The 115,343-nt window shown below is 63.9% G+C and carries 102 protein-coding genes, 1 tRNA gene and 1 pseudogene (2 of these 104 only partly in view); 54 read left to right on the top strand and 50 right to left on the bottom strand.

Annotated features, from left to right (window positions below; genetic code table 11):
- Both NXI30_16010 and NXI30_16005 read right to left on the bottom strand, forming a co-directional pair.
- A protein-coding gene (locus NXI30_16010) for a hypothetical protein (protein MCR9095726.1) crosses the window boundary here: on the bottom strand, positions 1-99 show its start. Its footprint begins 966 nt before the window's first position; only the first 99 of its 1,065 coding nucleotides appear in the window; it begins with the start codon at positions 97-99; its stop codon lies off the left edge, out of view.
- A 15-nt stretch (positions 100-114) separates the two neighbouring features.
- Complete coding sequence (locus tag NXI30_16005) at positions 115-543, bottom strand: VOC family protein (protein MCR9095725.1); 429 nt, start codon at positions 541-543, stop codon at positions 115-117.
- Between the two features lie 158 nt (positions 544-701).
- Between NXI30_16005 and NXI30_16000 the strand changes: the two genes are divergently transcribed.
- From NXI30_16000 to NXI30_15985, 4 genes are all read left to right on the top strand, one after another.
- Positions 702-1,418, top strand: coding sequence for a TetR/AcrR family transcriptional regulator (locus tag NXI30_16000; protein ID MCR9095724.1), 717 nt, complete (start codon positions 702-704; stop codon positions 1,416-1,418).
- A complete protein-coding gene (locus tag NXI30_15995; protein MCR9095723.1) occupies positions 1,402-1,530 on the top strand; it encodes a hypothetical protein in 129 nt (42 codons plus the stop codon). The genes NXI30_16000 and NXI30_15995 overlap by 17 nt, the downstream gene beginning before the upstream one ends.
- 49 nt (positions 1,531-1,579) lie before the next feature.
- Positions 1,580-2,350: an SDR family oxidoreductase gene (locus tag NXI30_15990; GenBank protein MCR9095722.1), complete on the top strand. Its 771-nt coding sequence runs from the start codon at positions 1,580-1,582 to the stop codon at positions 2,348-2,350.
- Positions 2,351-3,886: 1,536 nt separating this feature from the next.
- Positions 3,887-5,074: a nucleotidyl transferase AbiEii/AbiGii toxin family protein gene (locus NXI30_15985; protein ID MCR9095721.1), complete on the top strand. Its 1,188-nt coding sequence runs from the start codon at positions 3,887-3,889 to the stop codon at positions 5,072-5,074.
- 1,290 nt (positions 5,075-6,364) lie between these two features.
- On the opposite strand, the gene NXI30_15980 is transcribed toward NXI30_15985, so the two are convergent.
- From NXI30_15980 to NXI30_15965, 4 genes are all read right to left on the bottom strand, one after another.
- Complete coding sequence (locus NXI30_15980; GenBank protein MCR9095720.1) at positions 6,365-6,871, bottom strand: nuclear transport factor 2 family protein; 507 nt, start codon at positions 6,869-6,871, stop codon at positions 6,365-6,367.
- A gap of 33 nt (positions 6,872-6,904) precedes the next feature.
- Positions 6,905-7,462 carry a VOC family protein gene (locus NXI30_15975; protein MCR9095719.1) on the bottom strand — a complete coding sequence of 186 codons (558 nt, stop codon included), beginning with the start codon at positions 7,460-7,462 and terminating at the stop codon, positions 6,905-6,907.
- A 469-nt stretch (positions 7,463-7,931) separates the two neighbouring features.
- A complete protein-coding gene (locus NXI30_15970; protein MCR9095718.1) occupies positions 7,932-8,336 on the bottom strand; it encodes a type II toxin-antitoxin system death-on-curing family toxin in 405 nt (134 codons plus the stop codon).
- The gene (locus tag NXI30_15965) at positions 8,333-8,527 is read right to left on the bottom strand and encodes a DNA-binding protein (GenBank protein MCR9095717.1); all 195 of its coding nucleotides are present in this window, start codon (positions 8,525-8,527) and stop codon (positions 8,333-8,335) included. The genes NXI30_15970 and NXI30_15965 overlap by 4 nt, the downstream gene beginning before the upstream one ends.
- 210 nt (positions 8,528-8,737) lie before the next feature.
- Here NXI30_15965 and NXI30_15960 point away from each other — a divergent pair, with 210 nt between their 5' ends.
- Complete coding sequence (locus NXI30_15960; GenBank protein ID MCR9095716.1) at positions 8,738-10,543, top strand: transposase; 1,806 nt, start codon at positions 8,738-8,740, stop codon at positions 10,541-10,543.
- Positions 10,544-10,890: 347 nt separating this feature from the next.
- A complete protein-coding gene (locus NXI30_15955) occupies positions 10,891-11,019 on the top strand; it encodes a hypothetical protein (GenBank protein MCR9095715.1) in 129 nt (42 codons plus the stop codon).
- A gap of 501 nt (positions 11,020-11,520) precedes the next feature.
- On the opposite strand, the pseudogene NXI30_15950 reads toward NXI30_15955, so the two are convergent.
- From NXI30_15950 to NXI30_15915, 8 genes and pseudogenes are all read right to left on the bottom strand, one after another.
- Positions 11,521-11,931, bottom strand: a pseudogene (locus tag NXI30_15950) (hypothetical protein).
- An 84-nt stretch (positions 11,932-12,015) separates the two neighbouring features.
- The gene (locus NXI30_15945) at positions 12,016-12,279 is read right to left on the bottom strand and encodes a hypothetical protein (GenBank protein ID MCR9095714.1); all 264 of its coding nucleotides are present in this window, start codon (positions 12,277-12,279) and stop codon (positions 12,016-12,018) included.
- Between the two features lie 26 nt (positions 12,280-12,305).
- Complete coding sequence (locus tag NXI30_15940; GenBank protein ID MCR9095713.1) at positions 12,306-12,554, bottom strand: hypothetical protein; 249 nt, start codon at positions 12,552-12,554, stop codon at positions 12,306-12,308.
- A gap of 19 nt (positions 12,555-12,573) precedes the next feature.
- Positions 12,574-15,699 (bottom strand): CusA/CzcA family heavy metal efflux RND transporter, encoded by a 3,126-nt coding sequence (locus tag NXI30_15935; GenBank protein ID MCR9095712.1) that lies wholly within the window; start codon positions 15,697-15,699, stop codon positions 12,574-12,576.
- Between the two features lie 5 nt (positions 15,700-15,704).
- Positions 15,705-17,225, bottom strand: a complete 1,521-nt coding sequence (locus tag NXI30_15930; protein ID MCR9095711.1) for an efflux RND transporter periplasmic adaptor subunit — start codon at positions 17,223-17,225, stop codon at positions 15,705-15,707.
- Positions 17,222-18,502, bottom strand: coding sequence for a TolC family protein (locus tag NXI30_15925; protein MCR9095710.1), 1,281 nt, complete (start codon positions 18,500-18,502; stop codon positions 17,222-17,224). The genes NXI30_15930 and NXI30_15925 overlap by 4 nt, the downstream gene beginning before the upstream one ends.
- Before the next feature lie 5 nt (positions 18,503-18,507).
- Complete coding sequence (locus tag NXI30_15920; GenBank protein ID MCR9095709.1) at positions 18,508-19,161, bottom strand: hypothetical protein; 654 nt, start codon at positions 19,159-19,161, stop codon at positions 18,508-18,510.
- Positions 19,162-19,298: 137 nt separating this feature from the next.
- Entirely contained in the window at positions 19,299-19,700 is a 402-nt protein-coding gene (locus NXI30_15915; protein MCR9095708.1) for a hypothetical protein, read from the bottom strand.
- Positions 19,701-19,842: 142 nt separating this feature from the next.
- Between NXI30_15915 and NXI30_15910 the strand changes: the two genes are divergently transcribed.
- From NXI30_15910 to NXI30_15890, 5 genes are all read left to right on the top strand, one after another.
- Positions 19,843-20,127: a metal-sensitive transcriptional regulator gene (locus NXI30_15910; protein MCR9095707.1), complete on the top strand. Its 285-nt coding sequence runs from the start codon at positions 19,843-19,845 to the stop codon at positions 20,125-20,127.
- 53 nt (positions 20,128-20,180) lie between these two features.
- Positions 20,181-21,056: a sterol desaturase family protein gene (locus NXI30_15905; protein ID MCR9095706.1), complete on the top strand. Its 876-nt coding sequence runs from the start codon at positions 20,181-20,183 to the stop codon at positions 21,054-21,056.
- Between the two features lie 11 nt (positions 21,057-21,067).
- Positions 21,068-21,658 (top strand): potassium channel family protein, encoded by a 591-nt coding sequence (locus NXI30_15900; GenBank protein ID MCR9095705.1) that lies wholly within the window; start codon positions 21,068-21,070, stop codon positions 21,656-21,658.
- A 4-nt stretch (positions 21,659-21,662) separates the two neighbouring features.
- Positions 21,663-22,601 (top strand): CDF family Co(II)/Ni(II) efflux transporter DmeF, encoded by a 939-nt coding sequence (gene dmeF / locus NXI30_15895; protein MCR9095704.1) that lies wholly within the window; start codon positions 21,663-21,665, stop codon positions 22,599-22,601.
- Positions 22,602-22,697: 96 nt separating this feature from the next.
- On the top strand, positions 22,698-22,991 hold the full coding sequence (locus NXI30_15890) for a DUF2703 domain-containing protein (protein ID MCR9095703.1): 294 nt from the start codon (positions 22,698-22,700) through the stop codon (positions 22,989-22,991).
- A gap of 149 nt (positions 22,992-23,140) precedes the next feature.
- On the opposite strand, the gene NXI30_15885 is transcribed toward NXI30_15890, so the two are convergent.
- The 6 genes from NXI30_15885 to NXI30_15860 form a co-directional block, all read right to left on the bottom strand.
- Complete coding sequence (locus NXI30_15885; protein ID MCR9095702.1) at positions 23,141-26,230, bottom strand: CusA/CzcA family heavy metal efflux RND transporter; 3,090 nt, start codon at positions 26,228-26,230, stop codon at positions 23,141-23,143.
- Positions 26,231-26,232: 2 nt separating this feature from the next.
- Positions 26,233-27,183, bottom strand: a complete 951-nt coding sequence (locus NXI30_15880) for an efflux RND transporter periplasmic adaptor subunit (protein MCR9095701.1) — start codon at positions 27,181-27,183, stop codon at positions 26,233-26,235.
- A 1-nt stretch (position 27,184) separates the two neighbouring features.
- Positions 27,185-28,567: a TolC family protein gene (locus tag NXI30_15875; protein ID MCR9095700.1), complete on the bottom strand. Its 1,383-nt coding sequence runs from the start codon at positions 28,565-28,567 to the stop codon at positions 27,185-27,187.
- 638 nt (positions 28,568-29,205) lie between these two features.
- Positions 29,206-29,850, bottom strand: a complete 645-nt coding sequence (locus tag NXI30_15870; GenBank protein ID MCR9095699.1) for a cation transporter — start codon at positions 29,848-29,850, stop codon at positions 29,206-29,208.
- The gene (locus NXI30_15865) at positions 29,828-31,273 is read right to left on the bottom strand and encodes a carboxypeptidase-like regulatory domain-containing protein (protein ID MCR9095698.1); all 1,446 of its coding nucleotides are present in this window, start codon (positions 31,271-31,273) and stop codon (positions 29,828-29,830) included. Before NXI30_15865 ends, NXI30_15870 begins: the two co-directional genes overlap by 23 nt.
- Positions 31,274-31,275: 2 nt before the next feature.
- Positions 31,276-31,659 (bottom strand): metalloregulator ArsR/SmtB family transcription factor, encoded by a 384-nt coding sequence (locus NXI30_15860; GenBank protein ID MCR9095697.1) that lies wholly within the window; start codon positions 31,657-31,659, stop codon positions 31,276-31,278.
- A gap of 290 nt (positions 31,660-31,949) precedes the next feature.
- On the opposite strand from NXI30_15860, the gene NXI30_15855 reads away from it, so the two are divergent.
- Together NXI30_15855 and NXI30_15850 are read left to right on the top strand one after the other, a co-directional pair.
- A complete protein-coding gene (locus tag NXI30_15855; GenBank protein ID MCR9095696.1) occupies positions 31,950-35,441 on the top strand; it encodes a TM0106 family RecB-like putative nuclease in 3,492 nt (1,163 codons plus the stop codon).
- Between the two features lie 712 nt (positions 35,442-36,153).
- Positions 36,154-37,509 (top strand): NYN domain-containing protein, encoded by a 1,356-nt coding sequence (locus NXI30_15850; GenBank protein ID MCR9095695.1) that lies wholly within the window; start codon positions 36,154-36,156, stop codon positions 37,507-37,509.
- A 90-nt stretch (positions 37,510-37,599) separates the two neighbouring features.
- Here NXI30_15850 and NXI30_15845 read toward each other — a convergent pair whose 3' ends face one another.
- Both NXI30_15845 and NXI30_15840 read right to left on the bottom strand, forming a co-directional pair.
- Positions 37,600-38,304 carry a hypothetical protein gene (locus NXI30_15845; protein ID MCR9095694.1) on the bottom strand — a complete coding sequence of 235 codons (705 nt, stop codon included), beginning with the start codon at positions 38,302-38,304 and terminating at the stop codon, positions 37,600-37,602.
- The gene (locus NXI30_15840; protein ID MCR9095693.1) at positions 38,301-38,609 is read right to left on the bottom strand and encodes an S-adenosylmethionine-binding domain-containing protein; all 309 of its coding nucleotides are present in this window, start codon (positions 38,607-38,609) and stop codon (positions 38,301-38,303) included. The genes NXI30_15845 and NXI30_15840 overlap by 4 nt, the downstream gene beginning before the upstream one ends.
- Before the next feature lie 158 nt (positions 38,610-38,767).
- Here NXI30_15840 and istA point away from each other — a divergent pair, with 158 nt between their 5' ends.
- Entirely contained in the window at positions 38,768-40,384 is a 1,617-nt protein-coding gene (gene istA, locus NXI30_15835) for an IS21 family transposase (GenBank protein ID MCR9095692.1), read from the top strand.
- Positions 40,374-41,114: an IS21-like element helper ATPase IstB gene (gene istB / locus NXI30_15830; GenBank protein MCR9095691.1), complete on the top strand. Its 741-nt coding sequence runs from the start codon at positions 40,374-40,376 to the stop codon at positions 41,112-41,114. Before istA ends, istB begins: the two co-directional genes overlap by 11 nt.
- A gap of 49 nt (positions 41,115-41,163) precedes the next feature.
- On the opposite strand, the gene NXI30_15825 is transcribed toward istB, so the two are convergent.
- The gene (locus NXI30_15825) at positions 41,164-42,093 is read right to left on the bottom strand and encodes an MT-A70 family methyltransferase (protein MCR9095690.1); all 930 of its coding nucleotides are present in this window, start codon (positions 42,091-42,093) and stop codon (positions 41,164-41,166) included.
- Positions 42,094-42,364: 271 nt separating this feature from the next.
- On the opposite strand from NXI30_15825, the gene traF reads away from it, so the two are divergent.
- From traF to NXI30_15810, 3 genes are all read left to right on the top strand, one after another.
- A complete protein-coding gene (gene traF / locus NXI30_15820; protein MCR9095689.1) occupies positions 42,365-42,922 on the top strand; it encodes a conjugative transfer signal peptidase TraF in 558 nt (185 codons plus the stop codon).
- Complete coding sequence (locus tag NXI30_15815) at positions 42,919-44,598, top strand: DUF3363 domain-containing protein (GenBank protein ID MCR9095688.1); 1,680 nt, start codon at positions 42,919-42,921, stop codon at positions 44,596-44,598. The genes traF and NXI30_15815 overlap by 4 nt, the downstream gene beginning before the upstream one ends.
- A gap of 74 nt (positions 44,599-44,672) precedes the next feature.
- Entirely contained in the window at positions 44,673-46,439 is a 1,767-nt protein-coding gene (locus NXI30_15810) for a type IV secretory system conjugative DNA transfer family protein (protein MCR9095687.1), read from the top strand.
- Here NXI30_15810 and NXI30_15805 read toward each other — a convergent pair.
- Positions 46,436-47,701, bottom strand: coding sequence for a hypothetical protein (locus NXI30_15805; GenBank protein MCR9095686.1), 1,266 nt, complete (start codon positions 47,699-47,701; stop codon positions 46,436-46,438). The genes NXI30_15810 and NXI30_15805 overlap by 4 nt on opposite strands.
- 266 nt (positions 47,702-47,967) lie before the next feature.
- On the opposite strand from NXI30_15805, the gene NXI30_15800 reads away from it, so the two are divergent.
- The 13 genes from NXI30_15800 to NXI30_15740 all read left to right on the top strand — a co-directional run bounded on the left by NXI30_15800 (position 47,968) and on the right by NXI30_15740 (position 57,609).
- Positions 47,968-48,198, top strand: a complete 231-nt coding sequence (locus tag NXI30_15800; GenBank protein ID MCR9095685.1) for a hypothetical protein — start codon at positions 47,968-47,970, stop codon at positions 48,196-48,198.
- A 24-nt stretch (positions 48,199-48,222) separates the two neighbouring features.
- Complete coding sequence (locus NXI30_15795) at positions 48,223-49,209, top strand: ATPase, T2SS/T4P/T4SS family (protein MCR9095684.1); 987 nt, start codon at positions 48,223-48,225, stop codon at positions 49,207-49,209.
- A gap of 3 nt (positions 49,210-49,212) precedes the next feature.
- A complete protein-coding gene (locus tag NXI30_15790; protein MCR9095683.1) occupies positions 49,213-49,521 on the top strand; it encodes a TrbC/VirB2 family protein in 309 nt (102 codons plus the stop codon).
- Positions 49,521-49,868: a VirB3 family type IV secretion system protein gene (locus NXI30_15785; protein MCR9095682.1), complete on the top strand. Its 348-nt coding sequence runs from the start codon at positions 49,521-49,523 to the stop codon at positions 49,866-49,868. Before NXI30_15790 ends, NXI30_15785 begins: the two co-directional genes overlap by 1 nt.
- Positions 49,869-49,880: 12 nt before the next feature.
- On the top strand, positions 49,881-51,119 hold the full coding sequence (locus NXI30_15780; protein ID MCR9095681.1) for a hypothetical protein: 1,239 nt from the start codon (positions 49,881-49,883) through the stop codon (positions 51,117-51,119).
- The gene (locus NXI30_15775) at positions 51,116-52,306 is read left to right on the top strand and encodes a hypothetical protein (GenBank protein ID MCR9095680.1); all 1,191 of its coding nucleotides are present in this window, start codon (positions 51,116-51,118) and stop codon (positions 52,304-52,306) included. Before NXI30_15780 ends, NXI30_15775 begins: the two co-directional genes overlap by 4 nt.
- Positions 52,303-53,076 carry a P-type conjugative transfer protein TrbJ gene (gene trbJ, locus NXI30_15770; protein MCR9095679.1) on the top strand — a complete coding sequence of 258 codons (774 nt, stop codon included), beginning with the start codon at positions 52,303-52,305 and terminating at the stop codon, positions 53,074-53,076. The genes NXI30_15775 and trbJ overlap by 4 nt, the downstream gene beginning before the upstream one ends.
- On the top strand, positions 53,069-54,163 hold the full coding sequence (gene trbL, locus NXI30_15765; protein MCR9095678.1) for a P-type conjugative transfer protein TrbL: 1,095 nt from the start codon (positions 53,069-53,071) through the stop codon (positions 54,161-54,163). The genes trbJ and trbL overlap by 8 nt, the downstream gene beginning before the upstream one ends.
- Positions 54,160-54,819 (top strand): VirB8/TrbF family protein, encoded by a 660-nt coding sequence (locus NXI30_15760; protein MCR9095677.1) that lies wholly within the window; start codon positions 54,160-54,162, stop codon positions 54,817-54,819. Before trbL ends, NXI30_15760 begins: the two co-directional genes overlap by 4 nt.
- Complete coding sequence (gene trbG, locus NXI30_15755) at positions 54,816-55,805, top strand: P-type conjugative transfer protein TrbG (GenBank protein ID MCR9095676.1); 990 nt, start codon at positions 54,816-54,818, stop codon at positions 55,803-55,805. Before NXI30_15760 ends, trbG begins: the two co-directional genes overlap by 4 nt.
- Positions 55,805-56,821: a TrbI/VirB10 family protein gene (locus NXI30_15750; protein ID MCR9095675.1), complete on the top strand. Its 1,017-nt coding sequence runs from the start codon at positions 55,805-55,807 to the stop codon at positions 56,819-56,821. Before trbG ends, NXI30_15750 begins: the two co-directional genes overlap by 1 nt.
- A 50-nt stretch (positions 56,822-56,871) precedes the next feature.
- Positions 56,872-57,096, top strand: coding sequence for a DUF2274 domain-containing protein (locus NXI30_15745; GenBank protein ID MCR9095674.1), 225 nt, complete (start codon positions 56,872-56,874; stop codon positions 57,094-57,096).
- 102 nt (positions 57,097-57,198) lie between these two features.
- On the top strand, positions 57,199-57,609 hold the full coding sequence (locus NXI30_15740) for a hypothetical protein (GenBank protein ID MCR9095673.1): 411 nt from the start codon (positions 57,199-57,201) through the stop codon (positions 57,607-57,609).
- 387 nt (positions 57,610-57,996) lie between these two features.
- Here the strand turns inward: NXI30_15740 and NXI30_15735 are convergent, their stop codons facing one another.
- Positions 57,997-58,437, bottom strand: a complete 441-nt coding sequence (locus NXI30_15735) for a hypothetical protein (GenBank protein MCR9095672.1) — start codon at positions 58,435-58,437, stop codon at positions 57,997-57,999.
- 320 nt (positions 58,438-58,757) lie between these two features.
- Between NXI30_15735 and NXI30_15730 the strand changes: the two genes are divergently transcribed.
- Positions 58,758-59,819 carry a hypothetical protein gene (locus tag NXI30_15730; protein ID MCR9095671.1) on the top strand — a complete coding sequence of 354 codons (1,062 nt, stop codon included), beginning with the start codon at positions 58,758-58,760 and terminating at the stop codon, positions 59,817-59,819.
- Between the two features lie 7 nt (positions 59,820-59,826).
- Positions 59,827-62,076, top strand: coding sequence for a Mov34/MPN/PAD-1 family protein (locus tag NXI30_15725; GenBank protein MCR9095670.1), 2,250 nt, complete (start codon positions 59,827-59,829; stop codon positions 62,074-62,076).
- A 45-nt stretch (positions 62,077-62,121) separates the two neighbouring features.
- On the opposite strand, the gene NXI30_15720 is transcribed toward NXI30_15725, so the two are convergent.
- The 5 genes from NXI30_15720 to NXI30_15700 form a co-directional block, all read right to left on the bottom strand.
- Positions 62,122-62,850, bottom strand: a complete 729-nt coding sequence (locus NXI30_15720; protein ID MCR9095669.1) for a hypothetical protein — start codon at positions 62,848-62,850, stop codon at positions 62,122-62,124.
- 10 nt (positions 62,851-62,860) lie between these two features.
- Complete coding sequence (locus tag NXI30_15715) at positions 62,861-63,940, bottom strand: MBL fold metallo-hydrolase (GenBank protein MCR9095668.1); 1,080 nt, start codon at positions 63,938-63,940, stop codon at positions 62,861-62,863.
- A 297-nt stretch (positions 63,941-64,237) separates the two neighbouring features.
- On the bottom strand, positions 64,238-67,468 hold the full coding sequence (locus tag NXI30_15710) for a type I restriction endonuclease subunit R (GenBank protein ID MCR9095667.1): 3,231 nt from the start codon (positions 67,466-67,468) through the stop codon (positions 64,238-64,240).
- The gene (locus NXI30_15705) at positions 67,465-68,688 is read right to left on the bottom strand and encodes a restriction endonuclease subunit S (GenBank protein MCR9095666.1); all 1,224 of its coding nucleotides are present in this window, start codon (positions 68,686-68,688) and stop codon (positions 67,465-67,467) included. Before NXI30_15705 ends, NXI30_15710 begins: the two co-directional genes overlap by 4 nt.
- Positions 68,685-70,796 (bottom strand): type I restriction-modification system subunit M, encoded by a 2,112-nt coding sequence (locus tag NXI30_15700; GenBank protein MCR9095665.1) that lies wholly within the window; start codon positions 70,794-70,796, stop codon positions 68,685-68,687. Before NXI30_15700 ends, NXI30_15705 begins: the two co-directional genes overlap by 4 nt.
- A gap of 1,091 nt (positions 70,797-71,887) precedes the next feature.
- Here NXI30_15700 and NXI30_15695 point away from each other — a divergent pair.
- Positions 71,888-72,307: a hypothetical protein gene (locus tag NXI30_15695; protein ID MCR9095664.1), complete on the top strand. Its 420-nt coding sequence runs from the start codon at positions 71,888-71,890 to the stop codon at positions 72,305-72,307.
- Positions 72,308-72,452: 145 nt separating this feature from the next.
- Here the strand turns inward: NXI30_15695 and NXI30_15690 are convergent, their stop codons facing one another.
- Entirely contained in the window at positions 72,453-73,235 is a 783-nt protein-coding gene (locus NXI30_15690) for a hypothetical protein (GenBank protein MCR9095663.1), read from the bottom strand.
- A 324-nt stretch (positions 73,236-73,559) separates the two neighbouring features.
- On the opposite strand from NXI30_15690, the gene NXI30_15685 reads away from it, so the two are divergent.
- The 3 genes from NXI30_15685 (at position 73,560) to NXI30_15675 (ending at position 78,155) form a co-directional block, all read left to right on the top strand.
- Positions 73,560-74,198 carry an NYN domain-containing protein gene (locus NXI30_15685; GenBank protein MCR9095662.1) on the top strand — a complete coding sequence of 213 codons (639 nt, stop codon included), beginning with the start codon at positions 73,560-73,562 and terminating at the stop codon, positions 74,196-74,198.
- Between the two features lie 1,602 nt (positions 74,199-75,800).
- On the top strand, positions 75,801-76,622 hold the full coding sequence (locus NXI30_15680; GenBank protein ID MCR9095661.1) for a ParA family protein: 822 nt from the start codon (positions 75,801-75,803) through the stop codon (positions 76,620-76,622).
- A 402-nt stretch (positions 76,623-77,024) separates the two neighbouring features.
- Positions 77,025-78,155, top strand: coding sequence for a helix-turn-helix domain-containing protein (locus NXI30_15675; protein ID MCR9095660.1), 1,131 nt, complete (start codon positions 77,025-77,027; stop codon positions 78,153-78,155).
- 448 nt (positions 78,156-78,603) lie between these two features.
- Here the strand turns inward: NXI30_15675 and NXI30_15670 are convergent, their stop codons facing one another.
- The 3 genes from NXI30_15670 to NXI30_15660 all read right to left on the bottom strand — a co-directional run bounded on the left by NXI30_15670 (position 78,604) and on the right by NXI30_15660 (position 80,888).
- Positions 78,604-79,365: a hypothetical protein gene (locus tag NXI30_15670; protein ID MCR9095659.1), complete on the bottom strand. Its 762-nt coding sequence runs from the start codon at positions 79,363-79,365 to the stop codon at positions 78,604-78,606.
- Between the two features lie 522 nt (positions 79,366-79,887).
- Positions 79,888-79,964, bottom strand: a tRNA-Arg gene (locus NXI30_15665).
- An 84-nt stretch (positions 79,965-80,048) separates the two neighbouring features.
- Positions 80,049-80,888: an MOSC domain-containing protein gene (locus NXI30_15660; protein ID MCR9095658.1), complete on the bottom strand. Its 840-nt coding sequence runs from the start codon at positions 80,886-80,888 to the stop codon at positions 80,049-80,051.
- 86 nt (positions 80,889-80,974) lie between these two features.
- On the opposite strand from NXI30_15660, the gene NXI30_15655 reads away from it, so the two are divergent.
- On the top strand, positions 80,975-81,778 hold the full coding sequence (locus NXI30_15655; protein MCR9095657.1) for a helix-turn-helix transcriptional regulator: 804 nt from the start codon (positions 80,975-80,977) through the stop codon (positions 81,776-81,778).
- Here NXI30_15655 and NXI30_15650 read toward each other — a convergent pair.
- From NXI30_15650 to NXI30_15640, 3 genes are all read right to left on the bottom strand, one after another.
- Positions 81,744-83,000 (bottom strand): sterol desaturase family protein, encoded by a 1,257-nt coding sequence (locus tag NXI30_15650; protein ID MCR9095656.1) that lies wholly within the window; start codon positions 82,998-83,000, stop codon positions 81,744-81,746. The two genes, NXI30_15655 and NXI30_15650, sit on opposite strands and share 35 nt — an antisense overlap.
- Positions 83,001-83,002: 2 nt before the next feature.
- A complete protein-coding gene (locus NXI30_15645) occupies positions 83,003-84,286 on the bottom strand; it encodes a beta-lactamase family protein (protein MCR9095655.1) in 1,284 nt (427 codons plus the stop codon).
- 123 nt (positions 84,287-84,409) lie between these two features.
- Positions 84,410-86,968, bottom strand: coding sequence for a hypothetical protein (locus NXI30_15640; protein MCR9095654.1), 2,559 nt, complete (start codon positions 86,966-86,968; stop codon positions 84,410-84,412).
- Positions 86,969-87,180: 212 nt separating this feature from the next.
- Between NXI30_15640 and NXI30_15635 the strand changes: the two genes are divergently transcribed.
- Positions 87,181-88,107 (top strand): SDR family oxidoreductase, encoded by a 927-nt coding sequence (locus NXI30_15635; GenBank protein MCR9095653.1) that lies wholly within the window; start codon positions 87,181-87,183, stop codon positions 88,105-88,107.
- Here NXI30_15635 and NXI30_15630 read toward each other — a convergent pair.
- The 5 genes from NXI30_15630 to NXI30_15610 form a co-directional block, all read right to left on the bottom strand.
- Positions 88,104-88,883, bottom strand: a complete 780-nt coding sequence (locus NXI30_15630) for a sterol desaturase family protein (protein MCR9095652.1) — start codon at positions 88,881-88,883, stop codon at positions 88,104-88,106. The genes NXI30_15635 and NXI30_15630 overlap by 4 nt on opposite strands.
- 94 nt (positions 88,884-88,977) lie before the next feature.
- The gene (locus NXI30_15625) at positions 88,978-89,733 is read right to left on the bottom strand and encodes a ChbG/HpnK family deacetylase (protein MCR9095651.1); all 756 of its coding nucleotides are present in this window, start codon (positions 89,731-89,733) and stop codon (positions 88,978-88,980) included.
- On the bottom strand, positions 89,730-90,575 hold the full coding sequence (locus tag NXI30_15620) for a TauD/TfdA family dioxygenase (GenBank protein MCR9095650.1): 846 nt from the start codon (positions 90,573-90,575) through the stop codon (positions 89,730-89,732). The genes NXI30_15625 and NXI30_15620 overlap by 4 nt, the downstream gene beginning before the upstream one ends.
- Positions 90,572-91,276 carry a nitroreductase family protein gene (locus NXI30_15615; protein MCR9095649.1) on the bottom strand — a complete coding sequence of 235 codons (705 nt, stop codon included), beginning with the start codon at positions 91,274-91,276 and terminating at the stop codon, positions 90,572-90,574. The genes NXI30_15620 and NXI30_15615 overlap by 4 nt, the downstream gene beginning before the upstream one ends.
- Before the next feature lie 56 nt (positions 91,277-91,332).
- A complete protein-coding gene (locus tag NXI30_15610; GenBank protein ID MCR9095648.1) occupies positions 91,333-92,439 on the bottom strand; it encodes an amidohydrolase in 1,107 nt (368 codons plus the stop codon).
- A gap of 89 nt (positions 92,440-92,528) precedes the next feature.
- Here NXI30_15610 and NXI30_15605 point away from each other — a divergent pair, with 89 nt between their 5' ends.
- Genes NXI30_15605 through NXI30_15595 form a run of 3 tightly spaced genes read left to right on the top strand, consistent with a single transcriptional unit; the run spans position 92,529 to position 94,730 of the window.
- Positions 92,529-93,044 carry a MarR family winged helix-turn-helix transcriptional regulator gene (locus NXI30_15605; protein MCR9095647.1) on the top strand — a complete coding sequence of 172 codons (516 nt, stop codon included), beginning with the start codon at positions 92,529-92,531 and terminating at the stop codon, positions 93,042-93,044.
- 52 nt (positions 93,045-93,096) lie between these two features.
- Positions 93,097-93,489, top strand: coding sequence for a hypothetical protein (locus tag NXI30_15600; GenBank protein ID MCR9095646.1), 393 nt, complete (start codon positions 93,097-93,099; stop codon positions 93,487-93,489).
- Between the two features lie 5 nt (positions 93,490-93,494).
- Positions 93,495-94,730: a sulfotransferase gene (locus NXI30_15595; GenBank protein ID MCR9095645.1), complete on the top strand. Its 1,236-nt coding sequence runs from the start codon at positions 93,495-93,497 to the stop codon at positions 94,728-94,730.
- On the opposite strand, the gene NXI30_15590 is transcribed toward NXI30_15595, so the two are convergent.
- A complete protein-coding gene (locus tag NXI30_15590) occupies positions 94,727-96,220 on the bottom strand; it encodes an amidohydrolase family protein (protein MCR9095644.1) in 1,494 nt (497 codons plus the stop codon). The genes NXI30_15595 and NXI30_15590 overlap by 4 nt on opposite strands.
- A 122-nt stretch (positions 96,221-96,342) precedes the next feature.
- Between NXI30_15590 and NXI30_15585 the strand changes: the two genes are divergently transcribed.
- Both NXI30_15585 and NXI30_15580 read left to right on the top strand, forming a co-directional pair.
- Positions 96,343-97,446 carry an ecdysteroid 22-kinase family protein gene (locus NXI30_15585; protein MCR9095643.1) on the top strand — a complete coding sequence of 368 codons (1,104 nt, stop codon included), beginning with the start codon at positions 96,343-96,345 and terminating at the stop codon, positions 97,444-97,446.
- A 45-nt stretch (positions 97,447-97,491) separates the two neighbouring features.
- Positions 97,492-98,259, top strand: a complete 768-nt coding sequence (locus NXI30_15580) for an enoyl-CoA hydratase-related protein (GenBank protein ID MCR9095642.1) — start codon at positions 97,492-97,494, stop codon at positions 98,257-98,259.
- Here NXI30_15580 and NXI30_15575 read toward each other — a convergent pair.
- From NXI30_15575 to NXI30_15565, 3 genes are all read right to left on the bottom strand, one after another.
- Positions 98,213-99,475: a hypothetical protein gene (locus NXI30_15575; protein MCR9095641.1), complete on the bottom strand. Its 1,263-nt coding sequence runs from the start codon at positions 99,473-99,475 to the stop codon at positions 98,213-98,215. The genes NXI30_15580 and NXI30_15575 overlap by 47 nt on opposite strands.
- A gap of 56 nt (positions 99,476-99,531) precedes the next feature.
- Complete coding sequence (locus NXI30_15570; GenBank protein MCR9095640.1) at positions 99,532-100,434, bottom strand: hypothetical protein; 903 nt, start codon at positions 100,432-100,434, stop codon at positions 99,532-99,534.
- 230 nt (positions 100,435-100,664) lie between these two features.
- Positions 100,665-101,342: a carboxypeptidase-like regulatory domain-containing protein gene (locus NXI30_15565; GenBank protein ID MCR9095639.1), complete on the bottom strand. Its 678-nt coding sequence runs from the start codon at positions 101,340-101,342 to the stop codon at positions 100,665-100,667.
- Positions 101,343-101,421: 79 nt separating this feature from the next.
- On the opposite strand from NXI30_15565, the gene NXI30_15560 reads away from it, so the two are divergent.
- Complete coding sequence (locus NXI30_15560; protein MCR9095638.1) at positions 101,422-102,288, top strand: alpha/beta hydrolase; 867 nt, start codon at positions 101,422-101,424, stop codon at positions 102,286-102,288.
- A gap of 120 nt (positions 102,289-102,408) precedes the next feature.
- A complete protein-coding gene (locus NXI30_15555) occupies positions 102,409-102,873 on the top strand; it encodes a nuclear transport factor 2 family protein (protein ID MCR9095637.1) in 465 nt (154 codons plus the stop codon).
- 24 nt (positions 102,874-102,897) lie between these two features.
- On the opposite strand, the gene NXI30_15550 is transcribed toward NXI30_15555, so the two are convergent.
- Positions 102,898-103,812, bottom strand: a complete 915-nt coding sequence (locus tag NXI30_15550; GenBank protein MCR9095636.1) for a LysR family transcriptional regulator — start codon at positions 103,810-103,812, stop codon at positions 102,898-102,900.
- A 90-nt stretch (positions 103,813-103,902) separates the two neighbouring features.
- Between NXI30_15550 and NXI30_15545 the strand changes: the two genes are divergently transcribed.
- The 7 genes from NXI30_15545 to NXI30_15515 all read left to right on the top strand — a co-directional run bounded on the left by NXI30_15545 (position 103,903) and on the right by NXI30_15515 (position 112,480).
- Entirely contained in the window at positions 103,903-104,904 is a 1,002-nt protein-coding gene (locus NXI30_15545) for an MBL fold metallo-hydrolase (protein MCR9095635.1), read from the top strand.
- 114 nt (positions 104,905-105,018) lie between these two features.
- Positions 105,019-106,725 (top strand): amidohydrolase family protein, encoded by a 1,707-nt coding sequence (locus tag NXI30_15540; GenBank protein MCR9095634.1) that lies wholly within the window; start codon positions 105,019-105,021, stop codon positions 106,723-106,725.
- Positions 106,726-107,643, top strand: coding sequence for a 3-keto-5-aminohexanoate cleavage protein (locus NXI30_15535; GenBank protein MCR9095633.1), 918 nt, complete (start codon positions 106,726-106,728; stop codon positions 107,641-107,643).
- Complete coding sequence (locus NXI30_15530; protein MCR9095632.1) at positions 107,640-108,530, top strand: TauD/TfdA family dioxygenase; 891 nt, start codon at positions 107,640-107,642, stop codon at positions 108,528-108,530. Before NXI30_15535 ends, NXI30_15530 begins: the two co-directional genes overlap by 4 nt.
- Before the next feature lie 41 nt (positions 108,531-108,571).
- Positions 108,572-108,973, top strand: a complete 402-nt coding sequence (locus NXI30_15525; protein MCR9095631.1) for a nuclear transport factor 2 family protein — start codon at positions 108,572-108,574, stop codon at positions 108,971-108,973.
- Positions 108,974-109,007: 34 nt separating this feature from the next.
- Positions 109,008-109,826: a hypothetical protein gene (locus NXI30_15520; protein ID MCR9095630.1), complete on the top strand. Its 819-nt coding sequence runs from the start codon at positions 109,008-109,010 to the stop codon at positions 109,824-109,826.
- A 173-nt stretch (positions 109,827-109,999) separates the two neighbouring features.
- Positions 110,000-112,480: a carbohydrate binding family 9 domain-containing protein gene (locus NXI30_15515; GenBank protein ID MCR9095629.1), complete on the top strand. Its 2,481-nt coding sequence runs from the start codon at positions 110,000-110,002 to the stop codon at positions 112,478-112,480.
- 36 nt (positions 112,481-112,516) lie between these two features.
- Here NXI30_15515 and NXI30_15510 read toward each other — a convergent pair whose 3' ends face one another.
- From NXI30_15510 to NXI30_15500, 3 genes are all read right to left on the bottom strand, one after another.
- On the bottom strand, positions 112,517-113,254 hold the full coding sequence (locus tag NXI30_15510; protein MCR9095628.1) for an outer membrane beta-barrel protein: 738 nt from the start codon (positions 113,252-113,254) through the stop codon (positions 112,517-112,519).
- Between the two features lie 131 nt (positions 113,255-113,385).
- Positions 113,386-114,174, bottom strand: a complete 789-nt coding sequence (locus NXI30_15505) for an SDR family oxidoreductase (protein ID MCR9095627.1) — start codon at positions 114,172-114,174, stop codon at positions 113,386-113,388.
- Between the two features lie 9 nt (positions 114,175-114,183).
- Positions 114,184-115,014, bottom strand: a complete 831-nt coding sequence (locus NXI30_15500; GenBank protein MCR9095626.1) for an SDR family NAD(P)-dependent oxidoreductase — start codon at positions 115,012-115,014, stop codon at positions 114,184-114,186.
- 146 nt (positions 115,015-115,160) lie between these two features.
- Between NXI30_15500 and NXI30_15495 the strand changes: the two genes are divergently transcribed.
- Positions 115,161-115,343, top strand: partial view of a C69 family dipeptidase gene (locus NXI30_15495; GenBank protein MCR9095625.1) — the beginning only. The gene runs 1,113 nt beyond the window's last position; 183 of the gene's 1,296 nt are visible here — the first part of the coding sequence; the start codon lies at positions 115,161-115,163; its stop codon lies off the right edge, out of view.

Here is a 115,343-nt window from a genome sequence, read left to right as displayed (position 1 = left end):
CAGGTCGAGGAGCCTCGCGTGCTGATCTTCGGTGTAGGCGTCTTCGATGATTCGCGGCGGGGCGACGGGACGAAGGACTTTCGCTTGCTCGATGTTCATGGGTTACTTCCTTTTCTACTCGGTGTTCTCGGTGGGGATGAGCTCGACGTTCTCGCTCAGGTGCCCCTCCGGATCGGTGGCGAAGAGCACGCGGACGCCGTGCTCGGGCATCGATTGGATCGGCCCGTTGAGGCTCCCTCCGTTGTCGGTGATGCGATTTGCGAGGGCGTCGAGGTCTTCGCTGATGAAACCGAGGATGGACTCCTGATCGCGGGGCGTCGCTCGGTCGACGAACTTGAACAGGACGAGCGACTCGTTCGGGGTCAGCTCTCCGTTCCGCCCGAGCATGATCTCGCGGAAGGGCTCGCCGAGTCCGCCCGCCTCGCCCTCGACGCGGTTCACCACGCCGAGTCCGTAGACCTCTTCGTAGTAGGTCGCGAGCTTCTCCTCGTCGTCGACGATGAGCTTCGCGAAGCCGAAGCGGGTGTCGTTGGTCGTTGTCATTCGATGACCTCCAAGGTGAGTTCGGCGTATCCGACCTGATCCATCTCGCTTCGCGCTCACTTGCGGCATGCGGAGCGGGCCGCGATGAAGAGCGGCGTTCGCGTAGCGCGTCGGGGTTGAACTCCGATGATAAGTAAGTGTACACTTATAAAACTGTCATGCCTACCCAACGACTGAAACACGCGGATCGGCGCCGCTCCATCCTCGAAGCAGCAACGGCGGCCTTCGCGGCGAAAGGATTCGACGGCGCCCGCACTCGTGAGATCGCCGAGTCGGCCGGAATTTCGGAAGCGCTCCTCTACCAGCACTTCCCGTCCAAGCGGGCTTTGCACGAGGCGGTGCTCGAACGCGTCGCGCGGGAGCAAGACCACAACTTCTCCGTTCTGCAGCTGCCCGAGCCCTCGACGCAGGGACTGGTCGAGATGCTCTGGCGATACTTCGACGCCTGCGTTCATCTCGTACCCGACTCGCCCCCCGCCGTCGGACAGCGGATGTTGCTCCTCTCCCTCGCCGGCGACGGTCAGCACGCGAAAACGATCTACGGGCGCGGTCAGGAGATCGGGGCAGATGCCTTTTCCGCAGCACTTCGTGCGGCGGCGAGTGAGGGAAGCCTCGACCGGGTCGCAGTCGACCCCAAGAACGCCTGGAACTTCCTGGAGCACGTTGGCTCGATGATCAGCTCGGGGTCGCTATCGGGCGCCTCGGCGATTCCCTACGCCGGATCCAAGCGCAAGCTGGTCCGCGAAGCGGTTCTCTTCTGTGGTCGAGGGCTCGGGTTGAAGGAGTCTGCGATCGACGCCTATGCGCCGAGGCCACGATCCCTTCGAAACGCCCGAACACGAGGCGGACGAGCAAGCGATGCCCGAAGGGACTGAAGACGACACGCGAGAGGAGGGCACGATGGCCATCTCGGTCGGAGTCGACGTCTTCATGGGGCATCCTCGCGCGAACCTTCGCGTTCGTCTGTGTAACGGGAACGTGGCCTGAGATCGCATAGCGGTCGCCTCGCAATCGGACGCCAAAGGAGAGCAGAGAGATGGACCGGGAAAAGTTGCAGGGACTCTTCGACATGACGGATCGCGTCGTCCTCGTCACCGGAGGCACGCGCGGAATCGGCCGCTCCCTCGCCGAGGGCTACGTCGCCGCAGGTGCGAAGGTCGTCGTCGCGAGTCGGAAGCCCGAGGCGTGCAAGGAGACCGAGGAGCACCTCCGCGCGATGGGCGGCGAGGCGCTCGGCGTCCCGACCCACATGGGCGAACTCGGCGACCTCGCCAGCCTCGTCGAGCAGGCCGTAGACACCTTCGGCGGAATCGACGTCGTCGTGAACAACGCCGCAACCGCACTTGCGCAGAACGCTGGGAGCTACACGACGGAAGCCTGGAACAAGTCGCTCGAGGTCAACCTGCGCGGTCCCGTCTTCCTGATCCAAGAGGCGCTGCCGCATCTTAAGAAGAGCGAGCACGCATGCGTTCTCAATGTCCTGACAGGGGCGGCATTTCTCTTCTCGTCGACGATCTCTCTCTACGGCATGGGGAAGGCCGCGCTGATGTCCGCGACCCGATCGATGGCCGCCGAATTCGAGCCCTTCGGCATCCGGGTCAATGCACTCAGCCCGGGGACGGTCGACACCGACATGGTCCGTGCGAACTCCAGTGAGGCGCAAGACGTCATGACCTCGATCCAGATCCAGAAGCGCAAGGCCCATCCCGACGAGATGGTCGGGCCGGCGCTCATGTTGACATCGGATGCCGGCAGCTTCATCACGGGGCACGTCGTGTTCGCCGACGGTGGTATGGTGCCCCGCTGAACACCGCGTCGGCGAAATTCTGCGCCCGCAAGTCTACGACGCCACACGGGATGATCATAGGTATCTCGACCTGGAGGAGGCTGCCGAGGTCCGTCTTTCCGCGGGTCTCGTCGACCTAGGAAGAAGAGTGTCTTCCAGGCGGGACGCACGCGTAGAAAACGCGGGTATCGGCAGTACCGAGAACGCGCCTCGCATATCTCACTCGCCGTCCGCGTTTTCGCGCAATGGGACATGTGCCCCAATCGTGACCGATCGTGTCTAAGCTCAGGCAACGAGTGCGAACGAGGACGGTACGCAAGTCCCCCGTATCGAAGCGAAAATCGCTCGGCCGTTCGGGTCGGATCCCAAAGAGCATCAGGCCACCCGAAACAGGGGCCTAACAGCGTGGTTCCAAGTACTTGATATATATGGTACGCCGGGAGGGATTCGAACCCCCGACCCTCAGGTTCGAAGCCTTATACGAGGTCTAGGAAAAACAACGACTTAGACGATTTCGAGACGGAATAGGGCGGAATGAGCGGGAATACGGGGTATGAATTGGTCACAGTCTGCGGCGGAAGTCGGCAGGAAAACCCGTGTGCTCCCACGCTCCTGTCACCCAAGCTTTTCGCTGCGAATTCGACATTCTCTCGAATCATCGGTGTATGGCGCTGGTCTTCGATTTCCCCCGGGTGTGTTTAAAGTATATGAGGCGTATCCTAATTCTCATTTTATGAGATATACGATACGATCAATATACTATGAATCGGCCACTGCGTACCTCAAGGTCTCGAGAAGATCTCTCCCGTCTGCTGCGTGCTCATGACGGTTGGATCACCGTCGAAGGCGCAGCGAGAACGCTGGGCCTCGGGCGCCAAGCAGCCGCGAAGCGTCTGGCGCGTTGGGCGGAGCAAGGTTGGCTGAGGCGCGTCCAGCGTGGCCACTACGCGCCGATTCCGCTCGACCGGGTGCACGCGGATACCCCGATCGAGGAGCCCTGGATAGTCGTGCCGCATCTGCTGCCTGGGGGATACGTCGGGGGTTGGACAGCCGCGCATCATTGGGACCTAACAGAGCAGATCTTTCGCGACGTCTGTGTCTTCGCGCCCGGTCGAAGTCGAAAGCTCGCGAGAGGCGGTGCCACCTACGCAGTCTTTCCATCATCGAGCGATGAGACAAGTGGGATTCGCACGCATTGGGTGGGCTCAACCCGCGTCCCGATTTCCGATGCCGAGCGAACGCTGATTGACATGCTCGCTCAACCGCGTGCGGGTCCTGGAATCCAGCACGTTTCAGATTGTCTTGAAGAATACGCGGCCTCGCCGCGCGCGGATCTCGATCGCCTGATTGAAGTTGCGGAGGAGGTTGGGAATGGCGCCGTCTTCAAACGTTTGGGTTTCCTACTCGAGCGCGCGGCGATAGCGAGTCCTTTGCAGCTCGATTCGTGCCGCGATGCCCTCACTCAGGGTATTGCGAAACTCGATTCGTCCATTCCCTGTCCTCGAATCGTAACGCGTTGGCGACTTCGTGTCCCTGAGTCATGGATGTTCAGCACGCATGATTGACAAGGAAGAGATCCTCGAACGGGCCGGCATCCTTTCGCTCGAACCCACGGTTGTCGAGAAGGACTATGTGCTCGGTTGGCTTCTTCACGCGATAGGGAACCACCGCGAGCTGGCCGAACAATGGGTATTCAAAGGGGGCACGTGCCTCAAGAAGATTCACTTCGAGACGTACCGATTCTCGGAAGATCTCGATTTCACGCTTCGAGACGAAGCGCAGCTCGACTCGGGCTACCTCACTGGTGTCTTCCGAGAGATCGCGGCGTCGCTTTACGACGAAGTCGGCCTCGAGATCCCAGAAGAACGGTTGCGCTTCGATGTGCGAACGAATCCGAGGGGCCACGCTTCGGTTGAAGGTCGGGTGTACTACCGCGGACCGTTGCGCCTTCCAGCGAGTGCGATGCCACGCGTCAAATTCGATCTCACCGCAGACGAACTGCTGGTGGAAACCCCCGAACGGCTTCCGATCAGTCATGAGTACAGCGACCGTCCAGCGAGTGGGATGGCCGTGCTTGCTTATCCCTACGTCGAGGTGTTCGCCGAAAAGACGCGCGCGCTCGGGGATCGGGGCCGTGCGCGCGACCTCTATGATGTCGTTCACTTGTTCCGTCGTCCGGAGGCGCGCGAGCGGGCAGGGGATGTGTTGCGCGTGCTTTCCGAGAAGTGTGAGTTCAAGGGCCTTCAGGTGCCGACGCTCGAATCGGTAGGAGGTGCGCGGGAGGCAATTGTTGCACAATGGGAGGCGATGCTCGCGCATCAGCTCCCCGAGCTCCCTCCGTTCGAATCGTTCTGGTCGACCCTTTCGGACTTCTTCGAATGGCTCCACACGCCAGAGCGTGTGCCACTTCCGGAGCCGTACTCCCTGGCGGATGGCGATGTCGTGTTGCGCCCCGCCATTGGGGCGACTGTCGGAGGTCTCGGCTCGCATCCTCTGCAGGCCATTCGATTTGCCGCGGCGAATCATCTCTGCGTGGATTTGACCTATCAGGGAAGCGTGCGCCGCATCGAGCCGTACAGTTTGCGACGGACCCGATCCGGAAACGTCCTGTTGCATGCCGAGCGCGCGGATACGGGAGCGCATCGAAGCTATCGGGTTGATCGGATTCAGGGTGCGGTCGCGACCAATCAACCGTTTGTTCCGCGCTGGATCATCGAACTCTCCCCGAGTGGCTCGTCCAGCTGAGGCGATCTTTCCCGTCGAGGTTACTTGTCCGGTGGCGGCCTAACGCTTGTCAAGACGGGAACCGCCGCCTGTTCTGCTTCGCGAGGGGCAGCACTTCGGGCCGATGGCGGTGGCGCCGGCGAAACTGGTGATACTGCGCGACCGGCGTTGCGACGCGATTGTGACCATCTGTGACCAAGAGGCGCCGTGCGACTCGCGCCTATGTGGCAGCAAGTGCGCGATTTGGTTGGGCAACTTCGAGGCAGCACGCTTGCAGTTCGCTTGAGCACCAGGCTACCTGGAACGGGGGCCTAACAGGAAGCGACCTAAGTACTTGAAATCATATGGTACGCCGGGAGGGATTCGAACCCCCGACCCTCAGGTTCGAAGAATCACCCGAGGATGACGGAAATCAATGAGTTACGTCGTGGGCGCGGCACAGAGCGGCGTACAGCGGCATGGAGCGGTCGGATAGACGGCCCTGACGGCCGTAGACGGTCCCTGGAATTCGAAAATCTCTCGGTAAAATTGGGCGCCCATCGCGGATGAATAGCCCGTGAAACGGCTTTGCCTCAAGACCGCGAATTGCGAATTGGCGGCGCGCGCCACGTTCCTGGCAACTGATTCAATTAGGGATGTAGAACTGCAAATCATGGGGTGACGTGCCCCGGGCTCAACGAACCGCCTTCGCAAAGTTCGCGGTGTAGTTCCATCCCGGACCCCACGTCTGCAGTAACTCGAAACCGTGGGATTCAACAAGCTCGCGCAACGTGCCTCGCCGCATCAGGTCGGGGTCCGGAATCGATTCGTGAATCGCCAAGGTTCCTGTCGCGGGAAGGACTCGGTGGAGCTCGTGGATGCAGCGCTCCTTATCGGGAACTTCACCCAGAACACTCGAAATGAAGACCACATCGAAATGGGAATCGGGGAAAGGAAGTGCGTCGCCAGCGTTTCCGGTCGCGTAGCCGACGTTCTCAAAGCCCCGCCTCTGAAGTTCAAATTTTCTGTCGCAAACATCTCGGGCTGAAGGTCAAGGAGTTCGAGGCGACCCGTTGGGATACGAGCGGCGAGAACCGGGCTGAAGTAGCCGGAACCGGGCCCAAGCTCAAGAATTCGGCTTCAGCCCAACAGAGGCAGCCGGTCCGCAAGCGTCTCGGGACGCAACACTAGACGGCGGACAGGATTGTCGATGAGCCGAGAGAACTGGTGCGGGAAAAGTCCGCGCGCCCAGGCCGCTCTCTCGTTTGACTGTCACGATCTCCGCCTCCAAGTTCTTAGAATTGGCGTCAAACCGAGGCCAAGAACGCGATTCTATAGACGTCGATACAACGAATGTTCAGCGCTGGGCATCAGCATGTTCATCCCGGGAAGGGCTTCGGTCGCAGAATCCCTGCTTATTGTCTGGTGCCAATCAACGACGTACACGCGCTTCGCAATCCCCCACGCTCCATCACGGCGTTCCAACCGGTCCAGGTAACGCCCGCCCAGGAGACTAGTCACCGTCTGGCCATCTATCTCGACGATTGTTGCTCCCGTGCCGTGTGTTTCCGCCTGCGCCTCATCCCCAGAGATTCGGAGAAGCGGAGTGCCGTTATTGTGCCATGTCCTTAGGCAGCCCCGAATTTGCGCCATCATCGCGGGAACAAACTCGTCTCCTCGACCCTTGAAAAATCCGTAGTCGACATCCGCGTCCGCAAAGAAGACGGCCCTGAGCGCCTCTTCGTCTATCCACTCCAGCGCACATGCATAGCGAGCAAGCAGCTCCTCGCAGGCTTTCTTGTCCAACAACTCTTGAATTGCTGCATTGTTTTCCGGCATTGCATTCTCCCGATGTGCTCGGCCTTGGTCGTTCTACTTGGGGTCGATCTGGGCCAACGTGATTGCAAAGCCGCACTTCGCGGCCGAGTTCAGGTTGTGCTCTTCGTACTTTCGGAACAAACCGTCTAGATGGGCGTCGATTTCATCCTGTGTGTAGTCGAGAGAGTGGAATGCTTCGACGCCCGCCGCTTCAGCTCGTGCCTTTGCTGCGCTTGCGTCACCGACGCCAATAAAGACGTTCATCACGCCTTCGCCGTTCGTATCTAAAAACTGCGAAACCACGCTGTCCTTCTCTCGACCTACCATTGGCGCGCAGAGCTCGATTCCAGCATCCCAGCTGATCGCAACATCAATACCGAACGCGGTACCTGTCCAATTCGCCTCGTGAAACGTGGCGCCAAGGAGTTCTGAGTAGAATTTCTTGGACTCTTCCAGGTCGCGCACCGCAACCATGATTCGATTGATTCCTCTGAGCTTCATCTTTCCTCCGTGGGTCGTATCTGATGCAAAAATGAGCGGGCCGGCTCCGAGGACGAATGCGGCCCCGGCCCCAGCTTCTAGCAAGCGGCGGCGTGTCATTCTTGTGGTCAAGTCAATTTCTCCTGCAAGCGCGCGAGACTAGGTCCAGGACGAAAGCCAGGTCTCGACTGCCGGACCTGGAGGGCCGCGTTTCCTGCCTTGTCCAAAATGTCCGCTAATGGCGGAGGACCGTCTAGGGCCGTCCGCAACGTCGCGATTGATCTCGCGCGCCTCGAAGCGGCCGCAGCGTAAGTTGACGGAATTGTTGAAGAATTCGGGGGGGGAGCTCTTTCGCTCGTCACCGAGCCTCAGTCATGAGAACCTGAGGCTCACCCACCTAACATCTCTAAGTACTTGATTTATATGGTACGCCGGGAGGGATTCGAACCCCCGACCCTCAGGTTCGAAGCCTTATACGGGGTCTAGGAAAGACAGGCACTTACGAGATCGCGAACGGGAATGAGCGGGAATGCACGGGAATACGGGGTGCGAAATGGTCACAGTGGAACGAGGTCGAAGAGTGTCTGCCGACGCGTGATGACTACGTCTCGCCGTCGGATGTCATCTCCACGACATGGCGCTCGGCCCACGCCGAAAAGTCGTCTCGACTCATCTCACCGGCTGCGACCGCAAGAATGATTCGTTCCTGCTCATCGACCGATGCCTCGAGTTCGTGCCCATTCAGAACCAGGAAGACCTCGAGCGCCGCATGGCCCACACGCTTGTTGCCGTCGACGAAGGGATGATTCGAGACCAGCGAGAATCCCAACGCGACGGCCTTGTCGAGTATCGAAGGGTAGAGGTCCTGGCCGTCGAAGCTCTGCCGAGGCTGCGCGATCGCAGACTCGAGCAGCCCGAGATCGCGCACGCCGATGCCCCCTCCGGAGCCGGCCGCGATCCGTTCGTGCAGGGTCAGAATCTCACGAAGCGAGAGGTATCTCGTCACGCAAGGCGCCGGTAGAGCTCCCGGTTCTTCTCGAGTACCCGCGTCGCCGCGGAATCGAAATCGGGTCCCTCGGAGGCGATCAGATCCATCACGGCCGCGAGCGCGAGCTGCTCGGGCTCGATCCCGAGGCGGTCTGCGCCTTCACGCAGTCGGTTCGCCTGCTCGTCGGAGAGTTCGATGGCGAGTTTCATGTGCACTCCGGCTTCGCGGTCGGAGGGTCCGACCTGGACATTCTGACCGCGCTGACCGCAGAGGGTAGCAGGCGGGAAGAGGGCGCCTGGCGCCGACCCGGGTTCACGGGCAACGGGTGAACTCGAGGCCTCGTCTGCCCCGGGCGGCTCGTCTCGACGTGAGGACTGGACGGGTCGATGCGTTGCGACACGGCATACCGCTCGCCCTGCTTGGGCACACGGCTTGCGTATGGAAATGGCTTCCGTCCCGGTCTCGCGGGCGCCGTCCTCATCGAATACGAACGCCACGAGCCCGAGAAGACGCTCCTCCACCGCGTCGTGCGCGAAGACCTCGAGTCGTTCCTCCAACGCTCCCGGTCGGCGGGTGCGCCCGTCGCGCGCTTCGTCGAGCGGGAGATCCGGGCGTATCTCGAGTGCGGCGTGCTCACCCGCGGCTTCTTGCGCGTCCACTGCGACGCCTGCGGCCACGATCGGCTCGTCGCCTTCTCATGCAAGAGGCGTGGCTTCTGTCCGTCCTGCGGCGGGCGCAGGATGGCGGATACGGCCGCCCATCTCGTCGATCGGGTCCTTCCCGAAGTGCCCGTCCGCCAGTGGGTGCTCACACTTCCCTATCCGCTCCGGTATCGCTGTGCCTGGAACGCGCGGCTCACGAGCGAGGTGCTGCGCGGCTTCCTGCGCGCCATGTTCGCAGACTACCGACGGCGCGCGAAGCGGGACTTCGGGGTGCGGGGCGGGGCGTGCGGTTCGGTCACGTTCATCCAGCGCTTCGGCTCGGCCCTCAACCTGACGCCGCACTTCCATGCGCTCGTGCTCGACGGGGTGTACGAGGGGGGCGCGAGAACGCCCGGCCGCTTCCGCGCGCTCGACCCGCCCGAGACTGACGACGTGGCCCGCGTCCTGGCGGGGACGGCCCGGCGGATCCGCCGACAGCTCGAGGCTCTGGGGATCGAGGAAGGCGAGGATCGCCTGGCCGAGGACGAGCCGCTGCTGGCGATGCTCACTGCGGCGTCGATCCGTTCCCGGATCGCGACAGGGCCGGAGGCCGGTGAACCGTGGCGGCGGCTCGGGGATCGGGTCGATCCCGGCTTCGACGATCAAGAAGAGGACGGCGTCGAGCCCGGGGCCGGGATCCCGCCGCGCTGTGTCCGCCACGGCGGGATGAGCCTGCACGCCGACGTGGCGGTCCCGGCAAGGGATCGTCGTCGGCTCGAGCGTCTGTGTCGCTACGTGGCACGTCCGCCGCTGGCCCTCGAGCGGCTCGAGGAGATGCATGACGGACGGCTCGCCTATCGACTCAAGACGCCGTGGAGGGACGGGACGACGCACGTCGTGATGGAGCGGACGGAGCTGCTCGAGCGCCTGGCACCGCTGGTTCCGCCTCCGCGAGCGCATCAGGTTCGATACCACGGGGTGCTGGCCCCGTGCGCGAGTGGACGGGATCGGGTGGTGCCGGGGCCTGTAGAGGAAGGGCGAGATCAGGTCGTCGTCGCCGGGCGATCGATGGTGGGCGGCGTCGATCCGACCCTCGAACTGGGCGTCGGAGCGAGACGAAGTTCGAGCTCTGGGGAGCCGGGGGCGCTTTCGACAGGGACGCAGGTCTGGTCGGGCCCGGGTGGAGTCGACGATGGGTCTCTACCTGTGGTTCTTCCGACCGAGTCGCCCATGCCGGATGTGCGCGCCACCGAGGGTGAGCGGTCGTCGGCGGCGACGCGGGCGCCTACGGACAGACGTGGGGACTCGCGTCGAACGGCCTGGGCCGATCTTCTCCAGCGCGTCTTCGAGGTCGACGCGCTGTGCTGCCCCGGCTGCGGCGCTCGGATGCGGGTCCTCTCGGCGATCACGGATCCGGACGTGGCCCGTCGCATCCTGGACTGCCTGAAGATGCCGTCACGAGCCCCGCCGCTGGCTGCCTCGAAGCCTCGAGCTGAGGGACGCTTCGACGAGCCCTCCTCCGAGCTCGACTGGGGCGACGACCCGGGCTTCGACTTCGATCAGTCGGGCCCGGAGTCTGAATAGGACGGTGGCTTTCAAGGCTCCCCGCGCCTGCCCGATCTGCTCGACTCGCGTCGCGGCCAGGGACCTGTTCGCCCCGACGGCACCGCGCCCGCGGGCGAACGCCGATCGCCCGCAGCCCGCCCGCGCGCAACCTTGAAATCGCCCCGGTAAGGGCCGTTTCCTCCCCGCCGGGACGCCAGTTGTCAGAAGCGTAGATATCGGTGGTGGCGAAAACGCGCCTTGAATGCCTTATCCGCCACCACCTGCACGAGGGCCAGCGCCCGAGCCCGCTGTAGATGCGCGCACAGATCGCCGTGCAGCTGGTGCGCGTGATGCAGTTCGTGAATCCGCGCGTCGCGAAGTAAATCGTGCTCGGCGCCGACGACGACACGGCGCTCTTCGACGTGATCGACTGCGTCGGCGTCTCCGCCGAGATCCCCGGCCTGCTCCACTACGACATGACCCGGGACGATCCCGCGATAGACACAGCGCGTTGAATGCCTTACCGGCCTTTCGGGGTTCGGCCGACGCGGTATGTGCCCCGCGCGTGACCGATCGTGTCCAAACGCAGGCAACGAACGCGAGCGAGGTCGGTTCGCAAGTACTTCGAACTGAAGCGAAATCCGCTCGGCCGTTCGGGCCGGATCCCGTAGAGCATCAGGCTACCCAAGACAGGGGCCTAACAAGAGCCGACCTAAGTGCTTGAAAAAGAATGGTACGCCGGGAGGGATTCGAACCCCCGACCCTCAGGTTCGAAGCCTTATACGGGGTCTAGGAAAAACAAGGGGTTAGGAGATTCCGAGACGGAATAGGGCGGAATGAGTGGGAATACGGGGGATGAAATGGTCACAGTATGGCTGCCGAAACGCACTCCTCGTAAGCCGCGACAGAGTCGCTTTGACTCCTGACGCCGGCCCGCTCCACCGCACATCGCGAGACCCACGAGTCAATCGTAACCACTGTTAGGACACTCGAGAGCACGGATTTCAGTCGAATCACTATACTTCTGTATCGATAAGTTTGGGTGCGAGATTCGGGGAAGGGCGCTGGGTGATTGCGAGTCGCAGCCCCATCACGAGCATCATCAGGTTCTCGGTCAGCGAGATGAAACCGAGTGGCACGTTGCTGTTGCCACCAACGCAGGCGCATCGGAGCTCGCGCCTGTCGATGTAGACCGCCTTGATCACCGACACGGCGCCGACGCCACCGATGAAGAGCGCCGTGGCGCTTACAAGTGGGGTGAGAATTTCCGCGAGCATACCGACGCCGACAAAGGCCTCTGCGAATGGGTAGAGGTGGGCGTAGCGGACAACGCGTCGGGCGAGCAGGTCACAGCCGAGGAACTGGTTCGCGAAACTCTTGAGGTCGCAAAGCTTGAGGATTGCGAGCACGCACATGCTGAGCGCGAGGGGACTCTCGCCAGCCACGACGGTCGCGCTGACAGCAGTGTCTCCGAGAAGCTGGCTACAATGGGTCGTGTTCGAGAGCTTCGCTCATGTCCTGTCCTCCACAACGCGGTCAAGGACCGCTGGCAGCCGGTGCTTGATGACAATGAGAACGAAAAAGAGCAGGAGCTCTTCGATGACAAAGAAGAGTCCATCGATGGCGCCCGCTGAGAGCAGCCCCACCTGCACGAACGACACCCAAAGGAAGTCGTTCGATTGCTCGAGGCAAATGGCGCAGAGCGGCACCCGGAGGAGGCGGCGGCGTGTGCGCATCCTGCAAAACGGGCAGGTCCACGGTTTGTTCTCAGTCATCCGGCGCCTCCTTCTGAGTGGAGTGGCTACTTCTTGGTGTCCTCAGCCTTCGGCTTCTTCCCGTGGTCATGATGGTCGCCGTGGCCTTGTTGTCCCTTGTGGTCGTCGCCCTTGGCGTGTTCCGGCTCCATCTCGTGACCCTCGTGCTTGCCGTGGTTGTGGTGCTCCTTCTTCGGCGGTTTCTCGACCTCGTGGTGCCCGGCGCTGGCAACGCCTGCAGAGAGGCAGAGGGCTAGGAGGCTCGTGAGTACAAGGGCGGTGAGTCTTTCAATCATGGTTAGGTGTCCTTTCGGGCTAGTCGGCATCGGCTTTGGCCGAGGGGAGTCCGCGGCCGTGAACGATGACGAAGAGAACGGGGATGACGATCAGGGTGACGAGCGTTGCCGTCAGCACGCCGCCGACCATGGGGGCGGCAATTCGCCGCATGGTTTCTGATCCCGTGCCGGCTCCCCACATGATGGGAAGGAGGCCAATGACGTCAGAGGCCACGGTCATCAGCAGCGGTCGCGCGCGATAGGTGGCTCCTTCGACCGTCGCTTGCCAGAGGTCCTGAACCGTTCGGAGCGTGCCAGCCTCGAGCGCCCGGTCGCGGGCCTGGTTGAGGAAGAGCAGCATGATGACGCCGGTCTCGGCTGTGAGACCTGCGAGCGCGAGGAACCCCGCGCCCACGGCGACGCTGAAGTCGTAGTCCAGCCACCAGAGTAGGTAGAGCCCGCCGACGAGCGCGAACGGAATCGCGCCGACGACAAGCAGCGTGTCTGATAGCTTTCGGAAGTTCAGGTAGAGCAGCAGGAATATGATGCTCAGCGTGAGCGGTACGATGAGGGCGAGGCGCTTCTGCGCCCGTTCGAGATACTCAAACTGCCCACTCCAGATGAGTGTGTATCCGGGCGGAAGGTCGAGCTCGGCGTCGAGTGCTCGCTTCGCGTTTTTTACGTAGGTGCCAACGTCGATGCCTTCGAGGTCGACGTAGACCCACGCATTCGGCCGCGCATTTTCCGTCTTGATGGCCGGGGGGCCCTTGGCGAAGCGAAGCGTGGCCAGCTGCTCGAGGGGAACCTGTCCTCCGCCTGGCGTTTGGACGAGGACCCGGCGAAGTGACGAGATGTCATCGCGAAGCTCCCGGCTGTAGCGGAGGTTGATTGGATAGCGCTCGAGGCCCTCGACGGTCTGGCTGATGTTCATGCCGCCAATGGCGGTCTGAATCACGTCTTGCACGTCGCCCACGGTCAGGCCGTATCGAGCAATCTTGGTGCGGTCGATATCAATGTCGAGGTAGTTACCGCCCACGACTCGCTCAGCGTAGACGCTGAGAGTGCCCGGCGCTTCGCGGAGCGTGGCTTCGATTTGTTCTCCGATGCCTTCGAGGACGGAGAGATCCGGACCAGAGACCTTGATTCCCACAGGCGTCTTGATGCCGGTCGAGAGCATGTCGATGCGGGTCTTAATCGGCATCGTCCAGGCGTTGGTGAGTCCGGGGAATCGAATCATACCGTCGAGCTCGGCGATCAGCTTTTGTGGGGTCATGCCCGGGCGCCATTCGCTTCGCGGCTTCAGCGTGATGGTGGTTTCAATCATCGAAAGCGGAGCCGGGTCCGTAGCCGTCTCCGCACGTCCGATTTTCCCGAAGACGCGCTCCACTTCAGGAACGGTGGCGATGATGCGGTCCGTTTGCTGGAGGAGTTCTCGCGCCTTGGTAATCGAGAGGCCGGGCAGGGTGGTCGGCATATAGAGCAGGTCGCCTTCGTTTAGAGGCGGCATGAACTCAGAACCAATTTGTCTCAGCGGGTAGAGGCTCGAGGCGAGCAGGAGCAGGGCCAGAGCGAGCACCGTGAAGCGGTGCTTGAGGGCAGAGCCGAGTGCCGGCCGGTAGGCCCAGAGCACGGCTCTGTTCAGCGGGTTCCTTTCTTCGGCAAGAATCTTCCCCCGCACGAGCCAGACCATCAGTGCCGGAACGACGGTGATGGAAAGCAGCGCAGCACCCGCCATTGCATAGGTCTTCGTGAACGCGAGCGGCTTGAAAAGCCTGCCTTCCTGGGCTTCGAGGGCGAAAATGGGGAGGAAGGACACGGTGACGATGAGCAACGAGAAGAAGAGCGATGGGCCCACTTCCACGGCGGCATCGATGAGGATTTCGGTCCGCGGCTTTTTGCCCTTGTCCCGCTCGAGGTGCTTGTGAGCGTTCTCGACCATGACGATGCCGGCGTCAATCATGGTGCCGATGGCAATTGCAATGCCGCCGAGCGACATGATGTTGGCGTTTATGCCCTGGTGGTACATCACGATGAAGGAGAAGAGAATTCCGAAGGGCAGGAGCAAAATGGCGACGATGGCACTGCGCAAATGCACGAGGAAGACGAAGCAAATCAGAGCGACGATGAGACCTTGCTGAAGGAGTTTTTCGCGCAGGTTGTCGATGGCGCGCTCAATCAAGGGCCCTCGGTCGTAGACGGTCACAATCTCGACGCCGGGCGGAAGGTTCTCGGCGAGTTCGGCGAGCTTCTCTTTGACGTTTCGAATTGTCTCAAGCGCATTCTCTCCAAAGCGCATGATGACGACGCCGGCCGCGACGTCGCCTTCGCCATCGAGGTCCGTCAGGCCGCGCCGAAGCTCTGGCCCGAGCGAAACGGTGGCGATGTTCTTGAGCAGAATCGGGGTGCCGGACTCGCTTGCGCCGACGGCTACGCTCTCAAGGTCGGCGACGGACTCGACGTAGCCTCGGCCGCGCACCATGAATTCTGTTTCGGCTTGCTCGAGGAGTTTTCCGCCGATGTCGGCGTTACTTCGTTTGATGGCGTGTCGAACGTGCGCGAGCGATAGCCCGTATGCGGTCATCTGGTTCGGGTCGACTTCGACCTGGTATTGGCGCACCTGACCGCCGACGCTGGCGACCTCGGCCACGCCGGGCACGGTCTGTAGTTCGTAGCGGAGGTGCCAGTCCTGAATGGAACGAAGCTCTGCGAGGTCGTGCTGTCCGGTCCTGTCGACGAGCGCGTACTCATAGACCCAGCCGACGCCGGTGGCATCTGGGCCGAGCGTCGGCGTGACGCCACCCGGATGACGGCCCGAGACGAAGTTCAGCGACTCGAGTACGCGGCTTCTTGCCCAGTAGAGGTCGGTGCCGTCTTCGAAGATGATGTAGACGAACGAAAAGCCGAAGAACGAGTAGCCGCGAACGACCTTGGCGAAGGGCACGGCGAGCATTGCGGTCGAAAGCGGGTAGGTGACCTGGTCTTCGACGACCTGAGGCGCCTGACCGGGATACTCGGTGAAGACGATGACCTGGACGTCTGAAAGGTCCGGGATCGCGTCGAGCGGCGTGTTGACGACCGCGTAGGTTCCCCACGCGAGGAGCCCGGCGATGCCTAGAGCGACGAGGAACGGATTTCTTGCGGAGCCTTCTACGATATTTCTAAGCATCTCGACTACTCCTCAGCCATCTTGGAGCGGTCGTGCTCGGTGGCCGGTGCCTGGTGACCACTGTGCATCGAATGGTCGTCGGGCATCGAGTGCTCCATTGGCATCGAGTGACCTTCGTGGTTCATGGGCGCTTCGTTCGGCGGAACCCGGTTCGAAGGCATGTCGTGTCCGGAATGGTCCATCGTCTCGTCCCCCGGCATTTCGTGCCCCGAGTGGTCCTCGCTTACCTCGGCTGCATCGCCGGCTCTGGCGGCGAGCAGTTTCTGAACTGCTTCCTGCAGGTTGCTCTCGCTGTCGATGAGGAATTGGCTGGAGACCACGACATCTTCTCCTTCGTCGAGGCCGGAGAGGACCTCGAGCCATCCGTCGCCACTATCGAGACCTAGCTGGATATCGCGCGGCGCGAATTGCCCATCGCCGAGTGCGACGATGGCCACCGTGCGAGTGCCCGAGCGAATCACGGCATCAGTCGGAATGGCGAGCGCTCCCGGGCGGGGCGCGCCGGCGATGACGGCGTTTCCGAACATCTCCGGTTTGAGCTTTCCGTCGGCGTTGTCGAGCTCGAGGCGAACTTCTGCTGTTCGGGTCTTGGGGTCGAGGAAGGGTGCGATGTAGGTGAGCTCGCCTTGCATGGGAACGCCGGGCAAGTAGCTGAGCTCAACGTGGGCCATCTGGCCGAGCTCGAGCCAGGGCAGCTCGAATTCGTAGACGTCCGCAAGCACCCAGACGCGCGAAAGGTCGGCGATGGTGTAGAGGTTAGAGTTCGGCTGCACCTCCATGCCTGAGCGGACGCCGAGGCGAGTGATGTATCCAGAAGCAGGGGCGTAGAGCGTGAGGGTTCGCTTTACCTCGCCAGTTTCGAGCAGGCGCTTCACGTCACGGTCCGCGATATCCCACAGCGCGAGCCGCCGTTTCGTTGCTTCGAAGAGGGAGGCACCTCCGCCACGAACGTCTTCAAACGGGCTGTCTTCTGTGGATTCCCGATAGCGGGCTGCAAGCAGGAGCTCCTCTTGAGTGGCGACGAGTTCCGGAGAGTAGATTTCGAGCAGCGGTTGTCCGCGCTTCACCTCCTGGCCAACGAAGTCCACGAAGAGATTCTCAATCCAACCTTGAACCTTCGTGTGCACGTGCGCAACGCGTCGTTCGTCGTAGGCGACGCGTCCGACGGCCCTGACCTCGCGTGCCAGGTCTCGTCGCTCGACCGGCGCGGTGCGAACACCGATGTTCTGCATCGTGGCCGAATCGATAATGACAGCACCTTCGGGTGCGGCGTTCGCGACGCCTGGACACTCAGGCACAAGGTCCATACCCATGGGCGACTTTCCGGGCGATTCACGCACGTAGCTCGGGTCCATGGGAGCTTTCCAGTAGAGGGGCTCTGCACCACCGGGGCAGGGGCCATCGGCCGAAGCCGTTGCGCTCGGCGAGCTCATGTCGTGTTCGGTTGACATCAGTCCGCGGCCCCACCAGCCGGCAGCGATGGCGACGAGGGCGACGAGAATGGTGAGTAGGGTGGTTTTGTTCATCGCAGTTTCTCCCCGGCAGCGGTTTCTAGTGCGGCGAAGGCTCTGCGTTTGTCTGCGCGTGCGCGGACGAGCCGGAGCTCGGCACCTAGCAGTCGAACCTGGCTGTCGAGAAGGCTTAGGAACTCGATGCGGCCAACCTTGTAGGCGGAGCGACTCGCTTCGAGCGATTGACGGGCTTGGGGAACAAGCCCGGTTTCAAGCAGCGCTTCTTCGGAAGAGGCTCGAACGAGCCCTGCGTGTGCGCTTCGGGTCTCTGCACCGAGTTCCGCACGCACTCGGCGAAACTCGGCTTCTGCGCGTCGTAGCAGTGCCCTTCGTTCTGATACTTTCGAGCGCCATTTCGAGCGGTCGAGCGGAAGGCGCACAGTGAAACCGGCCGAGACGAAATCATCTCCATCAACCGGGTCGCCCGGGACGCTCTTCCTGGCGCGGTAGCCGATGCCGAGATCTATGTCGGGCAGGCCTTCGAGCTCGGTGACGCGAATGCGAAGGCGCGCCTCTTCGACCTTCTTTTCGGCGGAGCGGAGGCGAGCATTCTGTTTCTCAAGTTGAGTGAGGAGGGGTGACAGCGGCGGAACGGCGGTGTCCGATTCGAGCCCGCTGGTGCGGGGAAGCTCCGTCTCAGGGGGTAAGTCGAGTAGTGCGACGAGATGCGCGCTTGTGCGCGCAATGGCTTCCACGCGGCGAAGCCGCTCTTCAAGCAGGGCGGTGAGTTCGACCTGGGCGCGAAGGACGTCTTGCTGGAGGCCGCTTCCGACGCGATACCGGGATTCGGCGGTGGCCGCGAGCTGGCGAAGGAGGTCGATGTTTCGGTCTGTGATGTCGAGCGCTTGTTGCGCGAAGGCGACTTCGGACCAGGCTGTTTCGACCGCGCCATCTGTGAGGAGCCGACGGTCTTCGACGAGCAGCTTTGATGCCTCGTAGCCCCTCCTTGCGGCCTTCTTCCTGCTGGAAAGAAGCCCGGGAAAGGGCAGCTTCTGCCGAAGCCCGAATTGATGCCCGGATAGCGGCGTTGAGTCGAAGTTGAAATCGCCGGTCGGAATGTTGCTCGCGTCGTAGGCGATCCTCGGGTCATCGAGCGCACCCGCCGGTCGAACGCGATGTTCGGCGGCGGAGGTGATAGCGGCAGCTTCGGCGAGAGCCGGGTTGGCTTCGCTCGCGCGCTCGAGGCACCACTCGAGAGTGAGCACTGTGGGGAGGGGTTCTTCTGCCAGGCCGGTCGTCGGTGTCGTCAGAAGAAGCGCGAAGAGAACGATGTTGGCGGTTTGTTTCGTCATTGCACCTACCATGCGTAGTGGTCCAGTCCGTAAAGGAGCGCGCCACCCAGGAATCCAGTTGCCCCGACGAGTCCTGCAGCCGTAAACAGCACGGCGCGAAATCGGAACTCTGCGGTCGCTGTGGCATCGCCTTTCAGGCGCTCAGTCAGCAAGAGCAACCCGAGCGAGAAGAGGGCGACCGAAGTGCCCGCCCATCGGTGTGCGGTCATCACCCACTCTTCGTCTACGAGACGGAAGCCGGCGAAAAACCAGCCGAGTAGGGCGGCGAGAACGGCGGCCGCTGCCCCTATTCGCACGCAGAAATGCAGTGCGTGGCGATAGGCGGGCGAGCCGGTTCTCAGAAAGAGCAGCTCCGCCAGGGCGGCGGCCGTGAGCAACGCAATCGGAAAATGCGTGACGGGCGGGTGGAACTTCCCGAGCCAGCGAAGCGGCTTCGGCACGTTGTGGTCGGTCGCGTCGTCGCGCGCCGAATCGCTTAGAGAATTCTCGTCGAGACCATGGTTGCCATGGTCATGCGCCGATTCCTCTTCAACGCGAGGAATTGCCGAAGGAAGGGCGTTTCGCTCTTCGACCGGTATCTGCTCGCTCGGCACCTGTTGCGCCTGCTTGTGGCCCTCTTGCGCGGTCGCTTGGGCGGTCGCACAGAAGAGCAGGGTCAAGGCGAGAGCAAATGCTCCGCCTCGACTCGATATGGGGTTCATCCGAAGTTCTCCCGAATTCTCGTCATCGCCACGAAGAACGCAGCGCGAATCCACTCAGCGCAAGGCGAGTGGGGCGACAGAAAGAAGTCGGGAAATCAGATGAGTAGTGTGGATTTCAGGAGAAGGATGTTCGGCGGTGGGAGGTCGGTCTTGTTTGCCCAAACGGTCGAGGTCCGCGTAGAGAGCTGGGCGAGCGGCGTTGCAAGAACGCGCGGCGGAAGTGCGACGATGTTCTGCGCGTTCGAGAGCGTCTGGTCGGGACTCACGAGAACGGCGCTGTAGGAACTCTCACAACCGCATTCGTCGTGGGATTCCGCCGGCTGATTCGGAGTGTCGCTTGCTGCGGGCGCCTGCTCGTGGCAGGAGGGCATCTCGTGCTCGCCTGCGGCCATCTCGGCGTCGGAACCAGAGCCGGGAATACACGCGAAGACGCAAAGCGGTGCCTGCAGTACGAATACTGCCGCGACGGTCGCGATGAGCCAATTGCGTCGCTTCACCAATCCCACCTTTGCTCGAGATTCCATCTTCACTGCATCTATCGGTCGACCGAGTAGGTATCTTGATACCCTACCAGGGTATATGTATCCTACCTCGACGAGGCGGGGGGCCGCAAGGGCCTGGCCGCCGGGGAGACGCAGTTTGAAGGAAGAGGCACGGAAGAAGGTTCAGGCTCGGCTAAAGAAGATCGCTGGCCAGGTGGCGGGAATTCAACGCATGGTCGAGGAAGACCGGTATTGCGTGGATGTACTGCATCAGGTGGCGGCCGTAGAAGGGGCGCTCGATAGGGTGGGGCACCTGGTGCTCGCCCAGCACGTTGAGACGTGCGTCACGAGCGCCATCGAAAGCGGGAAGCCGAAGGAGCGCAAACAAAAGCTCGACGAATTGATGGACGTGTTTTCTCGCTTCGGTCGCGTGCGGCCATAGCCATCCGAATACGGTTGCTGCTGGGGCGGCGCCGACTCACGAGGGAGTAGTTGATGGCCAGCGCTATTCGATACGGGTTCTGTCCGCTGATACTGATTGGGTTCAATGGCGTGGGGCTTACTGTCATCGCAAACGGTGCAGCCCTTTGGTGGCTTCCGGTGATTCTGGGATGTGCGATTGCGCTGTCGTTCGGGGCAGAGCGTTTACTTCCCTATGAAGAGGACTGGAATCGGTCCCACGACGACGCTGACAGGGACATCCTTCACGCGCTCGTAAACGAGGTGGCGAACTTCGGCACCCTTCTTCTTCTACCTGTCTTTACGTCGCTGCTCGCGATTGGGGGAATCTGGCCTGAGGGTTGGCCCTTCGTTCTGCAGGTTCTTCTCGCCGTGCTCGTCGCCGACGCCGGCATTGCGCTCGCGCACTATGCGAGTCATCGGCTCGACGTGCTTTGGCGATTTCACGCAGTACACCACAGCGTGAAGCGGATGTACGGCTTCAACGGGCTGATGAAGCACCCCGTGCACCAGGCGATAGAGACCGTCGTCGGCACCACACCGCTGGTGCTGATGGGCTTGCCGCCATCGGTCGCGACGGCGCTCGTATTCTGTGTCGCTGTCCAACTACTCTTGCAGCACTCGAACGTGGACTACAGCGTTGGCCCGCTTCGCTACGTGCTTGCGGTGAGCGAAGTTCACCGATTCCATCACCAGAAGGATGCGAATCTGGGCGACGTAAACTTTGGGCTGTTCACAACGCTCGTCGACCATGCCCTCGGCACGTTTCACTACGAGCAACGAGAGACGCGGTTCACGTCTGAAGAGCTTGGAATCGGCGCGGAGCCCGACTACCCGAGCGCGTACCTGTCGCAGCTCGCCGAGCCCTTTCGCGCTCGACCTCGAGACGCGTCGGCGGGTTCACCAGCGTAGAGAGGGGGGAAATGGTTACTGCCTTCGAAGCACTCGAGAAACGACCGTTCCTTCTCGCGCTCACGCTGGCCGCAGTTCCATATCTGGGGCTCAGGCTCTACCTGAGTAGCGTCATGCATGCGGAAGCGACGATGGCGATTGCGCCGAATGCCGAGTTCCTACTCGTGCTGTTTGCCGCTGGGGCCGTTGTGCCGGCCATTTTCCTCGCTGTCGTGCTTCGCCGCCTCGTGCGAGAGAGCGAGTCGTTTGAGCTCAGAGCGCTGCTCGAGGTCTACTTCTCGCTCGTGGTGGTCTTTGCCGTGACGTATGCGGTTCTGCAAGCGAGCGGCATGGACCCTTCGTTTTCCGGGATGCAACCCATCTGGGGTGAGAGAGGTGCTTCCGGGTCGGAACATACGGCTCGACTTCACGCGGTTTTCGGAGACTCGCTTTACCTGAGCGTGGTTACTATGACCACCGTGGGTTATGGCGACATCGTGCCCGTTGGCTTGCTCGCGAAGACGATGACGGCTGTCCAAGGTCTGCTCGGAATCGGCTTCGTTGGGTTGGTACTCGGGCAGTACTTTTCTTCTTGTATTGCGTGTTCGCCGCGCGGAGGTTGACGAAATGCATGGAACCAATCGCGAGGCTTGGGAGCACAGCCACGACTATCTGTCGGCGAGCCATGACCGAAACGAGCGTCAGACACGATTCGTCATCGGGCTCACGCTGGTGATGATGGTTGCAGAAATCTCGGCGGGAAGCGTCTTCAACTCGATGGCGCTGCTCGCAGACGGCTGGCACATGGCTAGCCACGCATCTGCTCTGAGCATTACGGCATTCGCCTATTGGTTTGCTCGGCGACATCGAAGCAACTCACAATTCTCGTTCGGGACGGGCAAGGTAGGCGTCCTGGGAGGCTTCACGAGCGCGGTAGTGCTGGCTGTTGTGGCGCTTCTCATTGCCTGGGAGTCCGGACAGCGGTTCTTCAATCCGCTTGAGATTTCATTCGACCAGGCGATTGCTGTAGCTGCCGTCGGACTTGCGGTGAATCTCGTATCGGCATGGTTGCTTCGGGACGGACATCATCATCACGGCGCTGGCGACCATCACGGTCATCACCACGACCACAACTTGCGAGCCGCCTATCTTCACGTGTTGGCTGACGCATTGACTTCGTTGACGGCAATATTCGCGCTCCTCTGCGGAAAGCTCTTCGGTTGGGGATGGATGGACCCGGCGATGGGAATCGTGGGGTCGGTCGTCATCGCCCGATGGTCCTACGGGTTGCTGCGCGAGACATCGGCTGTGCTCCTGGACGGCTCTATCACGGCTGAGACGAGCGCGAAGCTCCGCGCGACGCTCGAGGAAGGCACAACTGACGTCGTGGCTGACCTACACGTGTGGGAAGTCGCTCCGGGTCGCGTGGCGGTGATTGCTTCGGTCATCTCCGACGAACCGAAGCAGCCCGAGCACTACCAAACGCTCTTGGAATGTGCGGCTGAAGTCGCGCATGTCACCGTCGAGGTCGTTCGTTGCCCGGAGCACGTAGAGGACGCCGCGTAGACGACTGACACACGTGGGCGTTGCGGGGCGCGGGGTGGATGGACGAAAGGGGTGCCCGAGGCGCAGCGGGGGATGGGTATGCGGAGGCCCTATTAGGTGATTGAAATTCTCTATTTCTCAGGCTGTCCGAACCACAAGTTGACCGTGGACCTTGTGCGTCAAGTGGTAGGGGAGCTCGGTATCGATGCCCAAATTCTGGAGGTCGCGGTCGAGTCTCTTGAGGCGGCCGAAAGACTTCGATTTATCGGTTCACCCAGTGTGCGCGTAAGTGGTCGCGACATTGAGACCGACGCGCGAGAGCGTACGGATTTTGCGCTTAGCTGCCGGATGTATGGGAGTGCGGGCGTGCCTCCGCGAGAGCTGCTTGTCGAAGCGCTTCGTGCGGCTTAGCTGGCATGCATCGGGCCAGGTTGGAGTTGAGGGAGAAGACTTGGTAAAGGGTGTCTAGGATTCTCTTCGGGCCACCGAAGGGGTTCGTTCGGTGGATTTTGGGTGTTGGCGCGCGCCCAGCTTCTGAACGCGAACGCCGGAGGGGGAGTTCAGACAGAGCGGCCCTCGTTCCCGCCTCCGTGGGAGAACCATCGATAAAGCGCGGGGATGACGAGGAGCGTGAGCACAGTTGAGGTGATGAGCCCGCCCACAACGACCGTGGCGAGCGGTCGCTGTACCTCGCTTCCGGTTCCAGTGGAAAACAGTAGAGGCAGGAGCCCAAGGGCGGTCGTCGCCGCCGTCATGAGGACCGGACGAAGGCGGAGGCATGCGCCCTCGACGGACGCTTCGTCAACGTCTCGACCCTCGGACACAAGCTGATTGAGGTAAGTGACAAGGACCATTCCGTTCTCGAGCGCAATACCGAAGAGCGCGATGAAGCCCACAGACGCCGGCACGGAGAGGTTCTGGCCTGACAGCCAGAGCGCGACGATTCCGCCGACAAGGGCGAGGGGAATGTTCAGCAGAATGAGCGATGCGTTTCTCAGCGAATTGAAGCTCGAGAAGAGCAGGACGAAGATGATGAGGAGCGTTATCGGCACGACGACGGCGAGCCGGCGGTTGGCTTCTTGCTGGAGTCTGAACTGGCCGCCCCAGGTCACGAAGTAGCCTGCGGGTAGCTCCACGCGCTGGTCAATAGCCTTCTGCGCTTCTTCGACGAAGGAGCCTATATCGCGGTCGAGCACGTTGCACTGGATGGTGATGAATCGCTGGTTGTCTTCGCGCGTAATCTGCCTTGGTCCAACCATTTCCTCAAGCGTGGCGAGCTCAGAGAGCGGTACGCGAACGCCTTCTGGGCCGGGGACGAGAATGTCGCCGATGGCTTCGGGCGTGGAGCGGTATTCTGGGGCGAATCGGACGAAGATGTCGAAACGACGCACGCCCTCGAAAATTTGACCCGCGACCTCGCCGCCAACGGCCGTGCGAATGGTGTTCTGGACGTCTTCGACATTCATGCCGTATCGGGCGACGGCCTTCCGGTCGACTCGGACGACGAGCTGGGGTGTGCCTGAAACCTGGTCTACTTGAACATCGGCGGCGCCGCGCACGCGACCCACGACTTGGGCCACATCGCCGGCCTTCTGAGCAAGGAGCTCCAGGTCATCGCCGTAGAGTTTGATGGCGAGCTCAGCGCGAACGCCTTCGAGCAGTTCGTCGACGGTCATCGCAATGGGCTGCGTGAAGTTGGTGAGGACGCCTGGGACTCGACCGACGCCGTCTCTGATGAGCTGTTCGAGCCCTTCCTGGCTGTCGGTTCGCCACGATTCTTGGGGCTCTAGCAGGATATACATCTCTGCGCTGTTGATGGGGTCGGCGTGCGCACCCACTTCGCCTCGACCGATTCGCGTGACGACGCCGCTGACCTCAGGCACTTTCATGAGCCGCTTCTCGACGAGGAGTGTCACGCGTTTGCTCTCGTTGAGCGAGATGGACGGTGCCATGGTGAGGCGGAGCACAAGCGTGCCTTCCTGTAGGCGCGGCGTGAACTCGGAACCTAGAAACGGGAAGGCGAGTACGCCGAGCGAGAGCAGGGCGCCAGCGAGCACTACGGCAAGCGAGCGCTGTTTGACGAACCGCGTGACGAGCGGGCGATAGAGGCCGATGACCGGCGTGAGCCAACGAGGGCCCGTGTTGCCACTCTTCGGCGCTCTCATCACGGTGAACGACAGGAGCGGGGCGAGGGCCAGGGCGAACACGAGCGAGCCCCCCATGGCGAGCGCCACCGTGTAGGCCAGTGGCCGAAATGTCTTCCCCTCAACGCCCTCAAGCGTGAAGAGTGGAAGGAATACGATGACGATGATGGAAATGGCAAAGGCGATGGGCCGAGCAACTTCACTACACGCCTGAAGCACCACTTCCTTGCGAGACGCATCTGGTCCGCGTGCCCGAAGCAGTCGGTCGACGTTCTCGGTGAGCACGATGGTGCCGTCCACCATCATGCCGATTGCGATGGCGAGGCCACCAAGGGACATGAGGTTGGCTGAGATATCGAATTGGCCCATGCCGAGCGTCGCAAAGAGAACCGAGAACGGAATAGAGAGCGCGACAACGATGCTCGGGCGAAGAGCACCCAGGAAGACAACGATGACTAGGGAGACGAGGACGATTCCCTGAACGAGCGCGTCCTGGACCGTTTGAACCGAGGCTGTTACGAGCGTCTTCTGCTCGTAGTAGGGGACGATTCGGACTCCCGGTGGGAGCGAGGCGTTGATAGAGGTGATTCTGTCTTCGACTCGTTCGATAACGGTCGATGAGTTGGTGCCGAAGAGCTTGATGACCATCCCGGAGACGACTTCGCCTTCGCCGTTTCGAGTCTGAAGGCCTCTTCGGACGGCGCCGCCGATTTCGATGTCAGCCACCTGGGCGAGAAAGACGGGTGTGCCGTCTTTGGTCTTGAGGACAATGCTTTCGAGGTCATCGATGCTCGTGGCAAGGCCAACGGAGCGAACGACGTACTCCTCAGCGTCGCGCTCGATGAACTGGGCGCCAACGTTCAAGTTGTTCTGGCGGATTTGCTCGAGAATCTCGCTTGTGGTGAGGTCGTAGCGGAGCAGGTCTTCTGGGTGGATGAGAACGTGAAACTGTTTCTCATCGCCGCCGATGCCGAGCACTTCGGTGACGCCCGGGACCGTCTGGAGCTGGAACTTGACTATCCAGTCCTGCATGGTCCGGAGCTCTTCGAGCGTGTAGCTACCGGACTTGTCCTCGAGATAGTAGAAGAGCACCAGGCCCATCCCTGTTGAAATGGGGCCCATCTCTGGCTCACCGAAGCCCTCTGGAATCTGTTCTCTCGCTTCCTGGAGGCGCTCTCCGATTAGCTGTCTGGCGAAATAGATGTCGACATCATCCTCGAAGTAGACGTTGACGACCGACAGACCGAAGTTTGAGACCGAGCGTATGCGGGCGAGGCCGGGTAGCCCGTTCATGGACGTTTCGACGGGGAACGTGACGTACTTTTCGACGTCTTCGGGCGAGATGCCCTCGGTGGTCGTAAAGACCTGAACGAGATTGGGGCTTACGTCGGGAAAGGCGTCGACGGGTAGCCCGCGGTAGCTCTGGAAACCTGCAGCAACGACGAGCAGTCCAAGCGCAACGACGAGGAGGCGATTTTCGAGTCCGAATCGAATTAATGTATTCATGACTAGTGCCCGTGACCTTCGCCGAGCTCTCCGCGCTGGAGCTCGGCTTTGAGAGTGAAGGCCCCACTTGAGACGTAGACGTCGCCTGCGGCGAGCCCATCGGAGACCTCGACGAAGTGAGGTCCGCTTTGGCCTAGGTGCACCGGACGCGGTTCGAAGCCCTCGTGGTCTCGAACGAAAATCACCGGCACTTCACCCACGGTCTGGATGGCAGAACGCGGCACGGCAATCGGGACGTCGACAGAGGTTGTTTCGACGCGGCCAGTCACGAACAGGCCAGGGCGCCAATCGCCCTTTTCGTTCGGAAGCACCGCTCTCACCGTGGCCGTCCGCGTGGATTCATCGACGACGGGCGAGATGTAACTGACGGACGCCTCTGCTTCAGGCAATCCGTGACCGGCTGAGATGTGCACTTGCTGGCCGGCTCGAAGGGAAGGGAGGTGCTTCTGAAAGGCCTGGAAATCGACCCAGACTTCGCTCAGGTCCGCGACGACAAAGAGCTCTCGCGCGGTAGTCACGGACTCGCCGACGGCGACATGTCGTTCGATGACGACGCCTTCGAGCAGAGACTTGACGGCGTAGGTGGACAGACTCTCGCTGCTCTCGACCGACGCGAGCGAGTCACCTCGTTTGACGGTATCGCCGATGGCCTTCGAAACTGATTTTACGACGCCCGGAAAGCGCGGAACGATGTGCGCCACACGGTCCTGGTTCGGAAGTATTTCGCCCGGTAGCTCTACGGTTTTCGCGATGCGGCCGGCGCCTGCTGTGGCGAGCGCGATGCCAAACTCCTCGAGTTCGGCGTCGGAGAGAACAAGCTCCTCTTCATGCCCTTCGCCCTCGTGGTCCTGCTCTGCCTGTCCTTCTTCGACCGCGGAATGGCAAGCGACGGCCATTGATGCGAGAAGGGCAATCTGCAGTCGAGTAAAGTGGCGGCGTGTTGTTCGGGTCATGTCAGTTCCTCCCCGTGGAAAGGTCCTCTAGCGAGGAGCCTGCGAGTCGTTCAAGCTCGGCAGCAGCCGTATGGAACTGCTCGAGCGCGTTTACGTATTCGGTTCGTGCGTCGAAGAGCGTTCGCTGCGCATCGAGCACGTCGACGAGCCGAAACAGCCCTTTTCGGTACGCGTCGCGAGTCTGCTCGTAGGCGGAACGCGCCTGCGGAAGCACGGCCTCCTCGAGTGCACGTGCGTTGTTGTGAGCACCAAGCGCCTGAGCATGGGCCGCAACGAGCGCGCGAATGAGAACAAGCCTGGATTCGCGAGCCATTGCACGCGCGCGGCGAGCCTCGGCCGCGGCGGCGGCGCGACCGCCTTGGTTGCGGTCGAATACAGGAATCGGAATCTCGACTCCGAAGACCAGTGCTGCATCGTCGGTGTCGTTGAAGTGGCGTAGACCGAGGCCGGCGGTGACCGACGGAATCGCCTGTGCTCGCGCAAGGTCGACCGCGGCTTCTCGTTGAGAGACTTCGCTCACCCATCGGGCCAGGTCCGGGTTCGCCGCGAGCGCTGCCGAAATTCGTTCTAGCTCCGGCAGGCTGCGCAGTGCTGTGAGGTCGCCAGCGAGAGAATCGAAGCGAGCCTCGCCCGCCCAGCTTGACGCGAGGACGTTCTTCGCCGCCTCAAATTCGACTTCGCGGCGGCCCTTCTGCGCGGCGATGGTGGCCACGGCAACTTCCGAACGGGCGGCCTCGATGGACGACGCCGCGCCGGCCTCTATGCGGGCGCGAGTCGCCTTGAGTGATTCCTTCGCGACGCGGAGAATCTCTGTCGTGAGTGCGAGGCGCTCCCGCGCGGCGAGAGCGGAGACGTAGCGCTGCGCCGTTCCGGTCATGACGTCGAGCCGGGCGGCTTCGTAGTCCCACCCGGCGAGCTCGCGATTGAGGACCGCCACGCGGTGGCGCTTGGCCCGCTTCCCACCGAGCTCGACGAGCTGGCCAAGAAAGACGGTGGTTTCCGCGGCGTCGTACCCGTTGAAGTCGCCGCCACCCGCGAAATTCTCACCTTCGACAGAGAGCTGAGGATTGGGGATGAGGCCGGCCTGGAGTGCTCGAGCCTCTTGGGCGCGAACTCGCCAGTCGAAGGCCTCCAGTCGGGGGCTGTTTTGAAGGGCCGCGCTCAGTGCGGTGGCGAGCGCAAGCTGCCCTTCGGGTTCTTGAAATGGGGCGCCCGGCGAGCGTTCGCTGGCACGCGATAGTGTGGCCCTTGGCAGGTCACGGCCGAGCGCGCGCGGTTCAGGGAGCGGCGTCAGTGCGGCCGTGCAGCCCGTTGCGAGCAACGCACCCGTTAGAAACAGTGAAGAAGTAAGTCGGCGCCGTCGGCGGCCGTTCAATATGTCCATCGAAACACCACGAATTGAGGTTCAAAATGCGCTCGACGTCGTCGGAGCGAGCGGAAATATCCGCGGCACCAATCAACGCCGAGCCATGAGAAGGTCGTGGTGTTATTTCAAAGGATGAGAACGACGGTGCGATGCGCGCGAAGCGTCGAGGATTCGCTCGCGGTGCGCGCAGACGGTCGAAGGCGCGCCGCGTCGGCGCTCGCCAGATGCTGGTCGAAGGCGGCGTGCACGAGGCCCGCCGGTGCGTCCGGCGCTCGGTCGGAAGTCGTGAAAAACTCGGCTTCTGAGTGGAGCGGGCTGTCGGTGCAGTCACCAGACTGCTCGACCGCGTCGGAAACGGAGGGAGCCGTGGAGTCAGGCTGCGACGGGTTCTCGCCGTGGCATCCGAGGTCTGCGAGATACTGGGACTCAACCGCCCGATGGTCGTCAGAACCGACGCAAAGAACCGCACCGCCAGCGAACGCCACGTCCGCCAGGAGGTGGAGAAGCGCAAATGCGAGGAGAATGCGATTTCGTGTCGTTCGATTCATAAGTCTGACCCAGCCAGTTGCTCGGCTTTTACCACCCAGAACTTGAGCCGGCAAGCGGAACCCTGCAACGCGACTGAAACGGAGCTGCGGGCTCTCTGCACACTGGCTCTAGTCATCGCAGTCATCACCAAACGCTTCCAGGCCTTCTTTGACGACCCATGGGAGCATGAGAAGGGCCGCGACGGGGTCTGCCCACCATGCGCCGAAGAGCGCGTTGGCGCCGAGGCCAAGGAGGAGCGCAAGAGCGAGGTAGGAGCAGACGAAGGTTTCCTTCGAATCTGCGATGAGGGCTCTGCTCTCGAGCTTCTGGCCGGCTCGGAGCTTCGCGAAGGCGAGGACGGGCATCACGATGAGCGAGAGCGCGGCGAGCGCGATTCCAATTCCGCTTTCCTCAGGCGCATCTTGGTTCCAGAGTGTCGTGCCTGCCTCGTAGAGGATGTAGGCGGCAAGAAGTAGAAACGTGACGCCCACGATGCGCAGTGCGAGGCGCTCCTGGTCCTCGATTTCCTCTCCGGTGGTGCCTCGAAGCTCTGCGCGCAGTCGACGGTATAGGGCGGAAGCGGCAATCGTCTCAATGACGCTGTCGAGCCCGAACCCAACGAGGGCGGGGCTTCCTGCGATATAGCCGGCGGAGACTGCGACCACGGATTCCAGCACGTTCCACGCGATGGTCAGGGCCTCGAGCTGTAGCGCGTGGCGAAGAAGGGCTTCACGCGGTGTGGAGAGCGAACTAGCCATTCTGCGCTCGCTCAAGGCGCTCGATTTGCTCCTTGAAGTACTCGAGCTCAATGCGGGTATGGAGCGCGGCGTCGCCTGCCGCGTCGCCAAGATTCTCGGCGACGAAGCGCGCGACCTGGCCCCAAAACGAGTCGGGGAATGCCGCTTGAATGCGGTGGGACACCAGAACACCGCCATCGACGGGCTCAAGTGAGAACGTGCCGGTTTGGTCAACGCGAACTGAGAATCCGCCGTACCCGGTGTAGACGGCACGCGACACCCAGGTGTAGGTCTCGTGCGGCACGACGTCGGTGAGGTATCCGGTCTGGTCTGCTCGGCCGTTGCCAACGTGTTCGGAGAGGACGAACCGAATGCCGTTTCGAAAGGTCTTGTCTTCAGCAAGGAAGCGAACGTAGATGTGCTCCGGGTTTGAGTTCATCCAGTTTGTCTCGTAGTCGGTGACGTAGGCCCAAATCGCAGCAGGGGCCGCATCGATGACGATTGATTCGGTGTTGTCGAAATTCGGGCGCATCGGTTGGGCGTCCGGCTCGAGCGCGACCGCGATTTCCGAGCCGCCTTGAACGGCAAACGTCTCATGCTTCCAACCCGGGTACTCCAGGCGCAGCGAGCGCGGCTGGTGAGCTTCGACCTCGAAGCTTCCATTCTCGTCGGTCTCCGCGCGTTCGCCGTTTGGTTCAACGACGACGGATACGGCAGGGAGGGGGATGCCAGAAGCGGCTTCAGTGACCCGTCCGCGGATGGGCTCCGCCGACGCAGGCTCGGTCCACCCGAATGCACTTAATAGTGCGACCAGAGCCAAGGCCGATGCCGCGTGAGCACCAGAGCCGCCGCCGCGTCGCCAGAGTCCGATGCCTGGAAGGAATCTGCCAACGCGAGCTGCGTAGCTTCGATACGTATCTCCGTGCGTCTGCTCGAGATAGGGCTCCTCGACGGCGCGTACCTGGAGCTCGATGCCGATGACTGTGAGCGCGGCGGCGAGAAGCGCGGCGCCATTCGGAACGAGGAGAACCAGTCCTAGAAGAGACGTCCAGATGAAGGTAAAGATGGGATTTCGAACCCAAGCAAAGAGTCCCGAAGTGACGAGGTCGGTCACTTCGCTTTCATCCACACCGACGCGCCAGGAGTTGCCCATCGAGAGCTGAGCGAGCAGCGCGCCACCGATTCCAGCGACGGCGAATGCAGCGCCGATGTAGTGCACAGCGGCGTTCGAGAGGATGAGCCCGCCGCCCGGCCAGCCATAGATTGCAGCCAATGGTGCAACCGGAGCGAGCACAAGGCCGAGGGATGCGGTCACGCCCGCAAGCCACGGGAGGGAGCCGATTCGGCCGCTGAAGCCCTTGACGCCCGTAGAACCGGTCTTTCGAAATTGCACCACACTGCGAAACACGAACAACGAGACAAAGAAGACAAAGCAAAGAGCGAGGGCGAGCCGAGGCATGACTAGTTGGCCTCCACGGTGTGGCGCATATGTTCGCGGGAGAGGTCGAGGAGCATGCGTACGTGGGCGTCGTCGAGGCTGTAGAACATCATGCGGCCGTCCCGTCGAGCCTTCACGATGCCCGCAGTGCGAAGCAGGCGAAGGGCGTGCGAGACGTTCGTCTCTGGCGTCCCAGTGGCAGCTGATAAATCGCAGACGCAGAGCTCGCCGGCTTCGAGGAGCGCGTAGAGAAGGCGCGCTCTCGTGACGTCGCCCAGCAGCTTAAAAAGCTGCGTCAACTCGTTGAGCTCGCTCTCGGGCAGTAACTGCGCCTTGGCGGCTTCGACTCGCGCTTCATCAATGACTTTCGCGGCGCAAGCGTCGAGACTGACAATGTCGCTGGGCATGAGATGGTCCTCGTTCGTTTAAATAAACATATGAATAGCTAATCAGATATAGAATGCAAATACGTTCCGATTCAGCCTGCCTGCTTCTCGTCGCGCCCCCGGTCGCTTACCAAAATGAGCAATGCGAAAGGCCGTATCTGTCACGGAAACACGGCATAGTGGTGCGCATCGTGGACCCGACAGGAACTCGACCGTTCCTGCCGTGCGTCTCAACATGAACCGGTCCGGCTGAAGCGACGATGTACTCGCTGCCACCCTGCTGATTGATGCGGGTAGGAGCAAAAGCGCTCGTGAAGAAATCCGAACACGAAGGGCAGCTTCAACTTTCGGCGACAGATCTCGCAAATCACCTCGGTTGCCAGCATCTCACCCGGCTTGAGTGTGCCCGCGCGCATCAGCTCATCGAGTCTCCCGACTGGCACGACCCGACGCTTGAAGTCCTACGCGAACGCGGCTTGGCGCACGAGAACGCCTATCTCGATTTCCTGCGAGAGCAGGGTGTTGGCGTCGAATCTGTGAATGAGGGCGATCGCTCACTGGATGCGCGCGGCGTCGCCGTGACTCGTGAACTCATGGCCAGGGGAGCGGAGGCCATTGTTCAAGCGCCGCTTGTGCGTGGGCGTTGGCGTGGATTTGCTGATGTGCTGCTTCGGGTTGACGAGCCCAGCGACTTGGGCGCTTGGTCCTACATCGCGGTCGATACGAAACTTGCCTTCGAAACCCGCGGTGGCACCGTCCTTCAGCTTTGCCTCTACAGCGACCTCCTGAGCGATCTGCAAGGCCGCCTTCCTGACGAGATTCGCGTCATCTCGCCTGGGCGCTACGACGAGCCCGACTGCTTTCGGACCAGCGATTTCATGGCCTACTACCGGCGAATTCGCGCGGAACTGGAGGGGGTCGTCGCGGAACCAATGGATTCGAACGCGTCTGAAGCAGCGGGCCAGCTAGAGTTTGCAACCTACCCCGAGCCGGTCCCGCAGTGCGATATCTGCAAGTGGTGGAGTCGATGCGACAAACAGCGCCACGTCGATGACCATCTCTCGCTCGTAGCGGGCATCAGCCGATTGCAGCGGGACGTGCTCGTCGGGCGTGATGTTGATTCGCTCACAGCGCTGGCGGGGACGTCCATGCCGCTCGCGCCCAGACCAAAACGTGGTTCGCCCGAGAGCTACGAGCGTGTCCATCACCAAGCCCGAATTCAGCTGGAATCTCGAAACGCAGAGAAACCGCTCGTCGAGGTTCTCCCAGCCGGTGAGCCCGAGACCGGTCTCGCACGGCTTCCCGAGCCTTCACCCGGCGATCTCTTCTTCGACTTCGAAGGTGACCCGTTCGTCGATGGGGGTGGCCTCGAATACTTGTTTGGATGGGTAGAGCTGAGTCCCGACGGCTCACGCGCATACGAGGAACGCTGGGCGCTCACGCACGCGGAGGAGAAGCACGTCTTCGAAAGCTGGATAGATTTCGTGGTAGATCGCATCGAGGCGTTTCCGGGGCTCCATATCTACCACTTTGCTCCCTACGAGCCGGCGGCGCTGAAGCGACTGATGGGGCGGCATGCGACTCGCGAGGCGGAACTCGACTTCTTGCTGCGAAGCGAGCGATTCGTCGACCTCCACCAGGTCGTGAAGGAGTCTCTTCGCATTGGGGTAGAGGCGTACGGCCTGAAGCAGCTCGAGGCCGTTCATGGATTCGAGCGGGAGCTCGACTTGCGCGATGCCTCGGCCGGGATGCGAACTGTCGAGCGAGCACTTGAGCTCGGGCAGGGAGAGGCGATTTCTCACGAAGAGCGTGCTCGGGTGGCCGTCTACAACAAGGATGATTGTCTTTCGACGCTTTCGCTGCGCGACTGGCTCGAAGAGGTTCGCAGTCAACAGGTGGGCGAGGGCGTCGAGATCGTTCGAGCCACAATCAAGGATGGCGATCCTTCCGAAAAGCTGGATGAAGCGCTGAACCGCCGCCGAAAACTGGCCGAGCGGATGACGGAAGGCCTGCCCGAAGATCCCGGCGAGCGGACCCCGGAGGAGCACGGCATCTGGTTGCTGGCTCAGTTGCTTGAGTGGCATCGGCGGGAATCAAAGGCCACCGCATGGGAACTGTTCCGCCTGGAGGACTTGGCGGTCGAGGACCTCGCGTTTGAACGACATGGGCTCTACGGGCTCGAGTTTCTCGAAGAACTGCCCGTTCCCAAGCGCCAACTCCCGGTCCATCGATATCGCTTCGTCGAGCAAGATTTCGATATTCGAGTGGGCAACACGCTCAAAGTCGACCGCGACTTCACACTTGGAAAAGTCGTTGATATCGATCCGGTCCGTCGCGAAGTCGACGTCAAAAAGAATCAGAAAAGCAAGGATGAACATCCGGTGGCTGCCTTCGCACATGACAGCGTGCGCCCGTACCCGATTCCGGAGGCGATCGAGACGATTGCCGAGTGGGTGGCAGAAAACGGCATCGATGCGCCGGGACCCTACCGTGCTGCACGGGATCTATTGATGCGGCGGAGGCCCCGATTTGCGACGCCCATCAAGGGCGCTCTGAGTGCGCCCGGTGAAGATTCGGTCGAAGCCGCGAAGCGGCTCGCGCTCGACTTGGACGGTGGGGTGTTGGCGATTCAAGGGCCGCCTGGGACGGGCAAAAGTCACGCCGGTGCGCGCATGATCTGCGCGCTTGTCGCCGCCGGCCAGAAAGTCGGCATCACCGCGAATAGCCACAAAGTCATCGTGAATCTCATCAAGAAGATCCCTGAGGCTGCAGAGGAGATGGGAGTTTCCGTTCGCTGCGCGAAGCGACGCAAGGATAAGGACGAAGAGATTCCGCAGTACGTCATCATCCCAAAGACCAACGACGCATTTGACCAAGAGCTGGCGTCGGGCAGCGCCCAGGTGGGCGGCGCGACCGTTTGGGGCTGGGCGCGTTCGGAAGCGTTCGAAACCCTTGATACGCTCGTCGTTGACGAGGCGGGGCAACTCTCGTTGGCCAATGCGGTCGCGGCCTCGCAAGCAGCGCGCAATCTGATTCTGCTCGGTGATCCACAGCAGCTCGACCAACCCATCCAAGGCAGTCATCCCGACGGCAGCGAGGTCTCGGTCCTCGATCATTTGCTCGAAGGGAGAGACACGATTTCCGAGGATCGCGGGCTCTTTCTTCCCGAAACGTGGCGTCTGCATCCCGATATCTGTGCGTTTACTTCGGAGACCTACTACGAAGGCAAGCTTCGGTCGCGTTCGGGTTGTGAAGGCCAACGCATCACCGGGCCCACGCGGTTGGCGGAACCTTCGGAGGGCAGGGAGGGGGCAGGGCTTTGGTATGTGCCGTGCTCGCACGAGGGAAATCAGACGAGTGCGCCGGAGGAAGTCGAGGTCGTCGCTCGGCTCGTGGAGGAGTTCGGCGCGAGCGGGGTCGAGTGGACCGATCGCGAGGGTGTGGTTCAGCCGGTCGGCTTGGAAGAGATTCTCGTTGTGGCGCCCTACAACGCGCAGGTGGCCGCGCTTCGGGCGGCCTTGCCCGCGGATGTGCCGGTGGGGACGGTGGATAAGTTTCAGGGGCAGGAAGCGCCGATCGTGATCTATTCGATGACGACGAGTTCGGCGGAGGATGCGCCGCGGGGGCTCGAGTTCTTGCTCAGCGCGAACCGGCTGAATGTGGCGACTTCGCGGGCGCAGTGTGCGGTCGTGATCGTGGGGAGTCCGAAGCTCATGGGGGCGGAGTGTCGGAGTCCTAAGCAGATGAAGTTGGTGAATGCGATTTGTCGGTATGGGGAGCTCGCGGAGAAGGTCCCGTCATAAGATCTGTCTTCGTTTACGGCCTGTGGGACCTATCGCGAATGATTTCCTTTGAAGAATCCAGAGATCTGCTTTCTCGACTCGAGTCGGTGGGGGATCCAAGGCTAGTCGAACAGCTGCTTGCGTCCGCCGTCCGCTACGCGGGATTCCGCGCACGCTGGGCCGTCGAAAGCTTGGACGCGAGGAGGCAGATGGATCAAGCTCGGTCGAGTGCGCATGATGCCTTCATCGACTGTTGCAATATTTTGAGTCGGTCGATGAGGCGAGAGGGCCATTCGATTGATTGGCGCGAAAGCCTAGGTAACGACCGCAAGACAATTGGCGATTTCGCATGTCTGTTGGCATGTCACCTTTCGATGCGGGCTCGATAGGCTTCCGTCTGCGGCACCGCATTAGCCGAAAACCGTGTCGCGGCGGAGTTTAGGCTCGTACTCCAGGGCACTCGGGAGACACCTGGCGAGTCTCGAGGGCGACCCGTATCTCGCCGATGTTTCGGGAGATGTTGATCCGCCCTTTTCGTGGCCTTCTTTCGGTGACTGCCAGCCGCTGGTCATTCGCTGAATGGCGCCGTGGGTCTGATCGCGGCCGATCCTTACGGGGGTGGCTGAACCCATGAACCGTCGCTCTAGCGGAGCTATACAAAGGGGTCATCGAGCACCTGGCTCGACTCGTGATACTCACGGGAACGCGTCGGGCAATCGCGAAGGGATTCAGGATGGGCACGGCTGCGCTTCTGGTGGATTTTGAGAACTACTATGTCGGAGGACAGAAAGCGCGCGAATCAGACAAGGCCGCGCTCGCGGCATTCCCGGAGGTCGTCGAAGAGGACATGCAAAGCCTTCTCGACTATACGAAGGAGCTTGTCAACGAATCCGATCTGAGAATTGTTCGAGCTTACGCAGATTTCATCCCGCCTGCTGGGTCGAAAAAGGGAGTTGCCATTGGTGTCCGTGATCAACTCAATGCAATCGGATTCGAGACGCTCGATGTGCCTGGGAAGGAACACAAGAACTCCGCCGAGAATCAACTGATCGTTGATGCGATCGAGCTTCAATTACTGAACGCTGAAATTGAGACCTTCGTGCTCGCCGGCAGTGATGGTGACTTGAGGCCACTTGTGATTGCTCTCAAGAAGCGAGGAGCGCGAGTTGTCGTCGTGGGTTTTGGCAATGCGAAGCTGTCGTACCGTGCGGTTGCAGATCAGTTTCTCTACCTCGAAGAGCTGAAGGATGTCGAGAGACTTCGTCGTTCCCTCTTGATGCGTGAAAAAAAGGATGAACTCGCGAAACATACAGAGGCGATCGCGAAGCGAATTAGGGAAGTTCTTTCCACCGCATCGGAAGTGCGCCTCGGAGTTGTCGTTCAACTTTTGGAAACAGTCCACCCCGTTGACTTCGCGTCCTTCGGCTACACGAGTGCGGAACAGTATTTTCGGGACCAGGGGACGGGACTCGGCACTTTGATTCGTCGCCGCGGTCGGGACTACTATCTGACTCGTCGGCAAGATGGCTCTTCGCAGGCGGATGCAGATGCTGAGAATCTTGCCCGCGACTACATGGCGATTCTGACGCGAAAATCCGGAGCGAATAGCAATCACAGACGCCCGGTATGGGTGGGCGTAGAGGATTGGGAGGAGATTACGAGGTGGGTTTTTGAAGAGATTCATCACGCCGCATCCTTCGGTGACTTCACAAGCCTCGCTACGATTCGAGCTCTTTGGGATGTCAGGAGCGAAAATGACATCTTGATCGATAAGGTGATCGTCGACGACGTCATCTTTCAGATCCGCGATTCGCAATGTCTGCAGGTCGCAGCAGGTCCACACGAGGGAAAGCCTGCGACTCACGAAAACCAGAAGGTCGTGTTGTCGGAGACAACGCCTTCTTTGGGGGCGTTTCGATTCGCCGTTCAGGTCCACATGTTTAGAAAGCTAGAACGTGAACTGGAGGAGAGCAGTAAGCCGCCTGCTCGTTTGGAGGGACTACTCGTAATGTTCACGGGGAAGGTTGGATCGTGGGAAGCCTCAGAATATCAGTTTGTTGAAACGATCATGAAGGAAGGGCGAGGCTAGTCGCTCTCACATTCCCGCCCGTGAATGCCTCCCGGTATGGGGGAGTGGCTGCAGCCAGGCTGCTTGCCACATCCCCTAGTCGATGTGACTTCAGGCGCTCTTCGGGGACAACTGGTCCTCGTAGTCGGAGCCTTGTTCAGCCGAAGGGCGCATGCATGTCTCGAATCGTCTTCCACCCTGCGGGAGCGGTGTCGAGTAGCGACGACCTGGTACGAACGTGATGGACTCGTGAAACGTCGCCAAATCGCGAAATTGGCCCATCGACCTTGCCCAGTCCGCCATCGCGCGATGCGTCGAGTCTTCGTAGGCAAGAAGCTCGACCGACCAACCGATCTGGTACATGCGCTCAAGAAGCGCGAAGAAGCCGCGACCACGTCCGTATCCTGCGCCGTCTGCCGTCAAGAGCACGACCGTTCCAGGCGTTCGTTCGAATGAGCACCACTGCAGTTCTGAGGCAAGGGTGACGTCGACACCGACCTCACGTCCGGTGACCAACCCGCGCTCGAGAAAGATCGCCTGAAACCCAGATCGTTCATAGATGGATTGAATCGGCGACTTTGAGCCAATTTTTGATCCGACTGCCACGCCATAGGTCAGCATGCGCCCTGCAGTGGCGAGCCTCACCAAGTTGGGGATGTCCAGCCGCAGATTCTCAGGTCTTGGGTCTCCGATTTGGCGGGAGTGATTCTGAGCGGTGATGAGGATGTTGCTGTGGTCGATTCCGACAATCAGAGGGCCGGGAATCGCCATCCCGGAGCTGCGTACGGCCTGAAGGCTCTGGTTCATATTGCTCATTGGTAGATCTCCTCGTGACGTTCGTTGTTTGCGGACTCTGGGATTGACGCCGATCGCGCCGGAAAGGGTGGAGGGCCCGACTCGGACTGGTTGCCCCAAGTCGTCCAGCCATCTCGTTTCGAGCGGGCGAAAAGTTCGAGCCGCGGCGGGCTCGAGACGCGCTCGATGAGCTCCGAAACGAGCGCGGGTTTGCGGCTGTGAGCCGTGTGCGTGTTTCGGAGCATCGTGAACACCCATTTCGCTCCAACGTGAACACTCGTTTCGGTCGATCGTGAACACCGATTTCGGTGATCGTGAACAGCCATTTCGGGATCGTGAACACCCGTTTCGGCCATCGTGAACACCCATTTCGGTGATCGTGAACGCTGGGCTACCCCCTCAGGCTCACACGAGCACGGGGGTGGGCCAGGGAGCCCGTCGACGCTGGACAGTTCGCTCGCCATCGCCTCCACGAGGAGGAGAGATGGCGGGTCGGAGACTGTCGATGCGACGATTGCGAGAGATCCTGAGGCAGAAGTGGGCGCTCGGGCGGAGCCACCGCGAGGTGGCGGGAAGCCTGGGCGTGAGCTTGGGCGCGGTCTCGGCCGCGCTGTCCCGAGCCCGGGCGGCGGGACTCGAGTCCTGGGAGGCCGTGCTGCCGCTCGGCGAGGTCGAGCTCGAGCACCGGCTCTACCGCCAGGCCCTGGGCGGATCCCCGGCTCGCCCGCTGCCCGACTGGTCGGAGGTCCACACGGAGCTCGGCCAGAAGGGCGTCACGCTCCAGCTCCTCCACCACGAGTACCGGGAGCGCCACCCCGACGGCTACGCCTATACGCAGTTCTGTGACTACTACCGCCGCTGGCTGGGCCAGCAGAAGCGCTCCATGCGCCAACGCCATCGGGCGGGAGAAAAACTCTTCATCGACTACTCGGGAAAGAAGCCCAGCGTCGTCGACCCGACCAGCGGCGAGGTGCGCGAGGTCGAGCTCTTCGTCGCGACCCTCGGCGCCTCGAACTACACCTACGCGGAGGCCACCGAGAGTCAGAAGTCGGCCGACTTCATCGCCTCGCACGTGCGCGCCTTCGAGTACTTCGGCGGCGTGACCGAGCTGCTCGTGCCCGATCAGCTGAAGAGCGGCGTGACGCGCGCCTGTCGCTACGAGCCCGGTCTGCAGCGCACCTACGAGGAGATGGCCGAGCACTACGGCACGACGGCGATGCCGGCCCGGCCTCGCAAGCCGAAGGACAAGGCCAAGGTCGAGGTGGCCGTCCAGATCGTCCAGCGCTGGATCCTCGCACGGATCCGCCACGAGACGTTCTTCTCCCTGGCCGTGCTCAACACGCGGATCCGCGAGCGGCTCGACGAGCTCAACGCCCGGCCCATGCGGAGCTACCGCGCCAGTCGTCGGGAGCTGTTCGAGAAGCTCGACCGGCCCGCCCTGCGCCCGCTTCCGTCCACCCGCTTCGTCTTCGCCGAGTGGAAGCACGCGAAGGTGAACATCGACTACCACGTCGAGCTGGAGGGCCACTACTACTCGGTTCCCCACGCTCTGGTCGGAGAGGCCGTGGAGCTGCGGTTCACGGCCGGGACGCTCGAGGTCTACTTCCGGGGCGAACGGGTGGCGTCTCACACCCGCCACGGCCCCGAGCATCGGATCCCGGGCCGTCACTCGACCAAGCCCTCGCACATGCCCAAGGCGCACCAGAAGCATCTCGAGTGGACGCCGACGCGGCTCATCCACTGGGGCGAGAGCGTGGGCGAGGCGACGGGGGCGCTGGTCGCGGCCATCCTGGCCGACCGACCCCATCCCGAGCAGGGCTACCGCTCCTGCATGGGGATCCTGCGCCTCGCCAAGCAGTACGGCAACGATCGGCTGGAGGCCGCCTGCGCACGTGCTCTGCGCGTACATGCCCGCTCCTATCAACACGTCGAGTCGATCCTGAAGCACGGACTCGATCGCGTGGTCGAGTCCGACGCCGCGACGACGACGTCGCAACCCCGTCTTCCGCTGCACGCGAACGTGCGCGGGAGCGACTACTACGAGTCTCATGAACCCAGCCAACACGAACCCAACCAAGGAGAACTGACCGATGCTCAATGAACCGACGATGGAGAAGCTGCGCGCGATGCGGCTCGGGACGCTGGCCGACTCATGGCTCGAACAACAAGGGGACGCCGACGTGCAGGCGCTCGGGTTCGACGAGCGGATGGCGCTGCTGGTCGACGCCGAGTGGCTGGACCGGGAGAACAAGAAGCTGGCGCGGAACCTGAAGCAGGCGAAGCTCAGGCTCTCTCAGGCGACGGTCGAGGATCTCGACTACTCGGGCCGTCGGAAGCTCGAGAAGTCGGTGATCCGTCAGCTGGCGACGTGCCAGTGGATCGACGCTCATCAGAACGTCGTCGTCACGGGAGCGACCGGCGTGGGCAAGACCTACGTCGCTTGCGCCCTGGCACAGCAGGCGCTGCGGCGAGGCTACAAGGCGCTCTATCGCCGCGTGCCGCGGCTCTTCGACGAGCTGGCACTCGCGCACGCCGACGGCACGTATCCGCGCTTGCTGGCGAAGCTCGCCAAGGTCGACGTGCTGGTGCTCGACGACTGGGGTCTCGTGCCGCTGGGCCAGAGCGAGCGGCGCGACCTGCTCGAGATCATCGAGGATCGCTACGGCGCCCGGTCGACGATCCTGACCAGCCAGCTGCCGATCGAGGCCTGGCACGACCACGTCGGCGAGGCCACGATCGCCGACGCCATCTGCGATCGGCTGCTCCACAACGCCCACCGGATCGCTCTCGAGGGCGATTCTCGACGAAAGGCGACGAAGACGCGAAGCTAAACCCCATTCAGCGTCGACCCGCTCCGTTCACGATCGCCGAAACGGCTGTTCACGATGGAGCGAAATGACCGTTCACGATCGCCGAAATGCGCACCGTGCGAGGCGCTTCGACCCAGCTCATGCAATCACGTTCGAGGAAGGGGAGTTTTCCGCGAACGCCGAGGAGCAGGAACTCATGGGAAACGCGCCAATAGTTTCCGGTCCCCATCTGGGGTTTCACCCAGACGAAACAGCTCTTGTACTCGAACCCCCACGCTTCAATGATCTCCCGGGCTGCGAACAGGAAGGCGTTCGTCGTCCAGAGGTGGAGGTGGCTGCGAGCGTGCGCGAGATCTGAAATCGGAAGACGCTTGATTTCGTCGATGCTGAGCGTGGGGTAGTGATTGTTCGCCGCGCCGCGGCTTCCGCCGTTATCGTACGCCCAGGGCGGGTCCGCGTAGATTGTCCGAAACGAACCCGAATGAGTCGCGACCAGCGACTCGAGATTCTGGGCCGATTCGGTCACGACTTCGTCGGTTTCGAGCGCCGCTACTTCCTCGCGGAGCGCGATCGACCGGGCAAGACGCTGAGCATCGTTCGATGTGATCTCGTCGCCGCGCGCTTTCTTGCTGCGGACGTGTTCCTCGAACGCTTCACGCGGGATCGAAGCGATTCGTTGCCATCGGTGAGACTGGCTTCGGTTGATGCCCTCGGGAAGCGATGTTTCACGCTGCGACTTTGGCGAACCGCCTCGGCGCACCCGCGCTTTGAGGAGTTCGCCGAGGCGCCGTTCGGCATAGAGCTTGAGCTCGGCTGCTCGGTTCTGCGCCTCGAGGGTTGACTGTTGCTGGCGGAGAAAGATTCGGATCGACTCCGCCTTGTCTCTCAGGAGCTGCACTTCCGGAATCGAGGAAGCTCTCTCGAGCGCGCTCTTCGCCTGGTCGATTTCGACCAGGCGGTCTTCTTCGTGATCGGGGTGCGAGCAGTCGGGTTGATCCATCGCCGATCATCTTGCCCGATTCCAGATCGCTCGTCTTCATGCCTAACAATGTCCGGGACTCGAGATGACTCGTCCGGCATCTTGGGTTGGACCTCAATAGATTTCCAGGAAGAGTAAAAGCGAAAGCAAGATAAAGGTGTGACTCACTTCGTTCGCACGTGCTTGGTTTTGCTCAGCATTTTCTGACTCACGCGCTGCGTTGACTCGGCGCTAACTCCCGAGCTTCATTTGGCCCGTCGATCGCGCCGCCGTCGTCGCGTACGGTGGCGCGATGCGAACGCATTCCATTCGAGTTGGTTGTGTATTGGTCCTGGCCCTACTGCTGGTCGGCGCGGAATACTTTCAAGCGTTTCCACTGCGAGTCGCCACCGGTGACAGCCTGCCGAAAGGGCTTTACTGGACAACTGAGCTTTCGCTCACGCGTGGCAGCATCGTTCTTGTATGCCTGCCGATCGAAACCGCGACGCTCGGCCGTGTCCGTGGCTATCTGAAGTCGGGAAGCTGTCCAGGGGGCGCTCGGCCCATCGGGAAGCCGGTTGGTGCGATAGCCGGCGACTTTATCTCGCTGGGGGACGGTGGGATTCGCGTCAATGGCGTTTGGATTTCAGACCACGACCCCTCTGAAGCGGATGCACAGGGCCGGCGTCTCGCGCCCATCCCGGACGGCGTCTACGAGGTAGCGAGTGGTGAGGTTTGGTTGATCAGCAACCATCACCCGCGCAGCTGGGATTCGCGCTACTTCGGGCCGGTGGCGATTGATATGGTGTTGGGGGAGCTTCGACCACTCTGGAGTTTCCCCGCGCTCGGTTCGGCGAGGCCTCTGCGATGAGCGAGGACGAGCTTCGCGTACGGCCGGGGAAGATTCGCGGTGAACGCGGACGGCATCCTCGTGCTTCGCGACGCTTTCAGTTCAGCCGACGACTTGGATTGCCGGGGTCATCCTTTGTGCCCAGCGCGGCGGCGCCTTTTCTGCAGCGCAGCGTGGTCAAGGTGGCCTACGTCCCGAATCGGGCGGACAAGGTTTGGGCTGCACATGGTCGATATCTCGAGCGCGAAGGAGCGCAGCGAGAAGGCGCGCGAGGTGTCGGGTTCGATTCCGAAACTGAAGAACGCGCGCTGGCTTCCGCTCTCCGGGATTGGCAGGAGGAGGGCGATTCGCTCTTCTGGAAGCTCATCGTATCCCCCGAACAAGCGCATCGAATGGACCTCCGCCTGCATGCGCGAAACTTGATGGAACGGGTGTCGGTTGATCTCGGAACGCGCCTTGATTGGGTGGCGATCGAGCATCAGAACACGGATAACTCTCATGTTCACATCATGCTCCGCGGGCGCAAAGAAGACGGCACGACGCTCGAGATCGATCCCGAATACATCAAGCATGGGTTCCGAGGTCGAAGCATCGAGATCGCGACCAACGAGCTCGGATATCGCACCGAGCGGGAACACCGGGAGACGCTGTCACGAGAAGTGACGGCACTCCGCAGGACGTCGATTGACCGGGCCTTGGTGAACAAGTCGAATGCTTTGGGCGACGTGCGTATCGCGTACCTGCCACCGGCGGATTCGAGCCTGGCTGCGCAGCGCCGATTCGAGCTGGGTCGCTTGCAGCATCTTCGCGACCTCGGCTTGGCGCAGAAGCGAAGTGCGTTCACGTGGCGGCTTGAATCCGGATTCGACGACCTACTTCGTGAGCTGCAGCAGGCCGGCGACATCGCGAAGCGAGTCGCTCAACACGCTCCTCATATGCGCACTCCTGTCACGGATCTGAGAAGGTTCAAGCCCGCCGAAGGACTGTTCGTGACGGGTCGATTGATTGGAACGGGTCTCGAGAGCGACCTCTACGGACGGAGCTATGTCCTTCTCGAGGGAGAGAACGGCGTCGTTCACTACGCGCAACAGACCCGCCGCATCCGAGAGGCGCGGGAGCGTGGGCAGCTTCGATTGGGGCAGACGGTCACCCTCGAGTCGGTTCCCTACGAGCGTCGCGGCGTGGAGCGTTATGGCGTGGCGGTCTGGAGGTCGGACCTCCCCGATCTACGCGAGCTTGCCTACCACCAAGAGCGTCGGATGGCCCATGGCTTCCGTGCGCTCTTTGAGCATTTGCTTCTCGTCGATGAGGGCCAGAACGCGCGCCGGGCGGTCGCGACGGGCTGGCATGAGGCCCTCAAAGCGCTGGCAGAACTCGAAGCGCCGGAGATTCGTACGATGGATTCACTCGAGCGCTTTGAAACGCCATCCGGCAAGCCCGTGCGGATTGCCGATCCCGTGGAGGGGCGCCTGCAGAGAGGGCGATTCGTCGGCTACGCGACGAGCGCCTCTGCAGAGCAGTTGGCGGTCGTCGACAACGGGCGGGAGCTCGTCGGGCTCGCGACGACGACGGCAAATTTGGCGGTCGGCGCCCAGGTGCAAGCCACCGCAGTGCGCGACCGAAACCGATTGGTTTGGCGCGTCGACGACCTCGAGCGACTGCAGGCAATCGACCGAGACCGCGAGGGCGGCGCGTGACGAGTGGCGCCATCTATCACCTTCCGAAAGGGGGGCGCAATCGTGCGGCCGGCGTGTCACTGGGCGCTGTATCCATGTCGGTTGCGATCGTCGTCCTGTCTTGTTGGGCGACGACCCAGTGGGCTGCATGGCGCCTTGGGTTCGCCGAGGCACTTGGCCCACCGTGGATAGGGCTCGTCTACCCGCCTTGGGGCTACTTCGTGTGGGCAATTCGCTTTCGCGATGTGGCTGAGACGGCACACATCTGGGAAGTGGGGCACTGGGCGATCGCGATTCCTTCCCATCTTGCGATCCTCGGGGCCATTGGGTTCTCGGTATGGCGCGCGCGGCAGATTGGCGGGCGAAGCGATCTCTATGGTTCCGCCCGCTTCGCGACGAAGGCGGAGATCGAGGAGGCCGGGCTTCTCGGCCACGACTCCGGCGTCTATGTGGGCGCATTGGGTGAAGGAGCGCGCACGTTCTACCTCCGCGACGATGGGCCCTCCCATTGCCTTGCATTCGCTCCCACGCGGAGTGGAAAGGGCGTCGGGCTCGTCCTTCCGACCTTGCTCGGAGGGTGGGTGGAGAGCGCGATCATTCACGACATGAAGGGCGAGAACTACGCGCAGACCGCGGCTTGGCGACGCGAGATGCTCGGCCACCGGGTGCTGCGATTCGACCCGACGGCGCCCGAGGGAAACGAGGGACCCGATTGGGCCCGGTACAACCCGCTCGAAGAGGTGCGGCTAGGCCCGCTCGAGGTTCGGGACGCCCAGAACGTCGCCGCGATCATCATGGATACCGGCGACGGAAGCGACGACACGGGCGTTCATTGGACGGAGACCGGCGCCGATTTCCTCACGTCTCTGACTCTGCACGTTCTCTATTCGCAGCCGCAGGCCACTCTCCGCGCTTGCCTCGATCTCGTTTCGCTCCCGGGCGTTCCGATCGAGACGATTTGCAACGAGATGATCGATACGGCTCATGACCCGAGCGGCGCCTGGAAGTGGCGTTCCCCCTCAAAGGGTGAGCCTACGAGAACGCATCCGACGGTTTCGGCCGGGGCCCAGGCGTTGCTGAACAAGAGCCCGAACGAGCGGTCGAGCGTCGTTTCGACGGTGCGACGAGCGCTTCGGCTATTCGCGGATCCGGTCGTGGCTCGGAGCACGGAGGCATCCGATTTTCGGATCACAGACCTCGTCGCCGCGGAGACGCCGACGTCGCTCTATCTAACGATTGCGCCCGCTGACCTGAGGCGAACACGGGTGCTGATGCGAGTGCTCCTGCAACAGGTGCTGCACCGTCTGACGGAGAAACTTGAAGCCGTCCGTGAAGGGGAGGGCGGGCGTAGAAGACTTCTGCTCATGCTGGATGAGTTCACGGCGCTCGGTCGGCTCCACTTCCTTCATGATGCGCTCGGCTACATCGCCGGATACGGCATCAAGGCCTACATCGTGGTTCAGGACCTTGAACAGCTCCGTGCCCTCTATGGACGCGATGAGGCCATCTCCGCGAACTGTGATGTGCGGGTTGCCTTTCGGCCGAACAAGCTCGAGACGGCCCGGGTGCTGTCGGAGATGACGGGGCAGACGACGGTTCACAAGGAGACGAGGACCTACACCGGAAGTCGACTGTCGCCATGGTTGGGGCACGTGATTGCGGCGGAGCAGGAGACGCAGCGTGCGCTTCTAACTTCCGACGAGATCATGCGTCTCGGCGACGACGCGGCGTTGATTTTCGCGCCGGGCCTGCGTCCAATCCTGGGAGCGAAGATCCGGTACTACGAGGATCCGACGTTCTCGCAGCGTGCCGGGGAGACCTCGGCCGGCGACGGCACCGTTCTCGGCCCGCCGAGCAGCTAGAGGTCGATGCCATGCCACCTGCAGATGCGCTCCGCCGTGCCGGAGGAGGTGACGACGAGACTGACCTTGCCCCTGAAGAGTTCGGTTGCCAGGTAGTCGATCGTTGCCGCGTTTCCGAATCCTCCGCCGAGAAGGAAAATCTGATCAGCGGCTCCCACGCCGGATGTGTGGGCAGAGATGAAATACTTCTCCAGCTCCTCAAGCGCCTGAATCACTTCCTTGGGCGGCGATTCGGCGTGACGGAAACCATGGCGATTCGGGACGTAGAACGGCACTGCGATGATATTGGCGATGGGGCAGTAGCCGTGATCACGACCGAAGGGATCCTTGAGCGAGGAAAGCCACGATACGACGAGCTGAAGAAGTTCTCGCGCTTGATCGGGGATCTCCTTCGGAAGTTCGATCCCCGTGAAGAAGGGGAGTTCAAGCGCTCCGAACCGGGAAGCCACGATCGACGTCGAAGATCGATTGCCCTTCCCGAAATCAGCGAATGCGCGCGGAGTTGGAGAAAGTCGCGCGCCGTCGCGCGCGTTCTCGACGAAAAGCGGTGCCAGGACACGACGAAGCTCTACGTTGGAATCGAACGCCGAGGCGAACGTCGATGCTGCACTGTCCGACCCCAACAGCGCCGGTACGCCGTCAATCCAAATGGCGTCTCCTTCGAGCGACCCACCAAAGGAATAGACTCGTTGCCCCGGCCAACGTTCGGGAGGCGCCAGACTCTCGAGGCGGCGCGCAAAGGAACGAACAGCGCGTCCGCCGCCGAGTCCCCAGTCACCGGGTTTGACTCGGCTGAACTCGCGGTGGGCGCGGTCTGCGAGGTATTTGGCAAGCGCGTGTCCGAGCTTCCGCTGGAGGCTGTAGTAGGCGTCCTGAGAGATGAGCGTGAGATCCGAGCAGTCGAGCACGATTGCGTCATCGATGTTGAGGGCGGCTCGAAGCGACTTTTCCAATTCGGGGCGTTGGTCCGGGAGCTGCAACGACTGGCGACGCCTGGGTTCGACGACGACAAGCCCCTCTTGGATCGCGAATTTCACGCCTCGCTTGACGGTATCGACAGCCACCGGCTGATCGTTTCCGTCGCCCTTCCGAAGCTCCGTGAGCATGTCCGCCGTCATTTTGGCCGTTCGAATCACACTTCGAGAGCCGCCTGTATCGGGGCTGTAGACAAACTTGGCGGCTGCGATGCACTCGTCGAGACTGAGTTCACGAGGCTTCCCTATGGGCTTGCCGGTGGCGGCTGTCTCCTGTTGCTTGCTCATGTTGAGTCCTTGGTGTCGTCGTGGGGGGGAACGGTCCACGTCGCATCTGCAGCGCGCCGCGAGTGAAGTGCGCATATTCATGAACGAAGTGCGCTCGATATAGAAATATCACGCATTATTTATTTTAGTGCGCACAATATCTTAAAAAGTGCACATTTAGAGTCGGATTGAGTCTTCCTCCTCGTTCATATTCGAGGTCGTAAGGAGGCTCAATCATGTCTGATTTCAACTCAACCACACGCTACCAAGTCTATTGCCCGCGGGGAATGAGCGACGACTTGGAGGCCTACGTCCATAGGAATGGTCTCACCTTCGCCGAAGCGCTCCGTCGTGCGATTCGTCTACTGCTCAAGGCGGGCGACGGGAGCGAGGCAAACGCCGCGCTGGGAAACATCGAACAGCGAATCGTGACGGAGCTCAGCCAGCACCGAGACCGTCAGAGCGAGGAGCACGAAGACATCCGACGCCTGATCTGCCAGGCCCTGGGGCTCGACTAGGCCCTCGGCGGTCAGGTCTGCCCGATGGCTTCACGAGACTCCCAGAATCGCGAGACGACGCGCCGTCGACTCGAATCCCAGGTCAGCGAGGGGCTTGCCCACCTCATCGCTGCCTTGGATTCGGAGTCGGCTGGCGACGTGATCGCGAATGGCGACGGTAATCATGTCCTGATTCGGGGGACCGGTTGGCGTCGGTTCGGCGAGCGGTCGTCGGACGCCTCGCGCGAGCGCACGCTCAAGTCGATCGCTTCTCTGCTCGGGGAGTCGCTCACACAGGAAGAACCCGCGCTTGCCGGGAAGATCGAGCACCTGGGAATTCGGGTTCAAGGCGCGATTCCGCCCCTCAGCCCAAGCCCCGAAATCGCATTGCGACGTCCGCCCGAGAAGGTCTTCTCGCTCGATGACTTCGATTGTCGCGGATTCGAAGACGCGCTCCGGAGCGCGCTTCTTCATCGCAAGAATATTCTCATCGTGGGCTCGACGGGATCTGGCAAGACCCGTTTCGCAGAAGTCCAGATCAACATCCTTGGCGAGTACTTCCCTGAAGCTCACCTTCTTCTGCTCGAAGACGCAAGCGAGATTCGCTCGCGCTTCGCGCTCACGAGCGCCCGTCGCGTGGTCCCCCCTTCCACGCTTCGGGCGCTCGTGTTTCAGGGCATGCGCCTGAACCCGACCTTCATCGTCATCGGTGAGGTGCGAGGTCCCGAGGCCTACGACCTGCTGAAGGCATGGTCCACGGGCCATCCCGGCGGCGTCACGACGATTCATGCGAGCTCAGCGCGCGGCGCACTCACGCGCCTCGAACAGCTCGTGCTCGAGGCCGGCGTTCCCTCTCAAAACGCGCTGATCGGTGAGGTCGTAGACCTGGTCGTTCATCTCGTTCGCGAGGGAGACGTCCCGGCGATCAACGAAGTCATCTACGTGCAGGGCTGGGACAACTCGACCCAGACGTACGTCGTACAGCCGCTTTCTGCCGAAAGCCGCATCGGTCCAGACGGGCCCGAGGAGTAGACCATGCCCCGACTTGCCATTCTCATGCTGCCGCTCGCGGTGATCGTCGTTTCGGCGACTCCGGCTCATGCCTCGACACTCGTGACAGGGCTTCCCTGGGAAGCTGTGCTGACGCTGATCCTCGAATCGATCACGGGGCCGGTCGCACGCGTCGTCAGCGCCGTCGCCGTAGTTGTGACCGGACTGACGTGGATGATGGGGGAGCACGGGCGCGGGGCCCGTCACTTGTTTGGCGTCGCGTTCGGCGTTTCTCTCGCGCTCGGCGCGCTCAGCTTCCTCGAGGCGCTTGGCTTCGATACGGCGACGTTCTGATGAGCGAGGAACGGCGCGCAGAGGAGCGATCGCTTAGACGAATCCCGATTCATCGCTCGCTTGTCCGCCCGGTGCTTTACGCCGGCTGCGAGCGTGAATCAATCGGCACACTGGCCATCGTCTGTTTCGCGACGGCAGTGGGGACCGGCTTCACGGGCTACGCGCTGATCACCGTCGGCGGACTCTTTCTCGTCGGCCTGTTGGCCCTCCAACGCCTTTCTCGCCACGACGCTGACATCCGCCTCGTGCTCGTCCGGTACTTCTGGTTTGACGCTGAATATGCACACGCCTCGGAAGACGATGCCGAGCCGCGCCCCATTCACCCGTCGGTTCCCACTTCCGACTAGCGGAGAGCGTTGATGTCCCTTTTCTCGCGACGGCCCGAGGCCGGAACCTCTGAGCTGCTCAATCCAGCCGCGATGGTCGACGAAGGCGTCATGCTGAACAAAGACGGTGCGGTTCTGGCCGGCTGGCGTCTGCATGGGCCCGACCTTGAATCAGCGGACGCGGCCGAGCTCGAGGCCCTCTCTGCGCGCATCCATCGCGCGCTCCGAAGTTTGGGAAACGGCCACGAGATTCACTTCCAGTCGGTTCGGTCCACATCGCGTCGCTATGCAGCGGCAGGGGACTTTCCGGACCCGACTTCGATGCTGATCGAAGACGAGCGTCGCCGCGACCATGAATCCGATGGTCGCCACTACGAATCGCAGACGTACTTCACGCTCACGTACCTGGTGCGTCCAGACACAGAGCGGCGGGCGTTGCGGTTCTTCCTCGAAAGCTCCGCGCTCGAGGCCGACGTCCAGACAGAACTCCTCGCCGCCTTCTCGAACACCTGCGAGCGACTCGAAGATCAGCTCGGCAACGTCTTCGAGCTAGAGCGTCTCGACTCGGTCGACCTTCTTTCCCTCATGAAGTTCTGCATCACGGGAATCGAACAGCGCATGCGCATTCCCGTTCCACCGATGTATCTCGACTACCACCTGGCTCCGACGAACCTGCGCGTGGGCCTCACGCCGATGGTCGGGGACCAGCACGTACGCGTCGTCGCGATCACAGACTTCCCGGCCGAGTCGAGTCCGGCGATGCTCGACGAACTCTCGAGTCTCTCGATCGTCTACCGCTGGTCTGTCCGTTTCCTGCCGCTCGACCTGCCGACAGCCGAAGCCCGACTCAAGGTGATTCAACGTCAGTGGTTTCAGAAGCGGAAAGGGCTGATGAGCCTCGCCCGCGAGGTGGCCGGCGACGAGCCGGGGCCTGAAGACGGAGATGCGGACCACATGGCGGTCGATGCTTCGACGGCTCTCGCTCTGGCCTCGGAGGGTGAGCTCCGGTTCGGCTACTTCACCTCAGTCGTCGTCCTTTTCGACGAAGACGTACAGGCCGTCGACGAATCCGCCCGCGCCGTCTTGAAGGCCATTCATGGTCTCGGGTTCTCGGGACGGATCGAGGACGTGAACTCGGTCGAAGCCTATCTCGGAAGCATTCCTGGACACGGATTTCGCAACGTACGCCGGCCGATCATGCACAGCCTCAATCTGGCGGACATGATTCCCTCGACGACGATCTGGACGGGTGACCGTCGGGGTTCGCGATGAGCGACGACCCGATCACGCCCTACTCGGCGCCGCTGTTCGTCGCCAATACGAGCGGCGCGACACCGTTCCGGTATTTCCTTCACGAGAGCGATGTCGGGAACACGCTCGCGGTGGGGCCCACTGGCGCAGGGAAATCCCTGTTGATGGTGTTCCTGGCCCTTTCGTTCCTGCGGTACCCCCGCTCCCAGGTGTTCTATTTCGACCTCGGCCTCTCGTCGTTCGTCGCGGCCAATGCGGCCGGCGCCGAGTATCACGAGCTGACCGCCGAGGCCGACGGCGACCACGGCTTCGCTCCGCTTGCGCAGCTCGAAACTCGGGCCGACCGACTGCGAGCCCAGCAGTTCGTTGAGCTGCTGCTTCGTCTGCAGGGCGTCGACCCCGGGCCAGCGGGGCGTCGCGAGATTCACCGCGCTGTCGAGCTGCTCGCGGGTTCTTTTACGAAGACCCTCAGTGCTCTCAATCCCCAGTCCGCGGAGATACGCGAGGCGATTGCCTACTACACGGTCGATGGGCCCTTGGGTGGCCTGCTCGACTCGGAAGTTGACACCGTCCGTCACGGCCGCTTCGTCGTCTACGAATATCTAGACCTGATGAGTCGTAGCGATGTGGTGGCGCTGCCAGTCCTCGTTCATCTCTTCTCGCTGATCACTCGACGTCTCGATGGGCGACCGACACTTGTTCTGCTCGACGAGGCCTGGCGGGCGCTGTTGCACGACGCGTTCCGTGATCAGGTGATCGAATGGCTGAAGACATTCCGTAAAGCCAACGCCTCGCTCGTCTTCGTGACCCAAGAACTGACAGATCTCTTCTCGTCGGGACGCTCCGAGACAATTCTCAACTCTTGTCCCTCTCGCATCCTGCTTCCGAATCCTCACGCACGCGACCCGGAGGCGGCGGCCTGCTACCGGCGCATCGGCCTCAGTGATCGCCAGCTCGAACTGCTGGCTCAGGCGACGCCCAAGCGCGACTACTACGCGGTTTGCCCGTCTGGTCGTCGCTTCTTTGACCTCGACATCGGCCCGGCTGCTCAGGCCTTTCTTGGGGCCTCGCGCCCCGATGATATTCGCCGTGCGCGCGACCTCATCTCTTCCCATGGCGCGACCTGGCCCGCCGTCTGGCTCGAGGAGCATGGTCTGCACGACGAGGCCGCTCGTTGGATGCGGCTCTACCGGGAGATGGCTCAATGAGTCGAATGCAAGCCTTGGCGACGGCCACGGTGTTGAGCTTGGCGCTCATCGTGGTCAATCCACAGGTCGGTCATGGTCAGCTCTTCGGTGGCTCCGGCATCGTCTACGACCCGATCCATCATGCCACGACCGTCCTCAACCACGCGGAGGCACTTCTTCAGACCGCGGCGCAGGTTGAGATGTTGCGCGACATGATTGAGAACTCGCGCCGCGCGGGGTCGCCGTCATGGGGAGAGCTCGCCGCGATCCTTGATCAGATGGAAGCGACGCTGCAATCGGGGCAAGCCATCGCGTACACCCTCGAAGGACTCGATGGACGGTTCCGGGATGCCTTCCCCGGCTATGACCCGGCCGATGATTATGCACGCCTCTATCGCGGCTGGTCGGGAACACTTCTTGACACCCTACGTGCGACGCTCGCTGCCACGGGCGTGAACGCCCGCGATGCGCGCACGATTGAAGACACGCTCGACGTTCTCCGGCGCCGGAACGCAACCGCCTCCGGGCGAATGCAAGCGCTGCAGATCGCGAATGCCCTGGCGAGCCGGGAGCTCGAGGAGCTGGCCAAGCTCCGCCAGCTCATCGCCGCGTCTACGAATGCCCAGAACGTGTATCTGGCAACACGCGAGGCTCGAGAAGCCGCGAGCGTGGCTTCCTTCGAACGATTCCTCGGTGAGCCAGGGGCTGAGATTCCGTCTTCGCCGGCAGCATCCGAGAGAAGCTTTCGTTGGCCGTTCAGCGGGACTGGCCCGGGAGTCTTCAATGAATAGGTCCGAAATCTTCTCGTCCATCGTGAACGACTTTGCCACCGCGACCGCAGCTTGGCACGACGCTCTCCTGCCGATTGCGATCGGGCTCTTCTGGGCACTCGCGGCGATCGAGATTTCCTGGTCCGCGATGTGGTGGACGCTCGAACGCGAGGACCCGACGGCCATGATCGCCGCATTCTTGCGAAAGATTGTGGCCCTCATGTTCTTCTACACACTGCTCGTCTACTTCCGCGACTGGTCGTTTGTCGTACTCGACAGCTTCGCGGAGGCCGGACGTCGTGCTTCCGGTCTTCCGATGCTCGATCCCTCGACCGTTCTCGACCAGGGAATCGCGGTCAGCGGAAACCTTCTGCGCAGAGTGTTCGATGCAGGGCTTGTCGCCTTCGCTGGCGGTGGCGCGTTCGTCGCATTGGCTGGACTCATCGTCTTCCTCGCATTCGTCCTCATCGCGGTGCAGATGGCGCTCACACTCGTCGAAGCCTACTTCGTCTTGGGCGCGGGCGTATTCATGCTCGGATTCTCGGGCTCTCGATTCACCGCACCGTTCGCCAGTCGGTTTCTATCGTTCGCGCTTGGCATCGGCGTGAAGCTCTTCACGGTTTACCTCGTCGTGGGTGTCGGGATGAGCCTCGCTCCGGGGTGGGTGTCGATCCTCGATCAGAGCGGGCAGAGCCTCGGCGCTCTGCTTCAGATCCTGGGTGCGTCGATTCTCTACGCATTTCTTGCCTGGTCGATCCCGAACCTCGCGGCGTCCACCATGAACGGCGCCGTGTCGTTGACGCTGACCGATGCATCGATGGCAGGAAGCGCCATCAACAGGGCCTCGTCGAGGGTCTCTGGCGCCGCGTCAGCGACCGCAGCGCCGGTCTTGAACATCCTTGCACGAGTTCGTCATGCCGTTGCGCCCACATCGCCCGGAAGTGGTCGTTCCGGCGCATCCGCACGCACAACGAGCTCTTCGCGGAGCATGAAGAATAGTTCCCGCGCACAGAAGGCCGACCAATCGAATACGCAACGCGGTTCAAGCGAGTCCGCGGAGAAGAGGGGAACAGGCCGCTCAGGCACGAAAAAGGAGTCGGATAAATGAGCAAGCACGACGAGAACCCCTGGACCGAGCTCTACATCGCAGCTCGAAACGAGTGGACGGAGCGCTACGGCGACTTCATCCACGCGACGATCTTCTGGCGGCGCGTCGCGTTCGCGTCGCTCGGCCTCTCCGCACTACTCGCCGTCGGGCTGATTGTCGTGGGGTCTCAGTCGAAGATGATCCCCTTCGTGGTCAAGGTCGATGAGATGGGGACGATCGCTTACGCCGGTCCGCTCGATGCAACGGGATGGGATGATGAGCGCCTCTACAACGCACAGCTTGCGAGCTTCATTTCGAGCTGGCGAACCGTCGTAGGCGACCGCACGGCGCAGAAGACGCTGCTCGAGCGAACCCATGCTCTAGCGCGAGGCGCGGCCGCAGAACGCCTGCGCGAGTACTACCGCGAAGTCAGTCCCTTCGAGGTCATGCGAAAGCGGACCATTGAAGTCGAGGTGTCCTCGATTTTGCGCCGGGGCGAGAAGATGTTCGAGGCAACCTGGCGCGAACGCGCTCGCACGCTCGAGGGGCATCTCGTGACGTCTCGCCATTTTCGGGGCGTCTTCGAGCTCGAGGCCGACGAGCCTTCGACGAAGAATTTCGAGAACCCGATCGGGCTCTTCGTGACCCGACTCTCATGGACGGAGCCTATCCGATGAAGACGAAACTCCTACCGCTGATTCTCCTTGCTGGTATTTCGCTCGGCTGTGCGACGACCGACAGCCCTCCGGCCCCGCTCGTGGAAGCGACGCTCGTCGTGAAGGAGCCGATTGAGATGACGCCGCCGCCCGGCACCGGAGCGCACCTGGGCGGTGATGCGCAATTCGCGGAGGAAGCGCTGGAGGAGTTCATTCGGACCGGCGATGCGCCTGTCGTGCGTCGTCCCGGCTTCGTGCTGTGGCCTTTCGGCGAAAGCAATCCGGTGCTCTATTGCAAACCTCTTCGCGTTTGTGACATCGAGCTTCAGGCGGGCGAAGCCGTCAATTCGGTCATGTTCGGGGATACGGCTCGCTGGAACGCTGAACTGGCGTTTACCCAGAGCGGTGCGGAGGCCATTCCCCATCTGGTCGTCAAGCCACGCGAGTACGGCATCGCCACCAATCTCGTCATCATGACGGATCGGCGTGCGTATCACCTGGCTCTGATCTCGAGAAAGGACAAGAAGGGCGAGTACGTTCGAAACGCTCGCTTCTACTACCCGCGCGAAGCCGTTGCCGCCTGGAATCGGGCGGTGGCCAGTGGTGGCGACTCGGGCGGCTTCTTTTCTCGGCTGTTCTCGGGCGAGTCGCCCAAGATCCGTGATGTCGAGTCGCTGAATTTTCAGTACGAGATCACGCCGACCGGGCGCAACGCCCCGAGCTGGACGCCCGTCGAGGCGTTCGACGACGGAGCGCGCACGTTCATTCAGTTTCCTGAGGCGGTCGCGACTGGAGGTGGAGCCCGCACGCCCGTGCTCTTCGTGCGTGATGAAGCCGAGCGAGAAGTGCGTAACTACCGCGTTCATGGCGACACCTATGTCGTCGATGGCCTCTTCGAGACCGCAGTGCTCGTTCTCGGAGAGCGCAGCGTGACCGTCAAGGCGAAGAAGCGTCGCGAGCCCCGTCGTGTGAAGCCGGGTCACAAGCGCCGAGGGGGACGTCGCTAATGGTCCGGACCCCGCGGTCACCCGTCGAACGTCTCAAGTATTCGCTCGACGAGCTCCGGCCGCCGATTGCGCGGCTAAACCGGCGACTCGTCTGGGTCGCGGTCGCGGCCTGTGCCCTCATCATGCTCGTCTTTTCTCTGTCGTTGGGCTCCTCTCGCCGAGAGGCCGGCGAGGGTCGAGACCGGCCGATCGCGCCCAATACCAACGAACCGTGGTGGGAAAGCGAGCCCGACGGAGTCGTGGCGCTCCCCGTCGAGGCCTCGCCGGTTCGTTCAACCCGTCCTCGGCCTCGGTCCGAGGCGCTTCAGGCGGCCATGGACTCACCCCTTTCGGTGTCCTTCGCCGCGGTCGCACCGCCCGCGGGCGCGGCGCAGCCGCTCGGTCGTGCTCCCGAATTGGGCGCGCCGAGCCGCGCCCGCCCCGAACACGATAGTCAGGTTCCTGGGTATGACGTCAAGGCCGGCACGCTCATTCCGGCCGCGCTGATGACCGCCATCAACTCTGAACAGCCCGGGCCGGTCGTCGCGCAGGTGACGGACGACATTCGGGACACGGTGTCGAGCAACCACGTTCTGATACCCAAGGGCAGCCGGCTGCTCTGCGAGTACCAGTCGGCAGCGGCCCGGGGGCAGACGCGCCTCGTGTTGGGATGCTCCCGGCTGATCTTCCCGAATGGGGAGTCTCAGCGATTGCCGGAGGAGCCGGCTGCGGATCTCGCCGGCACCGTCGGTGTACCCGGCGAGCTCAATCGACATCTGCTGGCTTCCTTCGGCACTGCGGCCATGTTGGCCGTGATCTCGGGCGGGACGCAAATCTCGCAGGGAAGCTTCGATCGAGCCGGTTCTGATCCCCGCGAGATCATGGCCGGCGCGCTCGGTCAGCAACTCGGCCAAACGTCGAACGAGATTCTTCGCCGCGAGCTGAATCGAACACCCACGATCGAGGTTGCAGCAGGTGCGCGCTTCACGGTCCACGTCACTCGAGACATCAGCTTTGAACGCCCCTACGGAGCTTGAGAGCTAGCCGCCGGCCGCACGATGCAGCCGACGAGAAAGAGGAGAATGAGATGCAGCTTGCACCCCCGGAAGATCGAACACCCCTTCGTGTTCGTGTGAAGCTGATCGGAGCCGATCGCCGCGACTTCGAAGACTACGTCGCCTACTACGAATCGGTTTACGGGACGGCCATCACCCAGGACGAGCTCCTGATACAGCTGGCCAGCTTCACGATGCGCTCGGACCGCGAGTTCCAGAAATGGCAAAAAGCTGCCGGTGACGCGAAGGGCGAGTAGCAGGCGAGAGTAATGGAGTACTTGACGACGATTTTCTCGGTCGGCGCGTGGATCGAGCGGCGTCGCGTGCGAGGCGCGCCCACATGACGGACCGCCGTGCTCGTGGTCGACGAGCAGGGGAGGGTGCTCTCGGATGAAGAGCGTATCGCCGAGCTTCGTCGACACGGGCTCGATCCCGACCTCACGACCGAGCCGCAAGCCTGGGCGCTCGGGAACGCGGAAGTCGCTGGTGCTGAATGCGACTTTCGTGATAGATCGAATCAGGACGAACCAGAACAGGAGAAGACCATCATGACTGAGAACAACCGACTAGGAATCTACGGAATCCGCTCCTTCGAGCATCGCGGAGAGATGAAGTCGTCGTGGACGCAGATTGGTGTGGCGTTTCGAAACGACGATGAGTCGTTGACACTTCGCTTCGATTACATCCCGGCTTGGGGAGATGTGCGGATTAATGTCCGGCCCATCAAGCTGCAGGAAGCCGAAGGAGAGCAGGTCGAGGAGGTCGCCTGACGAAATTCTTGGCCAGCTGGGGTCACGCTCAGAGCGATTCGTCGCATAACGCTTGTAGGTACAGGTGGGAAACCAACCTCTTCATATTTCGGGAAGAATGTCCCGAGAAGGAGGTTTGCCTATGGCAAAGAAGACGACGAATCGACCGGTCCACACGGTTCGGGCAGGTCGACTGAGTGTGTCCGTCTGGCTCAATTCGGGTCAGAACGGCGGCTACTATCAGATCTCGCCTCAGCGAGCGTTTCGTGAAGACGGAGAAATCCGGAACAGCGCTTCGTTCTCAGAGGGAGACGTTCCGCTTCTGAACCGCCTCTTCGATGAGGCCTATGAATGGATGCGAGCTCATCCGCTCGAGCGGGAGAGCGACGCAGCCTAGAGGTTTCGAGTTCAAATAGGGTTGGTTCCCACCTTACCCATCTTCCATTCGTCGGCGAGCTCATTGGTCTCGCCGACCAGGAGTCGGTCGATTGGGTTGAGCCGCTCGGCCTGAAGGCGAGCCCAGGAAAGCCACGACGCGAGTTCCTCGTTCCCGAGCATCCGGTCGACGACGAACGACGGAGCGTCATCGACAGAGAACCTTTGGACGTGACTGCGCTTGCGGGCCAGGGTCCATTCACTGGCGTCGCCACCTTCCTTGGGGAGGGGAGGGAAGCATGACTGCTTGCCGAGCCGATCTTTCGTCCAGTAGCCAACGTCTGGGCGCGGGATGTTCATGCGACGGCATGCTCTGGCAATCGCGACGTCCGATACGCGAAGCTTTGGCGTGAGGCGGGACATCGGTGTGGACCAGACGAGGGCGTAGAGTTCGGCGCGTGAGATTTCCGGCATGCTCTGCTCCCGATGGCGACCGCTATAGATGACCGCAATTGGAGTAGTCATGTGGACTACGAAGGGTACGGCTTCGTATCCGCCGAAGACCTAAAACGTCACCGGCCTTCTGTCTAAGTGTCTGAAAATAGAAGAAAATGATTGATTTCGGTCTCGATTCTGTCGCCTGTGACCCGTTCTGTCACAGCCTTCAGGGACATTGCGGGTTGACTTCCCATCACCCGTGACGAGCTTCGAGCAGCCCCCCGTACCGCAGCTTGAGATCTTGTGTAGGCCGGCATCGGTATCACCCGTGGCCGGCTATTGGAGAATTGCCCGGCATGGCGGCGACCGAAAAACTCACTGTATTCGCGACGGGCAATGGTGATTCGATTCTCATCGAATCTCACGGGCTCACGGTTCTCACCGACTTCAATCACAAATTGGATCCAGACGGAGAATTCCCGGATATCGACGAGGAGCTCCGGGATGCGTGCCCACACGCACGCCTTGACGTTTTCGTTCTAACCCACCCAGACGTTGACCACATCCGCGGGTTCGCAGAGGTCTTTCATGCGGGGACACCTGGCCAGCATTCACCGCGATCAAGGATCTTGGTTGATGAAATTTGGTGCAGTCCTTACGCGGTGAGCCCCAATTATGTCACGGACGAGGCGAAGCCTCTGCTCGACGAGGTCCGTCGACGATACGCGCTCGTGAACACGCCAGAGGGCCAAATATCTGGCAACCGCCTGCGGGTTCTCGCGGTTGGCGAGGGAGACGAGTCCGGCCATCTGTGCAGCGGTCTCTCGTGGGAGCTCCTCGGGCCGACATTGGAGGAGGCTGACATTCCCAGAGCGTCGCCGGGAGAATCGGAGAATTCGTCGAATGGTTCGAGCTTGATCATTCGGTGGACAATCGATGTCGACGGCAAGGCCAACAAGATTCTACTAGCAGGCGATGCGACAGCCAATGTGCTTGAGCGGGTATATCGAGACAACAGACACAAGCTGGGCCGGCTGGCCTGGAATATTCTGGTTTCGCCTCATCATTCATCCCGACACGCCATGGGATGGAAAGACGCTGACGACCAGTTTCACTTCCTTCCGGATTCAGTCAACGCACTGAGCCAGACTCTCGGGACAGGATGGGTTGTGTCGAGCAGCAAGCCCGTTCGCGCTGACGGCGACGATCCTCCGAGCCCCATCGCGAAGAAGAAGTACATCGAGATCCTAGGCGGCGCGGGGGATCGATTTCTATGTACAGGAAGCCACGGCGCTGACGGGAAGCCTGGAAACGTCGTGTTTCGCTTTGGCTCGTCTGGGCCCGCGAGAAGCAAGCGGGGCTCCCGATCAGGGTCTGCCGCATCCACAGCTGTCACGGGCGGAGGCAACTACGGATGAATGATCGTTGAAGCTCTTTCGCGAAAGTGGTTCCGAACTCGCGGAAGGAGATCGATGGCCGGCGCTTTCTAGAGAGATTGCGCAAATCTACGACCAGCTGGCAGTCATGCGCAATTCAATCCGCGTTTCAAGGCTTGAGGACAAGCGGATCGCTGTCTCTTTTCTTCTGGCGACTGACGAGCTTGATGGGCCACCTGATACTGATATTCGAGACACCGAGCCGATTTCCTTCGTGTACTCCGAGCACGGGGTCGGACTGGCAGGTCCGCAGGTTTACAGCGATCGCCCCGACTTTCCTCGTAACTTGACTCACCTGAATCCTGTCGCCGAGGACTCCCCGGTTAGCATCTGCCTCGCACGAGAGGGGCACGCAACGCTCTATGAACGTCGTGGCGTCACCGGTTTTCTGAAGCGTCTCTGCCGCTGGCTGCTTGATGCGAAGACCAGCTCTCTCAATATGGGTGGGTGGGAGCCAATTCCATTACCTAACTCGACTGTCATCGGAATCGTTCAGGGCGCGAGCTTTCAAGAGTATGGGAGCGACTCCCTCTCCGACGGTTCTTGGGCAACTTTCGTCGCAACGGTCAGCGGTTCGGCCGCGCTGTTCAAGCACGAGACTCTGTGCCGAGGGCTATCCGGCGGCGTTGATAGTTTTCGAGCGGCGTCGGATAATGCCGACGATGGTTCGGCCGGGGGCCAGACCGCTCTGGGCCTCTTCTTGATGCAGCCGGCAGATCGAGTCGAATCCAACCCAGGATTTCTGGACTGCTCGAATGGCAAAGATTTGTTCGAGCAATTGAATGCTTTCGGTCTCTTGGAGAGTTTTACGGAGGCGGTTGCAGCGTTCGCAATCAATGACTTTTCGCCAAGTCGGGTGATTGTACTTCTCGGTATCCGTCGACCCATACCAATGATGAGTGAGATTTTCGGCCTGTCGTCCGATCCCGAAGCGCGCGCAATCGAGCTGCGCGGATATTCGATTTCTGCTTGCCCGATAGGTCGCTTAGATACGACCGATTCTGTGGTCGAGAATGTTCTCCTTGACCCTCAGCCTGGCTCTGCCCTGCTTGCGGACGTGTCTGGTACGAAACCTCTGAAGCCCGGATACCTGGTCGGTTACGGGGCGCTTGGTAGTCAACTAGGGGAAATGATTGCGAGGGCGGGAGGCCACTGTATTGGTGTGGTCGACTCGGACTTGGTGAGGTCGCACAATCTGGCACGACATGCCGCCATCATTCCCGAAATTGGGCTGGCAAAGGGCTTGGTCCAGTCCCGTATCTCGCGCTCGCTTAACCTGTTCGAATCTCATGACGTTCGAGCAGTGAATACTGATGTGATAGGCGTGAATCCGCGTGATCTGGGAACGGGGGTGCCCTCTGACGCAGTGGTCATTGACTCCACTGCATCCGACGGCGTGAGGCGCGCCCTCGCGCGAAGTCGATGGCTTCCACGCATCGCTCGCGGCGAAATTTATCAACAGGGTCAGCTCGGTGTGCAGTCGATTGAGTCAGAAGGCCGAAACCCTGATGTCCTTGATCTCTATTATTTCCTTTGTCGCGTTGCTGCGGAGGACGATTCGGTATCGGCCGCTTTACGCGGTGAGCTCACCGATCCGGTCGAAACTGGCGCCTTTGCTGCTGGGTTCGGATGTGCGTCAGCGACCACCCGGATGCCCCAATGGAAGGTTGCGGCGCATGCGGCCGCCTTCATGCCGGCTCTCTCCCAACTGCTCGCCGAAGTGGACCATCGATCTGGACTCGGTTTGAATGAGCTCTCGCCGAGTGGGGAGCCTATTGGTTGGCGTTGGCTGGATGTCGACTCATTCGACGTCGACCCCAACGCGAGCGGGTGGGAGGTTCGTATCGCGCCCGGTGTGTCCGCTCGAATGAACGATTTGATGCAGCAGTCGTCTCCCTGTGAGACTGGTGGCTATCTGTACGGCGGTATCGATCCTCCTTTGAGGCGGATCACTGTTGTTTCGGCGTGTGCCGAGCCTCCCACAACCGTCGCAGATACAAATCGCCTCAAGCTCCCCCCGGCCGGTCGAAGCGAAGAAGAGAAGCAGCTGCGTCGAGGTTCTGGCCTGCGATTGGTCCCCGTTGGAAGCTGGCATTCGCATCCAGCTGGTGGCAGCAGCTTGTCAGCAGCAGATCGAAAGACCGCAGAGGGCTTCCGCCTCGAGAACCTAGGAATGGGCCTGCCTACGCTCCTATTGATCGTTTCTCCCGACCGTGTTGGTGTCCACGTTGTGGAGTAGCCATCAATCGAACTCGCAATATGGGGGCGCGTCAGAATGGCTGTGTTATTCGGAGGCGGAAAGCCGCTCGATGGATTCAAGCAGTCTCTCCGAATAGGCATCCGCTGATGACTTGACCCAATCGGGAGTGATCACGCCTACCCAGACAAGTAGAAAGCCGATTGAGAGAAGCAGCGCTGGCGCGGCGAGAATCGACATTAGTTCGTTGACTGAATCCGAAAACAATCCGTATCGAAGGCCAATGACAGCGAGGGCCAACAGGCAGCAGGAAAGGCCCCAAGGCTTAAGCCCCCAGAGGTTCCGTCGGAATCCATAAGAACAATTCTCTTCGAACACGAGGGGGAATTTTTCGTGGTCGCCTGTGCTCGTTCGAAGGAAGGTGGTTGCAGTCTCATAGGTGTGGTCGGCAGCTTCCGGATTAGCTTCTTCCTCCGCAGCCGACGGGAACGACAAATCCGGGAGGAGCCGCACAAGCTGCATATGCCGTCGCAGGAGCAGCGTCGGGTTCGACGCGTTTCGATGCCGAAGATCTCTCGTCGTTGGGGCGCCTCCCCAGGCATCGAATAGAAACTCCTGCTTGGATTTGCCCGATGCCCTTCCGATTTGGGTGAGAAAGTAGGAGCCGCCGGCGTAGAGGAGCAGCCCCCAGAACGTGCCGGCGGCCGCCCAAGTGTCAGGAAGAACCGCCACGAACGCGAACGCAACGGGCAAGGGCACCAAGAGCGCCGGTGCCAGACGCGCACGGCGAGTGTATCGGTCGAGTTCAAGCTTCATGATGTTCAGTCTACTCCTCCACCACGTCGTAGACCGGCGTGGGGACAGCTTGGACCCAGCCCCGGTCAGGTGCGTCGCGGGAATGGTGCGTCGTCGCTGACTTCACCTCGTAGACCCAAGCGCCACGCCTTCGGAAGGCGTTCGTGACCTTCTTCGCTGGGTGCTTCGGCGCTCCGTCAGGCGCGCAGGACACAAGCGCAGTTCTGAGCTTCTGGTCTCTGTCCAGGCGGGGACCGAGCAGACGGTCGAGAATCGTGGGCCCAACGTTTCGGCGGCTCCCGTGATGCGGCACCTGAATCAACTGAAGGGTGTCGCTGTTAAATCCGATGGAGTCAAGGTAGTCGGCGGCCCGAGTGAGTGCCGGCATTCCAGCGTCCCCCATCAGCAGAGCGGTCTGTCCGTTGACGGAAAGGAGCAGGATGACGCTCGAGTTGTTCTCGGCGCTGGTTTCACCGTCGTCACCTAAGGTTTCGATTCCGAATCCTTCAGCCACTGTGCGGACGAAATCCATCAGGCCTCGAGCAGCCTTTCCGACGACTGTTGTTGGCGAGGCAGCGTCGGGGGTTCCTCTGAACTCTGGAAGTAGCGATTCGTAGTATTCAACTGAGGGTCCGACGACCCGGACGGTGCCATCCCAACCCGTTGTCCCCTCGAAGGGCTCAATAATAGGAATGCCCTTCGACTGGGCAATCTCTTCGAGGGTCTTTGCCGACTCAAGTGAGCGCTGTAGGTGCTCGCTGACGCTATTGTTGGTGACCCGCCCGTCCTTGAACAAGTCGGCGATATCTTCGGTGTGCTTCCACGGTTGGTGCATTGCGAGATTCTTGACCTCGAGCTCCTCCAGCACGACAGCAAGACCATTCGTATGGTCGGAATCGGGGTGCGTCGAAATCACTAGGTCCACGATCGCGGTGCCGTAGGTGGTCCTAATGTGTTCGACAAGTTTTTCGCCAGTGGATTTGAAGCCGCCGTCGATGACGATGACCGTTTGTTCTTGGCGAGTGCCATAGAGGTTCCCGAAGCGCAGGGTGATTGCATCTCCGCTGTGTGACCCGCCACCGGCAGGCAAGAAGTCGATTTCGTATCCCAACTTGCAAATTCCCCCGCCCAATGAATGCGGCGCGTTAATGGCACGCACCCATAAGGCGAGGACACGCGAAGGCCCCTCGACGGTGGGGGGCGCCGAATTTCGGACGGACCGGGGGGTGCAGGCATGATCTGCACGGGAGTTTCGGTGTCAACACAGAGATGCGGGTTTTACGCCACTATGCCGTTGAAGGTCAGGATCACCTAGGGGGCATCAGCCGAGGCCGACAGACCCCCTCGGTCGAGACCCTCTCGAAGGGTGAAAGGACCAGAGCCCTTCTCAAAAACGCGTCGAGTCGGGCTACGCCACTTCGCTGTAGAACGGCGACGGCACCGTCGGATACGCTCTGAACACGTGCCGGTACACATCCTCGGAGCGCTCAGTCACCTCATCTTCCCCGTAGGCGTCAATCGGCAAGCCAGTCCCGTCGCTCCAAAGGAAGTCCCGAATCTCGACACGCACCGCGTCGCGAGTTGACTCCTTCTCTCGCCACTGATCGACGCGCAGCTTTTCGGCTTTGAGTGTCGTCAGGAGCTCTACTGCGACCGTCTTCACCTGCTCGACTTCGTTTGCTCCGAGGTCCGGCTTCTTGATCAAATCGAAGATCGCGAGCGACTCCTCATCGAGGCCTTCTCGCATCGCGCGCTGGTCCTCGTCGCTCAGTTCCTCGATGAAGCGCAACAAGGCTTCGAAAGTGGCTTCAATCGTGAGCCGGTCCTTCTCGCGGTTGTAGTCGGCGACAAGCTCTTCGTAGTGCTGCTGGAAATCAGTGCGCAACGGATTCTGCGCAAGCAGCTGCCCCAACCGATCTTCGATCGCCTGGCGAAGGTTCTGAACCGTGGTGTTCTTCGCGGGGCTACGCTCGAACTCAGCGCGCAAGCGATCAAAGTCGATGCGGCTGATGTCGTAGGGCTCGCCGGGTTCGGGGACCTCGCGCACCGCGCGGGTCTCGACGGCCTGATCGACCACCTCGTGGAGTGCTCGCAAGATGTCGGTGATGTCCGCCTTCTCGCGGTCTTCCTGGAGGCTCTTGTAGATGATGTCGACGGCGTCCCGGGCAGGGCGATGGGCGTTGATTGCGGGGCGCTGATTGATACAGGCCTTGAACTTCTTGAAGACCTCTCGGCACATCACCTCGAAGCGCTTGCGCGATTCATCGTTCTCATTCGCGGCCTCCTTCGCCGCGACGATGGCCGCAATGCGCACGAAACTCGTCTCGTTGATAATCGCGTCGAGTGAGGCGCCGCGTTCGTCTAGATAAGCCCGAACAAACGCGATTGATTCGGCCAGGTCGGCGAGCAGATCTTCTTGCGGTCGGGTCGGGTCCTGGTCGTCTTCTTCGCCTTCCCCTCCGCGGCCGGCGTCGGCCGTGCTGGCAAAAGTCGCGAGCGCTTTTCGCAGATTCTTGAGAATTCCGCAGTAGTCGACAATAAGGCCGTTGTTCTTGCCCTCATGCACGCGGTTCGCTCGCGCAATCGCCTGCATGAGTGTGTGGGCCTTGAGCGGCTTGTCGAGGTAGAGCGTCGACAAGCTCGGCACGTCGAAGCCCGTGAGCCACATGGCGCAAACCACGGCAATCCGAAACGGATGTTCGTCCTTCTTGAAGGCCGTCTCGAGGTCGATGCGTGAGCCATCGGGCAGGTCAAAGCCTTCCTTGAGGAGCCGGCGGTGGGGCTCGATTTCGAGGTCCCAGCGTCGGAACTTTTCCACCTCGCCCTGCTCCTCGCTTACGACGACTGCGGCCCGCGTCTCGCGCATCCAGTCGAGTTGCCGCCGGCGGGAAAGCTCTTCCTGCTCGTCGGTGACGCTGGGTAGTTCGGCCTCGAGCTGGGCGACGCGCTCGTCCCAAAACTGCTCGATGAGTCCGTGCATGCGGACGCAGGTGACCTTGTCGATGCAGACGAGCATCGCCTTTCCCGTCTCCCAGGCCGTCGAGTAGTGCTCGACGAAGTCGCGAGCGACTTGCTCCAGCCGGCTTCCGGCGGTGATGATGTGATACTCGCGCCGGAGCTCGGCTTCGAGGCGCTGCTGTGCGTCGAGGTCATCGGTCGCAAGCTCCTCGAGCTTCTCGGCGATGCGTTCGTTCAGGTCGTCCGTGGCGAGCGCTAGGCGCTCGCCGCGGGCGTCGTAGTAGAGGGGCACGGTCGCGTTGTCGTCGACGGCGCGCTTGAAGTCGTAGGTCGAAATGTAATCGCCGAAGACCTTCCGCGTAATCTCGTCGTCTTTGAAGAGCGGAGTGCCCGTGAATCCCATGTAGCTCGCGTTCGGGAGCGCGTTTCGCATATTGAGCGCGAGCATTCCGTACTGCGTGCGGTGCGCTTCATCGGTGATGACGATGATGTCTCCGCGCGTCGAGTAAACGTCGGCCTCGGACTTGACCTCCCGATTGAACTTCTGGACGAGCGTGAAGACATAGGCCTTGTGCTGACCGAGAAGCTCGGTCAAGTGCTCACCGCTGCCGGCCCGGCAAGGGTCGCGGTCATTGTCGACCAGGCCGCAGCCAGCGAAGGTCTTGTAAATCTGGGTATCGAGGTCGTCGCGGTCGGTTGCGACGACGAAGGTGAAGTTCCCACCGAGCTTTCGGTGGACCTTTCGCGTGAGAAAGACCATCGAGTAGCTCTTGCCCGAACCCTGGGTATGCCAGAACACGCCAAGCTTTCCGTCGCGGGCTTCGCGGTCGCGGACGGCCTCGAGCGCCCGGTTCACGCCGAGCACCTGGTGGTTGCGAGCGACAATCTTGACGGGCGCCCCCGTCGAATCGTCAAAGACAATGAAGTTCTCGAAGAGGTCGAGAAAGTTCTCCTTCGTGCACACCGCCTTGAGGAGCGTCTCCATGTTGACGACGCCTGGCTCGTCTTCGGCGAGCCGCTTCCACTCGTGGAAGTGCTCGTAGCGACTCGAGAGCGAGCCGAGCTTTCCGTCGATGCCGTTCGCGAGCAGAATCACGGCGTTGTGGTGAAAGAGGTGTGGGACGGTGTCTTTATAGTCGGCAAGGTTCTTGTTGTAGGCCGCGCGAATGTCCTTATGGACGTTCTTGAGCTCGACAAACAAGAGCGGGACGCCGTTGACGAAGCCGACAATGTCGGCCCGGCGTCGGTAGAGTGCTCCGCGCACCCAAAGCTCGCGGACCGCAAGAAAATGGTTGTTCGTTGGCTCAGCGAAGTCGAAGACGCTCAGGCGGCGCTTCTCGCGCTCGCCCTTCGCGTTCCGGAACGCGACGGTGATGCCTTCGCGGAGCAGGTCGTGCTTCTCGCGATTGATCGCAAGCGCGGTCTGCGCTGCGCTTACCTCGACGACTTGGCGCACTCCTTCGTCGTACGCGTCGTCCGGAAGGTCCGGATTCAGTCGGACGAGAGCTTCGCGGAAATAGCGCGTGAGCACGACATCGCGGTCGGAGGCGCGTCCCAGCGTACTCTCAGGCCCGAAGGTCTCGTTGTTGTAGGCGTAGACCGATTCCCAACCGAGCACGACACGGAGATAATCCGCGGTGGTTTGCTGGACCAACGAGTCCTCGGTCAGCGGCGGCGTCATGCGGCGATCTCTCCCGACATCAGGCGGGGGAGCAATAGGTCCCGGGCCGCTGACGCGCGCCGAATCCCGGTTTGCAGCACATTGATCTGGTCTTCAAGCGGACCGGCGTTCTCGAGGAAGAGTTCCATCAGCCTCACCGTCGGGATATCGATCTCGACTTTGGCGAGCTTCTCGCGCGGGAGATGCTTGATCGTCGCACCTGTAAAGAGGCCCGCTAGTCGACCTGTTCTTCCCTTGAAGAGCAAGCTGTGGAACAAAAATCGAGAGTCCAGACCTCCGGACGGTCGAATACGGTGCAGCGCCTTCTGAAACATCATTCCAGGAAGCTGGTTTCTCCATATCGCGCATCGCCCCGGCTCACCGCCCTCGCACATAAGGATGTCGCCGTGCTTCAGACCGTATTTCTCGGTCTCGCTCTCTTCAAAGCGCATCTCGCGCAACTCCGAGAAATCGAACTCGCCCCACCGCACGTTCTTGTTCGCGAGATATGGCCTCGGTTCGCCCTTATTCTTCTTCTGGTCGAGCATCTTGCCGAGACGGAAGTCAGCGACATCGTTGAGCGACCTACGCGCCCAGCCCTCCGGGACACCGTCGACGATCTTGACGTGCTCGTGGCCCGGAAATCGCAGGTGGACGAACCACTCCTTGAAGAGCAGCCGCACCGAAAGCTCAAGAAGCTGGATCCGGCGGCGGTTGTTCTGGATCAGGTCGTCGTAGGCGGAAAGTAAGTCCGCGATTGCGTGCTGCTCTGGAAGCGGTGGCAGTGAAAACTCAAAGCGGCGAATCTGGTCGCCGCTAATGTGCGGAACTCCGACCCCACCCATTATGTTCTTGACATAGGCACAGAACTCCGGAGACGCGATTACATACCTTAGAAACGCAGAGGTTAGGCTGCTCGCTGGCCTGATACGAGCAACTCGCTGGACCAGTAATGCTCGAGGAGCGTCGGGGGGGACTGCCGCAAATTTCAGTCCGGCAGGAACCCAAGGTCGGTCCATTGCGAGCACTACATCGTGGGGCTCAAGAAAGAACCTCTCGTACTTTTCTGTGTCGGCTCGGGGCCAGTACTTGGATTTCGCCCAGAGAATTTGACCCTGCCCTAGGTTTTCGCCCTTTACGAGAGGTACATCTTCAGGGTCTGCGGTGAAGTGGGCGCTTTTGAAGGCTGGGCCCGAGATGAGGTCGATATGCTCACCGAGAGGTGTCCTTCGCCAGCTCAAACCCCGAGCTCCTCGAAGTTTTTGGCGATCTTTTCAGCAAGCTCGACCGCCTCAGAATTCAGGCCGGCGAGTTCCACGTGGATGTCGCGAAGCGTTTCCTCAAAGTCGAAGTCCTCGTCCTCTTCTTCTGGTGCGACACCGACATAGCGGCCCGGTGTGAGGCTCCAGTCGTTGGCCTCGAGCTCGGCACGGTCGACGAGCTTCACAAGCCCTTCGACGTCTCGGAATTCGGCGTCCGGAAAGCGGTCGGTCAACCATTCCGTCTGGCGGTGGAAATATCGAACCTGCTTCAGCTGCTCGACGGCGGCGTGGCGGGCACTGTCCGCCGCCTTTCGCGCCCGCGTGATGTCACGAGCTGACCACACCTTGCTCTCGCGCGCGTCAAGCTCACCTTCGCAGGTGTCAATCAAGCGGCCAGCGAGCTTGGTGAGAAGGTCCGCCTGTTTGACCAGGTCGCGGCTCGTCTCAGCGAGCGGCGCCATCCGCTCAACAGCCTGGACCAGCGCCTTGGCCGTCCCGGGCGCCTTCTTGGCCCATGCTGTTCGTTCCTTTGCGAGTGCCTTTTCGTAGGTCTCGACGTCGGCCCGAAACGTCGCGAGCACGCTGTCGAGTTCGCCGAGCGTCTCGGCATGCGGAGCACCAGCGTCGAGGGTCGTCAGGAAGGGGTCCGTTTCCCTGCGAAGGGACGCGAGCGCCTCGAGGTGCTGCGGAACAGGGGCGCCGTCCCCTTCCGAAGCCTTAGCTCCGAAGCAGTTCGCACCCTCAGCGAGCATGCGCTCGAGGCGCGAGGCGACGACTTCAAGGAAGCGCTTGCCTTCGCCGCGAGAGAGCCAGACGACGGCCAGGAGATTCTCGATCTGCTCGGGGCTGAAGTCATAAATCTTTCGGGTCACCTTGCGGTAGATGTTGCGCGCATCGAGCATCAGCACTTGGTCGCGGCGGGCCTTCGGCTTATCGCGATTCAGAAACCAGAGCTCACAGGGAACGGTTCGCGTGTAAAAGAAATTCGGACGGATGGCCACCATCAGGTCGACATCGCCCGACTCAATGAGCTTGCGGCGAACCTTGGCTTCGTCGCGTCCGGCACTCGAGGCCTGGGACGACATCACAAATCCAGCCCGTCCCTTCTCGCTCAGGTAGCTGTGGAAGTAACTAATCCACAGGTAGTTCCCGTTTGAGACCTTGCCTTCCTTGTTCACGCCTGGAAGGCCAAAGGGAAGCCGCGGGTCGCTCTTCACCTTTTCGGCATCGACCTCGTCGACGTTAAACGGCGGGTTCGCCATCACGAAGTCGGCCTTGCCGATGAGCTCATGCGGGTCTTCGTAGTAGGTGATGGCTCGCTGGATATCGCCCTCGAGGCCATGAACCGCGAGGTTCATTTTCGCCAGGCGAATCGTCGTCGCATTCTTCTCGAGTCCGCGGAAGGTGAGTTCCCTCGGGCTCGCATCGTGTTGCTCTACGAAGTGCGCGCTCTGGACGAACATCCCGCCCGAACCGCAGGCCGGGTCGAGCACTGTTCCGTGCTCGGGCTCGAGCACGTTCGCGATCAGTGCGACGAGTGAAATCGGAGTAAAGAACTCGCCGTTATCGTGCGCCTTCAGGTCGGCGAACTGCGTGAGGAAGTATTCGTAGATGCGACCGAAGACGTCGCCTTTGGCCGTCTTCAGCTCTTCTGGATTCAGCGAGCGCAGCAGTTGCCCAAGGACGTCGTTGTCGAGCTCCTGGTATTCCGCCTTCGGCAAAACACCTCGGAGCGTGTCGTAATCGGCCTCGATGGATTCCATCGCGTCGACGATGGCTTTGGCGCGGTCGTCGCTGTCGGTGAGCGCGACCAGGTGGTCGAACTGGGCTTTCGGACGGAGGAAAATGGCGCTCTTCTGGGAAAAGTCCTCTTTGGTCGGAGCCCGCTTCTTTCCGCCTCTGGAGGGGAGGCTGACTTCGATCTCGTCCTTTACGCCCAAGTAGCGGCTGTAGGCGTGTCTCAGGAAGACGAGGCCCATGACTGGGAGGAAATACTCGTTGCTGGCGTAGTTGGAATTGGCCCGCAGGGTGTCGGCCGCGGTCCAGAGTCTTTTCTCAATCGCTGCAGTGTTGTCGATCTGTGCCACGCCGCTCCTTAACTGCAGGTTCTTCTCGAATTGCGCCCAAGAAAGTGATCGTGAATACGGGCGAAGTGATTCCCCTCCAACTGTATTTCGGGCCGTAAGTATCCGCAATGAAAGGGCGAAATCCCTCGATCCACCAAGATAGAACTTTCTTAGTTCCCAGACCCTTGTCGAGTCCGGGTGGCTCGGCTGGGCCCACCATAGCCCTCGCTCCCGCTCAAACCGTCAAGGCTTCCCTTCGGCCGCTTCGCGGGCCTGGACGGCGCGTCGCGAGCGCTGGTCTGCCCTCCAGCCGAGCCACCCAAGGCTCCAAGGAGGAAGTCTCATGAAATCCAATTCACTCGAAACCGTTGCCGTCCGCGAAGTCGAAATCCGCTACCGAGGTCGATCGCTCAAGTCTCAGACTCCAGTCTCTCGTCCCGATCACTTCGTCCATCTTGCCCGTCGAATCGTCTCCGACCACGCGCGAGAACACTTCATTGCCCTCTATCTAGACGGTCGACATCGACCAGCCGGGCATTCCGTCGTCTCCGTCGGAACGGCAACCGCATCTCTCGTCCATCCACGCGAGGTGTTCCAGAGTGCGCTCCTCCTGGGAGCCGTCGCTCTCGTGATCGGTCACAACCATCCTTCGGGCGACCCTCGACCGAGTGCTGAAGACCAGCAAATCACAGACCGACTCGCCGAGGCGGGGACCCTGCTAGGCGTTCGACTCGTCGACCACGTCATCTGGACTCGCGAGGGTGGCTATCACTCCTTCCTCGAGCAAGGAACACTTCCGAAGGCCCCCTGAGTCGGTATCGAGTCTTCTCGATTCGATGGACGACTCCCGTCTCCTCCGTCCTTCGCGGGCTGCTTGGCGGGCTCCCCTCTAGCACGCGCTCCTCGCGCTCCGTCAAGGCTTCCCTGCGGTCGCTTCGCGAGCCTGGACGGAGCGCCGCGCGTGACGGTCTGCCCTTCATCCAAGCATCCCGCTTCGGACGGAGGAAGAACCAGTGACACAATCGATTCACGACACGAGAACACTTCAGCAACGGTTGGTTGGCTTCATTGCTCCAGACATCTTGGGCGCGGCCGAGCTCGCCTTTCGATGTATGGAGATTGCGGAAGAGGAGATTGCGTTCGCACGAGCGAGACATCCCGTCTCCCAGAAGGAGATCAACTCGGCGTTTCGGTTTCTCTGCCCGCCGGATACGTTGAGGCACGTCTCTTCGGAGGTCTATCGGCATCACTGCCGGGAGCTTCTCGAACGGGTCACGCGAAAAGCCGATATGCGGCTGGGAACCGACGCGGAGTGTCTTTGCGCGCTATCGGAGGCTTCGATGGCTGCGCTTCCGAATCGGAATGCATCGCTGCTTTACTGGAGGCTCTTCACGCGAGTCCTGCCGCGCGATGCAGAACGCATCCGAGTGGCGTCGGGCTCGCCGGCCTTCGATTTGGGTGACGAGGACGCTGTGAACGAGCTCGAAGCGTCGCTTCGTATTGAGCTCTCACGTGAGCGAGGTGTTCTGTAGGGCGCGTCGCGAGAATGAGTCCGCCACTCGGCCGCGCCCCCGGCATCGTAGGGGGCAATGAGTGGGTTCTTGTCTTTAGCGCCTGGACTTCCCCCGGAAACTGAGGTCGGCGTTCTCGCGGCGATTCCGGAAGGCACGCCCGGATTCATGGCTCGCGGAGCAGCAGGTACACCACGAGAACGGCCATCACGAACCGTGCTTCCTCGACCTGCCAGGCGAAGACGAGCAGACCGAGCAATGCGATAGCCGCGAGGATCGCCGGTTGGCTTCGCCCCGACTCGTCCGAACCGAATGGAAGTACGGGGACTCGTCGGAACCGGAGGCAGCGAGACCGGAGCGGCTGAAGGTCAGCGCCATCACGTCGAATGTTCATGGCGCGAAGGATTTCCAGTAGCTGTCGCCGAATAGGCGCATAGGGTTCATAGGGAATTTCTCGGAGCGTCAATTCGAGCTCGCGGCGACTTCTCCGCGTCGAAGCTTCGAGGAGCGCTGCCTTGAGCTCAAGAAACGGCTCCCTATCGATGCGGACGTGTGCCCGCCAGCGCTGAATGCCTTCGCGGGCCGCGGAGCCGTCCTGCCGACAACTGATGGAGTAGCCGGCGCAGCGAATGGGCTGCTTTCGAATGTCCCGAATCGCATTGGCTTCGGCGCTGTAAAACTCGTGAGCGCCGACCGGTGGCGTCGCAATCAGCACGAAGAAGTTCTGAAAGCGCAGGTACTGGACGCTGGCCTCGCCCTTCTGCTTACGGCGCGCACGCTGGTATTTGGACAGCGCGATGCCGTACTTCTCGATGACGTTCTGGTCGACCCGTTGGGGGTCTTTGTGTTCTGGGATTTGCCCCACCACGAAATAGCGGTAGCCACTCGCGATGTAGCAGACGAGCTGCTGCACAAATCCTTCGAGGGTGGTCGTTTGACAACGGTACATTGTCGTCTCCTTCCATCCCCCTCTATCTCCCTGCACTAAATGTTATGCGGTGCGCGCCGCAGAGTGACGCAATTTTTTCTCTCCCCTTCGCATTCGCCATGGCTGCCGCCTGCTGGCTGGCTTCACGGTATACCGTTGCTGATATCATGAGGGTTGCGGTGCTTCGCGGCTGACCAAGTCATGAATTCGTGATTGTCCTCGACAATCTCTACCATTCCGAACAATAATGGACCTAACACGACTCCCCGGCTGGGCAGGCCGGTTTGGGCAGCCTATAGGGCTGCCTTTCTTGTATTCGTCGCTGGAACTGACATTCGGAGGGCCTTGAAGAACCGCACAATTGTCTACGTCGATGGATTCAATCTCTTCTATGGAGCCCTGCGAGGCACGTCTGAGGCATGGCTCGACCTAGAGCGGTTGTTTCGCCTTCTCCTGCCGCATGATGACCTGCGCAGGGTCCGCTTTTTCTCCGCACTCATGATGGGGCACGAGCGGATTGCTCAGAGGACGCATCTTCGAGCGCTCGAGACCACACCACTCGTTGAAGTGACGCTTGGCCGGTTCAAGACGCGGCGGGTTCGATGTCGGGTCGCGGGGTGCTCGATGGCAGGGCCCAGGCGGTTCGCATGGCCCGAAGAGAAGCGAACGGACGTGACGATCGGCATCACGATGGTCGATGACGCCTATCAGGATGAATGTGATCGGCTGATTCTGGTGAGCGGGGATTCGGACCTGGTGCCGGCGCTCGCGCTCATTCGGAAACGGTTTCCCGAGAAAGAAATCGTCGTCTATGTGCCGGCGCGCCATCCAGACCGGGGCGCGGCGGTCGAACTGAGAGGCGCCGCACACCGGGCCCGACTTCTGCCGCTCCAGGTTCTCAAACACGCTCAGTTCCCAGACGTCGTCATCGACGCCCGTGGCCGACGCATTCGGAAGCCCGCCGATTGGAATTCCCGCGCATGACACCCATGAAGAGTGGGGATTGTTCACGGCACAATCCACCAAAGCACAAATCCTTCCGACAAGTCTTCGAAACAAAGACCCATCAAAACCGCACGTTACAGACTTCGTCCGCTACTTCAACCGTCACGCGAATGGCGAGAAGGGGCAGGGCGCATCGCCTAGCAATGTGCCCTCACCCCAACCCACCGATCGTATCGGGAGGCGGCAGCCGAATCGGTGATCCCAGAAATTGGGCGCACCTATCCTGTCTGCCGTCATTCCACCGCCAGGTGGGGCAGGCTCCTCCCGGAGCCCGTCCCATCTGGCCGCGTTCACTCCCTTCCGGATGCGGAAGTCCCCGTTTTTGGGGGCCTCCGGACCGGACCGAGATGGGCTGAATGCCCTGTCGTCCCTTTCGTCTCCTCTTTTCGAGAACGGCACCACCCGGTTCTCGGAGGACGAGCGCGCGACTGCCTTGCCGCGCTCTCGTGCACCTCTCGGTATCTGCTACTCAGGACCCGCTCCCACGCTCGAGGGTTTGAAACACCTGGCTACCTTGCCAGGCACCGGTCACCACACCGGCTCCTCGACCGCTTCCCGGATTCGCATACATCGTCAATTTCGAGATCACGTCGCTCAGCCCGGCTACTACGGGCGGTCCTACGCTGATACGCGCTCGCTTCCCAGCAAGCCGCAGTTTCCTCGAGGCGTTACACCTCGAGATTTCTGGGGGACGAAGCCAGAAGGGCCCCCTTACCCACTCAGCGGAGTTTTTCGCGGTTCGGCACCGTCTTCTCGAAAATTTCCTCGCAAGCACTCCCGCACGACCGGTTACGCCTTTCACAGTTGAGCTCTTCACGTTCGGCGGTTTAGGCCGATACCCGAGTCCCGGTTTCGGACTCGGCCCGTCGTGTCACCACGATCGGGGCTCCCTGCGCGAGCCAGGTTGAGCGAACTCGGCCATGACGGCCAAGCCCGAACCCCCTGGGCAGGTCTGGGCGCTCGCATTGCACGAGCGCGGTACCCACTTCGAATGTATGCGGCCGTCGGCCGTTTCGCGTGATATTCACGCATCCCGACCGACGGTTTTCCTCCGTCGCCCTTCTTCGATGCCGTCCGTGGCTTCGGTCATCGGATAGAACGCCGGGATTAGTTCTCTACGAGACGTAGAAAGGATTAGTCCGACGAGCCTCCGTCGCACTGAGCGAGCCCCTCTCGAGGCACTCAGCGCTACAGGGAAATGCGCATTCCAGAAGGTGAACCCTGGACCCTTAGGCGATTGGTAGTCGCTTTACCGGGCACGTATCCCCATCTCGGCCGGTCAGTGCGGCAGGTTGGATGTCCTACCCGCTCCACTTCCTGACGACCACAGGCCCGGAGGCCTGATGATGTGCTTCTACCGTACGGAGTCGTAGAAGTCATCACGAGAGATTGGAACCAATGGGATTGATGGCTTCAATGGAACCGTAGGACTCAAAGGGTCCGAATGGCGGCGATGAGAGTGGTCGTGCCAGTCCCGAAAATATTCTTCTTGACGGATGCAGCGACCTCAGGCGATAGGGGAGGAAGCAACGCTCCCAATGGGAGCATCGGACGAATCGGTAGTCATCACACGGGAGGAGAATGAAAACCATAGCCATTGCCAACCACAAGGGGGGAGTCGGTAAGAGCGGTGCCGCAGTCTGTCTCGCAGGCGCGCTTCGCGAACGCGGTCTCCGAGTCCTGGTCGTCGACCTGGACCAGCAAGCGACTGCAACGGAATGGCTCGGGCTTCGAAGTCCGGGGGAGCTTCCAGACGATGAGCCGTACGGCTCTGCGCTCTGTCAGGCAGTGTCACATGCCTGGCCGCTCGCCGACCTTGTTCGAACGAGTCCGGTAGAGCTCGATGTTGTTCCGTGCGGGAGCGGGTTCGCCTCGTTCGACCGGTGTGTTTCGGGGCAGCTCGCGGCCGAGCGGCTGCTCGCACGGTCGATGTCGCAACTTCCCGAGGAGTGGGACCTTGTTCTCTTGGATTGCCCGCCGAGTCTTGGCCTCGTGACGGTGAACGCACTCGTCGCGTCGGACTATCTGCTCATTCCGGTTGAACCGAAATCCGCGAGTCGGACCCCGATCCTGACGATCCTCCGGCTGGCACAGGACGTTCAGGCTCAACTGAATGAAAACTTGGAGTTGCTCGGAATCGTCGTTTCCCGAATGCAGCCGCGACTCCAGCATCGCCAAGTCGAATCGTGGCTACGCGAGCTATTCGGGGTGGATGTGCTCGATGGCGTGATTCGAGAGAGCACGCATGTTGGCGAATCCCATGCGTTTCAGCGGCCGGTCAACCAATACATGCCCGCTAGTATCGGCGCGGTCGATTTTCGTGAGGTGGGTGCCGAGTTACTCAGCCGCATCGCTGCAGCTCAGGAGGAGGGGCGAAGGGAGGTTCGAATCTATGCCTCCTAGAAACACTCTTCCGAAAATTCCCGGCGGATCGAGCCTGTTGCGAGACGCGATGGGCGACGGGTTGCTGTCTGAGGAGTCGAAATCGTCTCAGAACGGACGAGATTCGCGTGGCGCGACCTCTGCGGCCGCTTATCAGCCGAAGTTTGAATCTCAGTCCGTTTTGGACGCGAAGGCGACTTCGAAGGTGAAGGTTCCGTTCAATCTGCCGGCGGACTTGGCGGAATCGATTCGAGATGCAGTTTTCGCACTCTCAGGACCACCGCATTGCCTTTCGCTGGCTTCGCTTGCGGAGAATGCGCTTCGAACAGAATTGGCTCGCCTCGAGGCAACTGCCAATGCGGGTCGGCGTTTTCTGGCTCGGCAGGGGCCATTGAGGCCAGGGCGGCGGGTGGGCTGACCGCGATGGGTGCCGAGAAGCGTCAGCCGCTCGTGAGTGTGGAGCGTCAGTATGAAACTGACGTCGCGACTGGCAACACACTGTCCCGGATGTTCGTGAAAATGTACTTCGCGGCTCGGGATTCGGGCCTCCTTGCTGACATCGGCGATATCCGCTGGCGAACGCTCTGCTGCCTCGCGACGTATATGGACGCAGATGGCCAATGTCGTCCGAGCCAGGCACGTGTTGCGCGCGACCTGGGAATTGGCCGCCAGCAAGCGAACAAGAGAATTCGGTCTCTAGCCGCGTATCGGTTCGAAGGACGGCCGGTGCTTCGAGTCGAGAAGACTCGTCGGATGACGTCATCGGGCGGCCGCTGGGGAAACAATGTCTATTCGATTCAACCGATATCGGGTCTCGGAATCTTTGATGACCGAAAAGCTCGGAAATCGGGGGCCGCACGGCTTCCCCCTGTGTCGACAAAAGGCGACACAGGCAATGGCCCTGTGTCGGGGATGCGTGACTCACGCCCGGCCGACACGAACAAGAGCCATTCAATGAACCAGACTCACACACCCAAGAAGGTGTGTGCAGGTCCTGAAACGGAAGAATTCACCCAGGAGTCAGTCGAACTCGTTCGTCGATTTCACAAGGCTCGCGGTCATTCGGCGACCCGTCATCCGACCGAGAGGGAAATCGAGCAGGCTGATTCCCTAATCGCGGCGCACGGCGTGCTCACGGCTGAATATATTCTCACGTTTGGATTGAAGCGCGCCCAATGCACCCGCTTCGAAATGGAGAACTTTGGCGCGATTCTTCAATACGTCGATGACGCGATTGAATCGAAGCGCCAAAGCGCGAGCCGGCGCCGCCAGCTTGCTTTGCCAAAGCGAAGAGAATCGTTCGAGGAATGGCAGAGAGATGAACTTGCAAGGATTCGCAGCAACCATGACTCAGGAGAACTATCGGAGATTGAAGAGGCCGTTCGAAACGAACTCCTCGCAGACCTTGGCACCCGCGATGTCGTCGGTTTCGACCTGCTTGTGATGTCTCGTGTGAACCAGTTGCTCTCAGCAAGACATGAGCTGACTCGTGATGAGTTCCGGCGTCGACGCGCGACAACTCGGTCCAACTCTTCCCGTCGCGCGGCATCGTGAATCTTCTGACTCGCCACGACTTCCGAATATTGTCAGCGCCCGAACTTTCGCGCCATTAGGCGAACGCGCGCAGTAGAATCGTGTCCGGGTGATGAGCAAGAGGATGGCCGCTTGCCATCCAACCTCGGTCGACTTGCCCGTCTCGCGCGAGCCTCGATTGATCCGACCACGGCGATGGCCGCTCCATCTAGAAGGAGGTGCACGTGTCTGCGGATTTGAACCAAGCCGAAGGTCGACCGTCTGCGGCCCGCTTCGTCGAGCCAAGAGAGCGGATCGCCGTAAGTGTTTCGGAGCTAGGGCGAATGGTCGGGGTGGACGAGAAGACGCTTCGCCAATGGACCCGAGAGCGCGGAATGCCTTCGTATCGCGTCGGTCGACGTGTGCTGGTCGTTGTTTCCGAGTTCCTCGAATGGCTCCGCCAATACGGAGAGCAGCCCGAGCGTGATCTTCAGGGTGAGTTAGGTACTCTGCTCGAGCGACTCGGACGGGAGCCGGAATAGCGAGAATGGCGGTAAGGCTGCGACGACGCGGAGACGTCTGGTGGCTGGACTTTCGATGGAATGGCCAGCGTATCCGGAGATCCGCCGACACGTCGAACCGCGAGCTCGCCGAGAAACTCGCGAAGCAAGTCGAAGCCAGGATGCTTCTCGGGAAGACGCCGTTTCCGAGCGAGCCCCAGCGCGGGCTCACATTCGCGAAGCACACGGAAGATTGGCTCGCTCGCGTCGAAGGTGGCCTTCGGCCCGGCTCGTACCTCACCTACGCGCAGGCCGTTCGCGAGGTGAAGCCTCTGATTGGCTCGAAGCTCCTCGCCGAAATCTCCCGTTCCGACGCCCTTGCGATTGTCCGCCATTTGATTGACGGCGAAGAGGGGAGGCGGTCGAGGAAGACCGTCGCGAATCTTGTCGGAGCTCTTCAGAGCGCCTTCGAGGATGCCGTCAGTGTTCAGGGCATCCTGAGCAAGAATCCGTTCGCCAACAAGGCGCAGCTCCTGAAGGCGGCAGGTCTGCGAACGGATGAGCTTCCAGCCGAGGGGAGTGGCGCGCAGCCCTACACGATCGAGGAGAGAGACAAGCTCCTGAAGGCGGCGAAGAAGAAAGACCGCTGGATTTACGCTGGCGCCCTCCTGGGACTGCGCGCCGGGCTCCGGCGCTCCGAGGTCCTCGGGTTGAGGCCGGACGATGTCGACCTCGTCGACCGGTATCTCCACGTTCGGCGCCGCATCATCGACGGAAAGGTGGATAACCCGAAGACCGAGAAGTCGCGGCGAACCCTTCCGCTATCGACCGAGCTCGCCTCGGTTCTTCAGGACCAGATCGTCTTCAACGCGAAGCGGGACCGAGGCGAATGGCTCTTCCCGTCCGTTCGAAAGACGGCGTCCGTCCAGGACGACCGGCGCTTCGGAGACCGCTTCAAGCGCATCGTGAAGAGTGCCGGGATCGAAGGTCACCCCAAGCCGTTTCACGACCTGCGGCACACGTTCGCAACGGACCTGCTCCTGGCCGGCGTGCCCATCTTCAAGGTCTCACGTTGGCTCGGGCACTCGAGCATCCAAATCACGTGCGACACCTATGGCCATTTGCTGCCGGACCCCGAAGAGCACGGCGTCGTCGACGCACTCGACGGGCTCACGATGGTCACAGTTGGTCACAATTTGGTCACAATGGACGAAAACACCGTTTCAGACGATGAAGGTGACCTAACGGAACTTGGCGATTTCAAAGGGAATTTATGGTACGCCGGGAGGGATTCGAACCCCCGACCCTCAGGTTCGAAGCCTGATGCTCTATCCAGCTGAGCTACCGGCGCGCGGTGCCGTCGGGACCGAACGAACGGCCGAGACGACGTCGAGGCAATCCGTGGAGACCACGGAGACCTGAGGGCCGCCCGAGGCTAGCAGAACGCCGCTTCCATGGACATCACTTCGAGTCGCTCGCCGACCCGCAAGGTGCCTTCGGTCTCGACGCGGAGGTAGGTGCCGAAGATCCGTCCGCTCCCGAAGCGGTCTTCCTTCGACTTCTTCGGGAGCGAGCGGAGCAGGTCGGAGCGGTCCCGCTCGCCGGTTCGCTGGTCGGTCGAGACGATCACGCAGCGCTCGGCGGGCGTGACGTGCCGCAGTCGTACGGACTCGCCCCGGACCTCGTCCAGGGTGTCCTCCGCGTGGGCCTCGAGTCCGTCGATCACGACGTTCATCCGGAATCGTTCCATCGGCACCGGGGCCTCGAGCCGGGCGTTCAACGCCGCGAGCGACGCCACGTTGGCGATCGAGATCGGCGAGGCGGCGGTGAAGGCCCGCTTCGGCTGGTCGTGGAGGAGCGCCATCTGCGGGATCGGGAAGTTGATCCGCCAGGCCTCGTCGGCGGCCACCAGGCGGACGGGCTCCCCGAGGACGTCGGAGAGCCACTCCGCCGCGACGTCGCCCTGGTCGAGGGCTTCGAATTCGTCGAGCACCCAGCGTCCGGGACGTCGCGCTCCGTCGGCGCGGATCTCGTGCACGAGCTCGCCGGCCTCGGCGTGGCGGAGCGTCAGCGTGCCCGCCTCGAGGTCGACGTGCGCGCCGATCGACGCCACCCGTGGCGTCTCCTTCTGGTCGACGAGGGCGCCGTCCTTCCAGATCGCGAAGCCGCGGTCGCCGGGAATGCCGAGCGTCGTCACGGGGACTTCGTCGTGGGCGACGCCCTGGCAGCCCTTCACCGGGTAGGTCCAGAGTTTTCGGAGGACGATTTCGGACATGGCGGGTCTCCTCGGGTGGATGGGGGCGGGAACGAGGGCAGGATGCCATCGACGGGGGTGGCGATCTGCGCCTATTCTGACATTCGATGTCGCAAAGCCGTCAATCCGATCCGCCGCTGGTCGCCCTCGGGCTCCGGGTGCCGGTGCTCGGTCTCGCCGACGATCACGGGCCGGATCGGCCGATTCCACTCCACCGCCACGACGCCGCGCAGCTGATCCATGCTGCGAGCGGGGTGATGAAGGTCCGCACGGCGCACGGGCTCTGGATCGTGCCGCCGGCGCGGGCGGTCTGGGTGCCGGCCTTCGCCGACCACGCGATCGACATGGTCGGCGTGGTCGAGCTGCGCACCGTCTACCTCGATCCCGCCTTCGCGAGCCTCGACGGCGCGCGCTGTCGGGTCGTGCAGGTCAGTCCGCTCCTCCGGGCGCTGATCCTGCGCGCGGTCGAGTTCGGCCCCGACTATCCCGCCGACGGACCCGAGGCGAACGTGGCCGCGGTCCTCCGCGACGAGCTCCGCACCGCGGAGGTCGCGCCTCTGCATCTGCCGACGCTCTCCGACCCGCGCGCCCGCGAGGTGGCCCGCGCGTTCGAGCGCGACCCGGCCGACCGCCGCTCGCGCGCCGAGTGGGCGCGGGTCGCGGGCGCCAGCGAGCGGACCCTCGAGCGGCTCTTCCACGCCGAGGCGGGCATGAGCTTCGGTCGCTGGCAGCGTCAGGTGCGACTGCTGCGCGCGCTCGAGGGGCTCGCGCAGGGACGGAGCGTGACCGAGGTCGGGCTCGAGGTCGGCTTCGACACGCCGAGCGCGTTCATCGCCATGTTCCGCAGCGCCATGGGGACGACGCCGGGCCGCTACTTCAGCGATCCAACGCCTCGCCCGCCCGGTCACTGAAGCCGCCACGGACGCCGTCGTCTTCACCGGGACGCAGCCCGACGAGGAACGCGAGCACCGGATTCGCGAGGAGCGCGACCGAGGCGATCGCGCCGGTGGGCAGCGGGAGGAGGGCGATCGCGACGATCGGTGTCAGGACGATCCGCACCCATTCGGACACCGCGCCCCAGCGCGCGCCGTCGAAGAGCGCGCCCACGTTCACGAGGCTCCAGACGATCCCGACCACGATCAGGATCCGGGCGGGGGTGCCGAGGTTCGGGTACAGGAGCGGGAACACGACCGAGAGGCCGACGCCCTGCACGAACTGGAACGTCGCGTAGGCGGCCATGCGGCGGTCGACGGTCGGGTCGAACTTGGTGAGGTCGGACGAGAGCGGGGGCGCGGCCTGGAATCCGCCGAGGTCCGTCGGCATCCAGCCCGGCCGCGCCAGGAACACGAGGAGCTTGTCGCGCCCCCGCCGGGTCGCACGCGCGGCCCGGGCGAGGTCGATCCAGTAGTCGAGGTTGGCCCAGACCGGATTCCAGCTCGCGAGGGGCTTCGTCACGCCGTAGACGACCTCTTCGCTCTCCGGCTCGAAGGTGCCGAAGAGCTTGTCCCAGACGATGAACGTGCCGCCGTGGTTCCGGTCGATGTAGATCGGGTTGCGTCCGTGGTGGACGCGGTGGTGGGAGGGGGTCATCAGGATCTGCTCGAGGGGGCCGAGGGTCCCGATCTCGCGCGTGTGGATCCAGAACTGGTAGAGCGTGTTGAACGACGAGCAGGCGAGGAAGACCAGCGGCGGGACACCCAGCAGGGCGAGGGGCCAGTAGAACGGAATCGACATGAACGGCTGGAGCGCGCTCTGCCGGAGCGCCACCGTCAGGTTGTACTCCTCGCTCTGGTGGTGGACGACGTGGGCCGCCCAGAGGAAGTTGATCTCGTGGCTCAGGCGGTGGAACCAGTAGTAGGCGAAGTCGACGCCAACGAAGCAGCCGATCCACACGAGGAGACTGTCGGCGGACAGGTCGAAGAGCCGATGAGTCGCGTGGATCCAGAAGTACCCCGCGACGATCGTGGCCGCGAAGAGCAGCGTGACGAGCTGCTGGAGCACGCCGGTCGCGAGGTCGTTCAGCGAGTCGTTCAGACGGTAGTAGGCGTGCCCGCGACGACGCGCGATCCAGAGCTCGACGGCGATCAGGACGAAGAAGGCGGGGACCGCGACCGCGATGTAGTCGATTTCCATGGCTACGCGCCGAGCTTCGCGACGCAGCGCAGGACTTCGCGTTGATATTCCTTGCCGCGCTCGTTGAAGAGGTCGAGGGCGTGGAGCGACGTCGGCACGTAGCCGAAGCCGATCTCGAGCTCGCGGTGCCATTGGAAGATCGAGCCGCCGAAGCCCATCCAGCCGAAGAAGCCTTCGCGCCCGTCGTTGAGGGCGCGCTCGAGGTCGGCGCTGCCGACGTCCGTCGGTCCGAAGGCGTTGACGCCGCCCTGGGAGAACGCGGTGGGCATGATGATCATGTCCGCCGGCGTCGCCTTCGCGTGCATCGCCTCGCACGCCTCGGGGCTCAGGACCCGATGGCCTCCGAAGGATCCGCCCGAGGCGAGCATCGCCGCGATCTTCGCCAGGCTGCGGGCGTTCGAGTGGGTGTTCGCCGAGGGGGTCTCGCCCATGCGGACCTCGCGCGAGTTGAAGTCCGGCAGGCCCTTGCCGCCCCGGATCGGCGGGACCGAGCCTCGGACGGTCCCGCCACGGGCACCGCGCAGGATACGGAGGATCCGGCCGGCGAGCTGGAAGAAGTTCTTCTCGATCCGGCGGCCCAGAAAGCGCGGGATCAGGCTCTGGAGGAAGACGAAGAGGAACGAGAGGATCACGACGGGCGAGACGCGGGAGAGCTCCGGCTCGCGCAGCCCGACGTAGACGTCGACGTCGAGCGGGTCGGCGACCTCTTCGCGCAGGAAGTCGCCGATCGTGCGGCCCGCCGGGTCGATCCGCCGGAAGATCTCGTTGGCGACCCAGCCCCGTGTGATCGCGTGGTACTCGCGGCGGGTGTCGTCCCGCTCGGGGAACCGGGCCGTCTGGGATTCGATGACGGCGCCGACCTGGTTCTTCTTGATGTTCGCGGGGAAGAGCGACTCCGGGTCGATCGACTGGTCGAAGCTCGCGAGCCCGCCTTCGTGGCGCATCAGGTCGGCGACGGTCAGGTCCTGCTTGCCGTTCCGGGCGAACTCGGGCCAGTAGTCGGCAATCCGCTTGTCGTAGTCGAGGAGGCCCCGGCCGTGGAGCGAGGCGAGCGCGATCGCTTCCATGCTCTTTCCGCTGCTGAAGATGTTCACCAACGTGTCCGGCGCGAAGTTCGTGTCGTCGATCTGGGTGCCCCAGAGGTCGACGACCTTGTCGCCGCGGCGATAGACGCAGAGCTGGGTGTTCCGCTCCTCGAGCGTCGCCATGTTGCGGGCGTAGAGGTCGCGGACGGACTCGAAGCCGGGGGCGACTACGCCTTCGATCTTGATCGGGGTCTTCGGCATCGCGACCCAGACTAGCTCGCTCGCTCTCGCGGCCCCCGGGCTCCCGGTCACCCTCGAACGACGGAGCCGGGCCGTACCGAAGGACGACCCGGCTCGTGGGCAGGGCGAGGAGGAACGTCCCGCCTAGAGCGGCGCGCAGAGCTCCTCGTCCGTCTGGGGGACGACGAAGCAGGCCCGCGAGCCCGTCGCGTCGTTGACGACGACGCCTTCGCCGAAGTTGGCGCCCTGGAAGGTGCCGCTCACGGTGCCGGTCAGGCCGTCCCGCGTGAGGCGGAGCGCCACACGGGCGTCGATCACGCCGTCCTCGAGCGGCAGCGCGTCGCGTTCGGCGCGCAGCCCGACCAGTGCCTCCCGGGCGTCGTCCCGGGCGTCGAGCGCCAGATCGACCGCGCGCTGGGCGCCGGCGACGAGGAGCGCCGCTTCGTCGTAGCCCGCCTGGACCCGGGCGAGGGCACCCTGGGCGAGGCTGACGCCTGCCTGGGCGACCGCGACCGCGCCTTCGAGGGTCGGGACCGCCGCCGCCTTCCAGGCGACGCAGGCCGAGACGCGGGCGAGGCACGGCGCGTCGTACCAGCGGCAGGTGCCACAATTGCGGTTCCGCGCGTCGTCGAGCTCGTCGCGCTTCGTGGCGAGCCAGTTCTGGGCGGTGCGCAGCGCGGCGCGTTCGTCCTCGAGGGCGGCCGATTCCTGCTCGAGGCGTCGCTGGTAGTCGCGAAGGGCGATGAGGTTGGCCTGATAGTCGGCGTCCGCGAGGCGCTCGGCCTCCTCCGTCGCCGCGATCCGGCCCGCGATGTCCGCGACCTGGTCGACCGCCGCGTAGCGGTAGGGGAGGCGCGCGTTCGTCGAGCCTTCGAGCCAGGCGCCTTCGGCCGAGAACGAACCCTCGAGCGCGTAGCCCCAGTTCGGGGTCTGGTAGCGACCCCAGTGGCGGTAGCTGTCCGCGGTGAGCTGCTTGCCGTAGCTTCGGAGCGCGATCCCGCCGAGCTCGGCTTCGTTCTCGATCAGGAGATCGAAGGCCGACGCGTTCGAGGTCGGGAGGATCAACCGCAGCGAGCTGCTCGCGGTGTACGTCACGTCGGGGTGGATCGATTCGATGAAGCTCTCCGAGGTGTACTCGATCCGTCGGGCGTCGATCTCGAAGATCGACTGGTCGACGAGGAGCTCGCTCGCTTCGACGCCGTGGATCGCGGCCATCCGCGCGGCATCGATCTCGACGACGCGCTCGGTCGCCATGCGGAAGAAGTTGTCGTCCTCCTCGGGCCCGAAGTAGAGGACCGAAGCCACTCGCTCACCCGGCATGGAGATCCAGTCGGCGGCGTCCCCACGGAGGGCGTCGAGGCTCCAGACGTCGAGGGCGACCCAGGCTTCGCGGCGCGGGTTCGCGGTGTCCATGTCCGTCTTCGAGGAGATGACGGTCAGGGGCATCGGCTCCTCGTCGCCCGCGAAGTCGAGGTCGAACTCGAGGCCGGGGAGGAGCGGGATCGTGACGTTCGGGGTGGTGGTTCCGGTGATCGCGCGGATGCGGTCCCGGGAGGTCTCGTCCGAGCCGAAGAAGACGAAGGCGCCGTTCTCGTCCGGGTCTTCGTCGGTGATCGCGATGCCCTCGACGCGGACCTCGAAGGCGACGAGCGGAAGCTGCGGCGTCAGGGTCGCGAGGTCGAAGCTCCCGTAGAAGATCGAGTCGCCCTGGACCTCGGGGAGCGTCTCGGCGATCGCCGCGGGGACCTCGGGCTCGAAGGGGATCCGGCCGGAGAAGGAGACGCCGTAGCCGGAGCCCACCTCGGTCACGTCGAGGCCGACGCCGGGCGCGATCTGGTTCGTGAGGCGGCCGAGGACCGGGATCGGGACCGCGTCGGTGCTGCCCACGTAGAGGAAGGGATCGACGGGGTCGAGGACCATGCGCCAGGACTGTCGGCCCCAGCCGAACTCGAGGTTGCCGATCAGGAAGTCGAGGTCGAACTGGAGCGCGCCTTCGGTCGAGAAGAGCACGTACCAGGCGTCGTCGTAGAGCGGGATCTCGACGTCGATGTCCGCGCCGAGGAGCGCTTCGACGTTCACGCGCTCGGGCAGGATCGTCGCCGGCCCGCCCGCAAGCTTGCCGATCTCGTAGTCGGGGGAGAGGGAGGTGCCGAGCATGCCGGCGCCGGGCTCGATCACGAGCTCGGCGTCGCCGAGGATCACGCCGCCTTCGTCGGTGTAGATCTGGGCGTCGCCGCGGACGGAGTAGAAGCCGAGCACGAGCTCCTCGATGTCTTCGCCTGCGGCTTCGAGGTCGATGCCGGGGGCGACCTGGATCGTGCAGAAGCCGCCGTTGCAGGTGATGGGCTCCGGGTCGATCGCGAGGGCGCCGGGGCCGACCGGGCGTCCGAACAGGTCGAAGAAGACGCCGAAGTCGGCCGTCGTCACGAGGCCGTTGCCGTCGAAGTCGGCATCGTCGTCGGTCCGTCCGTATACGCTGAAGAAGGCCCCGAAGTCGGCAGTCGTGACCAGGCCGTCGTCGTTGAGGTCGGCGTCGCAGCGGTTGCCGAAGCCGTCGCCGTTGGTGTCGCGCTGGTCCGGGTTCGCCACGAAGAGGCAGTTGTCGACGGTGTCGTCGACACCGTCGCCGTCGCGGTCCGCCGCGAACGCCGGCGTCGCGATCAGGGCCGCGAGCGCGGCGAGGAGGAGGGTTCGGATCATCATTTTCGTCGTCTCTTTCTTTGCGCCGGGCCCGGGGATTCGGGTGGGTCCGGTGGGCGGCCTCGTTCGGGCCGTCGTCGAGAAAGAAGGCGCGAAATCGGACGGAATCGGGCAGGGGGTGGCCTCCGAAAGGCCACTCGCACCGCGTTTGCCCCGAGGGGAATCGGCGCGCTCCGCTAGGCTCGAAGCCTTCGCGAGACGAGGGAGCGATCGAGATGGGCGGCTACGACAGCATCTTCCGACCCGGCCTCTTCGACGGGCAGACCGTCCTGATCACCGGCGGCGGAACCGGCCTCGGTCGCTGCACCGCCCACGAGCTGGCGAGCCTCGGGGCGCGGGTCGTGCTCTGCGGCCGCCGGGAGGAGGTTCTGGCGGAGACCGCCGAGGAGATCCGCTCGGACGGGGGCGTCTGCGACTTCGAGACGATGGACGTCCGCGACGACGAGTCGGTGACGGGCGCCGTCGCGAAGGTCGTCGAGCGGGTGGGGCCGATCCGCGGGCTCTACAACAACGCCGGCGGGCAGTTTGCCGCTCCGGCCGAGAAGATCTCGTCGAGCGCCTTCCGGAAGGTCGTCGACCTGAACCTGAACGGGACCTTCCAGGTCACCCGAGCGGTCTTCGAGGCGAGCATGAAGGAGCACGGCGGCTCCGTCGTGAACATGCTCGCCGACATCCGGAGCGGCTACGTCGGGATGGCCCACAGCGCCGCCGCCCGCGCCGGGATCGAGAACCTCTCGGTCACCCTCGCCCTCGAATGGTCGCGCTACGACATCCGCACGAACTGCGTGGCACCGGGTACGATCCTCTCGTCGGGCATGCGGACCTATCCGCCGCCGATCCAGCAGGCGGGGGTCGACGGGGCTCGCGTCGTGCCCGCCGCTCGCCTCGGGACCGAGAGCGAGGTCGCGGCCGTCGTCACGTTCCTGCTCTCACCGGCCTCGACCTTCGTGACCGGCCAGACGATCGCGATCGATGGCGGCTCGTCCTTCCAGAAGAACACCCTCTTCAAGGTCACGAACCACGGTCCGACCTCCCGCTTCGACGGCTTCCACCGCAAGGAAGACTGGAGTGGGACCCCCTTCGAGGTCTTCTTCGGAGGCGACGGGGACGGCGACGCGGACGCGGAAGGCGGCAGCGACTAGCGCTCCGCCGCTCCTCGCTCGTTGAGACTCGGGAGCGCTTCGCCCGCGATCACGCGCCCGTGCAGCTCGCGCCAGTCCTTCCACTCGGTCCCGAAGAGCCGGTCCATGAAGGTGCTCGCGAATGAGTAGTGGTTCCGGAAGCGCGCGTGGTGGAGCGAGTGGTAGAGCCAGGGGTGGACGAGCCAGGTCGCGGCGCGGGCGGAGATCGGGTTCAGCTCGACGTTCGCGTGGCCCGCGACGTTCACGAACGTGTTCGCCACGAAGTAGAGCAGGAAGCCCTCCCAGCTGAGGGGGGCGAACAAGCCGATCAGCGCCGGGATCACGAGCAGCCCCGCGATCCAGCCGAGGGCTTCCACGACCGACAGCGACTGCCCCGTCCACGCGGTCGTCACGCGGGACTCGTGGTGATGGGCGTGAAAGCGGTAGAGGGCCTTCGTGTGGAGTCCGCGGTGGAGCGCGTAGTAGTAGATCTCGAAGCCGGTCCAGATCGCGGCGAAGGTCCACGCGATCGCGAGCGGCTCCTCCGCGCCGAATCGGATCCAGCCGAGCCCCAGGAAGGGCGTGGCGCAGGTGGCCAGCAGCAGCAGGAAGCGGAGGTAGGCGCGTCTCTCGAGCCGGAGCTGGTCCGCCGGGACCTCGACGTCGAAGATGCGGAAGCGCGTCGCCACGCGCTCGAAGAAGACGGCGAAGCCCGAGGAGAAGAGCGAGACCGCGCCGGCGAAGAGGAAGGTGGCGAGCCAGACGCCGAGAAGCGGGACCGAATCGAGGGGGAACATGGCGGGACGCCTCCGGAACGAGCCCGACCATGATAGGCGGGCTGTGCTTCGGCGCGCGCAACGAATCGTGGCGATCCCCGCGCTGAGTCGGCGCTCAGACGTCCGCGGCGGTGATCAGCTCGACGTCGAGCTCGTCGAAGAGCTTTGGCAGGTCCGGGTCGACGAGCAGATCGAGATCCGACGTCCGGTGCGGGACGGCCCAGACGTAGTTGTCGTTGTCTTCGCGCGTGATGCCGCGGAGCTCGGGCGCGTCCGTCGCGGGGTGGCTCACCACGAGATGGGTCGTGCCGGGCGCGAGGCGCTTCAGATGGTTGCGAAGCCAGCGTCTCTTCTTGCGAGCGGGCTTGTCGCTCAGCATCTCGATCGAGTCGAAGCGGAGCGACGCGTCGATCATCGGATACAGGAAGGGGAGGCCGGTCGCGCGACACGCCTCGGTGTATCCCTCCCGGCTGCTCGGGCCCATGTGGCAGTCGATGTAGACCGGCGCCGGGCCCGCCTCCGCGAGGCGTGCGTGCTGGGCGAGGAGCTCGGCGCCGGCTTCGGCGGGGTCGAGGGCCAGGGCGGCGGCGGCGACGGTCCGGTGCTGGGTGCCGTCGCCTTCGACGAGGGTCGCTCCCTCGGTGAGCGGGCCCCAGCGGAGATGGTCCCATTCGCAGTTCAGCGTGCCGTGGACGCCGACCGGAATCCCGAGCTCGCGCGCGAGGGCGGCGGCGGACTCGAAGGCGGGGCAGGGGACCATGACCGAGGCCTGGGAGACGGTGCCCGCCCGAAAGGCCTGCGCGATCCCCTCGTTGACTGCGTCGCACATCCCGAAGTCGTCGGCCTGGAGGATCAGGCGCGCGCGGCTCACGAAGTCGGCGCTCCGGCGGCCGAGAGGACCGTCCCCTCGATCGCGACGCGGTGGAGGACGCGGCGCTCGTCGTAGTCCGGGACGGCGTAGTGCTGGGTGCAGCGGTTGTCGAGGAAGACCAGGGTCCGCGTGTCCCACTTCACGCGGACCTGGAACTCCGGCGACTTCACGTGCTCGAAGAGGAAGTGGAGGAGCGTCTCGCTCTCGCGCTCGCCGAGGCCCACGAGGCGGGTCGTCGAGTTGACGTTCACGAAGAGTGCCGGCGCGCCGGTCTCCGGGTGGGCGATCACGACCGGGTGCTCGACCGGGGGGAGCGCGGCCTGCATCTCGGTGAGGTTGGCGATGCTGTGCCCGTTGGCGATCGCCTTGCTGAGCGAGCGCGTGACGTCGTGAACGGCGGTGAGCTCGCGACACAACGCCTGGATGGGCGGAGAGAGCGCCTCGTAGGCGGCGGTCATGCTCGCGAAGGCCGTGTCGCCGCCGACGCTCGGGAGCTCGAGGACACGCAGGAGCGAGCCCATCGGCGGGGTCCGCGTGTAGGTGTTGTCCGCGTGCCAGTTGTCGGCGCCCTCGCCACGGGGGGAGGTCTGGTCGAGGACGTTGATCTCGGGCGGACCGCCGTGGGCCGTTCGGACCGGGGGATGCTTGATCTCTCCGAAGTGGCGAGCGAAGGCGATGTGGGACTCGGGGGTCAGGTCCTGCTCGCGAAAGACGAGGACGTGATGGTCGAGGAGCGCGCTTCGGATCTCCGCGACCGTCGCCTCGTCGAGGTCCTTCGCGAGATCGACGCCCGTGACTTCCGCGCCGATCGCCTTCGTCAGTCGCTCGATCGAGAGACTCATGCACGGTCCTCCTGCGCGAGTTCGAGGCGATCGCCCCAGCGTCCGTCGTGGCTCACCTGCTCGACGGGCAGCCGGCGGGGCTTGCCCAGGGGCTCGTCGCTGTACCCGAGAAAGATCGCGCACTCCATGAAGATCCGCGGCGGGATCCCCAGAATGGACCGGATCTCGTCGCGCTTCAGGAAGAAGAAGGTCGTGAAGAGCGACGACAGGCCGTGGGCCCGCGCGGCGAGCATCATGTTCTGGGTCGACTGGAAGAGGCTCACGCCGCGTCCGCCCGGGATCTCCCGCGTCTCGCGGAGCGAGCCGTCCGGGTTCTCCTCGTACTCGTTCTTCATGCGGATCCCGCGGTCCGGGTTCCAGCAGACGACGACGATCGCGGGGACCAGGTGGAGGTTCTCGACCGCGGCGCGGCCGGTGACCGAACGGCCCGAGCTGTCGGTCAGCTGGGCCTCGGTCTGGGCGCGCTCGGCGTCGATGATCGCGAAAGCGTCCTTCATCTCCTTCTGGATCGCCCGCTTCGTGTCTTCGTCCCGGACGACGATGAACTCCCAGGGCTGCGTGTTGCCCGAGCTGCAGGCCATCGTCGCCGCCTCCAGGACTTCGTGGAGGACGGGCTCCGGGATCGGGTCGTCGCGGAAGATCCGCGTCGCTCGGAGGCCGAAGATGGCGTCGCGTAGGGTCATGGAGTCGAGGCCGGGCATGTCGTTTCCTTTCAGCTGCGGGCGCAGCCTTGCTTCCGCGCGCGTCTCAGATGCCCTCAGAGGCGATAGAGGCGCCGGGCGTTGCCGAAGAAGACCGCGTCCCGCTGGGCCGGGTCGAGTCGGTCGGTTTCGAGGAGCTCGGTGGTCGAGCCAGGGAAGACGCCGTCGCCGTGGGGATAGTCCGAGGCGAAGACGATCGAGTCGGGATAGGCCTCGAGGGTCGCTTCGAGGCCGGGCTCGACCTCTTCGACGCTGACGAAGCCCTGGCGACGGAACTGTTCGGAGGGCTTCTCCTTCGGCGTGTGCGGGAGGCCGAAGAGCTCGAGGTGCTCGTCGAGGCGATGGAGCTGGGCCAGGGCCCAGGTTGCGCCGCACTCGAGGAACGCCACCCGGAGCGTCGGATGCCGATCGAGCACGCCGAACCCGATCAGGTCGGTGAGCCCCATGATCTGCTCCATCGGGAAGTGGACCGCGTGCATCGTCGAGTAGTCGTCCTCGAAGCGCGCGCGGAGCTCGGTCGCGGGCACGAGGCCGTTGAGGCCCGGATGGAGCGCGAAGGCGCGATCCGCTTCGGCGAGATACGACCACAGCGGCTCGTAGCTCGCGTCGTGGAGCGCCGGCGTCCCGTCGATTCGCTCGGGCCTTCGCCAGACACCGCGCAGGTCGAGATGCTCGATGCATCGCCGCGCCTCGACGAGGGCGTCCTCCGGGCCGGTCTGCGGGAGCACGCCCATACCGAAGAGTCGCGAGGGTTCGCCGCGGCAGTAGTCCGCCACCCAGTCGTTGATCGCGCGGCAGAGAGCGAGCTGGGCGTTCCGGTCCGGGACGGCCTGGACCATCAGGCCGTAGGTCGGGAAGACGACGGCCTGGGCGATGTGGTCGAGGTCCATGTCGGAGAGACGCGCCTTGGGATCGGCGGCGCCGACCGCGGGGTTGCCGGCCCCGCTCCGTTCGCCCGGACCGCGCGGCGAGGCGAGGCTCTCCGGGCGCGCCTGCATCCGGAAGCTCTCGGCGTCGCCGGAGCGGAAGTAGAAGGCGTCCTCTTCGACGACGGGGGTCGGCACGTAGCCTCGCAGGTCGTTCGGGATCGCCGACCATGTCTCGGTCGGCTCGACGACGTGGCCGTCGGCGTCGATGATGGGCGGCGGGCCGGGCGCGGACATGGCGGGATCCCCTCTGCGGCGGGCGTCTCGGAATCGCTTCCTAGGAAGTTACTTTGGAAGAAGCTATCTTTTTCGCGAGGAGTGCGCCAATGCCCGATTCCCGCGGCCGACTCAGATCGCTCCCGGCCGGAGCCCCCGATTCCGACGACGATCCGCTCGCGATGTTCACGACCCTCGCGCGGACGGGGCTCTTCCTGGAGGCGCTCCAGCGGGAAAGCCTCCAGCCCCACGGTCTCTCGTTCAACGAGTACTCCGTCCTCCGACTGCTCCAGCGGGCCCCCGAGCGCGCCCTCTCCCCGAAGGCGCTGTCCAGGGAGATCGTCTGTACGTCGGGGGCGATGACGAAGCTGCTCGATCGGCTCCAGCGCGCGCGTCGGGTCCGTCGCCGGCCGGACCCGGACGATCGCCGCGGCGTGCTCGTCGAGCTCACGCGGACCGGAGACACGGTCGCGGAAGCGGCGGCGGCGAGCTATCGCGAGGGGCGGGAGCGGATCCTCGAGCGGCTCCGTCCGCGGGACGTCGCGTCGATCGGTCGTCGCCTGACGACCCTGCTCGAGGGCTTCGAGGCCGACTACCGGAACGCCGGCCCGAACGAAGCCGACTGATTCTTCCGAACGGCGGGCGTGGGCTGCCATGCGGTCCGCAGAGGAGAGGCGAATGGGCCGCGCGATCATCATGCACATCGACGATGCCCCGTGGATCCGCGGGGGGCCGCAGGGCGAGGACGATCATCCGGATGGTGGCGGGCAGCTCGTCGGCGATCTCGAGCGCGGGCCGTGGGTGCACGTCAACTGGCTGCCGGGCGGACTCGTCGCGCCGGTCCACAGCCACGACCACGACGAGATCATGTACGTGCTCGAGGGTGGGTTCTCGATGGGGAAGCGACGCTGTGGCCCCGGCACCGTCGTCTACCTCGAGGCCGACACGAAGTACGGCTTCGAGGTGTGGGAAGAGGGCGTGCGCTTCCTCAACATCCGCCAGGGGCGAGCGACGTATGCGGAAGCCGGACAGGAAGCGGTCGATCCCTATTCGGAGCCGGACGGAGGCTGAGCGCGGTGTCGCAGGCGATCGACGTGCCCCGCTTTCCCGGCGCGCGCGCGAGTCATCCGTGGCTGGTGCGCGGACTGAATCGCGTGGGGCGGCTGATCCCGACGGGCCCGCTCGACGCAGAGGAGATCTGGGCCGATGCGAGCGCCCGGGAGCCCGGCGGCCCCGGGCCGACCGCAGAGGCGCGCGAAGCGCTCGGCGTCCTCGTCGAAGATCTCACCCGCCACGTCGACTTCACGACCCTCGGCCGCTTCTCGGCCCAGGACGACACGCTTCGTCTCGCCCGGACCCACCTGCGGATCGAACGAGCCCTCGCCGACGCGCCCGAGCGCCTCGAGACGAAGCTGCCGTCGCCGATCTTCATCATCGGTTGGGCACGAACGGGGACGACCTTCCTCCATCAACTCCTCGCGCAGGACCCGGCGAACCGGACGATGCCCTACTGGGAGAGCTTCGATCCGGTCCCCCCCGCGGCGGGTCGGGACGATCGACGGGCGGAGCGGCTCGACAAGATGCTCGGGCAGCTGCGCTTCCTGGCGCCGGGCTACGACGCGATCCATCCGATGACGGCGGAGTCGCCGGAGGAGTGCGTCGCACTCTTCATGAACGTGTTCCGGACCCATCAATTCGATTTCCAGTATCGCGTCCCGGGCTACGCCGAGTGGCTGCTCGCGGAGGACGCGCGGCTCGCCTACCGCGCCTATCTGCGTCAGCTGAAGCTCGTCGTCGCCGCCCGGCCTGCGGGGGAGCGCTTCCTGCTGAAGGATCCCACGCACATCCTCCACCTCGAGGCGCTTCGGGACGTCTTCCCCGACGCGAAGTTCATCTTCACCCACCGCGACCCCGCCGAAGCGATCTCTTCGGTCGGCAGTCTGATCGCCTACACCCGGGCGCTCTTCACCGACGACGTCGATCCGGAGGCGATCGGTCGCGAGCTGCTCGAAGGCTACTGGCCCCCGGCGCTCGAGCGCGCGCGGAAGTTCCGGGCGGAGCTTCCGAAGGGCGCCGCCGTCGACGTCCGGCACCCGGCGCTCCGCGAGGACCCGATCGCGATGGCCCGAAGCATCTATGCCGCGCTCGAGCTTCCCTTCACGGACGTCGCGCGCGCGGGCATGGAGCGGTTTCTCGCCGAACGCGCCGCATCCCCCGGCGGACGTCACGATCACGCGCTCGAGACCCTCGGCCTGTCGCGCGAGATCGTCCGCGAACGCTTCGTCGACTACTGCGCCGCCGTCGACGTCTAGGACTCGTCGTCCATTCCTTCGGCGTTCGGCGTGAAGGTCATCGCGATCAGCTGGCTGAGCGCCGTTCGAAGGAGTGGCGTCGCGAGTCGTCGCTGGAAGAACCCGTCGAAGTGTTCGCGGTACCGCGCTTCCTGGGCGTCGAGGGCCTCGCGCGAGTAGATCCGACCCTCCTTCACGACTGCGATGAGGGCGTCGAGGTTCGCGAGGTCACGGGTCGGGTCCTTCTCGAAGACGAGCAGGTCCGCGGGCGCGCCTTCCTGGAGGCGACCGAGCCCTTCGATCGGGAGGGCCCGCGCCGAGCCGCGCGTCCCGATCGCGAGGGCCTCCTCCGGCGTGAGGCCGCCGGAGACGAAGATCGAGAGCTCTTCCTGCAGACTCGCGCCTGGGATGACCGGCGGTGCGAAGCAGTCGGTGCCCGCGCGCAGGTCGACGCCGGCGCGATGGAGGCGAGGCACGATTCGCGCCTGGTGTGCGATCGCGCGTTCCAGGGTCGCGAGGCGATCTTCAGGCAGGAGGTTGCCGGGATTGATGCCGCCGGGGATCCGCCAGAAGGCGTCGGCGTACCACGGCGGCAGCCACCGCCGCATGGGATCGTCGGGGTCGTCGTGGGTCTTCCGCGAGCGCGCGATCCGTCGTCCGGCGACCAGGCTCGTCGACATCGCGCCGCCGTTCCGCTTCAGGAAGGCGATCACTTCGTCCACCCGCGCGTCGTCGACGCCGAACCAGCCATCCATCGACCGGAACGAGTCCGCATCGAGCCGCTGGTGGAAGCCGAACATGTGTTGCACGTCGTCCAGGCGCGCCTCCTCGAGGGTGAGCCGATACGGCACGTGACCGATCACCGGCAGTCCCCGGGTCGCCGCCTCCTCGCGCACGCCCGCGAGGGTCTCCGCGTCGAGCTCGTTGTAGGCCTTGATGCAGTCGAAGCCCTGCTCGTCGACGCGCGCGACGGCGGCCCGCGCTTCTTCGCGGGTCGTCACGACCTCGGCGCTGGCGAACTTCGCGCCGGGACCATCGATGAAGGGGCCGCAGCTCGCGATTCGCGGGCCGGCGTACTCGCCGCGCTCGATCGCGGCCCGCGTCTCGAGGGAGCTGCCGTCGCCCGCGTCCGCCGCGATCCGGATCCCGGTCACGCCGTGGCGCAGGAAGAGGAAGCTGTAGAGCTCCGCCTGTCCGGGCATCCAGCCGGGCGCGAGGTGAGCGTGGGCATCGACCAGGCCGGGCAGGACGTAGCGCGCCGGGGAATCGCCGGGTGTCGTCGTCTCCTCGATCCGCTCGATCCGTCCCTCGGCGATCACGATCCGCCGGCCGGCTTCGCGGCGCAGGCCAGGCTCGATCAGGACGACGTTCTCGAAGCCCTCGGTCGGCGGCCCGAGCGGCAGGGGAGGGGGGCCGCCGAAGTCCGAGAAAAACGCGACGACGACCAGGGCGACGAGCAGGAGCGCCACGGCGAGGGGCAGCGCGACGAAGCGGAGGAGGAAGCGGATCATCGCGCGCAGGCTCGATCGGTCATGGGAGGGGAATAGCGTCGGGGCTTCCGCGTGGCCAGCGCATCGCTTCTTGACCGGGCAGTGTGCGCGCTCGACACTCCTTCGACCTGCTTGGAGACCCGATGCCCGATTCCCCCGCCTTCGTCTTCCCGAAGCACGAGGACGATCTGACGCCCGAGCTGCTGACCCACGTCCTCTCGCAGGACCGGCCCGGGCTCGTCGTCGAAGGACTCTCGATCGTCGACGCCGCGCGCGCCGCGAGCGGACGTGCCTCGACCGCCGATCGGCTCGTGCTCGATCTCGACTACGCCTCGGGCACCGCCCCGAAACACCTGCCGCGCAGGGTCGTGCTCAAGACGATGCTCGACGTGCCGCACGCGCCCGCCGTCATGTACGAGACCGAGGTGCGATTCTATCGCGAGATCCGACCCGACGTTCCCTTCGAAGCCCCCGTGTTCTTCGGGGCGCTCTTCGATCGCGAGTCCGGGCACTTCGGCATCCTGCTCGAGGATCTGCGCGAGCGGGGCGGTGTGTTCGCGAACGTGACGATGGACATCTCGCTGGATCAGATCCGCCAGCTGGTCGGTGACCTGGCGGCGCTGCACGCCCGCCACTGGCAGAGCCCGACCCTCGATCAAGATTTCGGATGGATGGCGACACCCGGAGGCGGAGGGATGGAGGCGTTCTGGGGGCATACGCTGCCCCAGATCGAGCAGCACATGGAGGACGAGCCGTGGCGCCACGATCTGATTGCGCCCCTCGGCCGGGACATGACGGGCCTCCACGCCGACATGATGAAGATCGCGGCCGGACCGCTCGAAGCGGCCCCGCGGACCTTGCTCCACGGCGACACGCACCTCGGGAACACCTACGTGTTGCCCGACGGACGCATGGGCTGGCTGGACTTCCAGCTCTCGCACCGTGGCTGCTTCATTCGCGACGTCACCTACATCATCACGACCGGCCTGTCCGTCGACCTCCGGCGCGTGCACGAACGGGCGCTGCTCGACTTCTATCTCGAGGAGCTGGCGCGGCACGGCGTGACCGAGGTTCCGGATCGCGAAGCGACCTGGACGCTTCACCGCCAGGCCACGTTCTGGGGGCTCGTGATCGGCTGGGGCTGTTGCCCGATCGCCCACTACGGCCTGGAGATCACCCAGGAGAACATGCGCCGACTCTCGCAGATCATGATCGACCTCGACGTCCTCGAGGTCGTTCCCGACTAGCAAGGTCGGGCCGAATCCGAATCCTTCCACCGAGGAGCCCACCCCATGTCCGATTCCGACGACGCTCGCGTCGAGACCCGCCGTGAGGGCAACGTGCTCGTGATCCGCATGGTTCGCGAGGCGAAGCGGAATGCCGTCGATCGCAAGATGGCCGATGCCCTCGACGCCGCGCTGAACGAGCTCGACGACGACGACTCGCTCTGGGCGGGCGTCCTGACCGGGGGCGAGCCGATCTTCTGCGCGGGCAGCGATCTCCGCAGCAACGGTGACTACGTGACCGAGCGCGGCGGCGAGTACGGGATCATCCGGCGGGTTCGCAGGAAGCCGCTGATCGCGGCGGTCGAAGGACGGGCGCTCGGAGGGGGGCTCGAGATCGTGCTCGCCTGCGATCTCGTCGTCGCCTCGACGGAGGCGCTCTTCGGGCTGCCCGAGGTCTCGATCGGCGTGATCCCGACGTGCGCCGGGATCTTTCGCGCGCCGAACGCGCTTCCGCTCAATCTGGCGAAGGAGCTGATCCTGACCGGGGAGCCGATCGAGGCGGAGCGCGCCCATGCCGCGGGCTTCGTGAACCGGTTGGTCGCGCCCGGGGAGACCGTGAAGGTCGCGCTCGAGCTTGCTGCGCGGATCACGAAGAATGCGCCGCTCTCGGTCCAGGGGTGCCTGCGCTCGGTGAACGAGTTCGTCGCGAAGGGCGACGTGCAGGGGTGGGCGCTCACCGAGCGCGCCTTCGAGGAGATCGCCGGGACCGAGGATCAGCGGGAGGGCGTCATGTCCTTCCTGGAGAAGCGTTCGCCGGAGTGGAAGGCGCGCTAGGCGAAGGTTTCGGAGGTGAGGCGTCGCTCCCAGGTCGGGCGACCGGGGGCGCTTCGATCGCGATGCCCCGCGCGACGTCCTCCATCAGCAGCTCGACCATCCGCGCCTTGTGCGCGTCCATGAACTCGTCGGCGGAGAACGCCTCGAGAGGATGGTCACGGATCGGGAAGTGGCCGGGCAGGCCGGCCATCCGTTCGCGGTCCGGATACTCGCCGTCCATGAACCGGTAGCCGCGAATCTCGCCGACCCGGAACGGGCCACGCGCCCCGATGTCCCGCAGGAGACGGCCGAAGAACTCGATCGGGACCGTGCGGTCGCTCGGGGAGAGCCGGCCCTTGTAGGCGGAGAAGGCGATGGGGCGGTCGTTCCGGTCGTAGAGGTTGGCGTCGATCCGGTACTGCCCGGGCTGGTCGACCTCGATTCCGACGCGGACGAGGAGGTGGCCGTTCACGACCTCGTCCTCGACTCCGCCCGTGAAGCGTGCCGGGATCCGGCCGGCGGGGGTCAGGAAGAGGCGGAGCGTCTCGTCGTGCCAGCCGTCGGGCGCGTACTGGATCCGCGCGTCGACCACGATCGGGCCGTGGTGGTCGGCGAAGCGGGCCGGATCGAGGGTCGCGACCCACTGGTCGGCTTCGGGGGTGAAGCGGACCGCCGTGCGGCCGCCTTCGAGCCCCGACCGCCCTTCGCGCGTGACCCCGGCGTCGAGGGACAGGATCTCTACGGCCGTATTGCCGCGCAGGACCTCGAGGGAGAGCTCGATCGGGTCGTCGCCTTCGTAGTAGTAGTGATCACAGGTCAGCCGGACCGTCACGATTTCGTCGGCGTTCTGGCTGAACGTCTCCGGGATCGGTCGGTACTCCTCGAAGCGGCGATTCGGCTGGGTGAGGTCTGCCTGGGCTTCGGTCAGTCGGCCGACGCTCGGCGGGTAGACCGTCTGTTCGAGATAGCGCCGGACCGTCGGCGGGAGCGCCTCGGCGTCGACCCGACTCGCGATCGCGACCGGCGGCGCAGCAGCGACGTCGGGGGTCGGGCCGCCGTCGTGGCTCGAACGGTCGGCGAGCCACGAGAGGCCCCAGGCGATCCCGCCGAGGGTGAGCACGATCGCGGCCACGGCGACGAGGCTCATCGCGCCCAACCCCTGGCTGGCGAGGCGCCGGACGCGAGAGGAGCCGCGCGTGATCGGCTCGTCATTCTCGTCGTCCGGCGCCCCTGCCAAGGGTTCGTTCTCCTCGCGCGCTCGGCGCGACGGGAGGCGGGTGGGCGGAGATCCGCCTACCAGCCCAGGTTCTGGATGAAGCGGTCCTTCATCTCGTAGTGGTCTTCGTTGTAGCCGGAGCAGGTCCAGGCCGCGTAGTGGTTGCTCCACTTCGGCCCGGTGCACATGCTGCTGGTTCCGGTCACGCTCGTGACCGCGCCGGCCGAGTGGTAGGCGACGGCGCCGTCGTCCTCGCCGGGCAGCAGCCAGGACGTGTACCACCAGCCGTCGTAGCCACCGATGTGGTAGACGGTCTCGCCGTTGGTGTCGTTGTGGTTGTAGGCGTTGCGGACTTCGCTCCGGCCGAGGTGTCCCGCGTAATCGCAGGGACCGAAGATGTCGGCGAGGAAGTTGCCGGAGAGGGCGCTGCCGCCGCCGGCGCCCGCCGACGTGCCCACCCAGTTGATGTTGTAGTTCGTGTTGGTGTTGGCCATCCGATGGCCCATCACGGCGTCACCGCCGGAGTAGTTGATCACGTAGCAGAGGTTCGATCCCGTGCAGCACTGGTCGAGGTAGATGCCCATCGTGTGGCTCGCGTCGGCGAGGCCGCTGTGGTTCGTCTGGACCGCCTTCACGTCGATCGACGTGTATCCGGAGGCGTTCGCGAGCGCGTCGTTCCAGCCCTGCGAGCACATGCCGCCCAGATGGAGGATGTAGCGGCTCCCGCTGTTCGGATTGCAGCCCGTGTTGGCGTTGCAGACCGGCTGGTAGTCGGCGCAGCAGTCGCCGTAGGTCGCGCAGCTCGCGTCGCAATAACAGCTGTTGCCGTTGTTGCCGCCGCCGTAGCCGCCGCACGCGTTCACACAGGTTCCGGCGTCGTCGCCACCGACGCCCGCCATCGCGGTCGTCGCGAAGACGGACAGGCCGAGCGCCAGAAGGAGCGCACCGAGTACGGTGCGGATTCGAGTTCGTGCGGACATCGTCGCTTTCCCCCAGGAGAGCCGGCCGCCGGCTCGGACGTGTCGCGATGGCCCCCTCGGCACGCGCGACGAATCCAGCTTACGCTCCGTCAGCTTCCGGAATCAAGAGCGAAGATGGCTCGTTGGGCGCCGAGAATGCGAACGCCGGTCGCAAACGAACGCGGGGTCATGATCCGCGTGGGACGATCCGGCGCCGGACGTTTCGTTTCGGATGCGCCGCTCGTCCGATGCTAGTTGCCTTTGGTCCCGGGGCTCGGGTGAAATACCCATCGGCCGCTCGCGGCGCCCGCGACGTACTGCCCTTCGGCCAGCAGCGACCCGTCCTCGCGGAAGAAGCGCCACGGGCCGGAACGACGACCCCGGTCGTCGACGGCGCCGGTCGCGCGCGGGCGTCCATCGGCGAAGCGATCCGGCTGGGCCGGCGGGCAGTGCCGCGCGCGAACACGGGCGTGCAGCGCGTCGCTTTCCCGCGTGCCGCACAGCTGGCTCGCATCCGCCGAACGCAGGTGCGCGTCGCGCAGGGAGAGCTCGATCTGGCCGGCGCCTTCGCGACCCCAGACCAGGCCGTAGCGCTCGTGGTAGACGTGGTAGCGCGGCGACGTCTCCTCCGAGAAGAGCCGGGCGACCCAGCCACGCGCATCGGGTGCGAAGTGGAATCGGCCGCGCTCGTCCGTTCGCGTCTCTCGAACCCGCTCGAAGCGTCGAACGTCCGACCCGAGGCGCTCGCCGGGCACCGCTTCGAAGACCCACGCGCCGACGATCGCTTCGCCCGTCCGCGAATCGAGGACGGTTCCGGAGGCGCCATGGTCGTCCGCAGGCGCGGGGGCGGCCGCGAGGAGGAGGAGCGCCGCCGCGAGAGCGGATGATCGGGCGGGGCGCGAAGCTCGGATCGATGCGAGGGCCGACACGGATTCTCCTCGTCCCCGGCTGGCGTCCACCGGAGGCTACCGCGTAGAGTGGCCGAAGCGAGGAGGAAGAGGAACCGGCATGGCGCAGGTCGAGGCGAACGGAATCCGGATCGAGGTGGAGACGCGGGGGGACGAAGGTGCCCCGGCGTTCGTCCTGCTTCGCGGCTTGTCGACGCAGCTGATCCAGTGGCCCGACGTCTTCCTCGATCGCTTCGTCGACGCGGGCTACCGGGTGGTCCTCCTCGACAACCGGGACTGCGGGCTGTCGGCGAAGATCGATGAAGTCCCGATGCCCTCGCTCGTCGACGTCGTGACCGGGAGCGCGGCCGCGCCCTACGGCGTCGGCGACATGGCCCGGGACGTGGTCGGCGTCCTCGACGCGCTCGAGATCGCGCAGGCGGACGCCGCCGGGATCTCCCTCGGCGGCATGGTCTCCCAGCACCTCGCCTTCGATCACGCGGATCGCTTCCGCTCGGTCACCAGCGTGATGTCGAGTTCCGGCGCGCCCGGACTGCCGACCGGAACGCCGGAAGCGCTCGAGGCGCTGAACTCGCAGCCGGCGGACCCCGACGATCGCGAGATCGTGATCCGACACAACATGCGCAACCAGATCCTGATCGGGAGCCCCGCCTTCCCGATGACCGAGGCGGAGCTTCGTTCCTACTGCGAGCGCGCGTACGATCGCTGCTACTGCCCGGCGGGCACCGCGCGCCAGATGATGGCCGTCGTCTCCGACGCCGCCCGCCACGAACGGCTCGCCGAGGTCGGGACCCGCTTCCAGGTGCTGCACGGCAGCGACGATCCGCTGATTCCGCTCGCATGCGGCGAGGACACGGCGAAGCGGGCGGGGGCACCGCTGGTCGTGATCGACGGCATGGGCCACGACGTGACGATCGCCAACAGCGACGCGATCGCGGACGCCCTGATCGGGTTCGCGCGCGGGTAGGGCGCGACGGCCCGTGCGCTCGTCCTGCGACGACCGGATCCGACCTTCGAGGGAGGCGCGGCATCCGCTCCGGTCGACCCCTATGCTGGCGCCTCGAACCCGAACGAGACGGAGACCTTGATGAATCCCTTCGACGCCGCGCGCGAGAACGCGACCGACGCCGCCCGAGCCAACCTCGATCTGATCGAGCGCTTCTTCGGCCTGATGGAGACGATGGACTTCGAGGCCGTGGGGCAGCTCTTCCACGAAGACGCGCGCTACCGCGACGAGCCCAGCCATGCCGCCGACGCCGTCGGACCCGCGGCGATCACGGCGAAGCTCTACAACGCGATCTCGGGTCTGAACGCGTTCCCCATGTGCGTCGATACCGTCGTCGGTGGCGAGACCCGCGTCATGTCCCGGCGCGCCGAGGAGTGGCACTTCCCGACCGGCGAAGTCCTGGCGCTCCCGGTCATGTGCGTGCACGAGATCCGCGACGGCCGGATCGCCGACTGGCACGAGTTCTGGGACATGCAGTCCTTCACCCAGCAGCTCCCTGCGAGCTGGATGGAGGAGATCATGAAGCGGGCGCAGGCCGCCGGCTGATCGGCGCCGCGTTCGAGCGCGCTTTCACGCCGCGGCGTCGTCGAAGGCGGCCATCTGGCGCGCGATCCAGTCGGCGACCAGACGGATGCGCGGCACGTTTCGCGCGCTCTTCGCGCACACCAGACCGAACGAGGTGGTCGGCGGCGTGAAACCGACGTCGATCGCTTCGAGTCCGACGCTCGCCGCCCCCCGTTCGTCGAGGATCATCGCGCCGAGCCCCGCGACGGCGGCGGCGCGCTGGACCAGGTAGTCGTCGCTCGTGAACGCGGGCACGAAGTCGGGAATCGCCCGAGCGAGCATCGGTCGCGGCGGCACGTGCTCGAAGGGGCGCGCCCAGGTGATCCAGTCGAGCTCTGCGAGTTCGGTCGGTCCCGTCCTGCCGGCGGCGGCCCGGCGTTCGGCGAGGGCGGCGACGTAGTCCGGGGCCGCGAAGACGCCGGCCCGGATCGTGTCGGAGGCGAGGGTCGTCAGCTCGGGCTCGCTTGGCGGACGCGTCCGGATGGCGAGGTCCGCCTCCCCGCGCACGAGGTCGACGTGGCTCACGCTCGAGAGGATCTCCAGACGGATCGCCGGGTGCTCCGCCTGGAGCTCGGCAGCGAGCGGGGCGACCACGTCGACGGCGAGGGCGGGCGGGGAGGCGATCCGGACGAGGCCCTCCGGCGCGGACTCGGCGCCGCGGGCGATCCGTCCGAACTCGCCGGCCCAGCGCGCCATCTGCTCCGCCGCGGGCAGGAGCCGCGCCCCGGCCTCGGTCACCCGCGCGCCCTGCTGGGTCCGTTGGAAGAGCGCCATGCCGAGCCGCTCCTCGAGCAGCGCGATCCGGCGGGAGACCGTCGGCTGTCCCAGTCCGAGCCGTTTGGCCCCGCCGCTGATGCTCCCCGCCTCGACCACCGCGAGGAAGGTCTGGGCGTCGTCCCAGTGCATCTGCTGAGTATCCATATTTCGATGAATGTATCTAAAAAATTAGGATTTCCATCTGCGTGAGTATGTCCGAGAGTGTGAGCACGCACTCAGCGCGAGGAGAACGACATGATCCGGATTCCCCGACCGACGGACCGCCCCTGCGATGGCGCGACCGCCCTGACCTGGGTCCCCGCGGCCCTGTGGCTGGCGGCGCTGCTGGCGACCGGGCTCCAGACCGGCTGCACCGCCAGCAGTCAGCCGACCGAGCGCTCCGATCTCGGCCGAGCGGCCTCCGTCGACGCACTCACGGTCGACCTCGACGAGCCGGGCCCGATCACCTTCGAGCGGATCGTGGCCGCGGACTGGGTCGTCGACCGGAGCGGGCTGATCAACCTCGACCATCCCGAGACCCGGCGACAGGGCGTCGAGTCGGGTCCCGAGCCGATCGAGATCTTCCTCTACGTGCTGCGCCACCCGACGCAGGGCACCTGGCTCGTCGACTCGGGGGTCGCCGAGGTCTTCCGACAGGAAGGCCGCGCGCCTCAGGTGAGCGCGCTGGTCGACGCGGTGATGGGGACCGACGCCCTCGACGTGCACGTCTCGACGGCGGAGTGGCTCGAAACGCAGTCGCGCGAGCCGGCCGGCGTGCTGCTCACGCACATCCACATGGACCACGTGATGGGGCTGCCCGACGTGCCCGAGAGCGTTCCGGTCTTCGTCGGGCGGGGGGAGACGCGCGGCCGGGCGTTCCTCAACCTGTTCACCCGCGGCACCCTCGACCGCCTGATCGCGCGGGACGCGGCACTCCAGGAGCTCGACTTCGAGCCGCCTTCCGGCGACGACGCTCGGTCGATCCTCGACGTCTTCGGTGACGGCTCGCTCTTCGCGATCCACTCGCCGGGGCACACGCCGGGATCGACGGCCTTCCTCGCGCGCACGCCGGAAGGACCAAAGCTCCTCGTCGGCGATACCTGTCACACCGCCTGGGGCTGGGCGAACGGCGTCGAGCCCGGCTCGTTCACCGCCGACCACGCGGCGAACGCCAGGAGTCTGGCCTGGCTGCGCGATCTCGCGGCACGCCATCCCGGGATCGAGGTCCACCTCGGCCACCAGCGGCTCGTCCGCTGATCCCGGGGACCGGCGGAAAACGCCCGATTCCGGCCGCCAGACCCGCTCTCGCCCCGTCTTTACAGCCCCTCGCCACCCTGGAACCATGGAGTCTCCCCGAGCGAGGAGCATCCCATGGCCCACGACCTCCTGATTCGAAACGGCACCGTCGTCGACGGCACCGGCCAGCCCGGTCGACGCGCGGACGTCGCGGTCTCCGACGGACGCATCACCGCGATCGGTGATCTCGCCGGAGAGGCCGCGCAGGAAACCCTCGACGCCGAAGGGCACGTCGTCACCCCGGGCTTCATCGACGGCCACACCCACATGGACGCCCAGGTCTACTGGGATCCGCTCGGGACCTGCTCCTCGTACCACGGCATCACGAGCGTCGTGATGGGCAACTGCGGCTTCACCCTCGCGCCTTCTCGTTCCGACGCGCGGGAGCTGGTCGTGCGGAACCTGGAGCGCGCGGAGGACATCTCGCCGGCGGCGATGGCCGAAGGGATCAGCTGGGGCTTCGAGACCTATGCGGAGTACCTCGACACGATCGACGCCCTGCCCAAGGGCATCAACTACTCGGGCTACGTCGGCCACTCGGCGCTGCGCACCTACGTGATGGGCGAGCGCGCCTTCGAGGAAGAAGCGACCGACGACGACGTCGCGGCGATGCAGCGGGAGCTCGCCGCCGGGATGGCCGCCGGGGCGATGGGCTTCACGACGTCGCGCACGCTCAATCACCAGACCTCCGACGATCGACCGGTCGCGAGCCGTCTCGCGAGCTGGGACGAGGTCCGCGCGCTGGTCGGGGTCGCCGGCGGCGCCGGCGGCATCTTCGAGATCACGAACGAGGATGCGGCGGTCGAGGACCCGAGCGCGCAGCCCGAGTACTTCGGCCGGATGGAGTCCCTCGCCAAGGAGAGCGGGGCGACCGTGATGTTCGGGGTCGGCAGCAGTCGGCACGCGCCGGAGAGCTGGCGGCCGTGGATGGGCCTCGTCGATCGCGTCTCCGACGGCGGCGGACGCATGTTCGCCCAGGTCCACTCGCGGCAGTTCAACATCGTCCTCAACTTCGAGGGGCAGCTGCCCTTCGACGGACTCCCGCAATGGAAGGCGCTCCGCGCGCGCTCTCGCGAGGAGCAGATCGCCGCGCTCCGGGACCCCGAGACCCGCGCGAAGCTCGTCCACGAGGCGCATCACGGGGAGTACGGACAGGCCGTCGGGGCCGAGGCCCGCAAGCCGGACTACGACTGGGTCCTCGTGATGGGCGATCCGCTCGGGCCCCACGAACGCGTGAGCGATCTCGCGAAGGCGCGGGGCGTGGACCCGGTCGAGTTGATGATCGACCTCGCCCTCGAGAGCGATCTCAAGCAGAACTTCCTGCAGCCCTTCGCGAACGAGCTCGAGGATCAGGTGCTCGCGCTCATGAAGCACCCCCGTTCGCTGGTCACGTTCTCGGACGCCGGCGCCCACGTCTCCCAGATCTCGGACTGCTCGATCGCGACGCATCTGCTCGGCTACTGGGTGCGGCAGCGGCAGGCGGTCGGTCTCGAGGAAGCGGTCTCGATGTTGACCGCGCAGCCGGCGGCGGCGTTCGGGTTCTCGGATCGAGGCCGGATCGTGGAAGGGAACGTCGCGGATCTCGCGATCTTCGATCCGGAGACCGTCGCGCCGGCGGTCCCACACATCGAGCACGACCTGCCCGGCGGCGCCCGGCGCCTCGTCCAGGAAGCGACGGGCTTCCTCGCGACGATCGTCGGCGGCGAGGTGCTGCTCCGCGAGGGACGACACACCGGCGCGCTGCCCGGTCGGATCCTGCGACGCGGCGCGGGAGCGCGTTAGTTGGCGAGCGGGCCGGAGATGGAGCCGCTCGTGATCGAGTGCTCGCTCAACGAGCAGGTGACGAAGGACCAGAACCCGAGCGTGCCGATCTCCCGGGAGGAGGTCGTCGAGGATGCACTGGCGGCCGCCGCGGCCGGCGCCTCCATCCTCCACTTCCACGCGCGCGACGCCGAGACCGGGGATCTGCTCCACCCCGGGACCGAGTGGTATCGGGACGTGATGCGCGCGATCCGGCGCGAGAATGCGGACGTGCTGCTCTATCCGACCTACGGGGCCTCGCCGACGCCCGAGGAGCGCTTCAGCCACCTGGCGGCGCTGGCGGACGACCCCGAGGTCCGTCTCGACTTCGCGACGATCGACCCGGGCGCGGTCAACTACGCGGACTTCGACTGGGGCGGGGACGCGAAGGGGCTCGGCTGGGACTACATCCTCTCGGTCAGCCACAAGGAGATCGAGTACTTCTTCGGCCTCGCCCGCGAGAAGGCGATCACCTACAGCTTCACGGTCCGCGAGCTCGGCCACGTGCGTCACGTCCTCGCCTATCGCGCGCTCGGCTGGATCGACGATCCGCTCTTCTTCAAGATCACGCTCTCGGAGAACCACGCCTGGGGCGCGCCTCCGACGGTGGCCGGTCTCCGGATGCTGACCGAGGGCTGCCTGCCCGACGACGTCCCCTACCGCTGGATGACCTACGTCGAGGGCGAAGGGCACGCGGCGCTGTCGCGCTTCGCGGTCGAGCAGGGCGGTCACGTCCGCACGGGCGTAGGCGACAACCCGCTCTTCGAGGGCGAACGGCTCACGAACGCGGAGCAGGTCGAGCGGGTCGTGGGCTACGCCCGCGAGATCGGACGCGAGATCGCGGACCCGGCCGGGACACGGGCGTTGTTGTCGACCCCGCCGAAGAGGAGGGAAGCATGAACTTCGATGCGAAGCCGCTGGCCGGCGGAATCGGTGCGGAGGTGACGGGCCTCGATCTCGACCGCGAGATCGACACCGCCACGGCGAAGGCCCTGAACGAGGTCTGGCTCGAGTACGCGATCGTGCTCTTCCGCGGGATGGGCACGTCGAACGAACGTCACCTGCGTCTCTCCCGTGCCTTCGGCGAGCTCGAGGTCCACCCGGTCGAGAGCATCCGGCTCGACGGAGTGCCCGAGATCATCCGTCTCGCCCAGAAGGCCGACGACACGGACCAGATGACCTATCGCTTCGCCGGCGAGGACATCGTCGGGCGGATCCCCTACCACACGGACCTGATCTATACGACGACGCCGAACCGCGGAGCGATCCTGCGCATGGTCGAGAAGCCCGCGGTCGGCGGCGAGACCGGCTGGATCGACACCGCCGCGGCCTACGACGCGCTCGACGAGGCGACGAAGGCGCGGATCGACGGACTCGAGGGACGCTTCGACTTCGTCTGGAACCTCGAGGAGATGCGCTTCGGAAGGCCCCCGGGCGTCGCTCTCGTCGACAAGGGCAGCGTCCCTTATCCCGAGTTCCCCGACGTCGCCCATCCCCTGGTCTGGGTCCACCCGATCAGTGGCCGGAAGTCGCTCTCGCTCTCGACGGTGCACCTGATCGACGTCGTGGGGCTTTCCCGCGAAGACGGCGATCCGATTCTCGAGCAGCTGGTCGACCACGTGCTCGACGATCGCTTCGCCTACGTCCACGACTGGGAGGAGGGTGACATGGTGCTCTGGGACAACTGGCGCACGATGCACACGGCGCGTGGCGTCCCGCCCGGCCACGATCGGGTCGTCCACCGGACGACCATGAAGGGCGAGCACCAGACGGGTCGTCTGCTCTAGGCTCGAACCCGCAATCCGATCGAATCGAGGAGTCCCGAGACATGGGTCAGCAGGAAGAGGACAACAAGCGGCTCGCCCGCGAAATGATCGACGCGCTCACCCGCGCCGACGTCGAGTGGGTCAAGAAGAACTACGCCGACGACTTCAAGATCTGGGTGACGGGCTCGCTGCCCTTCAGCGGCGACGGGGACAAGGAGGGCGCGCTCGCCGGCATGCCCGCCGTGCTCGACCTCTTTCCGGAGGGGCTGACCTTCACGATCGACCGGATGATCGCGGAGGGGGACTCCGTCGCGATCGAGGCGCACAGCAACGGCACGACCTTCCGCGGCGACACGTACGCCCAGGAGTACCACTTCGTGATGCGCGCCCGGGACGGGCAGATCACCGAGTGGAAGGAGTACATGGACACGGAGCACGCTCGGAAGGTGCTCGTCGGCGAGTAGTCGAGGTCAGGACCCGGAAGGGAGAGGGGGCGACATGCGCGTGATCCGCGTCGACGACGAGCCCGAGTACGGTGTCGCGCTCGGGAGCATCCTCGTCAGTCTGCTCGAGCCCGCGCCCGGCGCGGCGCGCGAGTTCAACCGCTGGTACGAGCGGGACCACTTCTACGCCGGGTGCATGACCGGGGAGCATTTCTTCGCCGGGAAGCGCTTCGTCGCCACCCGGGACCTGAAGGCCCTCCGCTATCCCGCCTCGTCGCCACAAGTGCCGGATACCTCCATCGGCTCCTTTCTCGCCCTCTACTGGATGGAGCGGGGCTTCCATCAGAAGGCCGAGGACTGGTCGCTCGAGCGCGTACTCTGGCTCTACGAGAACGACCGGATGGGCGGGAAAGCCAAGCGTCGCGCGGTCCACGCGAGCTTCTACGCCCACCGCTTCGGGGTCACCCGCGACGACGACGGAATCCCGCCCGAGGTTGCGCTCGACCATCCCTTCCCGGGGATCGTCCTGATGCTCTCGGAGCGGCCGGAGGGCGTGACGCGAGACGCGCGTGAGGCCTGGCTTCTGGACGAGTACCTCCCGAAGGCGTTGCCCGGATCGAGCGCGGCGCTCTGTCTCGCCCTCGATCCGCTCCAGCTCCCCGAGACCTCGCCGGCGTACGTCGAGCCGGACGAAGGGGCGGACCGGCGCTCGCTCGAGATCTTCTTCCTCGACCGCACGCCGGACGCGGCCTGGCAGGAAGAGTTCAGCGGCTTCGGCGCGGCGCAGGAGGCGGCGGGGATGGGTCGCGTCTCGATGGCCGCCGGCTTCATTCCGACGCTGCCCGGCACCGACCGCTACGTCGACGAGGTCTGATCCGAGGGCCTCGGGCCGGATCTGCGCTCTCGCTACCGGTCGAATGCCGGTGGTCGCCGGGGCCAGAAGAGGTAACGTGAATCGTCCGAGACGCACCGTCTCGTAACTCCATTCCCACTCCATGAGTGCGCCCTCGACCGCGTCGGCGGGGAGCCGCCGACGGGAGATGCGACGTGGCCCCGGCCTCGCTTCGGACAGGACGAGCCCGCCTCGAGGATCGGCGCGCGCGACGGTTCGCCGTCGCCGCGCTCTTCGCGGTGGCTCTGTTCGCGTGGCCGCGCGTCGTCTTCGCAGAAGCAGACGCAGAGGAGGCCGCCATCGAAGGCACGCCGTCCGCGGAGACGGGCGACTACGTCCCGCCCGTCGTCGAGGAATGCGACCGCGGGCAGAATCCGACGGCCCACGCGGTGTTCGTCGACGAGGCGCCGGTGATCGACGGGCGGCTCGACGATGCAGTGTGGGCGAAGGCGCCGCCCATCACCGACCTCACCCAGGTCGAGCCGATCTTCTGTACGCCGTCGAGCTTCGAGAGCGAGATCCGGATCATCACCGACGGCGACAAGCTCTATCTCTCGATCCGCGCCTACGACCCGGATCCCGAGAAGATCGTCGCGAATCGGATGGGGCGGAGCGACGTCTTCTTCTACGACGACAACTTCACGGTCCTGCTCGATACCTTTCACGACCGCCAGAACGGGTTCTTCTTCCAGGTGAACCCCAATGGCGGCCGCCGCGACGGAACCTTCGCACGCGGCGTCTTCGAGGAGAACTGGGACGGCATCTGGTTCGCCGACGCCGTGATCGATTCGAAGGGCTGGACCGCCGAGATGGAGATCCCCTTCAAGACCCTGCCGTTCCGGCCGGGCGCCGACGACTGGGGCCTCCAGATGTTCCGACGCGTTCGTCGGTACAACGAGGAGAATCGCTGGGCGGACCCGTCGCGCCAGCGCTTCGGGATCAACATGAGCCGGGCCGGCACGCTGACGGGCATGGCCGTCGCCGAGCAGGGGCTCGGCCTCGACGTCGTCCCGACTTTCTCCCTCGGTGCGAACGTCGACCAGCAGGGGGACACCAGCGCGCCCGGCATGCGCGACTACGACGCCCATGCGGAGGCGCGGATCGAACCGAGCTTCGATGCCTTCTACCGCGTGACCCCGGGGCTGCTCCTCTCGGCGACGGCGAATACCGACTTCGCGCAGACCGAGATCGACGACGCCCAGGTCAACCTGAATCGCTTCGATCTCTTCTTTCCCGAGAAGCGCGAATTCTTCCTGCGCGACACCGGGATCTTCCAGTTCGCCGACCTCGAGGGATCCGATGGGATCCTGCCCTTCTTCTCTCGTCGGATCGGCCTCCAGAGCAATCCGCGTGCGCCCCGGCTGGCCCGTCAGGCGCTCGCCCGCGGCCCCCGCGACGTCCGGCTCCTGGGCGGCGGCCGGCTGACCGGTCGGGTGGGCCGATACAACATCGGCTTCATCGACATCCAACAGGATCGCAACTTCCAGAGCGATCCGCCGAACGGAGCGGGTACGCGCTCGGACCTCGGTGGCGAGAACCTCGCGGTCGCCCGGGTCTCCGCGAACGTCCTCGAGGAGTCGAACGTGGGCGTCCTGCTCACGCACGGCGATCCCGAATCGGATCGCGAGAACCTGCTCGCCGGCGCCGACTTCAACTACCGGAGCAGCCAGCTGGTCCCGAATCGCTTCGTGTCGGGGAATCTCTGGATCCAGCAGGACTTCTCGGGACGACAATATGGGCGCCGCGAGACCGCCTGGGGCGCGACGCTCTCGTACCCGAACGACCGGGTGAACTGGAGGCTGCGCTTCCGGGACGTCGGCAAGCGATTCGATCCGGCGCTCGGCTTCGTGAACCGACGGGACCTCCGTCGCTACGACGCCCAGTACCGATATCGATGGCGCAATCAGGAGAGTCTCATCCGGACCTGGGACGTCACCTTCGACGGCGACCTCACGACCGACCGGAACGACAAGATCGAGACGGCCAATCTCTTCCTGCCCTTCAAGGTCACGAGCCAGGTCGACGACTCGATCGAGATCCTCTTCTACTACGCCTACGACGCGCCGAAGAACGCCTTCTACATCGCCGACCACATCGGCATCCTGCGCGGTCGCTACCACAGCATGTCCGGGATCCTGCGCCTCGAGACGAGTCAGCACCGCAAGGTCCGGTTCCGCTACAACACCGGCCTGGGCCAGCTCTTCGGAGGCATCGGGCTCCGGACCGCGCCCCTGGTCGAGTGGCGGCCGTCGAAGTACCTGCTCCTCTCCCTCGAGTACGACCGTCGGCAGTTCTGGGGGATCGAATCGTGCTACGGCCTGGTCGACGGGGATCCGGCCTCGCGGAACTGCGTGAATGCGACGCCGAGCGCGGACGTGCAGAAGCGTCAGTTCACGATCCAGCTGGCGCGACTCCGGCTCCAGGTGAACTTCACCCCGGACATCATCTGGTCCACCCTCCTGCAGTACGACAACGCGACCGAGGCGGCCCAGTTCCAGACGCGGCTGCGCTGGATCGTCGAGCCCGGGCGCGAGTTCTTCGTCGTCGTCGGGCAGAACGTCGACGCGAAGCCCGGCGACCTCCGGGTGCGCGAGACGCAGCCGACCGCGAAGATCCGCTGGACGTTCCGGTTCTAGGCGCGCCCTGGGATCGCGGCGAAGATCCGCGCCGGGCTAGAAGTTGAAGCGGAGGCCCCCGAAGCCCTCGTGGGCCTCGTACTCGTATTCGAAGCGCCGCGGGTTCCCGGACTCGGTCCCGGTCACGTCGAACTCCAGGGAGCGGATGTAGCGGTAGCCGAGGACCAGCTCGGCGTGTTCGGAGAGCGCGTGATTCACACCGGCCATGACGTTGTAGACCATGGTGCTGTCCGTATCGTCGATCGAGAGCTGGTTGGCGCCCGCGGTGTTCTCGCCGTCGATGCGCGGCATGCCCCAGCCGATGCCGAGGCCGAGCCAGGGGGTGACCGGGACCGGCAGGTCGTAGTCCTCGAGATCGAAGTCGTAGTAGGCGTTGTACATGACGCTCAGGAGCGACATCTCGGAGCCCTTCGCGTTCGAGCTCTCGCCCTGGACCTTCATCCGGTCGATCTCGCTCAGCCGGAAGCCCACCTGGACCTCGACGCGGACGTCGTCGGTCACGTAGCCGCCGAGGCCGCCGCCGATGAAATAGCCGATCGGGGCCGGGCGGACCTTGCCGAAGAGGCCGATGCTCGCGCCGTTCTCGCCCCGGATCGTGCCGTTCGGGTTGTGCGTGATGCCGGCGAGGTACTCGACGTAGAGCGAACCGGTCTTGTCGTCGCTCTCCTCGTCTTCCGCCGTCGCGGTGGAGGCGGCCAGTCCGAGGCTCAGCATCACCAGGCCGGTGAGGGCGAGTCGGAACAGTTCGTTCGTCGAGGGGCGCGGTCGGGTCACGGGGCACTCCATGCGTTGGGTCACTCTCGGGTGGGCGAAACTGCGCGCCCGGGAGCGGGCTTCCAGAATAGGCCAAAAAACAGGGCCGAAACCCCGCCGTAGCGACGGTGTTCGGAACGACTGTCGATCCGTCAGGTCCGCTGGGAGGAGATGTTCCCGCCGTCGACGACGAACTCGGACGCGGTCACGTAGCTCGCTTCGTCCGAGAGCAGGAAGCGCACGACCCGCCCGACTTCCGCGGGCTCGCCGACGCGCTCCATCAGGATCCGTTCGGTGAATCGCTCCTCGCCGAGGGCTTCGAGGGTCGGATTCATCATCGGCGTCCGGATCTGTCCCGGCGAGATCGCGTTGATCCGGATGCCGTCGCGTGCGAGCCGGTCGGCGAGGGAGCGCATCATCGCGAGCGCGCCCCCCTTGCCGGCGGAGTAGATCGGGTTGGCGGCGTTCCCGAGCGTCGCGTTGATCGACGCGAAGGTCACGATCGACGAGCCCGCATTCGACGCGAGATCCGGAAGGAGGGCCTTCGCGAGGAGGGCGAGGGGGCGGAGGTGGACGTGGATGCCCTCGTCGAAACTCTCCGGCGTGAGGCCGTCGAGGGAAGCGGCGTCCACGATTCCGGCGGCGTGGACCAGGCCACCGATCGTGGGGAGCGCCGCGCGCGCCGCCTCGACCCCCGCGTCGAGGGCCGCCGGGTCGCGCACGTCGACGGCACAGCCGTGGGCGACGACGCCGTGGCTCGACGCGATCTCGTCGGCGACCGCCGCAGCCTTCGCGCCGTCGAGGTCCCAGAGCGAGACCGGCCGACCGACGGCGGCGAGGGCCTCCGCGGAGGCGCGACCCAGGCCGGAGGCACCGCCCGTCAGGATCACGCCGGTCGAGGGGCTGCCGAGGCGCGGGGTGAATTCGTTCGTGTCGCTCATGGGCGTCTCCTAGTCGACGTCCGTCGGTCCGGGGATCTTCTTCTCGAGGAGGGCCTCGTAGCGATTCCGGAGCTGGGCCCGATAGCTCGGCTTCGTGGGGATCAGGAACTCGTCGCCGCGGATCCCCGCCAGCACCGGCTCGACGACGGCGCTCGGGGGCATGCCGGTGTCGAGCTGCTTCTGCAGGAACTCCCGGACGACGGCGCCGTCGGGCGTCTCGTCCGTGCCGAAGGTGCTCGGCCGGACGCGGGCGGTCTTCGCGATGCCCGTGTCGAAGGAAGAGGGCGTGAGGACCGAGGCGCCGATCTTCGAGCCCACCGCCGCGAGATCGAGGGCCAGGGACTCGGTCAGGGAGAACGCGGCGCATTTCGAGACGACGTAGGGCCCGGAGGTCGCGCCGGCGACGAAGGCGGCGACGGACGCGGTGTTCACCACGTGGCCCGGCGTGCCCTGGGCGATCATGCGCGGCACGAAGAACCGGATGCCGTGGATGATCCCGAAGACGTTCACGCCGAAGGTCCAGTGCCAGTCCTCGAGGCTCCGCTCCCAGGCGAGCCCGCCCTGGAAGATGCCCGCGTTGTTGACGAGCAGGTCGACTTGACCGAACTGCTCGAAGGCCGCGTCGGCGAGCGCCTCGACGTCTTCGGGCTTCGAGACGTCGGTCGCGATCGCCAGCGCTGCGTCGCCGATCGATTCCGCGGTCGCCTTCGCGTTCTCGGCGTCGATGTCCGAGCAGACGACCCGCATCCCCTCCGCCGCGAACCCCGCGGCCAGGGCACGGCCGATTCCGCTGCCCGCGCCCGTCACGACCGCCACGCGGCCCTCGAACTCCGTCAACATCGCGCTCTCCTCGTCATCCGGGTCGCACGTCATCCGTCGCCCGGGCAGTCGATGCTAGGGAATCGCACACAGCGCCGTCAGCGACCCAGGAGAGCGGTCGCCCGCGCCTCTCCGGCGGTCCCGCCTCCGCGCGATACCCTCTCGGGATGTGTGACACCCTCGTCGCGCGCGGTGCCCGGACCGCGGACGGGGCGACGCTCTTCGCCAAGAACAGCGATCGCCGCGGCCGCGAGGCGCAGCCCTTCGTCCAGTTCCCCGCCGCCTACCATCCGAGGGGGGCACGGGTGCGCTGCACCCACATCGAGATCGATCAGGTCGCGGAGACCTAT

This window comes from bacterium (assembly GCA_024742285.1).
GTDB lineage: Bacteria > Myxococcota_A > UBA9160 > UBA9160 > UBA4427 > UBA4427.
Note: the sequence above shows the minus strand (reverse complement) of the source record. Positions and strands in the feature narration are given on the sequence as shown.

Excerpts from the sequence above, each read along its gene's own strand:
- NXI30_15905 (MCR9095706.1), top strand. The coding sequence starts at position 20,181 with ATGGCCAGCGCTATTCGATACGGGTTCTGTCCGCTGATACTGATTGGG.
- NXI30_15505 (MCR9095627.1), bottom strand. The coding sequence starts at position 114,174 with ATGAGCGACACGAACGAATTCACCCCGCGCCTCGGCAGCCCCTCGACC.
- NXI30_15800 (MCR9095685.1), top strand. The coding sequence starts at position 47,968 with ATGAGCGACGACTTGGAGGCCTACGTCCATAGGAATGGTCTCACCTTC.
- NXI30_15885 (MCR9095702.1), bottom strand. The coding sequence starts at position 26,230 with ATGAATACATTAATTCGATTCGGACTCGAAAATCGCCTCCTCGTCGTT.
- trbL (MCR9095678.1), top strand. The coding sequence starts at position 53,069 with ATGAATAGGTCCGAAATCTTCTCGTCCATCGTGAACGACTTTGCCACC.
- NXI30_15935 (MCR9095712.1), bottom strand. The coding sequence starts at position 15,699 with ATGCTTAGAAATATCGTAGAAGGCTCCGCAAGAAATCCGTTCCTCGTC.
- NXI30_15930 (MCR9095711.1), bottom strand. The coding sequence starts at position 17,225 with ATGAACAAAACCACCCTACTCACCATTCTCGTCGCCCTCGTCGCCATC.
- NXI30_15585 (MCR9095643.1), top strand. The coding sequence starts at position 96,343 with ATGCCCGATTCCCCCGCCTTCGTCTTCCCGAAGCACGAGGACGATCTG.
- NXI30_15645 (MCR9095655.1), bottom strand. The coding sequence starts at position 84,286 with ATGCCGAAGACCCCGATCAAGATCGAAGGCGTAGTCGCCCCCGGCTTC.
- NXI30_15650 (MCR9095656.1), bottom strand. The coding sequence starts at position 83,000 with ATGGAAATCGACTACATCGCGGTCGCGGTCCCCGCCTTCTTCGTCCTG.
- NXI30_16000 (MCR9095724.1), top strand. The coding sequence starts at position 702 with ATGCCTACCCAACGACTGAAACACGCGGATCGGCGCCGCTCCATCCTC.
- NXI30_15555 (MCR9095637.1), top strand. The coding sequence starts at position 102,409 with ATGAATCCCTTCGACGCCGCGCGCGAGAACGCGACCGACGCCGCCCGA.
- NXI30_15780 (MCR9095681.1), top strand. The coding sequence starts at position 49,881 with ATGTCCCTTTTCTCGCGACGGCCCGAGGCCGGAACCTCTGAGCTGCTC.
- NXI30_15590 (MCR9095644.1), bottom strand. The coding sequence starts at position 96,220 with ATGATCCGCTTCCTCCTCCGCTTCGTCGCGCTGCCCCTCGCCGTGGCG.
- NXI30_15995 (MCR9095723.1), top strand. The coding sequence starts at position 1,402 with ATGCCCGAAGGGACTGAAGACGACACGCGAGAGGAGGGCACGATGGCC.
- NXI30_15660 (MCR9095658.1), bottom strand. The coding sequence starts at position 80,888 with ATGTCCGAAATCGTCCTCCGAAAACTCTGGACCTACCCGGTGAAGGGC.
- NXI30_15720 (MCR9095669.1), bottom strand. The coding sequence starts at position 62,850 with ATGAAGCTTGAACTCGACCGATACACTCGCCGTGCGCGTCTGGCACCG.
- NXI30_15580 (MCR9095642.1), top strand. The coding sequence starts at position 97,492 with ATGTCCGATTCCGACGACGCTCGCGTCGAGACCCGCCGTGAGGGCAAC.
- NXI30_15525 (MCR9095631.1), top strand. The coding sequence starts at position 108,572 with ATGGGTCAGCAGGAAGAGGACAACAAGCGGCTCGCCCGCGAAATGATC.
- NXI30_15850 (MCR9095695.1), top strand. The coding sequence starts at position 36,154 with ATGGGCACGGCTGCGCTTCTGGTGGATTTTGAGAACTACTATGTCGGA.
- NXI30_15520 (MCR9095630.1), top strand. The coding sequence starts at position 109,008 with ATGCGCGTGATCCGCGTCGACGACGAGCCCGAGTACGGTGTCGCGCTC.
- NXI30_15680 (MCR9095661.1), top strand. The coding sequence starts at position 75,801 with ATGAAAACCATAGCCATTGCCAACCACAAGGGGGGAGTCGGTAAGAGC.
- NXI30_15750 (MCR9095675.1), top strand. The coding sequence starts at position 55,805 with ATGGTCCGGACCCCGCGGTCACCCGTCGAACGTCTCAAGTATTCGCTC.
- NXI30_15795 (MCR9095684.1), top strand. The coding sequence starts at position 48,223 with ATGGCTTCACGAGACTCCCAGAATCGCGAGACGACGCGCCGTCGACTC.
- NXI30_15875 (MCR9095700.1), bottom strand. The coding sequence starts at position 28,567 with ATGGACATATTGAACGGCCGCCGACGGCGCCGACTTACTTCTTCACTG.
- NXI30_15785 (MCR9095682.1), top strand. The coding sequence starts at position 49,521 with ATGAGCGAGGAACGGCGCGCAGAGGAGCGATCGCTTAGACGAATCCCG.
- NXI30_15980 (MCR9095720.1), bottom strand. The coding sequence starts at position 6,871 with ATGCCGGAAAACAATGCAGCAATTCAAGAGTTGTTGGACAAGAAAGCC.
- NXI30_15805 (MCR9095686.1), bottom strand. The coding sequence starts at position 47,701 with ATGAGCAAGCAACAGGAGACAGCCGCCACCGGCAAGCCCATAGGGAAG.
- NXI30_15900 (MCR9095705.1), top strand. The coding sequence starts at position 21,068 with ATGGTTACTGCCTTCGAAGCACTCGAGAAACGACCGTTCCTTCTCGCG.
- trbG (MCR9095676.1), top strand. The coding sequence starts at position 54,816 with ATGAAGACGAAACTCCTACCGCTGATTCTCCTTGCTGGTATTTCGCTC.
- NXI30_15615 (MCR9095649.1), bottom strand. The coding sequence starts at position 91,276 with ATGCCCGGCCTCGACTCCATGACCCTACGCGACGCCATCTTCGGCCTC.
- NXI30_15600 (MCR9095646.1), top strand. The coding sequence starts at position 93,097 with ATGGGCCGCGCGATCATCATGCACATCGACGATGCCCCGTGGATCCGC.
- NXI30_15880 (MCR9095701.1), bottom strand. The coding sequence starts at position 27,183 with ATGACCCGAACAACACGCCGCCACTTTACTCGACTGCAGATTGCCCTT.
- NXI30_15945 (MCR9095714.1), bottom strand. The coding sequence starts at position 12,279 with ATGACTGAGAACAAACCGTGGACCTGCCCGTTTTGCAGGATGCGCACA.
- NXI30_15550 (MCR9095636.1), bottom strand. The coding sequence starts at position 103,812 with ATGGATACTCAGCAGATGCACTGGGACGACGCCCAGACCTTCCTCGCG.
- NXI30_15825 (MCR9095690.1), bottom strand. The coding sequence starts at position 42,093 with ATGGATCAACCCGACTGCTCGCACCCCGATCACGAAGAAGACCGCCTG.
- NXI30_15620 (MCR9095650.1), bottom strand. The coding sequence starts at position 90,575 with ATGAGTCTCTCGATCGAGCGACTGACGAAGGCGATCGGCGCGGAAGTC.
- NXI30_16005 (MCR9095725.1), bottom strand. The coding sequence starts at position 543 with ATGACAACGACCAACGACACCCGCTTCGGCTTCGCGAAGCTCATCGTC.
- NXI30_15735 (MCR9095672.1), bottom strand. The coding sequence starts at position 58,437 with ATGCCGGAAATCTCACGCGCCGAACTCTACGCCCTCGTCTGGTCCACA.
- NXI30_15730 (MCR9095671.1), top strand. The coding sequence starts at position 58,758 with ATGGCGGCGACCGAAAAACTCACTGTATTCGCGACGGGCAATGGTGAT.
- traF (MCR9095689.1), top strand. The coding sequence starts at position 42,365 with ATGCGAACGCATTCCATTCGAGTTGGTTGTGTATTGGTCCTGGCCCTA.
- NXI30_15845 (MCR9095694.1), bottom strand. The coding sequence starts at position 38,304 with ATGAGCAATATGAACCAGAGCCTTCAGGCCGTACGCAGCTCCGGGATG.
- NXI30_15540 (MCR9095634.1), top strand. The coding sequence starts at position 105,019 with ATGGCCCACGACCTCCTGATTCGAAACGGCACCGTCGTCGACGGCACC.
- NXI30_15675 (MCR9095660.1), top strand. The coding sequence starts at position 77,025 with ATGGGTGCCGAGAAGCGTCAGCCGCTCGTGAGTGTGGAGCGTCAGTAT.
- NXI30_15925 (MCR9095710.1), bottom strand. The coding sequence starts at position 18,502 with ATGACGAAACAAACCGCCAACATCGTTCTCTTCGCGCTTCTTCTGACG.
- NXI30_15840 (MCR9095693.1), bottom strand. The coding sequence starts at position 38,609 with ATGGCTGTTCACGATCACCGAAATCGGTGTTCACGATCGACCGAAACG.
- NXI30_15610 (MCR9095648.1), bottom strand. The coding sequence starts at position 92,439 with ATGTCCGCGCCCGGCCCGCCGCCCATCATCGACGCCGACGGCCACGTC.
- trbJ (MCR9095679.1), top strand. The coding sequence starts at position 52,303 with ATGAGTCGAATGCAAGCCTTGGCGACGGCCACGGTGTTGAGCTTGGCG.
- NXI30_15500 (MCR9095626.1), bottom strand. The coding sequence starts at position 115,014 with ATGTTGACGGAGTTCGAGGGCCGCGTGGCGGTCGTGACGGGCGCGGGC.
- NXI30_15810 (MCR9095687.1), top strand. The coding sequence starts at position 44,673 with ATGTCGGTTGCGATCGTCGTCCTGTCTTGTTGGGCGACGACCCAGTGG.
- istB (MCR9095691.1), top strand. The coding sequence starts at position 40,374 with ATGCTCAATGAACCGACGATGGAGAAGCTGCGCGCGATGCGGCTCGGG.
- NXI30_15655 (MCR9095657.1), top strand. The coding sequence starts at position 80,975 with ATGTCGCAAAGCCGTCAATCCGATCCGCCGCTGGTCGCCCTCGGGCTC.
- NXI30_15790 (MCR9095683.1), top strand. The coding sequence starts at position 49,213 with ATGCCCCGACTTGCCATTCTCATGCTGCCGCTCGCGGTGATCGTCGTT.
- NXI30_15560 (MCR9095638.1), top strand. The coding sequence starts at position 101,422 with ATGGCGCAGGTCGAGGCGAACGGAATCCGGATCGAGGTGGAGACGCGG.
- NXI30_15815 (MCR9095688.1), top strand. The coding sequence starts at position 42,919 with ATGAGCGAGGACGAGCTTCGCGTACGGCCGGGGAAGATTCGCGGTGAA.
- NXI30_15530 (MCR9095632.1), top strand. The coding sequence starts at position 107,640 with ATGAACTTCGATGCGAAGCCGCTGGCCGGCGGAATCGGTGCGGAGGTG.
- dmeF (MCR9095704.1), top strand. The coding sequence starts at position 21,663 with ATGCATGGAACCAATCGCGAGGCTTGGGAGCACAGCCACGACTATCTG.
- NXI30_15630 (MCR9095652.1), bottom strand. The coding sequence starts at position 88,883 with ATGTTCCCCCTCGATTCGGTCCCGCTTCTCGGCGTCTGGCTCGCCACC.
- NXI30_15545 (MCR9095635.1), top strand. The coding sequence starts at position 103,903 with ATGATCCGGATTCCCCGACCGACGGACCGCCCCTGCGATGGCGCGACC.
- NXI30_15635 (MCR9095653.1), top strand. The coding sequence starts at position 87,181 with ATGGGCGGCTACGACAGCATCTTCCGACCCGGCCTCTTCGACGGGCAG.
- NXI30_15985 (MCR9095721.1), top strand. The coding sequence starts at position 3,887 with ATGATTGACAAGGAAGAGATCCTCGAACGGGCCGGCATCCTTTCGCTC.
- NXI30_15690 (MCR9095663.1), bottom strand. The coding sequence starts at position 73,235 with ATGTACCGTTGTCAAACGACCACCCTCGAAGGATTTGTGCAGCAGCTC.
- NXI30_15640 (MCR9095654.1), bottom strand. The coding sequence starts at position 86,968 with ATGATGATCCGAACCCTCCTCCTCGCCGCGCTCGCGGCCCTGATCGCG.
- NXI30_15940 (MCR9095713.1), bottom strand. The coding sequence starts at position 12,554 with ATGATTGAAAGACTCACCGCCCTTGTACTCACGAGCCTCCTAGCCCTC.
- NXI30_15570 (MCR9095640.1), bottom strand. The coding sequence starts at position 100,434 with ATGTCCGCACGAACTCGAATCCGCACCGTACTCGGTGCGCTCCTTCTG.
- NXI30_15695 (MCR9095664.1), top strand. The coding sequence starts at position 71,888 with ATGGAGATTGCGGAAGAGGAGATTGCGTTCGCACGAGCGAGACATCCC.
- NXI30_15775 (MCR9095680.1), top strand. The coding sequence starts at position 51,116 with ATGAGCGACGACCCGATCACGCCCTACTCGGCGCCGCTGTTCGTCGCC.
- NXI30_15605 (MCR9095647.1), top strand. The coding sequence starts at position 92,529 with ATGCCCGATTCCCGCGGCCGACTCAGATCGCTCCCGGCCGGAGCCCCC.
- NXI30_15865 (MCR9095698.1), bottom strand. The coding sequence starts at position 31,273 with ATGCCTCGGCTCGCCCTCGCTCTTTGCTTTGTCTTCTTTGTCTCGTTG.
- istA (MCR9095692.1), top strand. The coding sequence starts at position 38,768 with ATGGCGGGTCGGAGACTGTCGATGCGACGATTGCGAGAGATCCTGAGG.
- NXI30_15965 (MCR9095717.1), bottom strand. The coding sequence starts at position 8,527 with ATGAAACTCGCCATCGAACTCTCCGACGAGCAGGCGAACCGACTGCGT.
- NXI30_15860 (MCR9095697.1), bottom strand. The coding sequence starts at position 31,659 with ATGCCCAGCGACATTGTCAGTCTCGACGCTTGCGCCGCGAAAGTCATT.
- NXI30_15990 (MCR9095722.1), top strand. The coding sequence starts at position 1,580 with ATGGACCGGGAAAAGTTGCAGGGACTCTTCGACATGACGGATCGCGTC.
- NXI30_15745 (MCR9095674.1), top strand. The coding sequence starts at position 56,872 with ATGCAGCTTGCACCCCCGGAAGATCGAACACCCCTTCGTGTTCGTGTG.
- NXI30_15710 (MCR9095667.1), bottom strand. The coding sequence starts at position 67,468 with ATGACGCCGCCGCTGACCGAGGACTCGTTGGTCCAGCAAACCACCGCG.
- NXI30_15760 (MCR9095677.1), top strand. The coding sequence starts at position 54,160 with ATGAGCAAGCACGACGAGAACCCCTGGACCGAGCTCTACATCGCAGCT.